The organism is Blastococcus capsensis (assembly GCF_030165005.1).
In the GTDB taxonomy this organism is placed as follows: domain Bacteria; phylum Actinomycetota; class Actinomycetes; order Mycobacteriales; family Geodermatophilaceae; genus Blastococcus; species Blastococcus capsensis.
Map to the genome: position 1 here is coordinate 1 of NZ_JASNNW010000008.1, position 109,527 is coordinate 109,527.

General features: G+C 74.0%; 97 protein-coding genes, 2 tRNA genes, 2 pseudogenes, 1 CRISPR repeat array and 2 riboswitches. Of the genes and pseudogenes, 46 read left to right on the top strand and 55 right to left on the bottom strand.

What is annotated here, in order from left to right:
• Window positions 1-360: 360 nt before the first annotated feature.
• Both QOZ86_RS08820 and QOZ86_RS08825 read left to right on the top strand, forming a co-directional pair.
• Window positions 361-1,305 (top strand): annotated as a pseudogene (locus QOZ86_RS08820) (IS110 family transposase); the annotation flags it as partial.
• Window positions 1,306-1,408: 103 nt separating this feature from the next.
• The gene (locus tag QOZ86_RS08825) at window positions 1,409-1,546 is read left to right on the top strand and encodes a hypothetical protein (protein WP_284491591.1); all 138 of its coding nucleotides are present in this window, start codon (window positions 1,409-1,411) and stop codon (window positions 1,544-1,546) included.
• An 11-nt stretch (window positions 1,547-1,557) separates the two neighbouring features.
• Here QOZ86_RS08825 and cbiQ read toward each other — a convergent pair whose 3' ends face one another.
• From cbiQ to QOZ86_RS08855, 6 genes are all read right to left on the bottom strand, one after another.
• Complete coding sequence (cbiQ, locus tag QOZ86_RS08830) at window positions 1,558-2,295, bottom strand: cobalt ECF transporter T component CbiQ (RefSeq protein ID WP_284491592.1); 738 nt, start codon at window positions 2,293-2,295, stop codon at window positions 1,558-1,560.
• Entirely contained in the window at window positions 2,292-2,600 is a 309-nt protein-coding gene (locus QOZ86_RS08835) for an energy-coupling factor ABC transporter substrate-binding protein (RefSeq protein ID WP_284491593.1), read from the bottom strand. The genes cbiQ and QOZ86_RS08835 overlap by 4 nt, the downstream gene beginning before the upstream one ends.
• Window positions 2,597-3,289 (bottom strand): energy-coupling factor ABC transporter permease, encoded by a 693-nt coding sequence (locus QOZ86_RS08840; RefSeq protein ID WP_284491594.1) that lies wholly within the window; start codon window positions 3,287-3,289, stop codon window positions 2,597-2,599. The genes QOZ86_RS08835 and QOZ86_RS08840 overlap by 4 nt, the downstream gene beginning before the upstream one ends.
• Window positions 3,276-4,667, bottom strand: a complete 1,392-nt coding sequence (locus QOZ86_RS08845; RefSeq protein ID WP_284491595.1) for a cobyrinic acid a,c-diamide synthase CobB — start codon at window positions 4,665-4,667, stop codon at window positions 3,276-3,278. Before QOZ86_RS08845 ends, QOZ86_RS08840 begins: the two co-directional genes overlap by 14 nt.
• Window positions 4,664-5,278, bottom strand: a complete 615-nt coding sequence (cobO, locus tag QOZ86_RS08850; RefSeq protein WP_284491596.1) for a cob(I)yrinic acid a,c-diamide adenosyltransferase — start codon at window positions 5,276-5,278, stop codon at window positions 4,664-4,666. Before cobO ends, QOZ86_RS08845 begins: the two co-directional genes overlap by 4 nt.
• A gap of 77 nt (window positions 5,279-5,355) precedes the next feature.
• Entirely contained in the window at window positions 5,356-7,473 is a 2,118-nt protein-coding gene (locus QOZ86_RS08855) for a putative cobaltochelatase (protein WP_284491597.1), read from the bottom strand.
• 59 nt (window positions 7,474-7,532) lie between these two features.
• Window positions 7,533-7,648: riboswitch (cobalamin riboswitch) on the bottom strand.
• Window positions 7,649-7,761: 113 nt separating this feature from the next.
• On the opposite strand from QOZ86_RS08855, the gene cbiE reads away from it, so the two are divergent.
• Together cbiE and cobM are read left to right on the top strand one after the other, a co-directional pair.
• A complete protein-coding gene (gene cbiE, locus QOZ86_RS08860) occupies window positions 7,762-9,006 on the top strand; it encodes a precorrin-6y C5,15-methyltransferase (decarboxylating) subunit CbiE (protein WP_284491598.1) in 1,245 nt (414 codons plus the stop codon).
• On the top strand, window positions 9,003-9,743 hold the full coding sequence (gene cobM / locus QOZ86_RS08865; protein WP_284491599.1) for a precorrin-4 C(11)-methyltransferase: 741 nt from the start codon (window positions 9,003-9,005) through the stop codon (window positions 9,741-9,743). The genes cbiE and cobM overlap by 4 nt, the downstream gene beginning before the upstream one ends.
• On the opposite strand, the gene QOZ86_RS08870 is transcribed toward cobM, so the two are convergent.
• Window positions 9,740-10,831: a cobalt-precorrin-5B (C(1))-methyltransferase gene (locus tag QOZ86_RS08870; RefSeq protein WP_284491600.1), complete on the bottom strand. Its 1,092-nt coding sequence runs from the start codon at window positions 10,829-10,831 to the stop codon at window positions 9,740-9,742. The two genes, cobM and QOZ86_RS08870, sit on opposite strands and share 4 nt — an antisense overlap.
• 17 nt (window positions 10,832-10,848) lie before the next feature.
• Here QOZ86_RS08870 and QOZ86_RS08875 point away from each other — a divergent pair, with 17 nt between their 5' ends.
• From QOZ86_RS08875 to QOZ86_RS08885, 3 genes are all read left to right on the top strand, one after another.
• A complete protein-coding gene (locus QOZ86_RS08875) occupies window positions 10,849-11,592 on the top strand; it encodes a cobalt-precorrin-6A reductase (protein WP_284491601.1) in 744 nt (247 codons plus the stop codon).
• A gap of 226 nt (window positions 11,593-11,818) precedes the next feature.
• Window positions 11,819-12,052: a ribbon-helix-helix protein gene (locus QOZ86_RS08880; RefSeq protein WP_284491602.1), complete on the top strand. Its 234-nt coding sequence runs from the start codon at window positions 11,819-11,821 to the stop codon at window positions 12,050-12,052.
• Complete coding sequence (locus QOZ86_RS08885) at window positions 12,049-12,423, top strand: type II toxin-antitoxin system PemK/MazF family toxin (protein ID WP_284491603.1); 375 nt, start codon at window positions 12,049-12,051, stop codon at window positions 12,421-12,423. The genes QOZ86_RS08880 and QOZ86_RS08885 overlap by 4 nt, the downstream gene beginning before the upstream one ends.
• A gap of 78 nt (window positions 12,424-12,501) precedes the next feature.
• Here QOZ86_RS08885 and QOZ86_RS08890 read toward each other — a convergent pair whose 3' ends face one another.
• From QOZ86_RS08890 to QOZ86_RS20990, 4 genes and pseudogenes are all read right to left on the bottom strand, one after another.
• A complete protein-coding gene (locus tag QOZ86_RS08890) occupies window positions 12,502-14,004 on the bottom strand; it encodes a precorrin-2 C(20)-methyltransferase (RefSeq protein ID WP_284491604.1) in 1,503 nt (500 codons plus the stop codon).
• Window positions 14,001-14,627, bottom strand: a complete 627-nt coding sequence (locus tag QOZ86_RS08895; protein ID WP_284491605.1) for a precorrin-8X methylmutase — start codon at window positions 14,625-14,627, stop codon at window positions 14,001-14,003. Before QOZ86_RS08895 ends, QOZ86_RS08890 begins: the two co-directional genes overlap by 4 nt.
• A gap of 70 nt (window positions 14,628-14,697) precedes the next feature.
• Entirely contained in the window at window positions 14,698-14,925 is a 228-nt protein-coding gene (locus QOZ86_RS20985; protein ID WP_348637962.1) for an HNH endonuclease signature motif containing protein, read from the bottom strand.
• An 82-nt stretch (window positions 14,926-15,007) separates the two neighbouring features.
• Window positions 15,008-15,367 (bottom strand): annotated as a pseudogene (locus QOZ86_RS20990) (DUF222 domain-containing protein); the annotation flags it as partial.
• Between QOZ86_RS20990 and QOZ86_RS20995 the strand changes: the two are divergent.
• Window positions 15,267-15,707 carry a hypothetical protein gene (locus QOZ86_RS20995; RefSeq protein ID WP_348637961.1) on the top strand — a complete coding sequence of 147 codons (441 nt, stop codon included), beginning with the start codon at window positions 15,267-15,269 and terminating at the stop codon, window positions 15,705-15,707. The pseudogene QOZ86_RS20990 and the gene QOZ86_RS20995 overlap by 101 nt on opposite strands.
• A 366-nt stretch (window positions 15,708-16,073) precedes the next feature.
• Here the strand turns inward: QOZ86_RS20995 and cobG are convergent, their stop codons facing one another.
• Complete coding sequence (gene cobG, locus QOZ86_RS08905) at window positions 16,074-17,252, bottom strand: precorrin-3B synthase (RefSeq protein WP_284491606.1); 1,179 nt, start codon at window positions 17,250-17,252, stop codon at window positions 16,074-16,076.
• Window positions 17,253-17,415: 163 nt separating this feature from the next.
• On the opposite strand from cobG, the gene QOZ86_RS08910 reads away from it, so the two are divergent.
• The 3 genes from QOZ86_RS08910 (at window position 17,416) to cobN (ending at window position 23,262) form a co-directional block, all read left to right on the top strand.
• On the top strand, window positions 17,416-18,252 hold the full coding sequence (locus QOZ86_RS08910) for a bacteriorhodopsin (protein ID WP_284491607.1): 837 nt from the start codon (window positions 17,416-17,418) through the stop codon (window positions 18,250-18,252).
• Between the two features lie 150 nt (window positions 18,253-18,402).
• Window positions 18,403-19,275, top strand: a complete 873-nt coding sequence (locus QOZ86_RS08915) for a Brp/Blh family beta-carotene 15,15'-dioxygenase (RefSeq protein ID WP_284491684.1) — start codon at window positions 18,403-18,405, stop codon at window positions 19,273-19,275.
• A 204-nt stretch (window positions 19,276-19,479) separates the two neighbouring features.
• A riboswitch (cobalamin riboswitch) is annotated at window positions 19,480-19,543 on the top strand.
• Window positions 19,544-19,593: 50 nt separating this feature from the next.
• A complete protein-coding gene (gene cobN / locus QOZ86_RS08920; protein WP_284491608.1) occupies window positions 19,594-23,262 on the top strand; it encodes a cobaltochelatase subunit CobN in 3,669 nt (1,222 codons plus the stop codon).
• Between the two features lie 585 nt (window positions 23,263-23,847).
• On the opposite strand, the gene QOZ86_RS08925 is transcribed toward cobN, so the two are convergent.
• The 4 genes from QOZ86_RS08925 to QOZ86_RS08940 all read right to left on the bottom strand — a co-directional run bounded on the left by QOZ86_RS08925 (window position 23,848) and on the right by QOZ86_RS08940 (window position 27,179).
• Window positions 23,848-24,339: a hypothetical protein gene (locus tag QOZ86_RS08925; protein WP_284491609.1), complete on the bottom strand. Its 492-nt coding sequence runs from the start codon at window positions 24,337-24,339 to the stop codon at window positions 23,848-23,850.
• Window positions 24,340-24,382: 43 nt separating this feature from the next.
• On the bottom strand, window positions 24,383-25,396 hold the full coding sequence (locus tag QOZ86_RS08930; protein WP_284491610.1) for an SDR family oxidoreductase: 1,014 nt from the start codon (window positions 25,394-25,396) through the stop codon (window positions 24,383-24,385).
• A 53-nt stretch (window positions 25,397-25,449) separates the two neighbouring features.
• Window positions 25,450-25,923, bottom strand: a complete 474-nt coding sequence (locus QOZ86_RS08935) for a hypothetical protein (protein WP_284491611.1) — start codon at window positions 25,921-25,923, stop codon at window positions 25,450-25,452.
• 71 nt (window positions 25,924-25,994) lie between these two features.
• Window positions 25,995-27,179 carry a zinc-dependent alcohol dehydrogenase gene (locus tag QOZ86_RS08940; protein ID WP_284491612.1) on the bottom strand — a complete coding sequence of 395 codons (1,185 nt, stop codon included), beginning with the start codon at window positions 27,177-27,179 and terminating at the stop codon, window positions 25,995-25,997.
• A 315-nt stretch (window positions 27,180-27,494) separates the two neighbouring features.
• On the opposite strand from QOZ86_RS08940, the gene QOZ86_RS08945 reads away from it, so the two are divergent.
• The 3 genes from QOZ86_RS08945 (at window position 27,495) to QOZ86_RS08950 (ending at window position 29,619) form a co-directional block, all read left to right on the top strand.
• A complete protein-coding gene (locus tag QOZ86_RS08945; protein ID WP_284491613.1) occupies window positions 27,495-28,103 on the top strand; it encodes a TetR/AcrR family transcriptional regulator in 609 nt (202 codons plus the stop codon).
• Between the two features lie 362 nt (window positions 28,104-28,465).
• Window positions 28,466-28,918, top strand: coding sequence for a DUF6153 family protein (locus QOZ86_RS21155; protein WP_431521209.1), 453 nt, complete (start codon window positions 28,466-28,468; stop codon window positions 28,916-28,918).
• Between the two features lie 83 nt (window positions 28,919-29,001).
• Window positions 29,002-29,619 (top strand): DUF305 domain-containing protein, encoded by a 618-nt coding sequence (locus QOZ86_RS08950; RefSeq protein ID WP_284491614.1) that lies wholly within the window; start codon window positions 29,002-29,004, stop codon window positions 29,617-29,619.
• 400 nt (window positions 29,620-30,019) lie between these two features.
• On the opposite strand, the gene QOZ86_RS08955 is transcribed toward QOZ86_RS08950, so the two are convergent.
• Entirely contained in the window at window positions 30,020-30,895 is an 876-nt protein-coding gene (locus tag QOZ86_RS08955; RefSeq protein WP_284491615.1) for a cytochrome c biogenesis CcdA family protein, read from the bottom strand.
• On the bottom strand, window positions 30,892-31,485 hold the full coding sequence (locus QOZ86_RS08960) for a TlpA family protein disulfide reductase (RefSeq protein WP_284491616.1): 594 nt from the start codon (window positions 31,483-31,485) through the stop codon (window positions 30,892-30,894). The genes QOZ86_RS08955 and QOZ86_RS08960 overlap by 4 nt, the downstream gene beginning before the upstream one ends.
• Before the next feature lie 157 nt (window positions 31,486-31,642).
• On the opposite strand from QOZ86_RS08960, the gene QOZ86_RS08965 reads away from it, so the two are divergent.
• From QOZ86_RS08965 to QOZ86_RS08990, 6 genes are all read left to right on the top strand, one after another.
• The gene (locus QOZ86_RS08965) at window positions 31,643-31,855 is read left to right on the top strand and encodes a hypothetical protein (protein WP_284491617.1); all 213 of its coding nucleotides are present in this window, start codon (window positions 31,643-31,645) and stop codon (window positions 31,853-31,855) included.
• Window positions 31,852-31,992 carry a hypothetical protein gene (locus QOZ86_RS08970; RefSeq protein ID WP_284491618.1) on the top strand — a complete coding sequence of 47 codons (141 nt, stop codon included), beginning with the start codon at window positions 31,852-31,854 and terminating at the stop codon, window positions 31,990-31,992. Before QOZ86_RS08965 ends, QOZ86_RS08970 begins: the two co-directional genes overlap by 4 nt.
• Before the next feature lie 132 nt (window positions 31,993-32,124).
• Window positions 32,125-32,499 carry a BlaI/MecI/CopY family transcriptional regulator gene (locus QOZ86_RS08975; protein WP_284491619.1) on the top strand — a complete coding sequence of 125 codons (375 nt, stop codon included), beginning with the start codon at window positions 32,125-32,127 and terminating at the stop codon, window positions 32,497-32,499.
• Entirely contained in the window at window positions 32,496-33,455 is a 960-nt protein-coding gene (locus tag QOZ86_RS08980) for a M56 family metallopeptidase (protein WP_284491620.1), read from the top strand. Before QOZ86_RS08975 ends, QOZ86_RS08980 begins: the two co-directional genes overlap by 4 nt.
• 151 nt (window positions 33,456-33,606) lie before the next feature.
• Window positions 33,607-34,482 carry a F510_1955 family glycosylhydrolase gene (locus QOZ86_RS08985; RefSeq protein WP_284491621.1) on the top strand — a complete coding sequence of 292 codons (876 nt, stop codon included), beginning with the start codon at window positions 33,607-33,609 and terminating at the stop codon, window positions 34,480-34,482.
• A complete protein-coding gene (locus QOZ86_RS08990) occupies window positions 34,482-35,075 on the top strand; it encodes a TlpA family protein disulfide reductase (protein ID WP_284491622.1) in 594 nt (197 codons plus the stop codon). Before QOZ86_RS08985 ends, QOZ86_RS08990 begins: the two co-directional genes overlap by 1 nt.
• Window positions 35,076-35,092: 17 nt before the next feature.
• Here the strand turns inward: QOZ86_RS08990 and QOZ86_RS08995 are convergent, their stop codons facing one another.
• On the bottom strand, window positions 35,093-35,983 hold the full coding sequence (locus tag QOZ86_RS08995; RefSeq protein WP_284491623.1) for an alpha/beta fold hydrolase: 891 nt from the start codon (window positions 35,981-35,983) through the stop codon (window positions 35,093-35,095).
• Window positions 35,984-36,108: 125 nt separating this feature from the next.
• Entirely contained in the window at window positions 36,109-38,958 is a 2,850-nt protein-coding gene (locus QOZ86_RS09000; RefSeq protein ID WP_284491624.1) for a heavy metal translocating P-type ATPase, read from the bottom strand.
• A 193-nt stretch (window positions 38,959-39,151) separates the two neighbouring features.
• Here QOZ86_RS09000 and QOZ86_RS09005 point away from each other — a divergent pair, with 193 nt between their 5' ends.
• Together QOZ86_RS09005 and QOZ86_RS09010 are read left to right on the top strand one after the other, a co-directional pair.
• Window positions 39,152-39,400, top strand: a complete 249-nt coding sequence (locus tag QOZ86_RS09005; protein WP_284491625.1) for a hypothetical protein — start codon at window positions 39,152-39,154, stop codon at window positions 39,398-39,400.
• Between the two features lie 88 nt (window positions 39,401-39,488).
• Window positions 39,489-39,743, top strand: a complete 255-nt coding sequence (locus tag QOZ86_RS09010) for an SHOCT domain-containing protein (protein ID WP_284491626.1) — start codon at window positions 39,489-39,491, stop codon at window positions 39,741-39,743.
• 43 nt (window positions 39,744-39,786) lie between these two features.
• Here QOZ86_RS09010 and QOZ86_RS09015 read toward each other — a convergent pair whose 3' ends face one another.
• Window positions 39,787-40,506 (bottom strand): SCO family protein, encoded by a 720-nt coding sequence (locus QOZ86_RS09015; RefSeq protein ID WP_284491627.1) that lies wholly within the window; start codon window positions 40,504-40,506, stop codon window positions 39,787-39,789.
• Between the two features lie 169 nt (window positions 40,507-40,675).
• On the opposite strand from QOZ86_RS09015, the gene QOZ86_RS09020 reads away from it, so the two are divergent.
• Window positions 40,676-41,410 carry a ZIP family metal transporter gene (locus tag QOZ86_RS09020; protein WP_284491628.1) on the top strand — a complete coding sequence of 245 codons (735 nt, stop codon included), beginning with the start codon at window positions 40,676-40,678 and terminating at the stop codon, window positions 41,408-41,410.
• A 311-nt stretch (window positions 41,411-41,721) separates the two neighbouring features.
• Here QOZ86_RS09020 and QOZ86_RS09025 read toward each other — a convergent pair.
• Window positions 41,722-41,797 (bottom strand) — tRNA-His (locus QOZ86_RS09025).
• 89 nt (window positions 41,798-41,886) lie between these two features.
• The gene (gene orn, locus QOZ86_RS09030) at window positions 41,887-42,546 is read right to left on the bottom strand and encodes an oligoribonuclease (RefSeq protein ID WP_284491629.1); all 660 of its coding nucleotides are present in this window, start codon (window positions 42,544-42,546) and stop codon (window positions 41,887-41,889) included.
• 144 nt (window positions 42,547-42,690) lie between these two features.
• On the opposite strand from orn, the gene QOZ86_RS09035 reads away from it, so the two are divergent.
• Both QOZ86_RS09035 and QOZ86_RS09040 read left to right on the top strand, forming a co-directional pair.
• Entirely contained in the window at window positions 42,691-43,875 is a 1,185-nt protein-coding gene (locus QOZ86_RS09035) for a hypothetical protein (protein WP_284491630.1), read from the top strand.
• A gap of 103 nt (window positions 43,876-43,978) precedes the next feature.
• Window positions 43,979-45,772 carry a hypothetical protein gene (locus QOZ86_RS09040; RefSeq protein ID WP_284491631.1) on the top strand — a complete coding sequence of 598 codons (1,794 nt, stop codon included), beginning with the start codon at window positions 43,979-43,981 and terminating at the stop codon, window positions 45,770-45,772.
• Between the two features lie 60 nt (window positions 45,773-45,832).
• Here the strand turns inward: QOZ86_RS09040 and QOZ86_RS09045 are convergent, their stop codons facing one another.
• Window positions 45,833-46,459 carry an SACE_7040 family transcriptional regulator gene (locus tag QOZ86_RS09045; protein WP_284491632.1) on the bottom strand — a complete coding sequence of 209 codons (627 nt, stop codon included), beginning with the start codon at window positions 46,457-46,459 and terminating at the stop codon, window positions 45,833-45,835.
• A gap of 89 nt (window positions 46,460-46,548) precedes the next feature.
• On the opposite strand from QOZ86_RS09045, the gene QOZ86_RS09050 reads away from it, so the two are divergent.
• From QOZ86_RS09050 to QOZ86_RS09060, 3 genes are all read left to right on the top strand, one after another.
• Entirely contained in the window at window positions 46,549-48,162 is a 1,614-nt protein-coding gene (locus tag QOZ86_RS09050) for a carboxyl transferase domain-containing protein (protein WP_284491633.1), read from the top strand.
• Between the two features lie 106 nt (window positions 48,163-48,268).
• On the top strand, window positions 48,269-50,269 hold the full coding sequence (locus tag QOZ86_RS09055) for an ATP-binding protein (protein WP_284491634.1): 2,001 nt from the start codon (window positions 48,269-48,271) through the stop codon (window positions 50,267-50,269).
• Window positions 50,269-51,423, top strand: coding sequence for an acyl-CoA dehydrogenase family protein (locus tag QOZ86_RS09060; RefSeq protein WP_284491635.1), 1,155 nt, complete (start codon window positions 50,269-50,271; stop codon window positions 51,421-51,423). The genes QOZ86_RS09055 and QOZ86_RS09060 overlap by 1 nt, the downstream gene beginning before the upstream one ends.
• 213 nt (window positions 51,424-51,636) lie before the next feature.
• On the opposite strand, the gene QOZ86_RS09065 is transcribed toward QOZ86_RS09060, so the two are convergent.
• Both QOZ86_RS09065 and QOZ86_RS09070 read right to left on the bottom strand, forming a co-directional pair.
• A complete protein-coding gene (locus QOZ86_RS09065) occupies window positions 51,637-51,822 on the bottom strand; it encodes a hypothetical protein (RefSeq protein ID WP_284491636.1) in 186 nt (61 codons plus the stop codon).
• 16 nt (window positions 51,823-51,838) lie between these two features.
• Complete coding sequence (locus QOZ86_RS09070; protein WP_284491637.1) at window positions 51,839-52,303, bottom strand: hypothetical protein; 465 nt, start codon at window positions 52,301-52,303, stop codon at window positions 51,839-51,841.
• Between the two features lie 124 nt (window positions 52,304-52,427).
• Between QOZ86_RS09070 and cas3 the strand changes: the two genes are divergently transcribed.
• From cas3 to cas2e, 8 genes are read left to right on the top strand one after another with little or no spacing between them, the layout of a single operon-like run.
• The gene (gene cas3 / locus QOZ86_RS09075) at window positions 52,428-55,274 is read left to right on the top strand and encodes a CRISPR-associated helicase Cas3' (protein WP_284491638.1); all 2,847 of its coding nucleotides are present in this window, start codon (window positions 52,428-52,430) and stop codon (window positions 55,272-55,274) included.
• On the top strand, window positions 55,271-56,938 hold the full coding sequence (gene casA / locus QOZ86_RS09080) for a type I-E CRISPR-associated protein Cse1/CasA (RefSeq protein WP_284491639.1): 1,668 nt from the start codon (window positions 55,271-55,273) through the stop codon (window positions 56,936-56,938). Before cas3 ends, casA begins: the two co-directional genes overlap by 4 nt.
• Window positions 56,935-57,564, top strand: a complete 630-nt coding sequence (gene casB, locus QOZ86_RS09085; protein WP_284491640.1) for a type I-E CRISPR-associated protein Cse2/CasB — start codon at window positions 56,935-56,937, stop codon at window positions 57,562-57,564. The genes casA and casB overlap by 4 nt, the downstream gene beginning before the upstream one ends.
• Window positions 57,561-58,664 carry a type I-E CRISPR-associated protein Cas7/Cse4/CasC gene (gene cas7e / locus QOZ86_RS09090; protein WP_284491641.1) on the top strand — a complete coding sequence of 368 codons (1,104 nt, stop codon included), beginning with the start codon at window positions 57,561-57,563 and terminating at the stop codon, window positions 58,662-58,664. The genes casB and cas7e overlap by 4 nt, the downstream gene beginning before the upstream one ends.
• Window positions 58,661-59,392 (top strand): type I-E CRISPR-associated protein Cas5/CasD, encoded by a 732-nt coding sequence (gene cas5e / locus QOZ86_RS09095; RefSeq protein WP_284491642.1) that lies wholly within the window; start codon window positions 58,661-58,663, stop codon window positions 59,390-59,392. Before cas7e ends, cas5e begins: the two co-directional genes overlap by 4 nt.
• Window positions 59,389-60,060 (top strand): type I-E CRISPR-associated protein Cas6/Cse3/CasE, encoded by a 672-nt coding sequence (gene cas6e / locus QOZ86_RS09100; protein ID WP_284491643.1) that lies wholly within the window; start codon window positions 59,389-59,391, stop codon window positions 60,058-60,060. The genes cas5e and cas6e overlap by 4 nt, the downstream gene beginning before the upstream one ends.
• Window positions 60,060-61,007, top strand: coding sequence for a type I-E CRISPR-associated endonuclease Cas1e (gene cas1e / locus QOZ86_RS09105; RefSeq protein ID WP_284491644.1), 948 nt, complete (start codon window positions 60,060-60,062; stop codon window positions 61,005-61,007). The genes cas6e and cas1e overlap by 1 nt, the downstream gene beginning before the upstream one ends.
• Entirely contained in the window at window positions 61,007-61,375 is a 369-nt protein-coding gene (cas2e, locus tag QOZ86_RS09110) for a type I-E CRISPR-associated endoribonuclease Cas2e (RefSeq protein WP_284491645.1), read from the top strand. The genes cas1e and cas2e overlap by 1 nt, the downstream gene beginning before the upstream one ends.
• A gap of 65 nt (window positions 61,376-61,440) precedes the next feature.
• Window positions 61,441-67,751: direct repeats of the CRISPR family, unit length 29 nt; unit sequence GTGCTCCCCGCGTCCGCGGGGGTGAGCCC.
• Between the two features lie 71 nt (window positions 67,752-67,822).
• Here cas2e and QOZ86_RS09115 read toward each other — a convergent pair.
• Both QOZ86_RS09115 and QOZ86_RS09120 read right to left on the bottom strand, forming a co-directional pair.
• Window positions 67,823-68,227 carry a type II toxin-antitoxin system VapC family toxin gene (locus QOZ86_RS09115; protein WP_284491646.1) on the bottom strand — a complete coding sequence of 135 codons (405 nt, stop codon included), beginning with the start codon at window positions 68,225-68,227 and terminating at the stop codon, window positions 67,823-67,825.
• Window positions 68,224-68,493 (bottom strand): type II toxin-antitoxin system Phd/YefM family antitoxin, encoded by a 270-nt coding sequence (locus tag QOZ86_RS09120; RefSeq protein WP_284491647.1) that lies wholly within the window; start codon window positions 68,491-68,493, stop codon window positions 68,224-68,226. Before QOZ86_RS09120 ends, QOZ86_RS09115 begins: the two co-directional genes overlap by 4 nt.
• A gap of 317 nt (window positions 68,494-68,810) precedes the next feature.
• On the opposite strand from QOZ86_RS09120, the gene QOZ86_RS09125 reads away from it, so the two are divergent.
• From QOZ86_RS09125 to QOZ86_RS09140, 4 genes are read left to right on the top strand one after another with little or no spacing between them, the layout of a single operon-like run.
• The gene (locus QOZ86_RS09125; protein ID WP_284491648.1) at window positions 68,811-70,319 is read left to right on the top strand and encodes a GntP family permease; all 1,509 of its coding nucleotides are present in this window, start codon (window positions 68,811-68,813) and stop codon (window positions 70,317-70,319) included.
• A 12-nt stretch (window positions 70,320-70,331) separates the two neighbouring features.
• Window positions 70,332-71,693, top strand: a complete 1,362-nt coding sequence (locus QOZ86_RS09130; RefSeq protein ID WP_284491649.1) for a four-carbon acid sugar kinase family protein — start codon at window positions 70,332-70,334, stop codon at window positions 71,691-71,693.
• Complete coding sequence (pdxA, locus tag QOZ86_RS09135) at window positions 71,690-72,727, top strand: 4-hydroxythreonine-4-phosphate dehydrogenase PdxA (RefSeq protein WP_284491650.1); 1,038 nt, start codon at window positions 71,690-71,692, stop codon at window positions 72,725-72,727. The genes QOZ86_RS09130 and pdxA overlap by 4 nt, the downstream gene beginning before the upstream one ends.
• A 17-nt stretch (window positions 72,728-72,744) precedes the next feature.
• Window positions 72,745-73,524: a DeoR/GlpR family DNA-binding transcription regulator gene (locus tag QOZ86_RS09140; protein WP_284491651.1), complete on the top strand. Its 780-nt coding sequence runs from the start codon at window positions 72,745-72,747 to the stop codon at window positions 73,522-73,524.
• Here the strand turns inward: QOZ86_RS09140 and QOZ86_RS09145 are convergent.
• The 20 genes from QOZ86_RS09145 to QOZ86_RS09240 all read right to left on the bottom strand — a co-directional run bounded on the left by QOZ86_RS09145 (window position 73,502) and on the right by QOZ86_RS09240 (window position 97,271).
• Entirely contained in the window at window positions 73,502-74,641 is a 1,140-nt protein-coding gene (locus tag QOZ86_RS09145; RefSeq protein ID WP_284491652.1) for a glycerate kinase, read from the bottom strand. The two genes, QOZ86_RS09140 and QOZ86_RS09145, sit on opposite strands and share 23 nt — an antisense overlap.
• A 53-nt stretch (window positions 74,642-74,694) precedes the next feature.
• Entirely contained in the window at window positions 74,695-76,041 is a 1,347-nt protein-coding gene (locus tag QOZ86_RS09150) for a glutamine synthetase family protein (protein WP_284491653.1), read from the bottom strand.
• Entirely contained in the window at window positions 76,038-77,819 is a 1,782-nt protein-coding gene (locus QOZ86_RS09155; RefSeq protein WP_284491654.1) for an IucA/IucC family protein, read from the bottom strand. The genes QOZ86_RS09150 and QOZ86_RS09155 overlap by 4 nt, the downstream gene beginning before the upstream one ends.
• Window positions 77,803-79,125 carry an MFS transporter gene (locus QOZ86_RS09160; protein ID WP_284491655.1) on the bottom strand — a complete coding sequence of 441 codons (1,323 nt, stop codon included), beginning with the start codon at window positions 79,123-79,125 and terminating at the stop codon, window positions 77,803-77,805. Before QOZ86_RS09160 ends, QOZ86_RS09155 begins: the two co-directional genes overlap by 17 nt.
• The gene (locus QOZ86_RS09165) at window positions 79,122-80,402 is read right to left on the bottom strand and encodes a lysine N(6)-hydroxylase/L-ornithine N(5)-oxygenase family protein (RefSeq protein WP_284491656.1); all 1,281 of its coding nucleotides are present in this window, start codon (window positions 80,400-80,402) and stop codon (window positions 79,122-79,124) included. Before QOZ86_RS09165 ends, QOZ86_RS09160 begins: the two co-directional genes overlap by 4 nt.
• The gene (locus tag QOZ86_RS09170) at window positions 80,399-82,105 is read right to left on the bottom strand and encodes an IucA/IucC family protein (protein WP_284491657.1); all 1,707 of its coding nucleotides are present in this window, start codon (window positions 82,103-82,105) and stop codon (window positions 80,399-80,401) included. Before QOZ86_RS09170 ends, QOZ86_RS09165 begins: the two co-directional genes overlap by 4 nt.
• The gene (locus QOZ86_RS09175) at window positions 82,102-83,508 is read right to left on the bottom strand and encodes a pyridoxal phosphate-dependent decarboxylase family protein (protein ID WP_284491658.1); all 1,407 of its coding nucleotides are present in this window, start codon (window positions 83,506-83,508) and stop codon (window positions 82,102-82,104) included. The genes QOZ86_RS09170 and QOZ86_RS09175 overlap by 4 nt, the downstream gene beginning before the upstream one ends.
• Window positions 83,505-84,872 (bottom strand): diaminobutyrate--2-oxoglutarate transaminase family protein, encoded by a 1,368-nt coding sequence (locus tag QOZ86_RS09180; RefSeq protein WP_284491659.1) that lies wholly within the window; start codon window positions 84,870-84,872, stop codon window positions 83,505-83,507. Before QOZ86_RS09180 ends, QOZ86_RS09175 begins: the two co-directional genes overlap by 4 nt.
• Window positions 84,869-86,188 (bottom strand): alanine racemase, encoded by a 1,320-nt coding sequence (locus QOZ86_RS09185; RefSeq protein WP_284491660.1) that lies wholly within the window; start codon window positions 86,186-86,188, stop codon window positions 84,869-84,871. Before QOZ86_RS09185 ends, QOZ86_RS09180 begins: the two co-directional genes overlap by 4 nt.
• Window positions 86,189-86,464: 276 nt before the next feature.
• On the bottom strand, window positions 86,465-87,400 hold the full coding sequence (locus tag QOZ86_RS09190) for an ABC transporter substrate-binding protein (protein ID WP_284491661.1): 936 nt from the start codon (window positions 87,398-87,400) through the stop codon (window positions 86,465-86,467).
• Window positions 87,401-87,591: 191 nt separating this feature from the next.
• The gene (locus QOZ86_RS09195) at window positions 87,592-88,605 is read right to left on the bottom strand and encodes an NADPH:quinone reductase (RefSeq protein WP_284491662.1); all 1,014 of its coding nucleotides are present in this window, start codon (window positions 88,603-88,605) and stop codon (window positions 87,592-87,594) included.
• Window positions 88,606-88,771: 166 nt separating this feature from the next.
• On the bottom strand, window positions 88,772-89,140 hold the full coding sequence (locus QOZ86_RS09200; protein ID WP_284491663.1) for a hypothetical protein: 369 nt from the start codon (window positions 89,138-89,140) through the stop codon (window positions 88,772-88,774).
• A gap of 103 nt (window positions 89,141-89,243) precedes the next feature.
• On the bottom strand, window positions 89,244-89,660 hold the full coding sequence (locus QOZ86_RS09205; protein ID WP_284491664.1) for a hypothetical protein: 417 nt from the start codon (window positions 89,658-89,660) through the stop codon (window positions 89,244-89,246).
• An 86-nt stretch (window positions 89,661-89,746) separates the two neighbouring features.
• The gene (locus QOZ86_RS09210) at window positions 89,747-90,181 is read right to left on the bottom strand and encodes a cupin domain-containing protein (protein ID WP_284491665.1); all 435 of its coding nucleotides are present in this window, start codon (window positions 90,179-90,181) and stop codon (window positions 89,747-89,749) included.
• Window positions 90,182-90,280: 99 nt separating this feature from the next.
• The gene (locus QOZ86_RS09215) at window positions 90,281-92,896 is read right to left on the bottom strand and encodes a bifunctional FO biosynthesis protein CofGH (RefSeq protein ID WP_284491666.1); all 2,616 of its coding nucleotides are present in this window, start codon (window positions 92,894-92,896) and stop codon (window positions 90,281-90,283) included.
• Between the two features lie 108 nt (window positions 92,897-93,004).
• Window positions 93,005-93,850: an ABC transporter permease subunit gene (locus QOZ86_RS09220; protein WP_284491667.1), complete on the bottom strand. Its 846-nt coding sequence runs from the start codon at window positions 93,848-93,850 to the stop codon at window positions 93,005-93,007.
• A 227-nt stretch (window positions 93,851-94,077) separates the two neighbouring features.
• A complete protein-coding gene (locus QOZ86_RS09225; RefSeq protein WP_284491668.1) occupies window positions 94,078-95,019 on the bottom strand; it encodes an ABC transporter ATP-binding protein in 942 nt (313 codons plus the stop codon).
• A gap of 19 nt (window positions 95,020-95,038) precedes the next feature.
• Window positions 95,039-96,115 carry a hypothetical protein gene (locus tag QOZ86_RS09230; RefSeq protein ID WP_284491669.1) on the bottom strand — a complete coding sequence of 359 codons (1,077 nt, stop codon included), beginning with the start codon at window positions 96,113-96,115 and terminating at the stop codon, window positions 95,039-95,041.
• Window positions 96,099-96,590, bottom strand: a complete 492-nt coding sequence (locus tag QOZ86_RS09235; RefSeq protein ID WP_284491670.1) for a sigma-70 family RNA polymerase sigma factor — start codon at window positions 96,588-96,590, stop codon at window positions 96,099-96,101. Before QOZ86_RS09235 ends, QOZ86_RS09230 begins: the two co-directional genes overlap by 17 nt.
• Before the next feature lie 168 nt (window positions 96,591-96,758).
• On the bottom strand, window positions 96,759-97,271 hold the full coding sequence (locus QOZ86_RS09240) for a flavin reductase family protein (protein WP_284491671.1): 513 nt from the start codon (window positions 97,269-97,271) through the stop codon (window positions 96,759-96,761).
• Window positions 97,272-97,483: 212 nt separating this feature from the next.
• On the opposite strand from QOZ86_RS09240, the gene QOZ86_RS09245 reads away from it, so the two are divergent.
• Window positions 97,484-98,281, top strand: a complete 798-nt coding sequence (locus tag QOZ86_RS09245) for an SGNH/GDSL hydrolase family protein (RefSeq protein ID WP_284491672.1) — start codon at window positions 97,484-97,486, stop codon at window positions 98,279-98,281.
• 131 nt (window positions 98,282-98,412) lie between these two features.
• Here the strand turns inward: QOZ86_RS09245 and QOZ86_RS09250 are convergent, their stop codons facing one another.
• Entirely contained in the window at window positions 98,413-100,320 is a 1,908-nt protein-coding gene (locus tag QOZ86_RS09250) for a putative bifunctional diguanylate cyclase/phosphodiesterase (RefSeq protein WP_284491673.1), read from the bottom strand.
• Window positions 100,321-100,537: 217 nt separating this feature from the next.
• Here QOZ86_RS09250 and QOZ86_RS09255 point away from each other — a divergent pair, with 217 nt between their 5' ends.
• Entirely contained in the window at window positions 100,538-101,608 is a 1,071-nt protein-coding gene (locus QOZ86_RS09255) for an LLM class flavin-dependent oxidoreductase (protein WP_284491674.1), read from the top strand.
• Between the two features lie 71 nt (window positions 101,609-101,679).
• Here QOZ86_RS09255 and nadC read toward each other — a convergent pair whose 3' ends face one another.
• Genes nadC through nadA form a run of 3 tightly spaced genes read right to left on the bottom strand, consistent with a single transcriptional unit; the run spans window position 101,680 to window position 105,292 of the window.
• Window positions 101,680-102,579, bottom strand: a complete 900-nt coding sequence (gene nadC, locus QOZ86_RS09260) for a carboxylating nicotinate-nucleotide diphosphorylase (RefSeq protein ID WP_284491675.1) — start codon at window positions 102,577-102,579, stop codon at window positions 101,680-101,682.
• On the bottom strand, window positions 102,576-104,282 hold the full coding sequence (locus tag QOZ86_RS09265; protein ID WP_284491676.1) for an L-aspartate oxidase: 1,707 nt from the start codon (window positions 104,280-104,282) through the stop codon (window positions 102,576-102,578). The genes nadC and QOZ86_RS09265 overlap by 4 nt, the downstream gene beginning before the upstream one ends.
• The gene (nadA, locus tag QOZ86_RS09270; protein WP_284491677.1) at window positions 104,279-105,292 is read right to left on the bottom strand and encodes a quinolinate synthase NadA; all 1,014 of its coding nucleotides are present in this window, start codon (window positions 105,290-105,292) and stop codon (window positions 104,279-104,281) included. The genes QOZ86_RS09265 and nadA overlap by 4 nt, the downstream gene beginning before the upstream one ends.
• A gap of 72 nt (window positions 105,293-105,364) precedes the next feature.
• On the opposite strand from nadA, the gene QOZ86_RS09275 reads away from it, so the two are divergent.
• The gene (locus QOZ86_RS09275; RefSeq protein ID WP_284491678.1) at window positions 105,365-106,075 is read left to right on the top strand and encodes an NUDIX hydrolase; all 711 of its coding nucleotides are present in this window, start codon (window positions 105,365-105,367) and stop codon (window positions 106,073-106,075) included.
• A 33-nt stretch (window positions 106,076-106,108) separates the two neighbouring features.
• Here QOZ86_RS09275 and QOZ86_RS09280 read toward each other — a convergent pair whose 3' ends face one another.
• Window positions 106,109-107,440: a lytic transglycosylase domain-containing protein gene (locus tag QOZ86_RS09280; RefSeq protein ID WP_284491679.1), complete on the bottom strand. Its 1,332-nt coding sequence runs from the start codon at window positions 107,438-107,440 to the stop codon at window positions 106,109-106,111.
• A 302-nt stretch (window positions 107,441-107,742) separates the two neighbouring features.
• Between QOZ86_RS09280 and QOZ86_RS09285 the strand changes: the two genes are divergently transcribed.
• A complete protein-coding gene (locus QOZ86_RS09285) occupies window positions 107,743-108,114 on the top strand; it encodes a hypothetical protein (protein ID WP_284491680.1) in 372 nt (123 codons plus the stop codon).
• A 52-nt stretch (window positions 108,115-108,166) separates the two neighbouring features.
• Entirely contained in the window at window positions 108,167-108,316 is a 150-nt protein-coding gene (locus QOZ86_RS09290) for a hypothetical protein (protein WP_284491681.1), read from the top strand.
• 75 nt (window positions 108,317-108,391) lie between these two features.
• Here QOZ86_RS09290 and QOZ86_RS09295 read toward each other — a convergent pair whose 3' ends face one another.
• Window positions 108,392-108,550: a hypothetical protein gene (locus tag QOZ86_RS09295; protein ID WP_284491682.1), complete on the bottom strand. Its 159-nt coding sequence runs from the start codon at window positions 108,548-108,550 to the stop codon at window positions 108,392-108,394.
• Between the two features lie 39 nt (window positions 108,551-108,589).
• Window positions 108,590-108,662, bottom strand: a tRNA-Arg gene (locus QOZ86_RS09300).
• 188 nt (window positions 108,663-108,850) lie between these two features.
• Here QOZ86_RS09300 and QOZ86_RS09305 point away from each other — a divergent pair.
• A complete protein-coding gene (locus tag QOZ86_RS09305) occupies window positions 108,851-109,396 on the top strand; it encodes a single-stranded DNA-binding protein (RefSeq protein ID WP_284491683.1) in 546 nt (181 codons plus the stop codon).
• Window positions 109,397-109,527: the final 131 nt, after the last annotated feature.

Sequence of the window (109,527 nt, forward strand, 5' to 3'; positions counted from 1 at the left end):
GGCTCACTGGTGCACCATCCTTCCGTCACCGATCTTGGTTGGGTCGGTGATGCGCCCGAGGTGCCGCCTCGTCATCGCCCTGCTCGCTTGACGCTGTTGATGTCCAGCATGAGATCTGCGAGGCGAGGCGGTTGCCCGGGACGTGCCGACCGTCGACAGGGCTGAGCGCCAGCGAGCGCCGATCAGTGAGCGAACCGGCAGCCACGTTCCGGCTCCACCGGCACCACAAGTGGGCGCCTCCCCACTGGGACTAGCAGCGAGGAGGCTGACGTGAAGTCTGCCAGCAACACCCTGCCCGATGAAGCACTCAACGGCGTGACCGGCGGCCTGGACTGGGCGCGTGATGATCACGCGGCCTCGGTGGTCGACGCGCGCGGCCGGGAACTGGTCCGGCACAGTGTCGAGCACAGCGCGGCCGGGCTGCGCGAGTTGATCGACGTCTTCAGCCGCGCGGGCTGCCATGAGGTCGCGATCGAACGCCCCGACGGCCCGGTCGTCGACGCCCTGCTCACCGCCGGGCTGACGGTGGTGGTGATCAGCCCGAACCAGGTGAAGAACCTGCGTTCCCGCTACGGATCGGCCGGCAACAAGGACGACCGGTTCGACGCCTACGTGCTCGCCGACACGCTGCGCACCGACCGGGCCCGACTGCGCCCGCTGACCCCCGACAGGGCCGACACCGTTGCGCTGCGCCGGACCTGTCGGGCCCGCAAGGACCTCATCGCCCACCGGGTCGGGGCCGCCAACCAGCTGCGCGCGCATCTGCGCAACGTCTTCCCCGGCGCTATCGGTCTCTTCGCCGAGATCGACAGCCCGGTCAGCCTGGCGTTCCTGACCCGCTTCGACACCCAGGACAAGGCCGACTGGCTCACTCCCACCCGGCTCGGCACCTGGCTGACCAAGCAGGGCTACCCCGGACGTACCGACCCCGCCGTGCTGCACGCCCGACTGACCGCCGCCCCGCGCGGCGCCACCGGCGCCGAGGCCGACGCCAACGCGGCCATCACCCGCGCTCTGGTCGCCGTCCTGTTCGGCTTGCTCGAGCAGATCAAGGCCCTCACCGCCGAGATCGACGCGCAGCTGGCCCGCCACGCCGATCAGCACATCTTCACTGGCCTGCCCCGCTCGGGACGAGTCCGCGCGGCCCGGATGCTCGCCGAGATCGGTGACTGCCGCGCGCGCTTCCCCAGCCCCGAATCGCTGGCCTGCCTGGCCGGCGCCGCCCCCTCCACCCGCCAGTCCGGCAAGATCCGCGCCGTCGGGTTCCGCTGGGCCTGCGATAAGCAACTGCGCGACGCGGTCTGCGACTTCGCCGCCGACTCCCGGCACGCCAACCCCTGGGCCGCCGACCTCTACAACCGCGCCCGCGAACCGCGCCCGCGCCCGCGGCCACGACCATCCGCACGCCGTGCGCATCCTTGCCCGCGCCTGGCTCTACGTGATCTGGCACTGCTGGCAGGCCGGCGAGGCCTACGACCCGGCCCGCCACCACGCCCCGCAACGCGTCCTCACCAACCAAGACAACATCAACCAAGCAGCGGCTTGACACAGGGCTTCTCATGCGACCACCAGGCTCACCGCGACGATCCCGGCGAGGCCGGCCGCCCCGGCCGCGAGGAAGGCACGCGAGGAGGGCAGCACCTCCGGCAGCACCCGGAGGCCGGCCTCCATCCCGCGGCCGGCCAGGCCGTCCTGCATCCGTCGGGCGCGGTCCCAGGAGCGGGTGAGCACCGCGGCGGCGAGCACGCCGGACGAGCGGTAGGACCGGCGCAAGGACGAGTGACCCATCCGCGCGGTCTGCGCCTCGCGGATGGTGCGCAGGCTCTCCAGGAGCACGAACAGCAGCCGGTAGACGACCGACGCCACCTCGACGACCGCATCGGGCACGTGCAGCCGGCGCAGCGCGGGCAGCAGGTCCGACATCGGCGTGGTGGTGGCCAGGAGCAACACGGCCGCGCTGCCGGCGAGCGCGTGCCCGGCCAGCGAGCCGGCCCGGGCCGCGGCGTCGGGCGCCCAGCCGATCCCGTCGCCGTCCACCGCCACCACCGCGGTCAGCGCCCCGACGGTGATGAAGGCCAGCGGCAGGCGCACCGCCCGGCCGAACGTGCGGGCCGGCACCCGGGCCGGGCCGAGCGCCAGCCCGACCGCCACGAGACCCACGAGCAGGCTGCCGGGCCAGGCCGGCAACAGGAGGGCGCACACGACCAGGCCACCGCAGAGGAGCAGTTTGTCGTCCGGGGAACGGCGTCGCCAGGCGCTGGCCCAGGCGGCGTCGTCGACCGCCAGGCCGGTCACGGCGCCGGGCTCCCCGGCGCAGCCTTTTCCTGCGCGAGCCGCCGGCCGCGCAGCCGGCCGAGGACGTAGCCGAGCACGCCGCCCCCGATCGCTGCCTGGAGGGCGAACAGTCCCGACTCCACCTCGCCGGCGGGGCTGAACACCGACTCGAACCAGGGCGTGTAGCCACCGGCCTCGAGGTCCTCGGTCACGGCGGCGTCGGTGCCGCCGTACTCGGAGGCGCCGCCATCGAGGAGCAGCGGGATCGCGAACAGCGCGACGACGGCGAGGACGAGCAGGACGTTGACCAGTGCGCGGCGGCTCATGCGGCACCTCCGGCGGTCGTCGCGGGAGCGGGTCGCAGGACACCGAGCCGTTCCAGCTCGGGGCGGGCGTTGACCGTCAGCACCCGGAACAGCAGGACGCCGAGCACCCCCTCGCCGATCGCGAGCGGGATCTGGGTGATCGCGAAGATGCCGAGGAACTTCGCCGCGGCGCCGGCCAGGCCGCTGCTCGCGTCGGGGAAGGCCAGGGCGAGCTGCAGCGACGTGGTGACGTAGGTGGCCAGGTCGGCCAGCACCATGCCGGCGAAGACGCCGGGCAGCAGCCCCCCGCCGAGTGCCCGGACGAGCCGGTAGGCGCCGTACCCGACCCAGGGCCCGACGACGGCGAAGGCGAACGCGTTGGCTCCCAGCGTGGTGAGCCCGCCGTGTGCCAGCAGCAGCGCCTGGAAGAGGAGGACGACGGTGCCGAGCAGCGCCATCACCGGTGGCCGGAACAGGATCGCTCCGGCGCCCGTGCCGGTCGGATGGCTGGAGCTGCCGGTGATCGAGGGCAGTTTGATCGCGCTGAGCACGAAGGTGAAGGCGCCGGCGGCGCCGAGCAGCAGCGTCGACTCCGGGTTCTCCCGCACCTCCCTGACCACGGCGCGGGCGCCGTGAACTACGAACGGTGCGGCGGCCACGGTCCAGCCGACCGCGTGGGCGGCGGGCAGGAACCCCTCAGCGATGTGCATGCAGCAGCCCTTCCGGGAGCCGCGCGGCCGCGGCGACGAATCGGGTGGCCATCCCCGGGGAGCCGGCCCAGTGCAGGTGCAGGTAGGAGGCGTGCACGCCGCCGGTCACGAAGCCCTCCGGAGCGGCGGACGACCACTGCCAGGCCGGCGTCGCGCCGGCGCCCGGCTGGGCGGAGGTGCGGTGGAACTCGTGACCGCGCACCCGGGCGCCCGCCGGGGCGAGCACGGAGTCCGACGGCGCGACGGCGGCGCGGTAGCCCAGCGTCAGGCGCGGGGACATCGCCGTCCGGACGTCCAGGACACCGCACATCGGCATGCCGTCCAGCTCGCGGGCCAGGTAGAGCAGCCCCGCGCACTCCGCGGCGATCGGTGCGCCCCGGGCGGCGAGCGCTCCGACGTCGGCGCGCAGGCGCTCGTTGGCCGACAGCTCGGCGGCGTAGACCTCGGGGAACCCGCCGCCGACGACCAGACCCGCCGTCCCCTCGGGGAGCGCCTCGTCGCGCAGCGGGTCGACGACGACCACCTCGGCCCCGGCGGCCGCCAGCAGCTCGGTGTTCTCGGCGTACCCGAAGGTGAACGCCGGGCCACCGGCCACCGCTACCCGCGGGCGGCCGGGCACCGGCTCGACCTCGGCCGCCGGGTCCCACGGCGAGGCGGAGAGCGGGGGAGCGGTGCGCGCGAGAGCGAGGACGGCGTCCAGGTCGACCCCGTCGGCGACGACGTGGGCGAGTCGGTCGACGGTCGCCACCGCCTCGGTCGAGCGCTCGGCAGCGGGGACCAGGCCCAGGTGCCGCGACGGCGTGTGCAGCTGCTCCAGCCGGCGGATCGCGCCCAGGACGGGCATCCCCGCGGCGCCCAGCGCCTCCCGGAGGATGGTCTCGTGCCGGTCGCTCCCCACCCGGTTGAGCACCACTCCGCCCATGCGCACGGCCGGGTCGAAGGTCGCGAAGCCGTGCACGAGCGCGGCCACGGACCGGGCCTGCGAGGAGGCGTCGACGACGAGGACGACCGGGGCCCGGAGCAGCGCGGCGACGTGCGCTGTGGAGGAGAAGCCCGGCTCCACCGAGGGGTGGGTGGCACCGTCGAACAGGCCCATGACGCCCTCGATCACGGCGAGGTCCGCGGACCGGGCACCGTGGAGGAACAGCGGCGCGACCCGCTCCTCGCCGACCAGCCACGGGTCGAGGTTGCGGCCCGGTCGCCCGGCGGCCAGCCCGTGGTACCCCGGGTCGATGTAGTCGGGGCCGACCTTGTGCGGGGAGACCGCGAGACCCCGCGCGGTCAGCGCGGCGATCAGGCCGGTGGCGATCGAGGTCTTGCCCGCGTTGCTCGACGGCGCGGCGAGCACGATCCTCGGGACCCGCCCCACCCCGCTCACCACTCGATCCCCCGCTGGCCCTTCTGACCGGCGTCCATCGGGTGCTTGACCTTGGTCATCTCGACGACCAGGTCGGCGGCCTCGACCAGCTTCGGGTGGGCGTCCCGGCCGGTGATCACGACGTGCTGGTTGCCGGGCCGGTTCGCCAGCGTCTCGACGACCTCGTCGACGTCCACCCAGCCCCACTTCATCGGGTAGGTGAACTCGTCGAGGACGTAGAAGCGGTGCGCCTCGACGGCGAGGTCCCGCCTGATCTGCGCCCAGCCCTCGGCGGCGTCGGCGGCGTGGTCGACGTCGGTGCCCTGCCGGCGCGACCAGCTCCAGCCGCTGCCCATCTTGTGCCAGACCACCGGCCCGCCCTCGCCCGTCTCGGCGTGCAGCCGGCCCAGGGCGGTCAGCGCGTTCTCCTCGCCGACCTTCCACTTGGCGCTCTTGACGAACTGGTAGACGGCGATCGACCAGCCCTGGTTCCACGCGCGCATGGCCATGCCGAACGCGGCGGTCGACTTGCCCTTCATCTCGCCGGTGTGCACCGCGAGCAGCGGACGGTTGCGTCGCTGCCGGGTGGTCAGGCCGTCGTCCGGGACGGCGGTCACCTGTCCCTGCGGCACTGGTCCTCCTCGCCGGCGCTCGGCGGCCGGGCACCTCGGCATGCTCTGTCCACCGGCGGGCTCGCGAGCTCGCTCACCTATGCCGCCTTCCGTGCGGAGCGGACCGTGGCCGCGAGCGAGTCGGCGGCCAGTTCCTCCAGCCGCAGCGTCTGCGCACCCAGGAGCGCACCCAGCGTGCCCGCGAGTCCGAGGCGCACCGGCCCGGACTCGCAGTCGACGACGACGCTCGCGGTGCCGGCCGAAGCGAGCAGCGCGGCCGCGGCGTGCGCGTCGGCGAGGTGGTTGCCGCCGCGCGCTCCGGTGGCCCGGCCGTCGGTGACGACGACGAGCAGCGGACGGCGCTGCGGGTCGCGGACGCGCTCGACGCGGAGGACCTCGTGCGCGCGGAGGAGGCCGGCGGCGAGCGGCGTCCGGCCGCCCGTCGGCAGGTCGGTCAGCCGTGCGGCCGCGGCCTCCACCGACCAGGTCGGCGGCAGCGCGAGCTCGGCGTCCCCGCCGCGGAAGGTGACCAGCCCGACCTTGTCCCGCCGCTGGTAGGCATCGAGCAGCAGGGACAGGACGGCGCCCTTCACCGCGCCCATCCGTGAGCGCGAGCCCATCGAGCCGCTGGCGTCCACGACGAACAGCACGAGGTTGCCCTCGCGGCCCTCGAGCGTGGCCTGGCGGAGGTCCTCGCGGGCGATGCGCAGCCCCGGGCCGGTGCGCCCGCGGGCCACCTGGTGGGGAGCGGCGGCGAGCACCGTGTCGGTCAGGTGCAGCTTGGTGACCGTCCCGGACGGGCGGACCGAGCCGACCACCCGGCCGCGCTCGCTGCGCGCGCGGGACCGGCGGCCCGACGCGCCGGCGCCGATACCCGGCACCTCGAGGCGGCGGATACGGAATGGGTCGGTCGGTGCGGCCGCCGCCCGATCCGGCGCCGGTGTGGCCGCGGTGGATCCGCCGCCCTCGCCCCGCGGAGCGGTCGTCGGCTCGCCCCCGTCTTCCTCAGGCGAAGGAGGCTTTGCCTGCGTTTCGACGTCCGATTCGCAGGCATCGCTTCCTTCGCCTGCACCGCCCGGGCCGTGGAGGCCGTCATCGGGGCCACCGTCGTCGGAGCCACCGCCGTCGGGGCCGTCGCCGGGGCCGTCGCCGGGGCCGTCGCCGGGGCCGTCGCCGGGGCCGTCGTCGTCCGGCGGGGGCTCGTCGGCCGGACGGGCGTCGGAGAGTGCCTGCTCGAGGGTCTCGTCGTCGAGGCCGGGGGCGTCGAAGGGGTTGCGCCGGCGCCGGTGGGGGAGCGCGAGCCGGGCGGCGACCCGGACGTCGTCCTCGGTGACCTCGTCGCGCCCGCACCAGGCGGCGTGGGCGAGGGCGGCCCGGGCGGTGACCAGGTCGGCGCGCAGGCCGTCGACGTCGAAGGCCGCGCAGACCGCGGTCACCTGGCGCAGGGCGCCGTCGGAGAGGACGACGTTCGGCAGGCGGACGCGGGCAGCGGCGATGCGGTCGGACAGCGACGCCTCCTCGGCCGCCCACTCGGCGGCGAAGCCGGCCGGGTCGGCGTCGAACGCGAAGCGGCGGCGGACGACCTCGGCGCGCAGCTCCGGGTCGCGGGGGGCGGCCACCTCGACGGTGAGGCCGAAGCGGTCGAGCAGCTGGGGGCGGAGCTCGCCTTCCTCCGGGTTCATCGTCCCGACGAGCAGGAAGCGGGCCGCATGCCGCACGGACACGCCTTCCCGCTCGACGTAGGCGGTGCCCAGCGCGGCGGCGTCCAGGAGCAGGTCGACCAGGTGGTCGTGCAGCAGGTTGACCTCGTCGACGTAGAGCACGCCCCGGTGCGCCGCCGCGAGCAGGCCGGGCTCGAAGGCCTTGACGCCTTCGGTCAGCGCCCGCTCCAGGTCGAGGGCGCCGACGACGCGGTCCTCCGAGGCCCCGACCGGCAGCTCGACCAGGCGGGCCGGGCGGCTGTGCCCGGGGGCGCCCGCGTCGTGCGGGCCGTCGGGGCAGCCGGGGTCAGGAGCAGCCGGGTCGCAGGCGAAGCGGCACCCCGCGACGACGTCGACCTGGGGCAGGACGGCGGCGAGCGCACGCACCGCCGTCGACTTGGCGGTGCCCTTCTCGCCCCGCACCAGCACGCCGCCGACGGCGGGGGAGACGGCGTTGAGCACCAGGGCCAGCCGCATGTCGTCCATGCCGACGACGGCGCCGAAGGGGAAGTTCACGAGTCGCTGACCGGGTAGCCGCGCATGGCGCAGTCCTCTCCCCGGGTGTCCACGCCCGGAGGTGGCAGGAGGCGACGGCGGGAGTTCCTGACTCACCGGGTGACCGGCTCACAGTGGCGGGACCGTACCGGAATCTCACCGGGCTTCCTCCACTGCCGTCGCGTGTGGCGCGGTCATCAGATCACAGCCGGTCGCGGCGCCGACAGCCCCCCGGATGAGCGGGCGGTCGCACGCCGCCACGGGCACGCCGCCGATCGTCGTCCGGGGGGCTCCCTAGGATCGGCCGACATGCATGCCGCCGCTCCGGGACGAGCCCCTGTTCCGACCGGGTCCCCGGTCGTCGTCGTGGGCATCGGCGCGGACGGCTGGAACGGCCTCCCGGCGGCCTCGCGGGCGGCGGTCGGGCGGGCCGACGTACTGCTCGGCAGCGCCCGTCAGCTCGCCCTCGTCCCACCTTCGGTCGAGGTGGAACGGGTGCCGTGGCCGTCCCGGTTGAGCGAGGCGCTCCCCGGCCTGGTGGCGCAGCTGGCGGACCGTGCGGCGGTCGTGCTCGCCAGCGGCGATCCGATGCTCTCGGGCATCGGCACCACACTCACGCGGCTGCTCGGGAGCGAGCGGGTGCGGGTGCTTCCGGCACCGTCGTCGGTGTCGCTGGCCTGCGCCCGGCTGGGCTGGGCGGTCGAGGACACGACCGTGGTGACGTTGGTCGGGCGCCCGGTCGAGCTGCTGCACCCGCACGTCCAACCGGGTCGTCGACTGCTCGTGCTCGGGTCCGACGGCGGCACACCGGCCGAGGTGGCCGCGCTGCTCGTCGAGCGCGGTTTCGGGCCCAGCGTGCTCTCGGTGCTCGGGGACCTGGGCGGCCCGGACGAGACGGTGGCCTCCGGGACCGCCGCGGACTGGGCGCGGCCGTCGCCCGCCCTCGCCGTCACCGCCGTCGAGTGCTCGGCCGATCCGGGGATCGTGCCGCTCCCGACCACACCCGGACTCCCCGACGACGTCTACGAGTCCGACGGCCAGCTGACGAAGTCCGACGTCCGCGCCGTCACCCTCGCCCGGCTCGCGCCGGTGCCCGGCCGTCTGCTCTGGGACGTCGGGGCCGGGGCCGGCTCCATCGGGATCGAGTGGATGCGCGTGCACCCGGCGTCCCGCGCCGTGGCGGTGGAGGCCTCGGCCGAGCGGGCGGCGCGGATCGCCCGCAACGCCCAGCACCTCGGCGTCCCGCACCTGGAGGTGGTGACCGGGCGTGCCCCGGAGGCGCTGGCCGGACTGCCGCGGCCCGACGCGGTCTTCATCGGGGGCGGGGTCACCGTGCCCGGGCTGCCGGAGGCCTGCTGGGACGCGCTGCCGTCCGGCGGCCGGCTGGTCGCCAACGGGGTGACGGTGGAGAGCGAGGCCGTCCTGGCCGGGTGGTTCGGGCGGGTGGGCGGCGACCTGGTGCGGATCGGCGTGCAGCACGCGGAACCGGTCGGCCGGTTCACCGGCTGGAAGCCGGCCATGCCGGTGACGATCTGGTCGGTGACCAAGCCATGACGGTGCACTTCATCGGAGCCGGCCCCGGGGCGGCGGACCTGATCACCGTGCGGGCGGCGCGGCTCATCGCGAGCGCGCCGGTCTGCCTCTACGCGGGGGCGCTGGTGCCGCGGGAGCTGCTGGACACGTCCCCACCCGGCGCCCGGCTCGTCGACACGGCGAACCTGGACCTCGACGCGATCACCGCCGAACTGCTGGCCGCGCACGAGGCCGGCCTCGACGTGGCGCGGCTGCACTCCGGCGACCCGTCGGTCTACAGCGCGATGGCCGAGCAGATGCGCCGGCTCGACGCGCTCGGCGTGCCCTACGACGTCGTCCCGGGCGTGCCGGCGTTCGCCGCCGCCGCGGCCTCGCTCAAGCGGGAGCTGACCGTTCCCGGCGTGGGCCAGACGGTGATCCTGACCCGGACGTCGGCCCGCTCCACGCCCATGCCGCCGGGGGAGGACCTGGCCACGCTCGGTGCGTCCCGGGCGACCCTGGTCCTGCACCTGGCCGTGCAGCGGATCGCGGAGCTGGTGCCCGACCTCGTCCCGCACTACGGCGCCGACTGCCCGGTGGCCGTCGTCGCGCGCGCCAGCCGGGACGACGAGCTGATCCTGCGGGGCACACTGGCCGACATCGCGGCGCAGGTCGCCGACGCCGGGGTCAAGCGGACGGCGGTGGTGATCGTCGGCGCGGTGCTGACCGCGGGGCAGTTCCCCGACAGCCACCTGTACTCGGCGACGAGATGCCGTTAGGCGCGGCCCACCACGGTGCCCGCGCGGTCGATCACCACGACGTCGACCGCGACCGGGGCGCAGCGGAGCACGCCGAGCGCCGTGTCCCGGGCGCCGGCCGCGACCAGGTCGCCCAGCGGCAGGCCGGCCGCCTGGCACTGCTGCAGCGCGTCAAGTGCGGTGTTCGCGCCGCGCACCCCCTCGACCAGCTCGGGCGACCCGCCGGCGCCCCGGACCCGCGCGGCCAGCGACTCGGTGGACACCTGCGAGCGGCCGGAGTGCAGATCGAGGTGACCGTCGGCGAGCTTGGCCAGCTTGCCGATGCCACCGGCGATGGTCAGCCGGGGCACCGGGTGGCGGCGCAGGTACTTGAGCACGGCGCCGGCGAAGTCACCCATGTCGAGCAGCGCGTCCTCGGGCAGGCCGTGCAGCTCGGTGACCACCCGCTCGCTGGTGCTGCCGGTGCACCCGGCGACGTGCTGGTGGCCGGCGGCCCGCGCCACGTCGATGCCGCGGCGGATCGAGTCGATCCACGAGGAGCACGAGTACGGGACGACGACGCCCGTGGTGCCCAGGATCGACAGCCCGCCGAGGATGCCGAGCCGGGGGTTCCAGGTCCTGTGCGCCAGTTCCTCGCCGTGCTCCACGGAGATCTCGACGACGACGTCGCCGGTGCCGCCGTGGCGGGCGGCGACCGCGGCAACGTGCTCGCGGATGAACTGCCGGGGCATCGGGTTGATCGCCGGCTCGCCGACCGCCAGGGGCAGGCCGGGCTTCGTCACCGTGCCGACGCCGGACCCGGCGCGGAAGGTGACCCCGGTGCCGGGCTCGCCGACGGTGACGCGGGCCGACACGAGGGCGCCGTGCGTGACGTCCGGGTCGTCGCCGGCGTCCTTCACGATGCCCACGGTCGCGGCGCCGTCCGCCAGAAGCTCCTTCGCCAGCGCGAAGGACGGGTGCCTGTCGTTCGGCAGGTCGATCATCACCGGGTCGGGGAACTCGCCGGTGAGCAGCGCGGTGTAGGCGGCGGTGGTCGCGGCGGTCGCGCAGGCGCCCGTCGTCCAGCCGTAGCGCAGTCCGGTGCTGCGCTCCCTGCCCGCCTCGGTCACCCGATCAGCATGCACGGGTGGTGCGGGTGACCGGGCGGGTGCTCGTGCTCGGGGGGACGGGCGAGGCCCGGCGGCTCGCCGACGCCCTGGTCGCCGAGGGCGTCGACGTCGTGAGCTCGCTGGCCGGGCGGGTGGCGAAACCGGTGCTGCCGGTGGGCGAGGTGCGCATCGGCGGCTTCGGCGGGGCCGAGGGGCTGGCCACCTGGCTGGCGGAGAACCCGGTGGCCGCCGTCGTGGACGCCACGCACCCCTTCGCGGCCGGCATGACGGCCAACGCCGCCGCGGCCGCCGACCTCACCGGCGTTCCGTTACTGCGACTGCAACGAGCGGGCTGGACCGCCCAGCCCGGCGACGACTGGCGGTGGGTGGACTCGCTCGAGGCCGCCGCGGCGGCCGTGGCGAGCGTCGGCTCGGTCTTCCTCACCACCGGCCGGAAGGGGCTGGGCGCCTTCGCGGGACTGACCGCCCGCTGCCTGGTGCGCTCGGTCGACCCGCCGGGACCACCGCTGCCTGCGCGCACCGTCGTCGTCCTCGCCCGCGGACCGTTCACCGTGGCCGAGGAACTCGAGCTGATGCGACGGCACGAGGTGGAGGTCCTCGTCACCAAGGACAGCGGCGGGTCGATGACCGCGGCCAAGCTCACCGCCGCCCGTGAGCTCGGGCTGCCGGTCGTCCTCGTCCGGCGCCCGCCCGTACCGCCCGGCATCCCCACCGTGGCGACGGTCGACGAGGCGCTGGCCTGGGTCGCCGGCCGGCCGTGAGCGCGGCCCGCCGCCCTCACCGGCCGAACACTGTGCACCAGAGAGCAGATCTTGGCCCGAGAACTGCCGGTGTGCGCACACCGTGGCGAGCTCGCCAGTGCTGCGCCCGGCGCCCTGAAGGAGCCTTGTCCCCGAGTGGGCCGCTCTGGGACACAGGCGGCCTCTGGTTCGCCCCACCGGGTCGTGGTCCTTCACTACCGTATACCTCAGGGGTATCCTCATCGGTATGCCCGACACGGTTACCACTATCAAGGTGCCCCGGAGCCTGCGCGAGCGCATCGCCGCACGGGCAGGTCAGCAGCGGATGACCGCCGCCGAAGTGATCGCTGAACTGCTCGACGAGGCGGACCGGCGTGCGCGGTTCGACGCCGTCCGCGAGGCCTACGCGAGCACGGATGCGTCCTACCGCGAGGAGACCGAGGCATGGGACTCCTTGGCTGACGACGGTCTGCACCCGTGACGGACAGGGCTCCCTTGCTCGAGCGTGGCGCCATCGTCTGGGTCGACTTCGACCCGACCGCGGGGAGGGAGCAGCGGGGCACCCGACCGGCCCTGGTGGTGTCCAGCACGGACTACCTGGCCAGCGTCCGCGATCTGGCGATCGTCGTCCCCATCACGTCAGTGGACCGGGGCTGGCCCCACCACGTGCTCGTCGAGGGCGACCGCACCGGCCTCTCCAAGCCGAGCTTCGCCATGACCGAGCAGCCGCGGACGATCTCGACGACTCGGATCGCGCGACGAACGGGGATCGCGGATGCCGGCACCATGCGAGGCGTCGACCAGTGGCTCCGCGACTTCCTGGGCATGGGCCACGGCCCTAGCCGCGAGTGACCCGAAGTGGGCCGCTCAGTGCATGCCCGGGCCGCGGTCCACGTCGCAACGGCCGGACGAATGTCGGCGGCCGGGGTTTCACCTCGCGTCGGGGTGGGTGCGGGGCGTCCACACCGCCCCGGTCGCGGAGACCCGCGTCTGCGACGAGCCGATGATCAGCAGGCAGCGCATGTCGACGGTCTCCGGGTCGAGGCCGGCCAGCGTCGTGACGGTGAGCTGCTCCTCGGGCCCGCCGACGTCCCGGCCGACCACGACGACGGTGTCGGCCGAGCGCGTCTCCAGCAGCACCTTCTGCGCCTCGCCCAGCTGGTGCGGCCGGTGCTTCGACCGCGGGTTGTAGAGCGCGATCACCAGGTCGGCGGCGGCGGCATGCCGCAGCCGGTCGACGACGACGTCCCAGGGCTTGAGGACGTCGGACAGCGACAGCACGCAGAAGTCGTGGCCCAGCGGAGCGCCGGCCTTGGCGGCCACGGCCTGCGCCGCGGTCAGCCCCGGCACGACGCGTACCTGGACGTCCGAGAACTCCGGCCGGTCCGCCACCTCCAGCACCGCGGCGGCCATGGCGAAGACCCCGGGGTCACCGCTGGAGACGACCGCGACCCGGCGGCCGCCGCGGGCCAGCTCCAGGGCGTGCGCGGCGCGCTCGGCCTCCACCCGGTTGTCGCTCGGGTGCCGGCGCTGGCGCGGGTTGACCGCCACCCGGTCCAGGTAGGGGCCGTAGCCCACGAGGTCGTCGGCGGCGTCGAGCGCGGCCGCGGCCTCGGGCGTCGTCCAGCTGCGGGAGCCGGGCCCCAGCCCCACGACGACGACTTCGCCGGCGTGGGGCTCTTCGGCGGCCGGCCGGTCGGGCACCGGCATGTCGCCGGTCAGCGGGCTCGGCATCAGGGCCAGGGAGAAGTACGGCACGCTCGCCGGGTCGACGTCGGCCAGCGGCATGGTGCGCTGGCGGTCGGTGGTGGCGCGTTCGACGTAGAGCGCGCGGTCGAGGACGCCGGCCCGGTCGAAGGCCTCGCGCACCTGGGGGAAGGTGCGGCCGAGCTTCATGACCGCGGCCGAGTCGGTCGTCGACAGCCACTCGGCGAGCTCGTCGGTGCCGAGCGTGCCGGGCAGGACGGTGAGCACCTCGTCCCGCTCGACCAGGGGCCGGCCGACCGCGGCCGCCGCGCCGCTGACGCTCGTCACGCCCGGGACGACCTCGGTCGGGTACCGGTGCGCCAGCCGCTTGTGCATGTGCATGTAGGAGCCGTAGAAGAACGGGTCGCCCTCGGCCAGGACGACGACGTCGCGTCCGGCGTCCAGGTGCGCGGCCAGGCGGGCGGCCGCGGCCTCGTAGAACTCGTCGATGGCGCCCTGGTAGCCGCCGGGGTGGTCGGTGACCTCCGTGGTGACCGGGTAGACGAGCAGCTCCTCGACCTGGCCCTCGCGCAGGTAGGGCTGGGCCAGGGCGCGGGCCACCGAGCGGCCGTGCCGCGCGGCGTGGAAGGCGACGACGTCGGCCGCGCCGATCAGGCGGGCGGCCTTGACGGTGACCAGTTCCGGGTCGCCGGGGCCGAGCCCCACCCCGTACAAGCGGCCGGTCACTCCACATCACTCGCGATCGCGTTGACCGCTGCCGCCGTGATCGCGCTGCCGCCGCGGCGGCCCCGCACGACCAGGAACTCGAGGTCGGAGGCGGCGAGGGCGTCCTTGGACTCGGCGGCGCCGATGAAGCCGACCGGGATGCCGATGACGGCGGCCGGCCGAGGCGCGCCGGCGGCGATCATCTCGAGCAGGTGGAACAGCGCGGTGGGGGCGTTGCCGATGGCGACGACGGCGCCGTCGAGCCGGTCGCGCCACAGCTCCAGCGCGGCGGCGGTGCGGGTAGTGCGGAGCTCGGCGGCGAGCCCCGGGGTGCGCGGGTCGTTCAGGGTGCAGACGACGTCGTTGTCCTTGGGCAGCCGGCGCCGGGTGATGCCGCTGGCCACCATCTGCGCGTCGCACAGCACCGGTGCGCCGGCGTCGAGCGCCTCGCGCGCCCGCTGGACGACGGCGGGGGAGCAGGCGATGTCCTCGACCAGGTCGACCTGCCCGCAGGCGTGGATCATCCTCACGGCCACGCGGGCGACGTCGTCGGGCAGCCCGCCCAGCTCGGCCTCGGCGCGGATCGTCGCGAACGACTGCCGGTAGATCTCGGCGCCGTCCTTCTCGTACTCGTAGACCACCATCGGGCGGGAAGGCTACGTCGGCGGCCTCGACCCGTCCGCGCCCGGTCAGCCCGTCCGCGATCGTTCGAGTTCAGCGGTGATGCGCGGCAAGGATCAGGATCTCGGTGCCGTCGGGGCGCCAGGTGCGCCATCGGCCGTCGGCTTGGCGTTCGATCCGGAAGCCGTGGTGGACCTTGGTGTGGTGCCGCTCGCACAGCAGGGCGCAGTTCTCGAGGTTGGTCTCGCCGCCGTCGATCCAGGTCACCAGGTGGTGGACGTCGCACCAGTGCGCGGGGGCGTCGCAGCCGGTGCTCTGCACACTCAACGACGCCGCAGCCGCGGTCGCGGTAGTCGATGGCGCGGCGCAGCTGGGGCGGGGAGACCCGCTGGCGGCGGCCGTAGTCCAGGACCTGGCCGTCGGGGCCGATGACGATGCGGCTGATGCCGCCGTCACACGCCAGCCAGCGGGCCCGGGCGGCGGAGATCATCGTCCCGAAGCCGGTCTGGGCGGCACCCGGGCCGGTGGCCGGGTCGACCAGGTCGGTCAGATCCACCCGGACCACGACGTGCGGCTTCTGGATGCGCAGGATCGGCAGGCCGCCGGCGGCGAGGGCGTTGTCGGCGAGCTGCACGAGGGCGTCCCCCTGCTGCTGCGCGCGGGTGCGGGTGTCCCCGGCCGGGCGGGAGGCCTGCACGATCGACTCCACGGCGGTCTGGAACTTCTCCCCGCCCACGGCGTCCAGTTCTCCGCGGAAGGACAGCGACCCGTCGGCGTGCCTGGTGAAGGTCAGCCCCCGGCCCCCGGCCCTCGGTGGGATCGGGTTCGGGCCCGTCGGGGTCCAGCCGGGCCAGGTAGTGGGCCACGACCTGGCGCAGCTCGGCGTGCGGGCGGGTGGCGGCGACCTCGGCCAGCGCGGCGTCCACACCGGCCAGGTCCACGCCCTGGGCTGCGGCGGCGGCCAGGTTGGCCGGTGCCACCACCGGCGCGACCGCGGCGACCGCCTCGGCGGGAACCGCCCCGGTGCCCGCGGCCTGGGCGAGGGCGGGCAGCTGCTCCAGTGCCCGCCCCGAGGCCACCAGCCGGGATGCCGCAGCCGGTGAGAAGCGGGCCTGCCCGCGCAGCCAGGACGGCATGCTCTTGTGCCCGTCGTGCTCGGATGCCCCGGTCAGCTAGCCCTGGCGCACGCTGCGGGCGATCGCGGCGGACAGCCGGTTACCGGCCACCAGCAGTGGGCCCAGCCGCTCGATCAGCTGCGGTCCGAACGAGCCGGCCAGGTCCTCGGCGGCCAGATCGTCCAGCGCCGCGGCCAGCCGGGCCAGCGCCTCGGACGCACTGCTCGAACAAATGTACGAATACTACTGCCGATCGATCACGACCGCAGCACGAAGTCGCAGCTCAGAAGCTCATCCACGGAACTGAGGCGGGCCTTGACAGCGGACCGGCGAGCTCATCGAGCCGCCGCGCCGTCAGTCGGCGGGCTCGTCGATCCGGTAGCCGGAGCCGGTGGCGACCACGTCCACGACCGCGCCGCCGGGTCGTCCGCAGCGCCGCTCGCACCCGGCCCAGTGCTGCCGCGCCCCACCGGCCGGCAGGGAGCGGGTCACCACGGCGGCGGTCGCGTCGGCGCGGACGTCGGCGCGCGACTTGGCGCAGCCGGGCAAGCCGGCGCACGCGGTCACGCGGGTCCACGCGCTGGCCGGGTCGAGCACCAGCCCGGCCTCCGCCAGCAGCGCGGCCGCCGACCCGTCGGCCAGGTCAGACACGACGACCCCGCGCCACGGCGTCAGCTGGATCTCCGCCGCGAGGTCGGCCAGCAGCGCGAGGTGAGCGACGGTCAGCCGACCCAGGGGCACCACCGCGGCGAGCGCCGTCCGCCCGTCGTCCTGCCGCACCGCGCCGATCGGCCGGGTCCGCGGCTCGGCCGGCACCTCGACCCGAGTGCCGACCGGTGCACCGTCCACCCGCTCCGCCACCCGCGCCGGTCCGTCGGTCAGCTCGGCCAGCCGCCAGGCGGTGCCGCCCTGGGCCGCGCGCTCGCGCAGGAAGGCGCGGGTGGCGGCGAGCGCGAGGCCGACGGCGCCGTCCGGCGCCGTGCGCACCCCGCTGTCGACGCCGGCCAGCAGGAGTGCCACGGTGCGGTCGTCCAGCGCGAGCAGCCCGACGTCGGCACCCAACCCGGCGACATCGCCCCGGCCGTCGTCGAAGGCGGCGAGGTACCGGCCGGGCAGCGCGGCGAGTGCGGGCTCGGCGCACAGCGCGGCATCGAACTCGGTCACCCAGGGCCGGACGTCGAGCAGCCCACCGGCGCGGCCGCTCAGCACACTGGCGAGCAGGTTCCGCACGCGTTCGTGCGTCTCGCTGGGCAGCAGACCTGCCTCGGCGAGCCGGCCGCCCAGCTCCCGCCCCGCGTCCGGTGGCAGCCCGCGCAGCTGCAGGTTGCCGCGGCTGGTGAGCTCCACCGCGCCGTCGCCGAGCTCCCGTGCGGCCGCGCCGACGGCGCGGAGCTGCGCCGCGGTCAGCGCGCCACCCGGGACGCGGATCCGTGCGAGGCCGCCGTCAGCGGCCTGATGAACCTGCAGCGCACCGGGACAGGCATCGACGCGGATGCGGGAGGGGCCGATTGTCCGGGAGGGGCCGATCGTCATGGCGGTGGCGAGGCTACGTCCTGTCGTCCCAGGCGGTCGACGCGCCGGTGGGGGACGTCGGGAATGGCGCACTCGATGGCGCTCGACTTTGCTGGACACCTCGGATGTGCCGGGGAGCCCGGCTTACCGGCGCCCCCTGTGCCGTGACGAGAGGCGATGCCGCGTGAACTTCGAGAACACCTTCACGTACGACTTCTTCCAGTACACGATCGTGTCGCACGTATTCACGCTCGGCTACGCGGCCATGGCCGCAGGACTCGCCTACTTCCTGCTCACCAGCAAGAACTCGCTGCCGCGGTACCAGCTGTCGTCGACGCTCTCTGCGGTGGTGATGGTGTCGGCGTTCCTGGAGCTGCTGGTCATCTCGCTCCAGTGGCGGAGCTCCTTCGCCTGGGACGGTGCGGCGTACAGCCAGTCGGCAGCGCTGTTCTCCAACGGCTACCGCTACATGAACTGGTCGATCGACGTGCCGGTGCTGCTCACCCAGCTGCTGATCGTGCTCGGCGTCACCGGGGCGGCGTTCCGGCGTGGCTGGATCACCTTCACCGTGGCCGGGTTGGCCATGGTCTACACCGGTTACGTCGGCCAGTTCTACGAGGTGGAGCGGAGCGCCCCCTTCTGGGTGTGGGGCTCGATCAGCACCGTCTTCTTCCTCGTCCTCCTGGTGCTGGTGTACCGCACGATCCACGGCAACCTCGACCGGCTGCCGCAGGAGGTGCGGTCGCTGGTGCGGGGAGTGTGGTGGCTGCTGCTGTTCTCCTGGATGCTCTACCCGGGCGCCTACCTGATGCCGGCCATGTGGGACTCGGCCGACGGGGTGGTGGCCCGGCAGATCACGTACACCGTCGCGGACGTCACCTCGAAGGTCGTCTACGGGATCCTGCTCGCGGCCATCGCCCGGAAGATCAGCAAGCACGAGGGTCACGACCCGGCGACCGCCGCCGACGTCACCATGCCGCGCGGCGGGGTGACGGACACGGCCGCTCCGGGTCGCATCTGACCGGCGGCACGCGTCACCCAGTGCGCTGCGCCGCGGGTCGCGGCGCTGACCACCCGGCTCTCGGTAGGCGTCGTCCTGGCCGTCGCGCTGGTCGCCGTCCTGGCGCCGGACCAGGTCGCCGCCTGGGGGCCGGCCCTCCTGTCCGCCGGCATCCTCCTCGGCCTGCCGCACGGTGCGGTCGACCACCTCGTCCCGGACTGGGTGGCCGGGCGTCCGGGACGGGCGGTGCGCCCGGTGCTGCTCGCCGGCTACGCGGCCACCGCGGCGTCGGCGTGGTGCGCGCTGCACCTGGCGCCGGTCGTGAGCCTGCTGGCCCTGCTCGCCGTCTCCTGGGTGCACTTCGGCACGGGGGAGGTCGCGTACGACGCCGAACGGTCGGCCCGGCCGTCCCGGTCCGCGTGGCGGGACGTCCCGGCGGTGCTGGGTCTGGGCGGGCTGCCCATCGCCGTGCCGCTGGCCCGGTGGCCAGGGGAGTCCGACCGCGTGCTGTCCGCGTTGTCCCCGGGGCTCCCGGGAGTGCTGACGGGCGGTGTCCGCCAGGTGCTGCTGGCGGTCGTCGGCGTCGCCGTCCTGGCAACGGTGGTCGACGCGATCGTCCGTCGGCGGCCGCAGTGGGCTGCCGAGGTCGTCCTCCTGACCGGTCTGTTCCTGGTGGCCCCGCCGGCCGCGGCCTTCGGGGCGTACTTCGGAGGCTGGCACGCCGTCCGCCACATCGGCCGGTTGCTCCTGCTGGACCCGCGGAACGCGGCCGATCTCGCCCTCGGCCGACTGCGCGGACCGGTGCGCCGCTACGCCGCCGCAGCGGCGATCCCCACGGTGGTGGCGCTCGCCGGCATCGTGCTCCTGGCCGTCGCCGCCCAGCGTCCGGGTTGGACGGCCGCCGCGCTGGCCGTCCTCCTGAGCCTGACCGTGCCCCACATGGCCGTGGTGGCGGTGCTCGACCGGCGCGCGCATCGCGGTCCGGGCGTTCCGCCCGGTGGGTCACCGGCCCTGCCCCGGTCGGCCGGTGCCGACATCCGGTGACCTCCGCTCCTCAGCCGGCGCCGGGACGGTCATGGCGGAGAAGGCTGTTTCCCGGCGCTCGGTCTGCCGGCGGCCGGACCAGCCCGGCGACGACCGGGAGCGCTCCTCTTCCCTCCGGTGCGCCGTCCGGATGCGAACGGTGGGTACCGCCTCACGCTGCACACCCACCCCGGTAGCGTCCGGGCCACGACACGGCAGTGCAGCGAGGAAGCCGGTGCGATTCCGGCGCGGTCCCGCCACTGTGAGCCTCCGGGCCAGCCAGACACTCCGGCTGCCGTGCCCGACGATCCGGGGCGCGGACCCCGAGTGAGGCAGTGCATGTTCACCCTGCTCTCCACCAGCGACACCGACCTCCTCTCGGCCCGCGCCAGCGGCGCGGACTGGCGGCTGGGCAACCCGGCACGGCTCGACGACGCGGGCATCGCCGCGCTGGCCGAGGGCAGCGCGCTGGTCGTCGTCCGCATCCTCGGCGTCCGCCGGCAGTACGAGGAGATGCTGGCCCCGCTGCTGGCCGGCCCCGCACCGGTCGTCATCCTCGGCGGGGAGCAGGTGCCCGACGCCGAGCTGATGGAGCTCTCCACCGTGCCGATGGGCGTGGCGACGGAGGCGCACGGCTACCTCGCGCAGGGCGGCCCGGACAACCTCGCCCAGCTGCACCACTTCCTGTCCGACACCGTGCTGCTCACCGGCGAGGGTTTCGAGCCGCCGTCGGTGGCGCCGGAATGGGGGTTGCTCGAGCGCGGGACGCCCGCGGAGGCGACTGATGCGGTCGACCGAGGAGCGGAGCGAGTCCGGAACGGCGGCACGGACACCGGGGGCGGGCCGACCGTCGCCGTCCTCTACTACCGCGCCCATCACCTCGCTGGGAACACCGGCTTCGTCGAGGCGCTCTGCGGCGCGATCGAGGACGCCGGCGGCCGGGCGCTGCCGATCTTCACCTCGTCGCTGCGGTCGGTCCCGCCCGAGCTGCTGGACACCCTGCGCGCCGCCGACGCCCTGGTGGTCACCGTGCTCGCGGCCGGAGGGTCTCGCCCGGCCACCGCACAGGCCGGCGGGGACGACGGTGCCTGGGACGTCGGCGCGCTCGCCGAACTCGACGTCCCGGTGATCCAGGGGCTGTGCCTGACCCGCTCGCGCGCGGAGTGGCTCGCCGACGACGACGGGCTCTCGCCGCTCGACGTGGGCAACCAGGTCGCGATCCCGGAGTTCGACGGCCGGCTGATCAGCGTGCCGTTCAGCTTCAAGGAGACCGACGTCGACGGGCTCACCCACTACGCCGCCGACCCCGAGCGGGCCGCCCGGGTGGCCGGCACCGCCGTCGCGCACGCCCGGCTGCGGCACACCCCGCCGGCCGAGCGGCGGATCGTCGTGATGCTGTCGGCGTACCCGACCAAGCACGCCCGCATCGGCAACGCCGTCGGCCTCGACACCCCGGCCTCGGTGGTCCGGTTGCTCGCCGCCATGGCTGCGCAGGGCTACGACATCGGCCCGTTCGACGGGCCCGAGGCGCTGCCCGGCGTCGCCGGGCTCGACGGCGACGCGCTGGTGCACGCGCTCATCGCGGCGGGTGGGCAGGACCTCGACTGGCTGACCGAGGAGCAGCTGTCGGGCAACCCCGTCCGGATCCGTGCCTCCGAGTACCGGGCCTTCTTCGACACCCTGCCGCCCGACCTGCGCGAGGCGATGGTCGAGCACTGGGGCGATGCACCCGGCTCGCTGTTCGTGGACGGGGACGACATCGTCTTCGCCGCGCTGCGGGCCGGCAACGTCGTGGTGATGGTCCAGCCGCCGCGCGGCTTCGGGGAGAACCCGATCGCGATCTACCACGACCCCGACCTGCCGCCGTCCCACCACTACCTGGCGGCGTACTGGTGGCTGCGCTCATCCTTCGGCGCGCACGCCCTGGTGCACGTCGGGAAGCACGGCAACCTCGAGTGGCTGCCCGGCAAGACGGTGGGCCTGTCGGCCTCCTGCGGTCCGGACGCCGCGATCGGCGACCTGCCGCTGGTCTACCCGTTCCTGGTCAACGACCCGGGGGAGGGCAGCCAGGCCAAGCGGCGGGCGCACGCCACGCTGGTCGACCACATGGTGCCGCCGATGGCCCGGGCCGACACCTACGGCGACATCGCCCGGCTCGAGCAGCTGCTCGACGAGCACGCCAACGTCGCGGCGATGGACCCGGCCAAGTTGCCGGCCGTCCGGGCGCAGATCTGGACGCTGCTGCAGGCGGCCAAGCTCGACTCCGACCTCGGCCTGAACGAGCGTCCCGAGGACGACCACTTCGACGAGATGATCCTCCACGTCGACGGCTGGCTCTGCGAGATCAAGGACTCGCAGATCCGCGACGGCCTGCACGTGCTCGGGACCCCGCCCAGTGGCCAGGACCGGGTGGACCTCGTGCTCGCGATGCTGCGGGCGCGGCAGATCTGGGGCGGCTCGGTGGCGCTCCCGGGTCTGCGGGAGGCGCTCGGGCTGACCGAGGACGGAACCGCCGGGCTGCATGCCACGGACGCCGTCGAGGCGCAGGCGGAGGCCCTGGTCAGCGGCATGGAGACGCGAGGCTGGACCGCGGACGCCGTCCCCGGGGTCGTGCACGAGGTGCTCGGCCGGGAGGACGACGCGGTGACCGCCGTCCTGCGGTTCGCCGTCGACGAGGTCGTGCCGCGGCTGGAGCGCACGACCGACGAGCTGGACGCCACCCTGCACGCGCTCGAGGGCGGCTACGTCCCGGCAGGGCCGTCGGGTTCGCCGCTGCGCGGGCTGGTCAACGTGCTGCCGACCGGCCGCAACTTCTATTCGGTCGACCCTCGGGCGGTGCCCTCGCGGCTGGCGTGGGAGACCGGCCAGGCGATGGCCGAGTCGCTGCTCGACCGGTACCGGGCCGACACCGGCGAGTACCCCCGCTCGGTCGGGCTGTCCGTCTGGGGCACCTCGGCCATGCGCACGTCCGGGGACGACGTCGCCGAGGTGTTGGCGCTGCTGGGCGTCCGGCCGGTGTGGGACGAGGCCTCGCGCCGGGTGACCTCGCTGGAGCCGGTGCCGTCGGACGAGCTGGGCCGGCCCCGGATCGACGTCACCGTGCGGATCAGCGGCTTCTTCCGGGACGCCTTCCCGCACGTGGTGACCATGCTGGACGACGCGGTGACGCTGGTCGCGGGGTTGGACGAGCCGGACCATGCCAACTACGTCCGGGCGCACGTCGAGGCCGACCTGGCCGCCCACGGCGACCGGCGGCGGGCCACCACCCGGGTATTCGGGTCCAAGCCGGGCGCCTACGGGGCCGGGCTGCTCTCGCTCATCGACAGCCGGGACTGGCGCGGGGACGCCGACCTGGCCGAGGTGTACGCGGTGTGGGGCGGGTACGCGTACGGCCGAGGGCTGGACGGCGTGCAGGCGCGGCCGGACATGGAGTCGGCCTACAAGCGGATCGCGGTGGCAGCGAAGAACGTCGACACCCGCGAGCACGACATCGCCGACTCCGACGACTACTTCCAGTACCACGGGGGGATGGTGGCGACGGTCCGCGCGCTCACCGGCTCGGCCCCGAAGGCGTACATCGGCGACTCGACCCGGCCCGAGCACGTGCGCACCCGCTCCCTGTCCGAGGAGACCGCGCGGGTCTTCCGCGCCCGCGTGGTTAACCCGAAGTGGCTGGAGGCCATGCGCCGGCACGGCTACAAGGGCGCGTTCGAGCTCGCCGCCACCGTCGACTACCTGTTCGGCTACGACGCCACCACCGGCGTCGTCGCCGACTGGATGTACGAGAAGCTCGCGCAGACCTACGTCCTGGACCCGGAGAACCGGGAGTTCATGGAGAAGTCCAACCCGTGGGCGCTGCACGGCATCGCCGAGCGGCTGCTGGAGGCGGTTGACCGGAAGATGTGGGCCGAGCCGGACCCGGCGCTGCTGGCCGACCTGCAGCAGGCCTACCTCGACACGGAGGGTGACCTCGAGGAGGGGCCGTCACCGGTGTCGGTCACCCGGTGACCGGAGCTCCTGCGCTGACCGTGTGACCGTCCCGATGGTGGCGGTTCTCCGTGGCCGGGCGGGCAGCGCCGAGGCCGAGGGAGACGGACCGGTGATGCCGGCACCCGCCGCGCCATACCGGAAGGATGGAGAGGCACTGGTCAATCACGAGACCAGGGCCTCTCCGCGTGGGGTGAGTGACGGGGCTCGGACCTGCGAGTGAGGCCGGTCGCGGGCCCGGTGACCCGACGAGATGCTGCCGGACCTGATGTCGCCGCGGCGGGTCAGCTGCGAGGCCGGTGCGCCGCACGCGCAGGAGCCCGCCGCGGCTGTCATCGCGCCGGCCCGTCCTGAGCTGCCGGCCGAGAAGCTCGCGGAGTGGGCGCAGCTCAGGGCGCATCGGCCCTCGCCCCGCCGGCCGACGTGACGGCCGCGGGGAACGCGGCCGCCCCAGGGTCGAAGCGCTGCCAACCGCCCGGGCGCGGACCCCTGCGCCCGGCGACGCCGCCGAAGTGTCAGTACCGCGTGGTGAGGCGGATGCCAGTCATCACAGAGGACGGCGTACGCGTTCGCACGAACGGTGAGCCCGGGCCTTCTCGGCACCGCCTACAGGGCTGCGCCGGTTGGCAGGTCGGCGTGCAGCAGGGCGTAGAGGATGCCGGCGGCCAGGCCGAACCACAGGTGGCCGACGAGAAACTCGATGACGTCGTGGCGGCCGTAGTGGCGGTAGAACACGCCGGGCGGTGGGACGGGGTCGGGCATGTCGGGGTGCAGGTCCGGCCAGGCTCCGACGACGATTCCGCCGACCAGGCCATGGATCGCGCCGGTGAGCAGGCCCCACCAGGCGAGGTGGTCGTTGTGGGCGACGGCCTGGAAGAACGTGGCGTACAGCAGCACGATGGCGATGGCCAGCACGGCGTGGCCGGCCCAGCCGACGACCCGGCGGTAGCGCCGGGGGGCGCGCAGGATGGCCCCGCCCTCGGCGAAGATGTCCTGCCGCACACCGAGCCCCGCCGCGCGCTGCAGGTAGGTCGGGGCCTCCATGAGCTGGGCGGCGATGAGTCCCGCGGCGGCGGCGGCAAGCGGGTCGATGCTCACCGGTTCCAGCGGGTACGGGACCCAGTCATCGTGGCGTCTTCCATCAGCGGAGCCGCGCTGGCCGGCGGCGGGTCAGCCGCCAGCCGAGGGTGCCGGCCGAGGCGATCGCGGCGCTTCTGGCCAGCGCGGGGTGGAAGCCGACCAGGCGGGTCCAGCTGCTGCGAGGCAACGCGAACCGGACCACCCCGCCGTCCACGGCTCCGCTACCGGGCGACGGCTCGGTCAGGTTGCTCTGGCCTCCGTCGGGCACGTCGCGCTGTTGGCGGGCGAACACCTGCCCGCCGACGGCCAGCAGCCGGTCGGTCAGGGTGGGGCTGAGCCGCTGCAGCATCGCCAGCTGGGCGGCGGCGCCGACGTAGATGTCGCGCCGCGGGTGGTCTGCGGCGAAGACGATGGCCTCTGCGACCGCCTTGGCTTGGTACACCGGCGGGATGGGCGCAGGTCGCACGCCCATCCACGATCTCGCGGAGCCGTAGAAGGGGGTGTCGATCGAGGCCGGCAGGATCGTGGTGACGCGCACACCGGAGTTGGCGTGCCGCTCCTCCAGCCGCAGTCCTTCGTAGAGGGCGTTGACCCCGGACTTGGCGATGCAGTACGGAACCATCAGGGGGACCGCGCGCACCCCCAGCCCGGAGCTGACGCCGATGATCGTGCCGTGCCCCTGCTCACGCAGGATCGGGAGGACCGCCTTGACCCCGTACACCTGGCCGCGCAGGTCTACGTCCAGGATCCGGTCGATTGCCTCGACGGGCAGCGTGTTGATCTCCCCGTAGCCGGAGACCGCGGCGTTGTTCACCCAGACGTCGATCCGGCCGAAGCGCTCCCGGGCCCTCTGCGCGAGGTGCTGCACCTGCGGCCACACCGCGACGTCGGTGGGCACGACCAGCGCCGTGCCGCCGGCCTGGGCGACCTCCTCGGCGGTGGCGTGCAGCGCCGGCTCGCCGCGGGCGGCCAGCACGACGGCTGCGCCCTGGGCGGCGAACTGCCGGGCGGTTTCCCGTCCGATGCCCGACGACGCCCCGGTGATCACTACGACCCGCTGGCTGGTCACGTCCACGGCGGGCCTTCTCTGCTCGGCCGGCTCGGGGTGTGGCGGCTCCGGTGGCACGGTCAAGACGGGCGGGCGGGGTCCAGGACGCGGTCGAAGACGGCGCCGGTGGCCTGGGCCTGCACGTACTTGTCCACGATGTCGACCGCCCAGTCCTGGGCCGTCCACTTGCTCGGCTGGTACAGCCCGAGCGCGGTGTTGAGCAGGACGTCGCCGGTGTAGACGACCGCGAACACGGTGTTGACCGCCTTCTGCCCGCGCAGCCCGTTGGCGGCGGCGACGCCGTACGCGGTGCCCCACATGCCGCCGAGGGCGAAGTGGGTGGTGTAGTTCAGCCGCCGGCGCCCCTCGGGGGTGGTGGGGTGCACGGGCAGGACCTTCTCGGCGAAGTCCGCCGGGGCGTAGCTCTCCTGGCGCTGGGTGAGCGGCATCTCGACGAGCTTCTGGAACGCAGTCATCACCACGGTCCCGGCCAGCCCGGCGAGCACTCCCCGGGCCAGCACGGTCCCGGTCGACGGTTCGTTGTTCTGCTGCATGTCTGTTTCCTCCGAAGTGGTTGCGGTTGGGGATGCTCGGCCGGCGCCATGGGCGGTGCCGGCAGGGGCGATCAGGGCTTGAGGACGACCTTGATGCAGCCGTCCTGCTTCTTCTGGAAGATCTCGTAGCCGTGCGGGGCCTGCTCCAGCGGGAGCGCGTGGGTGGTGAGGTCTTCGGTGCCCAGCGGGTCGCCGTCACCGGTGAGCGCGGGCATGATCTCCTCGACCCAGCGCTTGACGTGCGCCTGTCCCATGCGGATGGTCACGCCCTTGTCGAACAGGTCCATCATCGGGAACGGGTCGGCCTGCCCGCCGTACACCCCGATCAGCGAGATCGTCCCGGCCCGGCGAACCGACCCGAACGCGGTGCGCATGGCGGCCATCCGGTCCACACCGATCGTCTCGGTCGCCTTGCGGGCCAATGGGTCGGGCAGCTTGCCGGCGGCCCCGAGCAGGGCTGCCTGGAAGGGGGAGCCGTGGGCTTCCATCCCGACCGCGTCCACGACACCGTCGACACCCCGCCCGTGAGTCATCTCCATGATCGCCCCGGGGACGTCGTCGGCCTTGCTCTGGTCGATGACCTCGATGCCGTGGCGTCGGGCGAGCTCCAGTCGCTCGGGGACGCTGTCGACGGCGATGACCTGCTCCGCGCCGAGGTACTTGGCGACGCGGGCGCACATCTGCCCGATCGGGCCCAGCCCGATGACCGCGCAGGTGCTGCCGGCCTCGATGTCGGCGTACTTCACTGCCTGCCAGGACGTGGTGAGCACGTCGGAGAGGAACAGGAACCGTTCGTCGGGGTGCTCGTCGGGAACCTTGATCGGCCCGAACTGGGCCTGCGGCACCCGCAGGAACTCGGCCTGCGCACCGGGCACGGACCCGTACAGGGCGGTGTAGCCGAACAGGCGCGCGCCCTTGCCCTGCTCGGTGACCTGGGTGGTCTCGCACTGCGCGAAGAACCCGTGGGTGCACATCCAGCAGTGCCCGCAGGAGATGTTGAACGGCACGACCACCCGGTCTCCAGGCTTGATGTGGCTGACCTCGGGGCCGACCTCCTCCACGATGCCCATGGGCTCGTGCCCGATGATGTCGCCGGGCTTGAGGTACATCCCGAGCACGTCGTAGAGGTGCAGGTCGGAGCCACAGATCGCCGTCGAGGTCATCCGCACGATGGCGTCGGTGGGCTCCTGGATCTGCGGGTCCGGGACCGTCTCCACCGACACCTTCTGGGTGCCCTGCCACGTCAATGCCTTCATCTGGACTCCTCGACCGATCGGTGCGGAACGGACCGGGTGCGTCCGCCGGCGGTACCGAGCCGGCCGCCGCTGCTGCTTTACCCGCCTGCGGCGTCTGTACCCCTCGGTACAGTCCGAATCCGCCCAGACGTCCGGGCGATGTCGCCGTTCCTGGATCCCGGGCACCCCGCTCACCGCGGCCGGCCCTCTATCCAGGCCCGCCCCCTTGCGGCCTCGGGTCGCGCGTGGGTGAGGTCTCACATGTAGAACGCCCACATCGGGTAGTGCCTGCGTTGACCGAACGCCCCGCCACCTCCCGACCGAGGCCAGAGCCGAATGCCGGAACCGACCACCCGCCGCGGGAAAGACACCAAGGGACGGATCGTCGAGCTGGCGGCCGGGCTGATGTACGAGCGGGGCGTCAGCGCCACCAGCATCGAGGACATCCTGGCCGCCTCCGGGACGGGCAAGAGCCAGTTCTATCACTACTTCTCCAGCAAGGAGCAGCTCATCGCCGAGGTGCTCCGCCACCAGCTCCAGCAGGTCCTGCGGGAGCAGAGCCGGTTCCCGCTCGACACCTGGGAGAGCATCTCCGCCTGGTTCGGAGCCCTGGTCGACATGCAGCAGAACCAGCGGGACTACCGCGGCTGCCCGCTCGGCTCGATCTCCAGCCAGCTGCTGGACCACGGTGACCTGCTCCGCAGCCAGGCTGCCGAAGCCTTCGCCCACTGGGAGTCCGCCCTGAGCGGCGGGCTCCGGGCCATGCAGGCCAGCGGGCTGCTACGCGACGACGCCGACCCCGACACTCTCGCAGAGTCGACGATCGCGGTGCTGCAGGGCGGGTACCTTCTCTCCTCGACCAAGCGCGACATACGCCCCATGCGCAACGCGCTCGCCATCGCCCTGAGCCAGCTCCGGTCGTACGCGCCTGATGTGCGCCGGTGATCTGCACGCGGAGTTCGAGCGGTTCGACGACGGCACCGACATCGCGCTCGACGGCCCGCGGGTAGCTCGCAGTGCGGTGCGTCCCACAGCCCGGGCAGGCCCATGTCCGCGGTGAAGATCACCTGGGGGACGTGGCCGTTCGCGCACGAGCACAAGGCGCCCTCGGCTGCATGATCCCGTCGTGTCCGAGGCACTGACCCAGGCCACTCACGCGGCCTGATCGCCCCTACCGACCAGAGTCAACTGAAGTCTCGGCAGTCCAGGCCGGCGTCGACCCCGGAGTAGGCGTTTCGTTGGTGTGTGCCGAGTCCCTGCCTGGTGTGCCCGGGGGGCCGTCGTACCGTGGTGGAGGAGGTGTGGTCATGGGGGCACGGCTCTGGACGGCGCTGCTGCTGTTGGCCGCCGTCTTCGCCATGCACGGCGTGCGGTGCGTGGCCGCAGAACCGGCCCTGGCGCATGGGTCCACGTCGCTCGACGCCGTTGCATCGATCGGTGCCCCTGCGGCGGCCATCCATGTCGGCGCCGTCACCGCCGAGAAGCCCGCGCACTCGCACGCTGCGGCCACGCACGGGTCGCGAGATGTAGCAGCTACCGTGTCCACCGACCTGCCAGCCCCGTGGCACGACGCTCACGTCTTGGCTATGTGCCTCGCTGTCCTGCTCGCGGGGTTGACGATTCTCGGTGCCCTGACGCGAGTCCGCGGCATGGCGATCCCGCTCGTCCGCGGGTCACCTCCACCTCGCCGCTGGCTCACCGGGTGGGTGAGGCAGCCCCGACCCCCCGATCTCTCCGCGCTCTGCCTCCTGCGGATCTAGGCCGAACGGCTTGCACCCCGACAGCTCCCGCTGTTCCGGGGTCTCGCACGCATGCCTACATCCCTCAGAACAGGAGACCTAACGTGACCCGCACCAGCATTCGACTCGTCCACCTCACCGGTGGACTGATGGCCGCCGTCGTCGTCCTCACCGGCTGCTCCGGTACCGCCGGCAGCTCAGCCGCCAGCAGCAGCGCCACCGACGAGACCCCCGCCGATCAGAGCGCGGAGTTCAACGACGCCGACGTCGCCTTCGCCCAGGGGATGATCCCGCACCACGAGGGCGCGCTCATGATGGCCGAGGTCGCCGTCGACCGTGCCGCCGACCCCAGGGTCGTGGACCTGGCCGAGCGCATCGAGGCAGGTCAGGACCCGGAGATCGACCTCATGACCGGCTGGCTCGAGGAGTGGGGCCAGCCGCTCGAGCAGGGGTCCGGCCACATGGGCGGCATGGACCACGGGTCCGAGGACATGGGCGGTATGGGCATGGACATGGAGGACATGCCGTCCGCTGGTTCCGACTTCGACCGCATGTGGATCGAAGCCATGATCGAGCACCACGAGGGTGCTGTGGAGATGGCGCGGACAGAGGTCGAGGACGGTCGCGATCCCGAGGCCATCGATCTCGCTCGGGTGATCAGCGACACCCAGACGCAGGAGATCGAGGAGATGCGACAGCTGCTCTCGGAGCTGGACGGCTGATCCGTGCCCCGGGGGTGCGGCGCCGCGGAAGCGCCGCGCCCCCACCTCCTCCCCGACCACGCGATCCGGACGGCGGCTGTCGTGGTGCCCTCCTGCCCGCAGCCGCATCGCGGTCGCGCACGAGGAGTACATCCAGGTGACCGCTGGGGGGAAGCCGCGATGGTCAGTCCGGTCATGGACCTGACGGAGGTTCGCGGTCGCCGGGGCTGGGCCCTTCCTGGCCTCCGGTCACCCCGGCTCGCGCGTCGACTACGCCGCCGACGGGGCTGATCGAGTCCCGACGGTGGTCGTACCTCTGCCCGAGACCCGCGGTATGCGGAGCCGATCCGGCTGCAGTTGGCGGCGCGTTCGGACGGAGCCGGGCCCGGCAGGCGGCACGCGGCGCCGTTGTACTGGTCGCTCACAGGACCGACGTGCCGAGGCCGGTGGCGCCCAGCCAGGCCCGGAGCCAGATCATCAGCGCGTCCCACCAGCCGGTCAGCAGCAGGATCCCCAGGGCGATCATCAGGGCCCCACCAACTCGCATGACCGTAGGGGCGTGCCGGCGGGCCAGGGCGGAGAAGGCCAGGGCGCGCCGGGCACCGAGGGCGACGAGGACGAAGGGGACGCCCAGTCCCAGGCAGTAGGCAAGGGCGAGGATGGCGCCGCGGCCGGCCGAGGCCTGGGTGTAGGCCAGCGTGTTGACCGCGGCCAGCGTCGGGCCCAGGCAGGGCGTCCACCCGAGGCCGAACACGACGCCGAGGACGGGGGCGCCGGCCAGGCCGGCCGGGGGGCGGTGGTGGATGCGGCGTTCGCGCATCAGCCAGGGGATCGCGCCGAGGAAGGACAGCCCCATCGCGATCACGACGACACCGGCGACCCGGGTGAGCACCGGGGACCACTCCAGCAGCAGCCGGCCCAGGCCGCCGAAGAGGGCGCCGAAGGAGACGAAGACGGCGCTGAAGCCGGCGATGAACAGCAGGGATCCGGCCAGCACCCGGCCGCGGCCGGGTGCAGTCGGGGCCGCCGTCGGTGCGGGGGTGGGGCCGGTCTCGGTCGGGCAGCCGGCCGACGTCGCACCGGCAGCCTCGCCGCCAGCAGGCTGCGGAACTCGGGGCCGGCCGGCGGTGGCCTGGGAGCCGGCGAGTCCGGCGACGTAGCTGACGTAGCCGGGGATCAGCGGCAGGCAGCAGGGTGAGGCGAAGCTGATCAGCCCGACCAGCGCAGCCACGGCGATGGCCAGCAGCAGCGAGCCGTCGGTGACGATGCCGGCGAAGGTCGCGGCGAGCTCGTTCACGTCTGGTCCTCGGCCAGCAGCAGCTCGACGGCGGTGCGCAGGTCATGCCCGCGTACCTGGCCGGTGTAGACGGCGGCGACCCGGCCGTCGCGGTCGAGCAGGATGGTGGAGGGGACGACGTTGGCCGGAAAGCCGCGGAAGGCCATGGCCACCTCACCGCGCGGATCGAACACCGACGGGTAGGCCACGCCCAGTTGCTCGACGAAGGCGATGGCCAGTTGTCGCTGGTCCTTGACGTCGATGCCGAGGAACTGAACGCCGCGGTCGGCGACGTCGGCGTGCACGGCCTGAAACTCCGGGGTCTCCACCCGGCACGGCACGCACCAAGACCCCCAGAAGTTGATCACGGCGACGTCCGAGGCCAGCGACGAGGAGTCGAACGGCGTGCCGTCGAGGAGTTCGCCCGAGAACGCCGGCGCCGGTGCCCGCTGGTCCTCGGCGATCACCGTCGCCGTCGGCGTGGGCTCGGTGAACTGGTACTCCCCGGTGGGGGCGGCGGTGTCGTTCCCGCCGGTGGAGCAGCCGGCCAGCGTCCCTGCGGCGGCGCTGGCGGCCAGCAGCAGGGTTCGGCGGCTGAACGGCCGGCTCATCGACGTGCCGCCGCGGTGGAACCCGAACGGCGACGGCGGATGGCTGTACGACTGAGCTGTTCCCTCACCACATTTCTACTATGGCAGGTCGTAGCAGCGGTCTACTATCGGGCGTAGTTGCGCCGTCGTGGTGCCGCACAGCCCGTTGGAGGCACCGATGTCGGAGCTGCTGCACCTGCTGGCGCTGCTGGCCTGCCCGGTCGGCATGGGCGCCATGATGTGGTCGATGAGCCGCGGCCACGGATCGACGCCGCAGCCGGCCGAGGTCAACCACGCCGAGCTCGCCGGCCTGCGTGCCGAGATCGACCAGCTGCGCGCCGAACGATCGGTCACCGGCGGCGACCCGAGGCTGGGCGAGCCGAGCCGATGAGCGGCTCACTCCCCGAGGTGCTGTCCGGGTTGGCCCAGCTGTGGTCGGCTCTGCTGATCGCCGTCCGAGCGGCTCTCCTGGTGATGGGGTCCTCGGGCGGCGTCGGCCGCCCTCGGGTGTCGGCTGCGCCGGGATGACGCCGGCCTGCGCTGCACCGGGGACGATCGGCCCGCTCCACTATCGCCGCTAGTACTGTGGCGGGAAGCTGTGCCGCGGCCGACGGGCTGCTCAGCTGACCGGGTCGCGCAACGGCGCGGAGGGATGTGGAGGTGGCGGTGCGGCCGTTCGGTGAGCTCGAAGCCGCGGTGATGCAGGTGCTGTGGCACCGCGGGGAGCCGGCGACGGTCCGCGAGGTGCTCGCCGAGCTGGCCGCCTCGCGATCGCTGGCCTACACGACCGTGATGACGGTGATGGACAACCTGCACCGCAAGGGCGCCCTGCAACGGGAGATGGCCGGTCGGGCCTGGCGGTACAGCCCCACCCGCACCCGGGCGGAGCATTCCGCGGCGATGCTGCAGGAAGTACTGAGCGCGGCCGGGGATCGGGACGAGGTGCTCATGCACTTCGTCGCCGACCTCGACGCCGACGCGGTGGCCAGCCTGCGAGCCGCGGTGGAGGCGGCCCGGCAGGCGCAGACGTCGTGATCACCGCAGTCGCGCTGCTGACGTTCGCCGTCCTGCTGGCGGTCGGGGCCCCCCGGATCATCGGGGCGGGCTGGTCGGCCCGCGCTCCGCGGTTGGCGATCGCGACCTGGCAGGCGACGTCGGCCGGAGTGCTCGTGTCGGTGCTGCTCGCCGGTCTGACGCTGCTGGTCCCGGCCGGCGCCATCAGTGAGGGCCTGGCGGCGTATCTCGACGCATGCGCAGCGACCATCGCGGCGGTGTACGACTCCCCAGGTCAGCTGTCCGCGGTGCTGGCCGGCGTCCTGCTGTCGGGCGGGATGTCCCTGCGGTTGACCTGGGTCGCTGCGCGCAGCGGGCTGCGCAACCGACGGGAGCGGCACGGGTTGCGGGCGGCGATCCTGACCGGCGCCCGCCGGGAGTCGTCCCTCGGCGCGGTGGTGCTGGATTCCGACCACGCGGCCGCGTTCTGTCTGCCCGGCCGGGCTCGCACCGTCGTGCTGACCACCGCCGCCCTGCAGACGCTGTCCGCCGGGGAACTCGCCGGCGTGCTCGCCCACGAGGAGGCGCATCTGCGCGGCCGCCACCATCTCGCGGTGGGCGCGGCGCGGATACTCAGTCGGGCCTTCCCGGGGGTGCCGCTGTTCACCCGGGGGGTGGCGGAGATCGAGCGGCTGGTGGAGATGCTGGCCGACGACGCCGCAGCCGGGCAGGTGAACCGGGTCGAGGTCGCCTCCGCCCTGGTCACCCTCGCCGGGATGCGCGCCCCCGCCGCGACGCTGGCGGCCGCCCAGGGTGCTGGCGTGCTGCGGGTGACGCGGCTGCTGCGGCCCGCCGATCCCATCCGGCCGCTGCACCGGCTCGCCGCCGCTGCAGCGGCGGTCCTGGTGGTGACCGGACCGGTGGCGCTGGCCGCCTGGCCGCTGATCTCCGCGGTGGCCAGCGGGTTGTGCGTCCTGCCCGGGGCCGACTGGACCTGAGTCGCACCTCTGCGAAAACGGTCTACTATCGTGCCTAGTACCTTTGTCCTGCCTCCGTGGGGAGCTCATGTCACCGTCCGTCCTGCCGATCCGCTCCGCCCGATCCGCTCGGCCTGCCCTTGGTATCGCCGGTCACCCGTGGCGACGTCGGGTGCTGCTCAGCGCCGCCGCGGCCGGCGCCCTGATCCTCGCCGGCTGCGGCACCGACGCAGCTGCCGGGGACCAGTCCGCGAGTGACGGCGAGGCGCACAGCCACGACGACGGCACCCATCCCCATGGCGACGACGTGACCCTCGAGCACGTGCACGGCCTCGGCATCGACCCAGCCGACGACACGCTCTACGCCGGCACCCACTACGGGCTGGTGCGCATCTCTCCGGACGGGGAGCTGACCCGGATCGCCGACCGGGTGCAGGACTTCATGGGCTTCACCGTCGTCGGTCCCGAGCACTACCTGGCCAGCGGCCACCCCGGCGCGGGGCAGGACGGCCCGGGAAACCTCGGCCTGATCGAGACGACCGACGGCGGGCAGACCTGGGAGACGCTGTCCCTGGCCGGTGACGCCGACTTCCACGCCCTGGACGCCGCCGACGGCGTGATCTACGGCTACAGCGGCGGCCGCCTGCTGGTCAGCGAGGACGGCGTCGACTGGGCCGACCGCGGCGAGATGCGGATCGCCGACCTGGCCGCCGATCCGACCGATCCGCAGCGGGTGTTGGCGACCACCGAGGCCGGCCTCGTCCTCAGCGAGGACGCCGGGAAGAACTTCACCGCCGTTCCCGACGCGCCTCTCCTGGTGTTGGCCGACTTCGCCCCCGACGGCGACTCCACAGTCGGCGTCGCTCCCGACGGCACCGTCTACGGCAGCACCGACGGCGGGCTGACCTGGGCCGAGCGCGGCACCGTCGACGGCGCGCCGGAGGCCCTGACCGTCGACGGGGACGAGGTCTACGTCGCCGTGGGCGGGGCCGTCCTGGCCTCCACCGACGGCGGGGCGACCTTCACCGAGCTGTACCGGGGCCGGTGATGCCGGCGCGGCTGGCCGGCGGACTGCTCGCCGCTGCCCTCCTGGCCGGCTGCGCGACCACCACCGAGCCGACCACCACCGAGCTAACCACCACCGAGCCGGCGGCCGCTGAGCCGGCGCCGGCCGTGCCCGCCTGTGAGCAGCTGCCCGAGAACACCACGCCGGCCGGCGTGGACGCGCTGCCGCCGCTCACCTTGGCCTGCCTGGGCCCCGGTCCGGACGTGGTGCTGGAGCGGTTGACCGGCCGACCCACCGTCATCAACCTGTGGGCGACCTGGTGCGGCCCCTGCCGGGAGGAGATGCCGCTGCTGCAGGAGGCCTACGCCCGGCACGGGGATCAGGTCCGGTTCCTCGGCGTGGACGTCCAGGACGACCCCGACGCCGCGCGCTGGTTCCTCGACGAGCTCGGCATCGACTATCCGCACGCCGTCGACCGCGACGGCCGGCTGCTGCGGGAGCTGGGGGTGCGCGGGCTGCCGGTGACCCTCGCTCTCGACGCCGAGGGTCGCATCGCCGGCCGGTCGGTAGGCCAGCTCACCGGCGAGGAGCTCGAGCGGTTGATCGGCACAGTGCTGTCCTCGGAAGGGCGTTAGCGCCCTGAGCGTGCAGGTCAGGTCACGCGGTCCGACCATCGCTCCGGCGGGGCTGTGGGGTGTGTGTCCAGCAGGGCGGCAGCCACCAGCCGCTGGCACCACTCCGGATGGGAGAGGGGCAGTCCGTGGTCGGCCATCGGGTGGACCACCGAGGTCACACTGGGCCGGGTACGCGCGAGTTCGGTGGCCCGGCCTGGGACGAGCGCGGGATCGCATGCTCCGAGGGCGAGGGTCACCGGGATCTGCGCGCGGCGGAGATGCTCGAGCGCGTCGACCCAACCGGCGTCGCGGATGAGCCCGTTCATGGACGCGGAGTAGCTGCTCCAGGTGTGCTCGACACCGGAGCGCGCCACCGGGATCGGCAGATCGGGACGGTAGGCGACGGCCATCCAGGAGGCCGCGGTCCGGTGGCGGCACATCCATGCGCAGGCGGCGCGTGGTAGCCGTCCATCCCCTGCCAGGAGGGACTCCAACCGCCCGAGGCCGGCGACGTGCGCATCCGCCTCGGCGCGGCTGCGGTACAGAGGTGCTGCGAAGGTGACGACGGAGCGCACCGTGTCGCGGTGTTCAGCCGCCCATCGCAGCGCGAGCAGGCCGCCCATGGAGTAGCCGGCGACCACGGTCGGCCTGTCCTGCAGGCCCAGTCCGGCCAGGGCGTCGTCCAGTACGGCGAGGTGAACTCCGGCATCTGTCGGGGCGGTGATGTCCATGGAGCGGCCGAAGCCGAGCAGGTCCGGGATGACCACGGTCGCCTGCTCGGCGAGCCGGTCGTAGACCGCGCCGAAGCTGTTTCCGGCGCCCGCCATGCCGTGCAACAGGAGGACCACCGATTGCCCGGAGCCCATGGTGCGGACGTGCAGCGGTCCGGCCGTGAGCTCGTGGCCACCGCCCGACGTCCACGCGGTCACGGCCGCCGACCGTCGATGCCGCCGGCCCCACCAGCCGAGGCCGGCGGTGACGCCGGAGACCGCCGCGCAGAGGGCTCGACGCCCACGGGAGGGATCTGCGTCAGCCTGCCGCAGACCGCCGATGGTCAACGCGGCCACCCACTCGCCGCCATGCGGCTCCGATCCGGGTTCTCCGCTTCGGTGTCGGTGAGCCGGGGCGGCTGGAACCGGTTGAGCCGTGCGGCGTTGAGCACGACGCTGATGCTGGACAGCGCCATCGCCGCAGCGGCGATCATCGGCGAGAGCAGTGCCCCGGTGACCGGGTAGAGCAGGCCGGCGGCGACCGGGATTGCGACAGTGTTGTACCCGAACGCCAGCACCAGGTTCTGCCGGATGTTGCGCATGGTCGCCTTCGACAGCGCGATAGCGGTGACCAGGCCCTTGAGCTCGCCGGACATCAGCGTGACGTCGGCGGCTTCGATGGCGACGTCGGTGCCCGTGCCGATGGCGATGCCGACGTCGGCCTGTGCCAGTGCCGGGCTGTCGTTGATCCCGTCGCCGACCATCGCCACCAGCCGGCCCTCGTCCTGCAGGGTGCGGACCTCGGCGGCCTTCTGGTCGGGCAGGACCTCGGCGAGGACCCGGTCGATGCCGACCTGGCGGGCGACCGCGTCGGCGGTGCGCCGGTTGTCGCCGGTGATCATGGCGACCTGCAGGCCGAGGTCGCGCAGGGCGCGGATGGCGGCGACCGAGTCCGGTTTGATCGTGTCGGCGACGGCGACCACGCCGGCGGGTCGGCCGTCGACGGCGACGAACATCGGGGTCTTGCCCTCGTCGGCGAGCCGGTGGGCGTGGTGTTCGAGCTCTCCGGTGGGGATGTCGGCGTCGGCCAGTAGTGCGACGTTGCCGATCAGTAGTTCGTGACCGTCGACGGTCGCCCGGATCCCCTTGCCGGTGACCGAGTCGAAGGCGGCCGGCCGGGCCAGGTCCAGTCCCCGCTCGCGGGCGGCGGCGACGATGGCGGTGGCCAGCGGGTGCTCGCTGTCGGTCTCGGCAGAGCCGACCAGGCGCAGCAGGCCGGTCTCGTCGTGGCCGGCGGCGGTGACGACGTCGGTCAGCGCCGGCATACCGCGGGTGATCGTGCCCGTCTTGTCCAGCACCACCGTGTTCAGCTTGTGCGCCGTCTCCAGCGCCTCCGCGCTCTTGATGAGGACGCCGGAGCGGGCTCCCTTGCCGGTGGCCACCATCACCGACAGCGGCGTGGCCAGCCCCAGCGCGCAGGGGCAGGCGATGATCAGGACGCTGACGGTGGCGACCAGGGCCAGCGTCAGCGCCGGTCCGAAGATGAACCACAGCACGAACGTGCCGAGCGCGACGAACACCACCGCGGGCACGAAGTAGCTGGCGACGACGTCGACCAGCCGCTGGATCGGCGCCTTCGAGGACTGTGCCTCCTGCACCAGCTTGATGATCTGGGCCAGGGCCGTCTCCGAGCCCACCCGCGTGGCCCGCATCGTGAACGCGCCGGTCTGGTTGACGGTGGCGCCGATGACCTCCTCGCCGGCGCTCTTGCGGACCGGGACGCTCTCGCCGGTGACCATCGACTCGTCGATGGTGGAGGCGCCTTCGACGATCTCGCCGTCGACGGGGATCTTCTCACCGGGGCGGACCCGCAGCTGGTCGCCGGCGCGGACCTCGTCGACGCCGACCTCGACCTCCTGGCCGTTGCAGAGCACCCGGGCCGTGGCGGGGGTGAGCTCCACCAGGGCGCGGATCGCGTCGCCGGTGCCGGCTCGGGCGCGGGCCTCGACCAGTCGGCCGAGGAGGATCACGGTGATGATGAAGGAGACGACCTCGTAGTAGACCTCGCGCACGTCCTCGGGCAGGAGGTCGGGTGCGATGGTGGCGACGAGGCTGTAGCCGAACGCGGCGATGGTGCCCAGCGTGATCAGGCTGTTCATCTCGGCGCTGCGGTTGCCCAGGGCTCGCCACCCGGTGGCGTGGATCGGCCAGCCGACCCAGACGAACACCGGCAGCGTCAGCAGCAGCTGCACCCAGGGGTTCTCCAGCAGGTCGGGCACGTACTGCTCGCCGATGAAGTGCGCCACCATCGCCGCGTAGAGCACCGGCAGGGTCAGGACCGTACCCACGGCGACCCGGCGGGTGAGGTCGCGGACCTCCTCCCGGTGCGCTGCGGCCTCGGCGTCCTCGGTCGGGGCGGCGCCGGGTTCGGCCCGCAGCCGGGCGGGGAACCCGGTGGCGACCGCGACCGCCTCGGTGAGCGCCTCGACGTCGACCAGCGTCGGGTCGTACATGATCACGGCGCGTTCGGCGCCGAAGTTCACTTCCGCGGAGTCGACGCCCCCGATGGCGCGCAGCTGGGCTTCGGCGCGGGCGACGTCGGTGGGCAGGCTGCGCAACGCACCCGGCAGCAGAAACTCCGCCCGTTCGCACTCGACGGTCCCGTCCATCCGGGGTCCGACCCCGACGGCGCGGGCGGTTTCCCGGTTCTCCTGGGTGACTCCCCGCGCCGCCTCGACGACCTCGTCACCGCCCTGCTCCGGTGAGGACAACGGGGCCTGGGCTGCCTCTGCCTTCCCCCGCGGCCCCTCATCCCCGTCAGGGGACTCGGCCACCAGCGTGCCGTGCAGCATGTTCATCCCGCAGGCCCAGCCGTACTCGCCCGGCTCGTCGATGGCCAGATCCATGGTCGTGGTGCCGAACGCCGCCAACGAGGCGCTCTTACGCAGATCGGGGAAGACCACGCGAGCGGTGCAGTCGCTGTTCTCCTGACGATGGAACCGCAGCCGCACCGGAGTGCCGGCCTGGACACGGATGAGGCTCGGCGAATACCCGCCCTTGACGGTGACGTCCACGACCTGCCGCCCCGCTTCCAGCTGCGCGTGCGTCGCCTTGCGGGGAGCGAAGAAGTACCAGGCCAGCGCGGCGATGAGCGCAACGCCGCCGAGGACGACAACAAGCTCACTGGTGCTCATGGATGGGCCTCACCGTCGTCGAAGCGTTCCCGAGCCTTGCCGAGTCGTCGCACCTGCGTCGTCGAGAAGCTCCGGCTTCCGGCTTCTGCCGTGCCCGAGCAGGAGGCGGAGCAACCCCGGCACAAGTGACGTACTATGAGCCATAGTAGTTCGAGCGGATGGCAAGTGTGCCCAAGGAGCGGAGGAGCGCAACATGGTGAGGTCTTTGCTGGTGGCCGCGCTGGTCGCCGGGAGCGTCGCCGTCCCCGCCGGGGTGGCTTACGCCCACCCTGGAGCTGGCAGCGAGGGCTCGGATGCGTCCACCGGAATGGCGCGGATGCACGGGCTGATGCAGCAGGGCAAACCCGGGATGGCCCGGATGCATGAGTTGATGCAGCAGGGCAACCCCGGCATGTCCCAGATGTGCGAGCTGCTGCACGAGGGCGCGCCCGGTCGCCTCTGACCGAGCCCCGGCCGCGGGTACCGGCCGAAGACATCCGGCAGGAGCGCTCCCCGGGAGCGCCCCTGCCGACTGAAGGAAGGAGTGGTCGGTGGATCACGACGGCGGAATGATGGACGGCGGAATGATGATGGGGATGATGGGCGGCTGGATGCTGCTGTGGGCCCTGGTCGGGCTTGCCCTGCTGGTGGCGGGGGTGCTCGCGGCCATCTGGCTGGTCAAGCACCGCTCACCGGCCCGAGATGCAGGTCCCGCCTCGGAGGAGGTGCTCCGCCGGCGCTACGCCGCCGGGGAGATCGACCGCGAGGACTACCTGCGGATGCAGCGAGATCTGTCCAGCGGCTGATGTCCGGCCGGTGGTCTGTGGCAGCCCCTGGCGCCCGGGGCCTCTACGGGGCGGTGGCCAACCGGGTGAGGTCTTCGGCGTACTGGTCCGGCGTCGTGCCCCCGGTGTACACCACCGACCGGCCACCAGGACCCCAGGCGTACACGGTCCCGGCGTGGTCGACCCCGTAGTCCCCGTGGGTGTGCCCGTCCCCGCCGTGCCCGCCGTTCCCGTCGTCGTGCGGGTGGATGATCGCCGCCGACGGGTCGGCCACCTGCTCGCTCTCGGGCAGGTAGAGCTCGCGAAGTGCCGCGGCGGTGGCCTCGTTGCCGCCGATGAGCCCGGTGAACTCGGGATCGAACCGGTCCAGCCACTCCCGCAGCGCCTCGGGGGTGTCGCGGGCCGGGTCCTCGGTCACGAACACCACCTGGACCCGGTCGCGGACCTCGGGAGTGAGCATGTCCCGCGCCAGTGCCAGGTCCGCCATCGTGGTCGGGCACAGGTCCGGGCAGTGCGTGTAGCCGAAGAACAGCAGCGTGACCTCGTCCTCGGGGCGGTCGCCGACGTCGAAAAGGTCCCCGCTGGTGGTCGGCAGCGTCAGGTCCGGGCGGGGTTGCCCCTGCTGCACCAGCGTGCCGTGGAAGCCGTCGTCCTGCACCGTGACGCGGGCCCCGCCCGCCGGCGAGTCCTCCGCCGCTCGGCCGGCGTGCCCGCAGCCGGCCAGCAGCAGCCCGCCGACCAGAACGGCAGAGCCGAGGGTGGCTCGGACCGGGACTCCTCGCACGGGGACCTCCTGAACTGCTGGCCGGCCGGGATCGGCACTCGCGCCACTCTACTAGCCGACATCGTAGGTTGCGGTCGCCCGTCGACCGCGCCCGGCCGGCCCCGGGGCGGCCCGGTGAGGGGACTGGGGGGGTAGGTGTCGCGGGGCCGAGGGCGGGCATCGCAGCGGCGTGGGCGACTACCTGATCGTGCTAGGGCTGGCGGCACTGCCCGCGGCAGGGAACTTCGCCGGGGCGCTGCTGTCGGAGACTCTGGATGTCTCCGAGCGGATGCTCAGCCTTGCCCTGCACCTGGCTGCCGGGATCGTGCTCGCCGTCGTCGGTCTGGAGTTGATGCCCGAGGCGCTGGCGGCTTCCCCGGCATGGGTGCCGATCCTGGCGTTCGTCGCCGGTGGCGCGTTCTTCGTGCTGCTGGACCGGGCGCTGGGGTTCGTCCAGGCCCGGCTCGATCTCGGCGAGAAGGCCAGCGGGCCGCTGGCCATCTTCTCCGGGGTCAGCCTGGACCTGTTCAGCGACGGTGTGATGATCGGCACCGGCACCGTGCTCAACCCCGCGCTGGGTCTGCTGCTGGCCACCGGGCAGGTACCGGCCGACCTGCCCGAGGGGTTCGCCGCGGTCGCCTCCCTGCGCCGCGCCGGGCTCAGCCGGACCCGCCGGCTGCTGCTGGCCGCCGGGTTCACGATCCCGATCCTCATCGGCGCGACTCTCGGGTACTTCGCGCTACGGAACGCCCCGGAGATCGTCACCCTCTCGGTGCTCGCGCTGACTGGCGGCGCGTTGGCCACGGTCGTGGTCGAGGAGATGATCCCCGAGGCCCACGAGGGTGAGACCTCCCGGCTGGGTGCGATCTTCTTCACCGCAGGGTTCGCCATCTTCGCGGGGATCTCGGCCTACGTCGGCGCCTGACGACTGGCAGCGTATCCGCCGCTACCTCGTCGAGCAGGACCTCGTGGAACGCGCCCAACGCCTGCTCGTCGAGGCCGGCGGACTCTGACGTCACCGGTCAGCCCGCAACTCGGTCCTGGGGCCGTTCCGCTGCGGCGGTCATCTTCCGCTGCGCCAGCTCCATGCGGCGACAGTGGCGTCGTCCACGAGGGTGGTGTGCCGTCCCCGAAGTGCCCGCCGATCGAGGGGCGTCCGGGCCCCGATCGCTGCCGCGGGCGGCGCCGGAACGGAGAGAGGCCCTGGTCAGCGAACTGACCAGGGCCTCTCCCGGGTGGGGTGAGTGACGGGGCTCGAACCCGCGACACCCAGGATCACAACCTGGTGCTCTACCAGCTGAGCTACACCCACCGTGTCTCCGCCCGGACGCAGAGCGCCCGGAGGGAACGGGCCCACGATACCGGAGGCCGGGCGGCGGTCCGCCGGGGGAGTCGCCGGGGTCAGGCGTGTCCGGCGTCCCCGGCCGCCAGCAGGTCGGCGAACGAGCCGACCACCGTGTCGGAGGCCTTCTTCGCCTGGCCGCTGCTGGGCCCGGGCGCCGCGACGAACAGCGTGCGCCGGTAGTACGCCAGCTCCCGCACCGACTCGATGATGTCGGCCAGGGCGCGGTGGGCGAGCCCCTTCGGCGGCTGGGCGAAGTACACCCGCGGGAACCAGCGGCGGGCCAGCTCCTTGATCGAGGAGACGTCGACCATCCGGTAGTGCAGGTGGTCGTCCAGCTCCGGCATGTCGCGGGCCAGGAAGCCGCGGTCGGTGCCGATCGAGTTGCCGCACAGCGGGGCGGTCCGGCGCTCGGGCACCCAGCGCTTGATGTAGGCCAGCAGCTGCTGCTCGGCCTCCGCGACGGTCAGCGTGGAGGCCCGGACGGCGTCGGTGAGCCCCGACTTCCGGTGCATCTCGACGACGACGTCGTCCATGCCGTCCAGATCGGCGTCGTCGGCCGAGATGACCAGGTCCAGGCCCGGGTCCAGGACGTTCAGCTCCGAGTCGGTCACCACGACGGCGACCTCGATCAGCTTGTCCTCGACGATGTCCAGCCCGGTCATCTCGCAATCGATCCAGACCAGGTGTCCCGCGCTCTCCGCCACGTCGCCCGACATTACGCACCGTGTGCATCGCACGCCCCGAGCGGTCCGCGTGTCCGTCTCCGTCGCACCGCCCGGGACGGCGCGGCGCGGAAGGCTCGGATACGGCCGCATCCTCGCTAGGGTCGCCGGAACACCCGCCGTCAGGAAGCAACGCCTGTGTCCACTGCCTCTGCCCCCACCGCCCCTGCCGTGCCGCAGGCGCCGGGCACGCTCCGCGCCGGCCTGGCCCACCCGGTGGCCCTGGTCCGATGGCTCTGGGTCGCCTACATGACCCCCGGCCGTCCGGGCCGTCCGACCACCCAGCTCGAGCTGCGCTGGATCTACACCGCCTGGCTGGCCGCCTTCCTGCTGAAGATGCTCGGGTCGTCCTGGGACGTCTCGTGGCACTTCATGTGGCTGCGTGACGACCTCGCGCCCCCGCACCTGCTGAACACGGCGGGCACCGCGGGCGTCGTGATCCTGGTGCTGTTCCACAGCTACAGCGGCTACGGCGTCGACCAGCGGGCGCTGCGGCTGATGCAGGTGGGCATCGGCACCTTCCTGGTCGCGATCCCGGTCGACCTCGTCAACCACCGGATCAACGGCCTCGACATCACCAGCTGGAGCCCCAGCCACGCGCTGCTCTACCTCGGGACGGCGGTCATGCTGGCCGGGGCGCTGCGCGGCTGGTGGCTGTACGCCGCACCCGGGCGTTTGCGCGAGCTGATCTCCCTCGGCCTGTGGCTGTTCTTCCTCGAGAACACCCTCTTCCCCAACCAGCACCAGGAGTACGGCGTCCTGTCGCTGGAGGCCTACGAGGCCGGCCGGACGACGGCGGAGCCGTCGCTGCTGGACTTCGCCGCCGCCCAGGGGCAGTCACCCACGATGTTCATGCTGCCGGTGCCCTCCTGGGTGCACCCGGCATGGCTGATCTGCGCCGGCCTGCTCTCCCTGGTGGTGGCGCGCAAGGTGGTCGGCCTCCGCTGGACGGCGACCGTGGTCGCGGTCGTGTACCTCGGCTACCGCGGGGTCATGTGGCTCGGCCTGGTCGCGATGGGCTTCCCGCCCTCGGTGCTGCCGGTCGTGCTGGTCGTCGGCGCGGTGCTGATCGACGTCGCCGTCACCCGCCGCATCCCCGGATGGGCGGCCGGGCTCGTCGTCACCGCCGGGGTGTACGGCACCGCCTTCCCGCTGGAGATGCTCGGCCTGCTGCCCCCGTGGAGCTGGTGGTCGGCGCTGCCGGTCACCGTCGCGTTCACGGTGCTGTGGGCCGCGGTGGACGCGCTGGCCGCCAGTTCGTGGCTGGCCCGCTGGCGCACCGCCGACGAGCCGGTCGTCGCGCCGGAGCGCGTCGCCGTCTGACGCCGAACCGGCGCGGAGCGCCGGTGCGGTCGCGCCGATGACGTAGCGTCGGGCGTGGCTGCGTCACGGGGGCGCTCGCCGCGCCGGAGGACGCACCGCGCGCGTGGGGCGGCCGACCGCAGGATCCGACCGCCCGGAGGACGACGACGTGCTGGCCCTGATCCCGGCGCCGCTGCAGACGGCGGGGGAGCGTGCCTTCTTCGCCGAGCTCGCCCGGTGGGACACCGGCGGCTCGGTGCGCGCGGCCGTGGTCGCCTCCCTGCCGCTGGTGGACGGGCCGCTGGGCCGCCGTCAGTCCGACGCGGTCCTGCTGGTCCCCGAGGGCATCGCGGTCATCCGGGTCGTCGAGGTGGTCCGGCAGTCCGGCGTCGTGACGGCCAAGCCCGAAGGCAGCTGGACGATCGCCGCCGACGGCGGGCCCAGCCAGGTGCTGCAGCTGGCCGGGGGCGGATCGACCCCCCTGGACGGGCTGATGCGCGCCGGCATGGACACCGCGGTGAAGCTGCGGCGGGCCGGCCTGGAGCCCGGCCGGATCGCCCGCCTGACCGTGCTGGTCGGGGAGGTGACCGGCCTGGAGCCGGCCGACGGCGACCTCGGCGAGGGCGACCACGTCGCCACCCTGGACCCCCGCTCGCTGCTGCTGGCGATCGCCCGGGCCGCCCGGCACGCCGGCGTCGGCAACCCGCGGCTGTGGACGACCGCCGACGTGCGGGCCGCGCTACAGGCGCTCGAGTACCCCGGCCGGGGGCCGTCGGTGGAGGAGCTGAACGGGGAGGCGTTCCCGTACTCGCCCTACGTGCTGCGCCGCCCGCAGCTGCTCACCCCCGCCGCGATGAACGCCGCGCCGCTGGTGACCCCGCCGGCGCCCGAGGCCGCGGAGCCATCGCCGCCGCCCACCCCGTACGCCGGTGATCCGCTGAGCGCCACCGGTGTCGCACGTGCCGTCGCGGCCTCGGTCGCCTCGGCCAACGCCGCCGCGGTGGCGGCCGCGGCGCCTGCCGCCCCGGCGCCCGGCCTCACCGGGCAGCGGGACACCGTGGAGGTGGACGGGGAGCCCACGCCGCCGGCCGGGAACGCCGGCATCGGGGGGCTCTTCGGCCGCGGCGGGGACAGCCCGGCGGCGACCGACGACCCCGTCCCGCCGTCGCCCCCCAGCACCGCCGTGCTGCCGGCGGCGCCGCGCGCCGAGGAACCCCCGGTGCGGCCGCCGCTGTCCCCGGCCTGGGGCGCGACGGCCTCGGGTCACGGCGCGGAGGACGGCCCGTCGGAGGGACGTCGCCGGCCCGGCTGGGTGATCGCCGCCGTCGTCGTCGTGCTGGTCGTGCTCGGTGCGACCGTCGCCGGGCTGCTGCTGGGCGACGGCGGGGACGTGGGTTCCGGCCCCGGGACGACGGTGACGGCGACGGAGAGCGCGCCGCCCGGTCCCGCACCGGGTGAGGTGCGGACCGTCGACGGCACCGCGTACACCCTCGAGGTGGTGCAGGTGGACGGCACCTGCGCCGGGCACGCGTACGGGCAGGTGGCGGAGTTCCTCGCCGCCACCGACTGCACCGGGCTGTCCCGGGCGCTGTACTCGGCGAGCGTCGACGGGGCGCCGGTGGTCGTGTCGGTGTCGCGGGTGGCCATGGCCGATGCGGCGACCGCGCGGGAGCTGCGCGAGCTCACCGACACCGACGGCAGCGGCAACGTCAGCGATCTGCTGCGCGAGGGCGTCACCTACGACGGTGGCCCGGCGAGGCTCTCCTCCATGCAGTACGCCAGCGCGGTGTCCGGCCCCACCGTCACCGTCGTCGAGAGCGCGTGGGCCGGTCCGGCCACCGCGGGGAGCATCGCGGCGCTCGACAAGACGGCCTCCGACGGCCTGGCGTTGCCGGTACCGCCACCGCCCGGGGGTTAGCGGAAGGGGCCCCGTCCCTCTCACCACTCGCAAGCTCGCGGCGAGCCTCCGGACGGGGCCTCAGCCGGTCGCCGCGGCCCAGGCCATCCGGCGGAGCAGCTCGCCCGTCGCCGGCCGCCCGAGCCGGCCGGCGCTGTGCGGCGTGGAGTTGATCAGACCGAAGACGGCGTGCGCGCGCACCCGGCAGGCGGCGGCGTCTGCGGCAGGGTGCAGGCGCGCCAGCACCGCCACCCACTCCTCGACGTAGCGCCGCTGCAGCCGGCGCACCTGGGCGGCGTCGGCGTCGGCCAGCGACGGGAGGTCGCGGTCGTGGACGACGATCAGCGCCGGGTTGTCGAGGGCGAACTCCACCTGGAAGTCGATCAGCGCACGCAGCTGGTCGGCGGGGTGGGGCCCTGCCTCGGTGATGCGATCCCGGGCGCCGTCGGCCAGCCGCTCGCTGATCCGGACCAGCATCTCGGCGAGCATCGCGTCCTTGCTCGCGAAGTGCCGGTAGATGGCCGGACCGGTGACCCCCACGGCGGCGCCCACGTCGTCGACCCCCACCGCGCGGGCGCCGCGCTCGGCGAACAGCTGCGCCGCGGCCTGCAGGATCTGCTCCCGGCGGGAGGGGCGTCGGGTGTCGGCGATCAGCGCCGTGTCGCGCGCGGACCGGCCGGGTCCCGCCTGCGCCCGGGCCGCGGTCATGGCACGGATGCTAATGGCGACGTGAACGACCGTTCACCCCCGAGGTGGTGGGTGGACCGCAGCTGTGAACGACCGTTAACCTGCTGGGCGTGGACGCACCGGTGCTGCCCCGGACCCTGACGGCCGACCCGTCCGCGGCCGCGCGCAACGCCGCCGCGCACGCCGAGCTGGTCGCCGATCTCGCCGGCCAGCTGCGGCGGGTGGCGCTCGGCGGCGGTGAGCGCGCCCGCGAGCGGCACACCGCGCGCGGCAAGCTGCTGCCGCGCGAGCGGGTCGACGCCCTGCTCGACCCGGGAAGCCCCTTCCTCGAGCTCTCGCCGCTGGCCGCCCACGGTCTCTACGACGGCGACGCGCCCGCGGCCGGGATCATCACCGGGATCGGCCGGGTCGCCGGCCGGGAGTGCGTCGTCGTCGCCAACGACGCCACCGTCAAGGGCGGCACCTACTACCCGATGACGGTGAAGAAGCACCTCCGGGCGCAGGAGGTGGCGCTGCACAACCGGCTGCCCTGCATCTACCTCGTCGACTCCGGTGGCGCCTTCCTGCCGATGCAGGACGAGGTGTTCCCCGACCGCGAGCACTTCGGCCGGATCTTCTTCAACCAGGCCAACCTCTCCAAGGCGGGGGTCGCCCAGATCGCCGCCGTCCTGGGGTCCTGCACCGCCGGCGGCGCCTACGTGCCGGCCATGAGCGACGAGGCGGTCATCGTCCGGGAGCAGGGCACGATCTTCCTCGGCGGGCCGCCGCTGGTGAAGGCCGCGACCGGCGAGGTCGTGTCGGCCGAGGACCTCGGTGGGGGAGACCTGCACAGCCGGGTCAGCGGGGTCACCGACCACCTGGCCGACGACGACGCGCACGCTCTCCAGATCGTCCGCCAGATCATCGGCACGCTGGGCCCCCGCGAGCAGCGGCCGTGGGATGTGGCGCCGGTCGAGGAGCCGCAGTACCCGCCGGAGTCGCTGTACGAGGTCGTGCCGCCCGACCCGCGCACGCCCTACGACGTCCGCGAGGTCATCGCGCGGCTGGTCGACGGCAGCCGGTTCGCCGAGTTCAAGCCGCTCTACGGGCAGACCCTGGTCACCGGCTTCGCCCGGCTGCACGGGCACCCGGTCGGGATCATCGCCAACAACGGCGTGCTGTTCGCCGAGTCCGCGCTCAAGGGCGCGCACTTCATCGAGCTGTGCGACCGGCGTAGGATCCCGCTGCTGTTCCTGCAGAACATCACCGGCTTCATGGTCGGCCGCGACTACGAGGCCGGGGGCATCGCCAAGCACGGCGCGAAGATGGTCACCGCCGTCGCGTGTGCCCGGGTGCCGAAGCTGACCGTGGTCATCGGCGGGTCCTTCGGCGCCGGCAACTACTCGATGTGCGGCCGGGCGTACTCGCCCCGGTTCCTCTTCGCCTGGCCGAACTCCCGCATCTCGGTGATGGGCGGCGAGCAGGCGGCCTCGGTGCTGGCCCAGGTGCGCCGGGACGGGCTCGACGCCCGCGGCGAGGAGTGGCCGGCCGAGGACGAGGAGGCGTTCAAGGCGCCGATCCGCGACCAGTACGAGTCGCAGGGACACCCCTACTACGCCACCGCCCGGCTCTGGGACGACGGCGTCATCGATCCCGCCGACACGCGCACCGTGCTCGGCCTCGCGCTCTCGGCCTGTGCCAACGCGCCGCTCGAGGACGTCGGCTACGGCGTCTTCCGGATGTGACGGGCGTGATCCTCGGCACCGAGTCCCCTTGGTTCGGCAGCGCTCTGGCAATGAGTGCTTCTGCACTCACTGCCAGAGCGCTGCCGATGGAACAGTGAGGCGAGGCATGTTCGACACCGTCCTGGTCGCCAACCGCGGGGAGATCGCCGTGCGGGTGATCCGCACGCTGCGCGAGATGGGTATCCGGTCGGTCGCCGTCTACAGCGACGCCGACGCCGGGGCGCTGCACACCCGGTTGGCCGACGTCGCCGTCCGTCTCGGCCCGGCGCCCGCGGCGCAGAGCTACCTGTCGATCGAGCGGGTGCTGGCCGCCGCCGCGGAGACGGGTGCGCAGGCGGTGCACCCCGGCTACGGCTTCCTGTCGGAGAACGTCGAGTTCGCCCGTGCCTGCGAAAAGGCAGGCATCGTCTTCATCGGCCCGCCGGTCGCGGCCATCGAGGCCATGGGCGACAAGATCCGCGCCAAGCAGACCGTGATGGCCGCCGGCGTCCCGGTGGTGCCGGGCCGGAGCGAGCCCGGCATGAGCGACGCCGAGGTCGCCGAAGCCGCCGTCGCCGCAGGCTTCCCGGTCCTGCTCAAGCCCAGCGCCGGTGGCGGCGGCAAAGGCATGCGGGTGGTGCGGTCGGAGGCCGAGCTGCCCGAGGCGATAGCCGGCGCGCGGCGCGAGGCCCGCAGCTCGTTCGGCGACGACACGCTGCTGGTCGAGCGCTACGTCGGCAACTCGCGGCACATCGAGGTGCAGGTGCTCGGCGACACGCACGGCACCGTGATACACCTGGGTGAGCGCGAGTGCAGCCTGCAGCGCCGGCACCAGAAGGTGATCGAGGAAGCGCCCTCGCCGCTGCTGGACACCTCGATGCGGGCGTCGATGGGCCGTGCGGCCGTTGAGGCGGCCAAGGCGGTCGGCTACACGGGCGCGGGCACGGTGGAGTTCATCGTCGACGCCGACCGGCCACGGGACTTCTTCTTCCTGGAGATGAACACCCGGCTCCAGGTCGAGCACCCGGTCACCGAGGCCATCACCGGCCTGGACCTGGTCGAGCAGCAGATCCGGGTGGCGGCGGGTGGGCGGCTGCCGATCGACCAGAGCGACGTCTCGCTCGACGGGCACGCCATCGAGGCGCGGCTGTACGCCGAGGACCCGGCCCGCGGATTCCTTCCGCAGGCAGGCACCGTGCTCGGCCTGCTCGAGCCCGCGGGCCCTGGCATCCGGATCGACAGTTCCCTGGCGGTGGGATCCGTGGTCGGCACCGACTACGACCCCATGCTCGCCAAGGTCATCGCCTGGGGCCACGACCGGGAAACGGCGCGGGCCCGCCTGGTCGGCGCGCTCGGGCGGACCGCCGTCCTCGGCGTGAGCACCAACGCCGCGTTCCTGCGGGCGCTGCTCACCGACGACGACGTCGTCGCCGGCCGGCTCGACACCGGGCTGATCGAGCGGCGCGGTGAGGACCTCACGGCGGCCGAGCCGGTGCCGGAGACGGTGCACGCGGCGGCCGCGCTGGCCCTGCAGCTGGAGGCCGAGCCCGTCGGGCCGGTCGTCGACCGCTTCGACGTGCCCGACGGCTGGCGGCTGGGTGAGCCGGCGTGGACCGTGCGGCGCCTGCAGGCGCCCGGCGGCGAGCCGGTCGAGATCCGGCTCCGCGGCCGGGCGGCCACCGCCGAGCTGGAGCTGGCGGGCGGCGTGGTGCCGGCCCGGGCGGTCCGGCACGGGGACGACCTGGTGGTGACCATCGGCGACTCGACCATCCGGTACGCCGTCGTCCACGCGGGCGGGTCGGTGTGGCTGGCGGCCGACGGGCGGGTCACCGAGTTGCGCGAGCAGGAGCGGCTCGCCTCGTCCGCGGCGGGTGCCGCGGCCGGGAACGGCGTCGTCACCTCGCCCATGCCGGGCACGGTGACGGTGGTGCAGGCCTCGGTCGGGGACGAGGTGGAGGCGGGCACCCCGCTGCTCGTCGTCGAGGCGATGAAGATGGAGCACGTGCTCACCGCCCCGGTCGCGGGGACGGTGGCCGAGCTCGGTGTGACAGCGGGCCAGACGGTCGCGCTGGACGAGCGGCTGGCGCTGGTGACCCCGGTCGCCGCGCCTGAGCAGCAGGAGAACTGATGTTGGACTACCGGCTCAGCGACGAGACCGAGGCACTGCGGACGACGGTGCGGGAGTTCGCCCGCGAGGTGATCGCCCCGCAGATCGGCGAGTTCTACGAGCGGGACGAGTTCCCCACCCAGATCGTGCGGCAGATGGGGGAGCTCGGGCTGTTCGGGCTGCCCTTCCCGGAGGAGTACGGCGGCGCGGGCGGCACCTACTTCGACCTGTGCGTGGCGCTGGAGGAGCTGGCCCGCGTGGACAGCTCGATGGCGATCACCGTGGAGGCCGGCGTCTCGCTCGGCGCCATGCCGATCCACCGGTTCGGCACCGAGGAGCAGAAGCAGGAGTGGCTGCCGCGGCTGTGCAGCGGTGAGCTGCTGGGCGCTTTCGGGCTCACCGAGCCCGGCGGCGGTTCGGACGCCGGCGCGACGCGGACCACCGCGCGGCTGGAGGACGGGCAGTGGGTGATCAGCGGCTCGAAGGCGTTCATCACCAACTCGGGCACCGACCTGACCGGGCTGGTCACGGTCACCGCCGTCACCGGCACGCGGCCCGACGGTGGCAAGGAGATCTCGGCGATCATCGTCCCGTCGGGCACCCCGGGCTTCACCGTCGGCCAGCGGTACTCGAAGGTCGGCTGGAACGCCTCCGACACCCGCGAGCTGTCCTTCGACGACTGCCGCGTGCCCGAGGAGAACCTGGTGGGGGAGCGGGGCCGCGGGTACGCGCAGTTCCTCTCGATCCTCGACGAGGGCCGCATCGCCATCTCGGCGCTCTCGGTGGGTCTGGCGCAGGGCTGCGTGGACGAGTCGGTGAAGTACGCCGGTGAGCGCGAGGCGTTCGGTCAGCCGATCGGGAAGAACCAGGCGGTCCAGTTCATGATCGCCGACATGGAGGTCCGGGCCTCGACCGCCCGGCTGGCCTACTACCGCGCCGCGGAGAAGATGCTGCGCGGTGAGCCGTTCAAGCGAGAGGCCTCGATCGCCAAGCTCTACAGCTCCGAGGTCGCCATGGACAACGCCCGCTACGCCACCCAGGTGCACGGCGGGTACGGGTTCATGAACGAGTTCCCGGTCGGCCGGTTCTACCGCGACGCGAAGATCCTCGAGATCGGCGAGGGTACGAGCGAGGTGCAGCGCATGCTCATCGCCCGGGACCTCGGCGTGGGCTGATCGGTCAGCTGGGCGGTTACCGGCGCTGCTCGGAATCAGGCTGGAAGTGGGCCGTTCGGGCCGGCGTTCCGCTCCCGCGCACTGAGTCGGTGAGAATTCCCGGGTCGCTCTGCAGAACTTCCGAGGGCAGCGGAACGCCGATCAACGATGTGGCCTCGTCTGCGGCGGGCGTTTCCGGTGACGCCTCTGACGCAGGGCCCTCTTCGGGACCGGTCATGCCAGCTCTGCCCGCTCGATGCGTTCGCGTGCCGCCCGTTGGAGCTCTGCGAGTCCCTTCGTGTCCCCCTCGGCGCTGGCCATGAGCTCGGGATCGGGGGGATAGAGCGCGTCCCAGTCGGGGCTGTCGGCTTCGCCGCCCCGACGGTCCGGCTGGTTCGTGACGCTGACGATGCGACTCACGACTCGTCCACCCTTCTCAGAAGGTCTTCACGATACTGCCGACCACGATCGTGGTGGCGGCGCAGAAGAGCAGAAGCGCGGCGGCCCGCAGCCTTCTCGCCTTGGCGAGCAGTCGGATTTCGTCCTTCTCGTGCAGCTCCAGCCGGGTGTTCAGCAAGCGCATCCGGGTCAGTGTCGGATCGGCGGCCAGATAGCGGTCTCGAAGTTTGCGGGGAGCGATGCCCTTGTCCACTCGTGGCCACAGGCCGTGGACGGCTGCACCGCCAGCACCGACTGTGACCACCTGCCCGATGAGCCCAGGGATGCTCGGTCGACTTCCGACCAACGCGACGAGGACGCCGGCCGCTCCCAGCAAGAGGCCCAGACGCGTGTCGATGCTCTGGGCGCGCTGGCGGTAGGAGTCCTCTTCCCGTGCCAGGGCCGACTCGACGACGTCGAGTGACGGGACTCGCGCTGGGTCGATCGAACTGGGGAGGCTCATGGTCGACACCCTGACGTTGCCACGTCGACATCGTGTCCCCACCCACCGACAACTTGCGGGTCGACCTTGCGGAACTCGTACGCCTTGCTGCAAGACTGCCTGCAGGTGACGACGGGGGGCGCGCGTGGGGTACGACGACGTCTCAGCCGGGCTGAGCGCTGCTGCACGTTCGGTCTGGGCCAAGACCAGCCGCGACCCGGACACGCGCGAGGTGTGTGACTGGATGCCGCTGTGGCAGCACCTCGACGACACGGCGGCGGTGGCCGGCCGGCTCTGGGACGACTGGCTGCCCCGGTCCGTGCGCCGTCAGATCGCCGGCTGCGTCGGCGGGGACGAGGAACGCGCTCGCCGGCTGGTCTGCTGGCTGGCCGGCCTGCACGACGTGGGCAAGGCGAGTCCGGCCTTCGCCGTCCAATACCCGGACGGCGCGCATCGGATGGCCTCGGCAGGTCTGGACACGGTCCGGTCCGCCTGGGGTCCCGAACGCCGCGAACTGCGCCACGAGCTGGCCGGGCACATCTGCCTCGTCCGCTGGCTGACGGCCCGGTACGGCTGGCGACGACCGGACGCCGACCGGCTCGCCGTCGTCGTCGGCGGGCACCACGGCGTTGCGCCCACAGCGACGCAGCTGACTGCCGGCGGCAAGCGGCCCGACCTGCTGGGTGACGGCCGCTGGACGGAAGTGCAGGTCGAGTACCTCGATCGGCAGGCTGCCCGGCTCCTGGACGACGGCGATCTCGCGGCGGTGATCCAGCCGGCCAGACCGGTGCAGGCACTGATGACCGCCCTCGTGATCGTCGCCGACTGGATCGCCAGCAACGAGGCGTTCTTCGGCTACCGGCGGAACGAGCCGGCTGCCGCACGGGTGGACCGGGCGTGGGCCCGCATCGACCTTCCGGCACCGTGGACGGCGGTCGAGCCGACGGCTGACGCCGGTGAGCTGCTCGCCCAGCGGTTCGGCCGCCGCGGTGCCCGCCCGGTGCAGGCCGCGGCCGTCGAGCTGGCCGCCAGCACCGTCGAGCCGGGGCTGCTGGTGATCGAGGCGCCGATGGGGGAAGGCAAGACGGAGGCAGCGCTGCTGGCCGCGGAGATCCTCGCCGCCCGCACGGGTGCCGGCGGCTGCTTCGTCGCCCTCCCTACCCAGGCGACGACCGACGCCATGTTCGCCCGTGTCCGGCACTGGCTCGACGAGTTGCCCTATGAAGGCGCGCGGTCGGTCTTCCTGGCGCACGGCAAGGCGTCGCTGAACGAGGACTACCGCGAACTGCTACCCAGAGGGCGGCACACCTCGGTGGCGATCGATGCCGACGACGACGCGCCGGGGCGCCGGGGCGAGGCGACCGGCTGGGCGCCGGTTCAGGCGGTGTCCGCGGTCGTCCACCAGTGGCTGAGCGGGCGCAAGAAGGGGGTGCTCGCCTCCTTCGTCGTCGGCACCGTCGACCAGACGCTGTTCCTAGCCCTGAAGAGCCGGCACCTCGTGCTGCGTCACCTAGCACTGGCCGGCAAGGTCGTCGTGATCGACGAGGTGCACGCCTACGACGTCTACATGGGCTCCTACCTGGACAAGGCACTGCACTGGCTGGGTGCCTACGGCGCCCCCGTCGTGCTGTTGTCGGCCACCTTGCCGCCGGCTCGCCGGGAGGAGCTGATCTCGGCTTACCGGTCGGGGCGGCAGGCCGGGGAAGAGGCCATCGAGATGGGTGGCGACGCGTACCCGGTGCTCACCGCGACCGATGGCCAGACGGTGATCCGCCGGCCGACCGCATCGGCCGGACGGCGGACCGAGGTCACGCTCGAGCTCCTGGATGCCGCGGATGACGAACTGGTGGCCCTGGCCGACCGGCTGTCCACCGAGCTGCGGGACGGCGGCTGCGCCCTCGTCGTCCGCAGCACGGTGGCCCGGGCACAGCAGGCCGGTCGCTACCTGGCCGAGCGCTTCGGTGCCGATCGGATCACCGTCACCCACGCCCGCTTCCTGGCAGTCGACCGGGCGGCCAACGACCGCGAGCTGCTGCACCGGTTCGGCCCTCCGGGCCCGGGCGTCGACCGCCCTTTCTGGCACGTCGTCGTCGGTACCCAGGTCGTCGAGCAGTCGCTGGACGTCGACTTCGACCTGCTGATCACCGACCTCGCCCCGGTCGATCTCGTGCTCCAGCGGGTGGGCCGGCTGCACCGACACGCCCGCGGCGAACACCAGGCCGACCGACCGGCGCCGCTGCGCACCGCGCGCTGCCTGCTCACCGGCGTCGACCGGGTGTCGACCCCGCCGCAGGCCGAGCCCGGCACGGCAGCGGTCTACGAGCAGGACGCGCTGTTCCGCTCCATGGCGGTGCTCTCGCCGCACCTCGACGGCGGCCCACCCCTGGTGCTGCCCGACCACATCGCCCCGCTCGTGCATCGGGCCTACGGCGACGAGGAGATCGGCCCGGCCGAGTGGCGCGAGGCCATGGTCGACGCGCGACGGAAGGCACAGGCCAGTGCGGCTCGACGGCGGCAGACGGCGGAGACCTTCCAGCTGAGGGAAGCCTCGGGGAGCCGGGCGATTCTCGGCTGGGTCGACGCCGGCGTGGGGACGGCCGACGAGGGGCCGCAGGGCGAGGCACAGGTGCGCGACGGGGAGATGACGCTCGAAGTGCTCGTCGTTTGCCGCACGCCCGACGGTCTCGTCGTCCCGCCGTGGGTGACGCCGCACGGCGGCGAGCTGCTCGCCACCACCCTGGCCATCGAACCTCGGCAGGCCCGGATCGTGGCCTCCTGCGCGCTGCGACTGCCCGGCTCGCTGACGCGCGACCCGCGCCGTCTCGACGCGGTGATCGCAGAGCTGGAGCAGGATTACATATCCGCCTGGCAGGCCTCGCCGCTGCTGGCCGGTCAGCTGGTCATGGTGCTCGACGCGCACGGCCGCCGCGAGCTCGTCGGTCAGCAGTTGCAGTACACCCGTGCCCTCGGCCTGGAGGTGGTCCGACCGTGACCGATGTGCCCAGTTTCGACCTGACGGCCGAGCCGTGGATCCCGGTTCTCGACCTCGACGGCCGGGAGCGCGTGCTCACGCCGCTGGATGTGGTCCAGCAGGCGGATCGGTTGGCGACGATCGGCGGCGAACTGCCGACCACCGGGTATGCGCTGACCCGGCTGCTGCTGGCCGTCCTGCACCGGGCCGTGCAGGGGCCCCGGGACGGCGAGCACTGGCGGCACCTGTGGGAGGAGCCTCGGCTGCCGGTCGGTGCGGTCGCCGAGTACCTGCAGCACTGGCGGGACCGCTGGGATCTCCTACACCCGCTCACCCCGTTCCTGCAGACGGCCGAGCTGCGTACTGCCGACGGCAAGCACTCGGGGCTGAGCAAGCTGATCGCCGACGTGCCCAACGGAGCACCGCTGTTCACCACCCGTGCCGGGCGCTCCCTCGCGCGGATGGGCCACGCCGAGGCGGCACGCTGGCTCGTGCACGCGCAGGCCTGGGACATCTCCGGCATCAAGACCGGCGTGCTGGACGACGACCGCACCAAGAAGGGCAAGCTCTACCCGCTTGGCGTCTCCTGGCTGGGACGCACCGGCGGCGTCTTGGTGGAGGGGCGCACGCTGCGCGACACGCTGCTGCTCAACCTGCTGCCCTACCGGGACGAGGAGCTGCCGCTGGGTTGGGGACGGCCGGACGGCGACCTGCCCACCTGGGAGCGTGCGCCGCTCCGCCCCGGTGTCGAACCGGATGTCTTTGGCCAGCCTCGCACCCGGCCGGCCGGCCCGGCCGACCTCTACACCTGGTCCGCACGGCGTATCCGGCTCGTCGCCGACGAGGACGGCGTAATAGGGGTGGTACTGACCTACGGCGACCCTCTTGCGCAGCAGAACGCGCACACCTTCGAGCCGATGACGGCCTGGCGGCGCAGCCCCACCCAGGAGAAGGCGCTCAAGCAGCCGCTGGTCTACATGCCTCGGCGGCACTCGGTGGAGCGCGTGTTCTGGCGCGGGCTGGCGGCCCTGCTGCCGGTCGCCGCGAGCACATGGACCGGAAGAGAAGCGGCCGACTTTCTTCCCCCAACCAGCCTGAACTGGTTATACGTCGCGCAGAACCAGGACTGGCTGGACCCGGCGTTGCCGGTGCGCGTGCGCATCGTCGGCGTGGAGTACGGCGCCCAGGACTCGTCGGTCGAGGAGATCGTCGCCGACCAGATGTCCTCGCGGGTCGCCGTGCTGCGCGCGGACGAGGGCACCCTCGGCGAGCAGGCCGTCGTCGCCGTCAGGCGCTGCGAGGAAGCGGTCAAGGCGCTGAAAAACCTGGCCGGCAACCTCGTCCGTGCCGCGGGTGGGGACGGCGACGGACCGCGCGCCCGCGCCGAGGAGATCGCCTTCGCCGCGCTCGACGCACCCTTCCGCCGCTGGGTGTCCGGCCTCGAGCCCGGCAGCGACCTCGGCGAGGTCCAGCGGGCGTGGCAGGTCGACATCGCCCGCATCGTGCGGCAGCTGGCCGAGGAACTCGTCGAGCAGTCCGGCCCGGCAGCATGGCGGGGCCGCGTCGTCCTCGGCCGGCACGTCGACGCAGGCCTCGCCGACGCTTGGTTCCGGGCCGCGCTGCGCACCGCCCTGCCCCTGGCCCATCCCGACGAGCCGTCTGCCCATCCCAAGGAGGCGTCATGACCGACACCCGCCCCGCTCCGCCGCGCGTCTCCTTGGAGGATCTGGTCGGCGACCGGGTGAGCGGACTGCAGGCTCGCTACCTGGCCGGCAGCAGCAGCGGTGTCGGCGACCTGGCGGCACTGCGCCGGGCGGTCACCGGGATGCCGGGGGAGGACCCGCGCACCTGGGCACTCACCGTGGCCGACGTCTCGCCGTGGGCCCGGGACGACGAGCCGACCGCGGCCGAGCTGGCCGCGCATGCCGCGCTGACCCTCTACGCGGTGCACCAGCAGTCACACGGTCGGGCCATGCACCTCCGTGGCCGCGGACTGGGCAGCGCGGTCAGGACGCTAGGACAGCAGACGAACGCCGAGGACGCGGTGCGACGGCGGTTCGAGGCGCTGGGCACCGCGGCCACGTTTCCCGAGCTGCTGCACCACGCCCGCGGCCTGGTCCGGCAGCTCCGGTCCGCCGGAGTGCCGCTCGACTACGGCCGTCTGGCTCGTGACTTCCTGCACTGGCAGGACCCCGGCCGCATCGCGTCGGTCCGCCTCCGGTGGGGCCGGGACTACCACCGCATCCGTACCGATGCAGCCACCACAGAAACAGCGACCACCGATCCGTCCCCGAGCGAGGAGAAGCAGTGAGCCGCACCTACATCGACGTCCACGTGCTGCAGACAGTGCCGCCGAGCAACCTCAATCGTGACGACACGGGCAGCCCGAAGACCGCGTTCTACGGCGGGGTGCGGCGGGCCCGGGTCTCCAGCCAGGCCTGGAAGCGAGCCACTCGGCGCGCCTTCGACGACGTGCTCGACCCATCCGTGCTCGGGGTGCGCACCCGCCGGGTGGTGGAGCTGGTGGCCGAGGAGATCCGCCGGCAGGACGCCGGCATCGAGGAGGCGACCGCGTTGACGGCGGCCGAGGGGGTGCTCAAGAAGGCGGGTATCGCCCTCAAGCCGGCGCGGAAGAAGGATGCGCCGCAGGAGTCGGGATACCTGCTCTTCCTCTCCCGCCGGCAGGTGAGCAGCCTGGCTGCCGCCGCGCTTACCGAGCACCGCGGCGAGGGCTGGCCGGCCAACGTCAAGCGGTTGGCCGACACCGAGCATTCAGTGGATCTGGCCCTCTTCGGCCGCATGGTCGCCGACTCGACCGACCTCAACGTCGACGCCAGCGTGCAGGTCGCGCACGCACTCAGCGTGCATGCGGTCGAGGAGCAGTTCGACTACTTCACCGCGGTCGACGACCACAAGGCGGCCGACGAGGAGGAGGACGCCGGCGCCGGCATGATCGGCACGGTCGAGTTCAACTCCTCCACCCTCTACCGCTACGCCACCGTCGATGTGGCGGGGTTGGCGGAGAACCTGGGCGATCCGGCCGCGGTGCGTGCGGCGGTCGAGGCGTTCGTCGGCTGCTTCGTCACAAGCATGCCCACCGGCAAGCAGAACACCTTCGCCAACCGGACCCTGCCCGACGCCGTCTGGGTACAGGTCCGCGACGACCAGCCGGTCAACCTCGTCGGCGCCTTCGAGGAGGCGATCGTGAGCACCACCGGCCGGGTGACGGAAGCGGTCGATCGCCTGGCGCAGCACGCCGCGGCGCTGGAGCGGGCGTACGGCATGGCCCCGGTTGCCAGCTTCGCCGCCGGACCCAAGGCAGCGCCGCTCGGGGAGCCGCGTCCCTGGCCGGAGGTGGTGACGGCGGTCGGCGATGCCGTCGCGTCGCGCCTGGGCGCCGTTCCGGCATGACGGTTCTGCTGCTGACTCTCACCGGCCCGCTGCAGTCCTGGGGCTCGGCCAGCCGCTTCGTCCGGCGCGGCACCGAACCCGCACCGACCAAGAGCGGTGTGGTCGGCCTGCTGGCGGCGGCGCAAGGACGGCGCCGCGCGGACCCGGTCGAAGACCTGGCCGCCCTGCGGTTCGGCGTGCGGATCGACCAGCCGGGGCGACTCGTCCGCGATTTCCAGACCGAACGGCGGGCGGACGGGACGTCGCTGCCGCTGAGCTACCGCTTCTACCTGGCCGACGCGGTGTTCCTCGCGGGCTTGGAGGGTGATGCCACGTTCCTCGAGGGTCTGGCCGACGCGATCCGGCGTCCGGTGTTCCCGCTGTTCCTCGGCCGGCGGTCCTGCCCACCCGCCGGTCCGCTGCTGCCACTCGTCCTCGACGGAACGTTGGAGGAGGTGTTCAGGGACCGGCCGTGGGCAGCCGCCGCTTGGTATCGCCGGTCGCGCGAGGTCCGGAATCTGCCCGAGGTCCGGCTGGAGACGGCCGTCGACGCGCAGCCGGCGGACGTCGGAGCGGTGTCGGTGCGCGACCACCCGGTGAGCTTCGACCCGGAGCTGCGCCAGTACGGCTGGCGGTCGGTCGCGCACGGTGCGGTGACCGTGCCGGGGCCGGCAGCCGGCCGTGCGGTGGCCACGGCGCGGGGCGGCGGGAGCGGGACGCACGACCCGATGGCGGTGTTCGACCGGTGACCACGTACCTGAGCAGGGTGGAGCTCAATCCGCAGCGACGTGCCGGACGAGGCCTGCTCGGCTCGCCCCAGGCGATGCACGCTGCCGTCCTGTCCGCCTTCCCAGGTGCACTCGCCGACCGGACCGACCAGCGGGTGCTCTGGCGGCTGGATCCCGTACCGGGGGCGGTGCACCTGTACGTCGTATCACCGGAGCAGCCCGACTTCACGCACATCGTCGAGCAGGCCGGCTGGCCAACGCTGCAGACATGGCAGAGCCGCGAGTACGACCCGTTCCTGGATCGGCTCGCCGCAGGTCAGTCGTGGGCCTTCCGGCTGACCGCAAACCCGACCAGGGCCCGCCCCGCTGCCGAGGGACGGCGGTCACAGCGCTTCGGCCACGTGACGGTGGCCCAGCAACAGCGCTGGTTGGTGCAGCGGTGTACGACGGCGGGATTCGACGTACTGGCGGCTTCGGAGATGGGGGACCCGGCGGACGGTGTCGTCGTCCGCGAGCGAGGCACAACCCGCTTCCGGCGAGGGGACGGCCAGGTGACGCTGACGACGGCTTCGTTCGAGGGGATGCTCACCGTGACCGACGCCGGGGCGCTCCGAGCCACGCTGACCGGCGGGCTGGGGCCGGGAAAGGCGTACGGCTGCGGGCTGCTCACGTTGGCCCCGGTGCAGTGATGCGCAAGATTCCGGGGCCACCGCCGCCCTCCCTGCCGGAGCTGGTACGGGCGGAAGACAGGCTGACGTTCGTGTACGTCGAGCGGTGCGTCGTCCACCGGGACGCCAACGCGATCACCGCCATGGACGACCGGGGAACCGTGCACATCCCGGCGGCCGGACTCGGCGCCCTCTTGCTGGGGCCGGGTACCCGGATCACCCATCAGGCCATGGTGCTGATCGGACAGAGCGGGGCAACGGCGGTGTGGGTGGGAGAGCGGGGCGTGCGCTGCTACGCACACGGCCGCTCGCTGGCGCGATCTTCCCGGCTGCTGGAGGCCCAGGCCGAGCTGGTGACCAACACCCGGTCACGGCTGGCGGTCGCGCGGCGCATGTACGGCATGCGGTTTCCCGGGGAGGACGTCGAGGGCCTCACCATGCAACAGCTGCGGGGACGGGAAGGTGCACGCGTCCGGCGGACCTACCGGGAGCACTCCGCCCGCACCGGTGTTGAGTGGAAGCGACGGGACTACAACGTCGAGGACTTCGCTTCGGGGGACCGCGTCAACCAGGCGCTGTCGGCGGCGAACACGTCGCTCTACGGAGTCGTCCATGCGGTGATCGTGGCGCTGGGCTGCTCGCCGGGACTGGGCTTCGTGCACACCGGCCACGAACTGTCGTTCGTCTACGACATCGCCGACCTCTACAAGGCCGAGATCAGCATCCCCGTGGCGTTCGAGGTCGCGGCGAGCCCCACGGAGGACATCCCCGCGGACGCGCGTCGGGCGGTACGAGACCGGCTGCACGACGGCAAGCTGCTGGAGCGTTGCGTGCGGGATGTCCGCCGGCTGCTGCTCACGGACGACGACTCGCCCGCCGATGCGCTGCCCGACGCCGATGTCGTCTACCTGTGGGACGAGGCCGACGATCCCGTGGCCAGCGGCTCCGGGTACGGGACGGACTTCTGATGGTCGTCCTCGTCCTGTCCGCCTGTCCGGCGGGGCTACGAGGGCATCTCACGCGGTGGCTGCTCGAGATTTCGGCGGGGGTGTTCGTGGGCCACGTGTCCGCTCGTGTGCGTGACCTCATGTGGCTCAACGTCTGCGAGATGACATCGGGCGGCCGGGCGCTGATGGTCTTCAGCGTGCCGGGGGAGCAGCGGATGGATTTCCTGGTGCACAACCACCATTGGACGCCGACGGATTTCGACGGCCTCACGTTGATGATGCGGCCGAACAGCGAGGCGGCGGCTCCTGCGGTCACGGAGAATCCGCCTGCGGCAGGCTGGAGTGCCGCGAGCAAGCGTCGCAAGTTCAGACGCGGCCCCGTCCGGTAACGTTTCGAGCCGAGAAACCGAACCCAGAACCACCACTTCGCGACTAAATGGGCAGGTCGAAAAGTGTGCTCCCCGCGTCCGCGGGGGTGAGCCCGACGAGCTGAGGAGCCCGACATGACCCCCACCGTGCTCCCCGCGTCCGCGGGGGTGAGCTCACAGCCGCAGTGCCCGTCAGGCCGGTGTCGTCGTGCTCCCCGCGTCCGCGGGGGTGAGCCCACCAGGTTGGCGATGGGCAAGTGCACGCCCAGGTGCTCCCCGCGTCCGCGGGGGTGAGCCCTCCTGCATGTTGTCTCGGTAGACAACGATGCCGTGCTCCCCGCGTCCGCGGGGGTGAGCCCTGGTGGCAACCGTGCGCGACTACGGCCCCGATGTGCTCCCCGCGTCCGCGGGGGTGAGCCCGGGTCCTCGTAGACGCCGTGGAAGTGACGGGTGTGCTCCCCGCGTCCGCGGGGGTGAGCCCGGGGCGAGGGCGCGGGCACGCTCGGCGGCCAGGTGCTCCCCGCGTCCGCGGGGGTGAGCCCCGAGCCCGCTGTCGGTCAGGTCGATGCCGGGCGTGCTCCCCGCGTCCGCGGGGGTGAGCCCCCCGACGGCATCCGCTGCCGCTTCGCTCGCGTGTGCTCCCCGCGTCCGCGGGGGTGAGCCCTGGGGGATGTTCGCCCCGGAGACCCCCAAGTAGTGCTCCCCGCGTCCGCGGGGGTGAGCCCGCCGGACGCCGACCCGCGGCGAGAGGGACCACGTGCTCCCCGCGTCCGCGGGGGTGAGCCCGGGACGCCATCGAGAAGATCAAGGCAGCCCGCGTGCTCCCCGCGTCCGCGGGGGTGAGCCCTTCTGGGCCGCTTCCCACCTCGACCGCAACAAGTGCTCCCCGCGTCCGCGGGGGTGAGCCCGAGCTGCTGCGCACCGGCTCCCTCGAGGTCAAGTGCTCCCCGCGTCCGCGGGGGTGAGCCCCCATTCGACCTCGCCGCCGTCGCCCTCCTCATGTGCTCCCCGCGTCCGCGGGGGTGAGCCCACCAAGCCCTACGGCGAGCACGCAGGAGGTGGGTGCTCCCCGCGTCCGCGGGGGTGAGCCCCTCCGCACCGAGGCGTTCCAGCAGTTGCCGGGGTGCTCCCCGCGTCCGCGGGGGTGAGCCCATCATGGACAGCGTCGGCCCGGACACCGGTGCGTGCTCCCCGCGTCCGCGGGGGTGAGCCCGGCTTCTTGACGACGACCCCCGGGAACGTGATGTGCTCCCCGCGTCCGCGGGGGTGAGCCCCCCAGCGCCCCCACGGTCGGCGAGCTCGCCGCGTGCTCCCCGCGTCCGCGGGGGTGAGCCCCTGCGTGAAGCGCACCCCGCTGGCCAGGACCAGTGCTCCCCGCGTCCGCGGGGGTGAGCCCTTGATGCTGATGGCGAACCCGATCGGTCTGGTGTGCTCCCCGCGTCCGCGGGGGTGAGCCAATACGGGGCCAGCCCGGTGCGCGGCAAGGTATGTGCTCCCCGCGTCCGCGGGGGTGAGCCCGCAAACTCGAAACCGCCGCCGCCCGCGCCCTCGTGCTCCCCGCGTCCGCGGGGGTGAGCCCTCCTGCTCGCAGGCGGCCTCCATCGCTTCCTTGTGCTCCCCGCGTCCGCGGGGGTGAGCCCTTGGTGGCGATCGCCGGGTCAGTGGTGGTGGAGTGCTCTCCGCGTCCGCGGGGGTGAGCCCACCTCGTAGTCGTCCCCGACGACCCACGTCGGGTGCTCCCCGCGTCCGCGGGGGTGAGCCCTTGTGGAGCGGCTCGTCGTCCAGCGTCAGGACGTGCTCCCCGCGTCCGCGGGGGTGAGCCCGGGTCGCGGATCCTGTTCGGAGCCCGGGAGCGGTGCTCCCCGCGTCCGCGGGGGTGAGCCCAGCAGATCCGCGGACGTGGAGGCGATGTCGGCGGCTCCCCGCGTCCGCGGGGGTGAGCCCCGGGGGGCGGTGCAGGCCTACGCCGCCGAGCTGTGCTCCCCGCGTCCGCGGGGGTGAGCCCGGGCGGGCATCAGCGTCGGGCCTTTCGGACGAGTGCTCCCCGCGTCCGCGGGGGTGAGCCCTCCGTCCAGCGGCGGTCCCACTCGTTGAGCAGGTGCTCCCCGCGTCCGCGGGGGTGAGCCCGGTTACGGAACCTCGCGGCGACTGTCCGACCGGTGCTCCCCGCGTCCGCGGGGGTGAGCCCCCCCGCCGCGGCGACGTCGCCGCGATCGCCGAGTGCTCCCCGCGTCCGCGGGGGTGAGCCCTGTCGGTCCACAGGTCGTCGTGCACGTCGCCGGTGCTCCCCGCGTCCGCGGGGGTGAGCCCGAGCTGCTGTGCGCCACCACGATGTAGAGGGCGTACTCCCCGCGTCCGCGGGGGTGAGCCCATCTCCAGCTACGGTTTCAACTCCGGTGGTGGGTGCTCCCCGCGTCCGCGGGGGTGAGCCCTGGCCAGCCCAGGCGCGCAGCTCACGGCCAGCGTGCTCCCCGCGTCCGCGGGGGTGAGCCCGTGGTCTTGGACATCGCGTCTCCTCGTCTGCTGTGCTCCCCGCGTCCGCGGGGGTGAGCCCCGCACCCGTCCCCCCCGTTACGTGCTCGTCGAGTGCTCCCCGCGTCCGCGGGGGTGAGCCGTCGTCGTATGTGCTCACTGGTCGATCTCCTTCGTGCTCCCCGCGTCCGCGGGGGTGAGCCCATCGCGCCGCCCGCCCTCCCGGCTGCCCGCGGGTGCTCCCCGCGTCCGCGGGGGTGAGCCCCGGTCTACGGATTCGCCACGGGCGGACCGGTCGTGCTCCCCGCGTCCGCGGGGGTGAGCCCAGCACGGCAGCGCCAAGCTAAGCGACGAGGACGTGCTCCCCGCGTCCGCGGGGGTGAGCCCAGGCCGCTCGCGGCCAGGATTCGGACCTGTGCGTGCTCCCCGCGTCCGCGGGGGTGAGCCCAGCGTCGCCAGAAACGTGGACAACCCGGGGGAGTGCTCCCCGCGTCCGCGGGGGTGAGCCCCGGACGCTGGCCTGCGGCGGTGCCCCCAGGTCGTGCTCCCCGCGTCCGCGGGGGTGAGCCCTCCGAGGGTCGGGCGTCCGGGTCCACCATCGCGTGCTCCCCGCGTCCGCGGGGGTGAGCCCCGCCGCGACTTCTTGGTGCGCCGCCGCCGGCTGTGCTCCCCGCGTCCGCGGGGGTGAGCCCACGCCCGTCTGCTCCGGGTCCCCGTAGGGCGCGTGCTCCCCGCGTCCGCGGGGGTGAGCCCCCGCACGACACGATCGTCCACGTCTCGGTGACGTGCTCCCCGCGTCCGCGGGGGTGAGCCCCGTTCCCCCGGTGGCTGGCTCGGCCGCAAGAAGTGCTCCCCGCGTCCGCGGGGGTGAGCCCGGCGGCTACATCTACGTGGTCCTGAGCTGGCCGTGCTCCCCGCGTCCGCGGGGGTGAGCCCCGGCACTACCTTGCGGCCAAGAGGGCAGGAGCGTGCTCCCCGCGTCCGCGGGGGTGAGCCCTTCTCGAAGCCCCCACCGGTGGGCGCCAGGATGTGCTCCCCGCGTCCGCGGGGGTGAGCCCTCGCCCGGATGGGTCCCGAGGGGGCGCCGCTGGTGCTCCCCGCGTCCGCGGGGGTGAGCCCGACTGGCTGCGCGACCTGATGACCGTGCTCGGGTGCTCCCCGCGTCCGCGGGGGTGAGCCCAGCATCCAGTTCTACCGGGTAGGTGTCAGGATGTGCTCCCCGCGTCCGCGGGGGTGAGCCCCAGTTCTGGGAGCCTTCTGCGGGCAAAGGGATGTGCTCCCCGCGTCCGCGGGGGTGAGCCCGCCGGCGGCGGCTTCGCGCTCGGCGCCCTGGCGTGCTCCCCGCGTCCGCGGGGGTGAGCCCCGCCGGTACGCCCGATGACCGACAGCGGACCCGTGCTCCCCGCGTCCGCGGGGGTGAGCCCACCGTCAGCCCGTCCGGGCCGGCGTCGATGACGTGCTCCCCGCGTCCGCGGGGGTGAGCCCGACGTTGCCGCCGGACGAGTTGATCCCATCCAGTGCTCCCCGCGTCCGCGGGGGTGAGCCCGACCCGCCGAAGTCGTTGAGCCGCTCGATGTTGTGCTCCCCGCGTCCGCGGGGGTGAGCCCCTGCAAAAGTCGCCCCCGCTCTCCTTCGGGAGGTGCTCCCCGCGTCCGCGGGGGTGAGCCCCCGGTGTCGGACAACGCGGTCGGCTACCTGCTGTGCTCCCCGCGTCCGCGGGGGTGACCCCCAGTCCCGGTTGCCCTGCCCGTCCAGCTGGTAGTGCTCCCCGCGTCCGCGGGGGTGAGCCCTCGTCGGGGGTCTCCGACGTCCCGTAGCGCCAGTGCTCCCCGCGTCCGCGGGGGTGAGCCCTACGACGCCGCCCCGGCCACACCGCAGCAGATGTGCTCCCCGCGTCCGCGGGGGTGAGCCCTTCGACGTGGCCGACTGGCCCCAAGGGCTGCTGTGCTCCCCGCGTCCGCGGGGGTGAGCCCAACACCGCGCTGGCCGGCAACCCGGTGACCGTGTGCTCCCCGCGTCCGCGGGGGTGAGCCCATCTACGTGAACCGGGTGGCGCTGTGAGCACGGTGCTCCCCGCGTCCGCGGGGGTGAGCCCCGCGGGCCGACGTCGACTGGCTTCCGCAGATCGTGCTCCCCGCGTCCGCGGGGGTGAGCCGCGCCACAGCAGCTCATGCCGGTCGCCGTCCGCGTGCTCCCCGCGTCCGCGGGGGTGAGCCCTGACCGTGAACGCGCTCGCCCACACCGGGATGGTGCTCCCCGCGTCCGCGGGGGTGAGCCCGCGATCGTCACCGTGTCGCCCGGTTCGGTTGAGTGCTCCCCGCGTCCGCGGGGGTGAGCCCCGCCGGGTCAACGCCCGCATCGACGAGCTCGCGTGCTCCCCGCGTCCGCGGGGGTGAGCCCAGCCGGGACGGCGTCACCCCGTTCGTGATCACGTGCTCCCCGCGTCCGCGGGGGTGAGCCCGTGATGCGCGCAGCCCGCCCGCACGGCGGCGCGTGCTCCCCGCGTCCGCGGGGGTGAGCCCCGCGGCACCGAGGCCCACGCCTTGGCCGAGGAGTGCTCCCCGCGTCCGCGGGGGTGAGCCCAAGCAGCTGTCCCCCGACGCCCCGACCACGACGTGCTCCCCGCGTCCGCGGGGGTGAGCCCGAGCAAGAGTTCTCCGGCGACGTCGACACCGTATGCTCCCCGCGTCCGCGGGGGTGAGCCCCATTCGGGCAGCTTGGGCGGGGTGGCCGGCAGGTGCTCCCCGCGTCCGCGGGGGTGAGCCCCGGTCAGCGAGCCGGCCGCGGAGGGTCACCGGGTGCTCCCCGTGTCCGCGGGGGTGAGCCCGGTAGGGAGGGGCATTCAGGCCTGCTGTGCCGGTGCTCCCCGCGTCCGCGGGGGTGAGCCCACATGGTCGGACAGGGCGACCCGCACCAGCAGGTGCTCCCCGCGTCCGCGGGGGTGAGCCCTTCTGCCGGGTGGTGAACAGTCCGACGGGGGTGTGCTCCCCGCGTCCGCGGGGGTGAGCCCCGACGCCCAGCCCATCGTCCTGGGCTACACCAGTGCTCCCCGCGTCCGCGGGGGTGAGCCCCTCGGGGGTAGCAAAGCCGCATCCACACCGGCGTGCTCCCCGCGTCCGCGGGGGTGAGCCAAGACCAGCCCCCACATGGCTGCGAGGGCGAAGTGCTCCCCGCGTCCGCGGGGGTGAGCCCACTACGAAGACCGGGCGGCGACGGAGCGCGCTGTGCTCCCCGCGTCCGCGGGGGTGAGCCCCTGTACCGAATCGTGGAGGAGTATGGGAAGACGTGCTCCCCGCGTCCGCGGGGGTGAGCCCTTGGTCAGGTTGTCCCGCGCTGCCTGGTCGGCGTGCTCCCCGCGTCCGCGGGGGTGAGCCCACCACGCCGGGCAGTGACCCGCACGCCGGATAGTGCTCCCCGCGTCCGCGGGGGTGAGCCCCGCGCGTCCCGCGGCGGACCCGGGACACCGTTGTGCTCCCCGCGTCCGCGGGGGTGAGCCCAGGTCGTTCTTGTTGTCCGGCTCGTAGTCCGCGGTGCTCCCCGCGTCCGCGGGGGTGAGCCCGGGCGCGTGGTCCCGCCGACGATGAAGTAGCGGTGCTCCCCGCGTCCGCGGGGGTGAGCCCTCACTCATGCGGCGATGCGCGCGGCGGAGATGGTGCTCCCCGCGTCCGCGGGGGTGAGCCCGCCGTCGGCGTCGAGTTCACCAGTCAGGACGGGTGCTCCCCGCGTCCGCGGGGGTGAGCCCGCCGTCGGCGTCGAGTTCACCAGTCAGGACGGGTGCTCCCCGCGTCCGCGGGGGTGAGCCCTTCTGCCGGGTGGTGAACAGGCCGACCGGCATGTGCTCCCCGCGTCCGCGGGGGTGAGCCCTACGGCTACAAGACGTTCGACGACGGCGCCGGGTGCTCCCCGCGTCCGCGGGGGTGAGCCCCAGCCGGCGTCGCGGACGAAACCGCCGCTGGGCAGATCCTCATGGCCCTTGACAGTCCCGGCTGGTGGCCGTCACCGCCACCAGTCCTGGTCCCACCCAGGAGACGACGGTCGCATGCCCAGAGCGTCGGCGGCCCGGGCCTGCTGCTGGTCGTAGGTCAGCAGCTCGGTCTGTTCCAGTCGTTGAGCGGTGATGAGGTAGATGGCATCAGATGTGCTGACCCAGGTACCGGGGAGCCGTAGTCGGCCCGCCTCGCGCAGGACGGAGTCGTCCACAGCCAGCAGCTCGACCCTCGCCAGCAACCGTTCGACGACGCCGTAGTCCGCGCCGATCCGGGTGGCGAGCCGGAGCAGCTCACCGATGAGCAGCGAAGAGCTGAAGAGCTCGTCGTCGGAGGTGAACCGGGCGCGCATCTCCAGGGTGCCTGTTTCGGCAACGACGAGCTTGGCCGCCGCTGAGGCGTCGAGCGCTGTCACCGGTCGCCGCGCACCTCGGTCAGCAGTCGACTGAGTGGCTCGGCCACCTGCATCGGAGGCGGCAGGTCGTCCAGGTCGGCGCCTCGGACGGTGGCGGGGGACAGGCGGCCCTGTGTCCGGAGCCGCTCGACGGCCGTCAGGTTCGGCGGTACCAGCTCGGCGACCGGGACGCCGTTGGTGGTGATGCGGATGCGTTCACCCGCAGAAGCCCGGCGCAACAGTTCACCGCTCCGGTTGCGCAACTCGCGCTGGCTGACCGTCTCCATGGCCGCAAATGTAGCACTGGCTGCTACGGCCTGGGCGCGCAAGTCGGTGGCGACATGTCGAGATCCCCACCACGACCGGCAAGCTGTACCTGGCCACGGTGATCGACCTGCGCAGTTGGCATGTGAGGCGAACCTGCGCGTCTTGTGCTCCCCCGTCCTTACGCGCCAAGTCGTGCCACACGACATTCCCACCGCCGCGCTCACTTGCGCGTTCTGCGCAAAGTTACCCGTCGGTCCCGGTTGCTCTGCGCAGAAAGCTCGTCAAGGCTGCCCTTGGTCGTCTCCCAACGGCGGGGGATCGGCAAGGAGGCTTCCCGGTGGACGTACAGCTGCTCCTCGCACTCGTGCTCGGCATCGCGACCATCGTCGTGATCGTCCTGCGCACCCGTCTCGACGCGTTCGTGGCGCTCCTGATCGCCGCGCTGGTCACCGGCTTCATCGCCGGCTCGCCGGTCGGGGAGACCATCGGATCGATCACGACCGGCTTCGGCAACACGCTGGGATCGATCGGCATCGTCATCGGGCTGGGGGTGGCGATCGGCAAGATGCTGGAGGTTTCCGGTGCCGCGGATCGGCTGGCCCGCGGTTTCGTCCGGCTCCTCGGGAAGGGCCGGGAGCACTGGGCCATGGCCGGTACCGGCGCCGTGGTGTCCATCCCGGTGTTCTGCGACTCCGGCTACGTGATCATGAACCCGCTGGCGCGGTCGATCGCCCGGCGGATCAACGGGCGCTACGTCGTCCTCGCCCTCGCGCTGGGCTGCGGGATGACGCTGACCCACCACCTGGTGCCGCCCACGCCGGGCCCCCTGGCCGTCGCCGGCATCCTGGGCGCCAACATCGGTGCCCTCATCCTGGCCGGTCTGGTCTTCACCCTGCTGCTGATGCCGGTCGTCATCGCTTACGCATCCTGGATCGGCCCGAAGCTGGAGGGCGAGGTCAACGAAACCGTCCGCGAAGCCGTCTACGCCGGCAACCGGGCGACCAGCGAGGTCGCCGGCGGCCGGGCGGTCGGCGGGGCGGCGGCCACCGAGACCGGCGGCCCCACGAGTCCACCCCTCGGTGGTGAGCCGCCGTCCGACGAGCCGCTCAGCCACCAGCTCGGCGAGACGCCGGAGGGGGAGCGGCCGCACCGGGTCGGCTTCCTGGTCGCCTCGCTGCCGCTGCTGGTACCGCTGCTGCTCATCGTGCTCAACACCGTCGCCACGGCGATCGACCGCAACGCCGTCGGCGCGCTGGACCCGGGCCAGGAGTACACCCCCGAGGGCGCCGTCGCCGCGCTCGCCTTCATCGGCAACCCGGTGATCGCCCTGCTGGTCGGTATCGTCCTGGCCGTCTACCTGCTGCTGCCGCGTTGGACGCCGCGCAAGCGCGTGCACTCCTGGCTCGCCGACGCCGCGGCGTCGGCCGGGCTGATCATCCTGATCACCGGCGCGGGTGGCGCCCTCGGCCAGGTGCTGCGCGACTCGGGAGTCGGCGACGAGCTGGCCGAGGCCATCTCCCAGCTGTCGCTGCCCAGCGTCCTGGTGCCCTTCCTGATCGCCTCGCTCGTCCGTCTCGCACAGGGCTCGGGCACCGTCGCGATGATCACCGCGGCTTCGGTCTCGGCGCCGCTGGTCCTGGCGCTCGGGCTCTCGCCGCTGCTGGCCGCGCTGGCCTGCACCGCGGGATCGATGGTGTTCAGCTACTTCAACGACTCCTACTTCTGGGTCGTCACCCGGTTCACCGGGCTGGACGGCACAGCCGCGCTCCGCGGGTGGTCGGGGATCACCACGGCCGTCTGGGCGGCTTCGCTGCCGCTGCTGCTCATCGCGAGCCTCTTCCTGTGACCGTCACGTCCGATGGGTGACGTGCTCGTCGTCGCCGACGACCTGACCGGTGCGAACGCGACGGCCGCGGACTTCTCCTCCGTCGGCCTGCGGGCGGCGACGGCGAGCGCCGCCACCGGGGCCGAGGTGGTCACCGGCATGGCCTCCCGCTTCGACGTGCTGGTGGCCACGACCGACAGCCGGCACTCCCCACCGGACGAGGCTGCGGCGCGAGCGCGCTCGGTGGTGCGCGCCGGGTGGCCGGCCCGGCTCGTCTGCAACCGGATCGACACCACGTTGCGCGGCAACGTCGGCGCGACGACGGCGGCGGTGGCCGACGAGGTCCGGAGTCTCACGGGGGCGCGGGTGGTGGTGCTGTGCGCGCCGGCGCACCCGACGGCCGGACGGCACACGATCGGTGGCACCCAGCTACTCGACGGACGCCGGCTCGAGGAGACGGAGGTCGCGCGGGACTCCCGTACGCCGATGCGCACCTCCGACGTCCTGGAGATCCTGCGCCAGCAGACCGACCTGACCGCCCACCTGGTGCCCATGGCCGTGGTCACCGGCCCGGCCGAGAGCCTGGTCGGCGACATCGGGGCGGCTCTCGACGGGGGCGCGGAGATCCTCATTGCCGATGCGATGACCGAGGAGCACCTCGCGCGCATCGCCACCGCGGCGGTGACGGCGTCCGAAGGTCGCGACGTGGTGTGGGTCACCAGCGACCCCGGCCCGTCCTCGGTGGCGATGGCGCGGGCGCTGGGCCTGGGCCGGACGTCGCACGGTTTCCCGCTCCTGGTGGTCTCGGGGTCCGCGACCGAGCTCACCCGCAAGCAGCTCCAGCAGCTGGTCGCGGAGCGGGGAGCAGTCGTGCACCGGATGCCGTCGCTGCCGGGGAGCGCCGTTCCCGACGTCGAGGCCGCGACCGCCGTGCTGGCCGAGGCCCTCGCGCAGGCGGCCGCCGACGACATCGTCGTGTTCGCCACGGTGGTCGAGGACTCCGACGTGCGGCCGATGACGGCAGAGGACGCCGCCCGCATTCCGCGGCACCTGGCGACGGCGGTGCGCCGGGTGGTGGAGGAGCACCCGGTGGAGGGGCTGTTCACCACCGGGGGTGACGTGACCGCCGCGGTGCTGGCCGAACTCGGCTCGCACGGCCTCGAGATCTCCGGTGAGGTGGTTCCCCTCGCGGTCGCGGGGACGCTCGTCGGCGGACCGTGGGAGGGCATGCACATCACCACCAAGGGCGGGCTGGTCGGTGACGTGGGCACCACGGTCACGTGCCTGGACCACCTCCGGCAGACCGTCGAGCTCGACCGCCGCCGGGTCGCATCCGCCGACTCCCGACCCCTGCACCGACCACCGCCGGCCCCCACGAAGGAGAGACAGACATGACCCGACACGTACTCGCAGTCACCATCGGCGACCCGGTGGGCATCGGCCCGGAGATCACGGCGCGGACGCTGGTCGATCAGGCCGGCGCGGCCGACCACCACGGCGTCGCCGTGGGGGATGCCGCCGCCCTGCGTCGCGGGGTGGCGGCGATGGGCCTCGACGTGGAGGTCCGCGCCGTGGACGGTTTCGACGTGGAGCCCGCCGCGGGGGTCATCGACATCGTCGACACCGGCGTCCTCGGCGACGACGTGCCCGAGTGGGGGAAGGTGGACGAGCGCGCCGGCCGGGCCGCGATCGCCGCCATCGAGACCGCCACGCGCGCCGCCATGGAGCGGAAGGTGGCCGGCATCGTGACCGGGCCCATCAACAAGGAGGCCATCTGGGCCGCGGGCTCCGAGCACCTGGGCCACACCGAGATGCTGGGCGAGCTGACGGGCGTCACGCAGCAGGACACCATGTTCGTCGTCCGCAACACCGCCCAGCCCGGCCACCACCTGCGGATCTTCTTCACGACCCGGCACGTCGCGCTGCGCACGGCCATCGACCAGATCAGCAAGGAGCGGGTCGAGGACTCGATCCGCAAGGCGCACACCGCGCTCCAGGTCTTCGGCGTCGAGAACCCCCGCCTTGCCGTCGCCGCGCTGAACCCGCACGGCGGGGAGAACGGCAACTTCGGCGACGAGGAGATCGTGCACATCGGCCCGGCCTGCGAGGCCGCCCGCGCCGACGGCCTGGACGTGCGCGGACCCATCCCGGCCGACTCGGTGTTCCACCAGGGGCTGGTCGGCAGGTACGACGGGGTGCTCTCGCACTTCCACGACCAGGGACACATCCCGGCGAAGACCTTCGATTTCGACGGCACCATCTCGGTGACGGTCGGGCTGCCGATCCTGCGGACGTCGGTCGACCACGGCACGGCCTTCGACATCGCCGGCACGGGCAAGGCCGGTCACGGCACGATGCTGTCGGCCTACCTCGCCGCGGTCGACTACGCGCCCTTCGTCGACAACATCCGCCGAACCTACGGTTCCTGACCGCCGGACCGGCGGCCATGGCCGAGACACGGAGACGCCGCTCGACGGAGGAGCGGCACGAGGCACTGGTCACCCTGCTGCGTGGCGGCATCGAGGGAGTGGAGGCGCTCGCCGACCGGGTCGGGGTCTCCGCCTCGACGGTGCGCCGGGACCTGACCCAGCTTCAGGAGGACGGCCGGATCGCCCGCACCTACGGGGGTGCTCTGGTCCGGGAGGTCTTCCACGAGCGGTCCTTCGGCGACAGCACGCGCCTGTTCGCCGACGCCAAGGCAGCCATCGCGACGGCGGCGGTGGAACTGGTCCCGGCGGAGGCCAGCGTCTTCGTCGACGCGGGCACGACCTGCCTCGCCCTGGCCCGTGTCCTCGCCGACCGCGGCCCGCTGACGGTGGTGACCCGTGGCCTGGAGGCGGCGTTGCAGCTGGCCAGGGTGCCGGGGCTCCGGGTGATCATGGTGGGCGGTCAGGTGCAGCCGCTGAGTCACGGCGTGGCGGGCGCTCTCTCCGAGGTGGCCCTCGGGCGCCTCGCGTTCGACATCGCCTTCCTGGGCGCCGACACCCTGCACCCCGAGAAGGGGCTGGGTGAGCCGACCGTCGAGGAGACCTACGTCAAGGAGCTGGTCGCCGGACGGTCGGGGCGCGTGGTGGTGCTCGCCGACTCCTCCAAGTTCGTCCCGGCGAACCCGCCGGCGTGGACGCACCTGGGTGGGGAGTGGAGCGTGCTCACCGACGAGGCGGTGGATCCCGTGACCGTCGCGCGGTTCGGACGACGGGGGGTCAACGTCGTCCCGGTGCGCTGAGGTGCCGGACGGCGAGCTGCGCCGCGACCTGCTCCAGCAGCGGCCCCGCCTCCGCCATGCTGCGGTCGGGATCGGCCTCGATGTCGGCGAGGGCGTAGGCGGCGTCGATCCCTGCCCCGCGCAGCTGCTCGTCGCTGAGCAGGTTCCGGCCGCACACCGCGACCACCGTGGGGACGCCGGCGTCGCGGGCCCGCCGGGCGACCCCCACCGGCGCCTTGCCGTGCAGCGTCTGCGGGTCCAGCGACCCCTCGCCGACGATGACGAGCTCGGCCTGGCGCACCTGGTCGCCGAAGTCGAGCAGGTCGAGCATCAGCTCGATCCCCGGCCGGAGCGTGGCGCCCAGGATGGCCATGGCCGCGAACCCGACACCGCCGGCGGCGCCCGCCCCGGGAGCCTCCCGGACGTCGCGCCCGGTGGCCTCGGCGACCAGGTCGGCCAGCCGGCCCAGGTTGCGGTCCAGCCGCTCGACCTGGGTCTCGTCGGCGCCCTTCTGCGGGCCGTAGACGGCCGCGGCCCCGGTCGGCCCGGTCAGCGGGTTGTCGACGTCGCAGGCCACGACGATCTCCGCGTCGGCCAGGGCCGGGTGCAGGCCGCCGAGGTCGACCCGGGACAGCTGCGCGAGCGCCCCGCCGCCCGGGCCGATCTCGCGGCCGTCGGCGTCCAGCAGCCGGGCGCCCAGGGCCTGCAGCATCCCGGCGCCACCGTCGGTGCAGGCGCTGCCGCCGATGCCGACGACCACGCGGCGCGCCCCGTCGGCCAGCGCGGCTCCGATCAGCTCACCGGTACCGCGGCTGGTGGCGGTCAGCGGCGCCGGCCGGCCACCGGGCAGCCGGGACAGGCCGGACACGTCGGCCATCTCCACGACCGCGACGTCCCCCCGGCGGCCGTAGGCGGTCGGCACCGGCTCACCGGTCGGGCCCGCAGCCGTCACGGCCACCCGTTCGAAGCCGGCCGCCACGGCCGCGGCCAGGGTGCCGTCCCCGCCGTCGGCCACCGGCACCGCCCGGACGTCGAGCCCGGGCACCGCCGCGGTGAGGCCGGAGCGGACCGCCTCGGCGACCTCGGCGGCGGTCAGCGACCCCTTGAACTTGTCCGGAGCGACCAGGACGCGCGTCATGGCTGGGATCGTGCCAGCCGCCTTCCGCCGGCCACGTGGTGGCGTCGGCGGGGTCACCGGCGCTCGAAGCCCCGCCCCCGCTCCCACTCGGTGACCGTCGCGCCGTAGGCGTCCCACTCGGCGCGCGCCGCGCTCACCAGGGCGTCGACGAGTCCGTCGCCGAGACCCTTCCGGGCGACCTCGCTGCCGTGCAGGAGATCGGCGGCCTCGGCCAGCGACGCCGGCAACGCCGGGGCGTCGGGCCGGGGCCGGCCCCGCACCGGGTCGGGCAGGGGCAGGTCGTTCTCGAGGCCGTGCCGGGCCGCCAGCAGCACCCCGGCCAGCGCGAGGTAGGGATCGGCGTCCCCGCCCGGCACGCGGTGCTCCAGCCGCAGCGAGGCCCCGGACCCGACGAGCCGGAGGGCCGCCAGCCGGTTGTCCGGCCCCCACGCGACCGAGGTGGGCGCGAATGCGCCGGGCCGCAGCCGCTTGTAGGCGTTGACGGTCGGCGCGAACAGCAGGGTCAGCTCGCGCAGGCAGGCCAGCTGACCGGCCAGCATCCGGCGCAGGAGCGGGGACTCGCCGTACGGCCCGTCGCCGGCGAGGACCGGCGCGCCGTCGGTGTCGTGCAGGCTGACGTGCAGGTGGCAGGAGTTCCCCTCGGCGGCGTCGTACTTGGGCATGAACGTCAGCGCCATGCCCTCCTGCGCGGCGATCTGCTTGGCGGCCGTCCGGTAGAACGCCGCCGCGTCGGCGGCGGCCAGCGCCTCGCCGTACCGGAAGACGATCTCGTACTGGCCGGGAGCGCACTCGCCGCGTGCGGACTCCAGCCGCAGCCCGGCCGCGACGGTCTCCCGGCGGAGCCGCCGGGTCAGCGCGTCCATCCGCTCCAGCCCCACCAGTGCGTAGTCCACGCCGGTGCGGCTGGCCGGGGTGAGCCGCGACCACCCGGCGGCTTCGGCAGCGGCGTAGGACTCGAGGAAGACCCGGAACTCCAGCTCCACGCCCGCCAGCGGGACCAGCCCGTGCCCGGCCAGTGCCTCGACCTGCCTGCGCAGCACCTGCCGCGGCGCGACCTGGACCGGTGCGCCCCCGGGGTGGCGGGCGTCGGCGAGCACCAGGACGGTGCCGGGGTCCCAGGGGAGCGGGCGCAGGGTGGCCAGGTCGGGCACGAGGACCATGTCGCCGTAGCCGGTGCCGTCGGGATCCAGCTCGGACGACGGAGCCGTCACCGACATGTCGACGTCGGTGGTGAGCAGGTAGGTGCAGGCGCCGAACCCGTCGGCCACGGTGCTGTCCAGGAAGTGCCGGGCAGACAGCCGGGTGCCCAGGAGCCGGCCGGCGAGGTCGGGCAGCGCGAGGACGACCTCGTCGACCAGGCCGGCGTCGACCTGGCCGCGGAGCTGATCGAAAGTCGTCACGCCGGCACCCCCGCGGGCAGGGCCGCCGGGACCGGGGCGGTGGCCAGGGGGTTGGCCACGCAGCCGTGCACGACGTCGGGCGCGGCGTCGCGGTCGGCCCGGTCGTGGAACCCGCCGCCGGTGAGGTGCTCCCGGTTCAGCGCGATCCGCTCCACCTCGGGGGCGAGGAGGCCGAGATCGTCGAAGGCGTCGGCCAGGTCGGGATGGTCGGCCCGCCACGACAGCAAGGCGTCGCGGACGACGGACCAGAAGGTGTCCTCCGGGAGGCCCAGGTGCTCCTCGGCCACGCCGGCCAGGAACCGGAAGTGCCCGGCCAGCACGGCGCTGATGATGCTGTGGGCCATCTCCTGCGCGGGCCAGCGCACCAGCACCCGGTCGGCCCGCTCCGACAGCCCCGGGTAGGCGTGGCCGGGCAGCAGCGTCACGTCCTCGGCGAAGTCCTTGACCAGGACCCGCACCGGCACGTCTCCGGTGTCGTAGACGACCACGGTGTTCTCGCCGTGCGGGCAGAAGGCCACCCCGTGGCGGGTGAGGCAGAGCAGCAGCCCGGGCAGCAGCGCGTCGCAGAGGCGGCGCAGCCACTCCCGCGGAGCCAGCCCCGAACGGCCGACGACCTCGGTGAGCACGGCCCGGCCGGCCGGGTCCACGTGCAGCAGCGCCGCCAGCGACCGGGCCCGTTCCCCCGGCCGCAGGTGCGCGGCGACCGGCTCCCGCCAGACCGCGCCCAGCAGCTCGCGGTAGCGGTAGGGCGCGTCGTCGACCTCGTCGTAGCGGTCGTGCGCCACCACGACGCTGGCCACCTCGCCCAGCAACCCGAGCCCGGTGGCGCGCAGCTCAGGGTCCCCGGCCGGCAGCGTCGCCAGCCATGCGCTCACGTCCGGGGCGGCCGCGGTCGCGCGGGTCCCGAGGCCCCGCCACACCAGGGTGTTGCGCATCAGCAGCGGCGTCTTGACGTCCCGGTGCCCGGGGGCGACCAGCGTCCGCACGGACTGGACCGGCCGGTAGTCCACCGGCCCCTTCCCGAGCGGCACCAGCCGCCGGTCGGCCAGGTAGCCGGCGAACAGGGTCCGGACGACGGTCTCGTCCTGGTAGGGGTGGACGGGCAGCCACACGTAGGCCGCGGGGTCGGTGACCTGGCCGGCGAGCGTCGCGGCGAACCGCTCCCGGGTGACCGGGTCGAGTTCCTCGGCCAGCAGCCGCTGCTGGTCGAGTCCCGGGACGCCCTGGTACGCGGCGACCGACCGGTGCGCGGCGTACCAGCGCAGCGCCACGGTGCCCCGCGCCTCGGGGGCGTAGCGGTCGAGGTCCGCGGCGTCGAAGCCCAGGCGGCCCTTGTTGAGGACCAGCACCGGGTGGCCGGTCAGGTGCTGCTCCAGCTCGGCGTAGGGCAGGTCGGCCAGCTCGCCGGCCGGCCGGCCCTCGGCCAGCAGGCGGGCCTCGGCCGCCTGCGTGGCGGTCAGCTCCCGCACCACCTCGGCCGTGGTCGGGCCGTCGAAGCCCAGCACGGAGCGGGCGTCGAGGACCAGGCGGACCGGGTCGACGGCGGGCTCGTCGCCGCGGGAGACGCCGGCGGGGTCCACCCGCCACGTCCCGAAGCCGCCCCGGCGGGCGCGGAACCGGTACACCGGCGCGTCGGGCAGCTCGAGCCGCCAGCCTCCCGGGCCGTCGGGGACGGGGACGAACAACTCCTCGTAGGAGAGCTCGGACAGCGCCTTGGCGACCAGCAGCCGGCCCGCGTCCTGCCAGGTCGAGGTGGTCACGTCAGGGGATTGGTTCATCGCGGACCTCCGGAACGGGGGTGGGTACGAGGACGGCCGGGGTCGGCGCGCCGGGGACGGCGGAGGGGACGGCGGCACCGGGGGCGTTCGGCGGGGCGGCCGCGGTGGCCACCGAGCGGAGCGTGGCGAGCGCGGCCACGGCCACCAGCAACGCGGTCGCCACCACCAGCGGCCCGGGCAGCGCGGCCGCCGCCGCGGTGGTCGCCAGCACCGGGGCGGCCAGCAGCGCGCCCGAGCGCGCGGTCTCCACCGCGGCGAAGCCGGGACCGGCGGTGCCCACGGCCGCGAACACCCGCACGTCGACCGCCACCGCCAGCAGCCCCAGGCCGAGGCCGAAGACGACGCGGCCGGTGGCGAGCGCGGGCAGCGAGCCGGCCCCGGAGAGCGCGCCGACGGCCTGCAGCGCCAGCCCGGCGCCGGCCACCAGCGCGCTGCCCGGCAGCAGCCGGGGCCCCGACCATCGGCTCAGCGGCCGGGCCACGGGCAGGACCGCCAGCGCGGCGAGCGCCGGCAGCAGGAACAGGACGGCGGCCGCGGTCAGCGACCCCCCGCCGCGGAGCACCAGCTCGGTGAAGAAGGGGCGCGGGACGGCGATGCCCAGGTCGACGAGGACGGCGACGGCGGCCACGGCGGCGAGCGCGCCCGCCCGCAGCCGCCGTCGGGGAACGCCGCCGTCCGGAGCCGGTCCGGCGGCGTCCTCGCCCGCCGGTCCGGGCACCGCGGCAGGAACCGCCGGGGCCTCCGCAGGCCGCCGTCCGGTCACCGCCCGCCAGACGCCGACGGCGAGCGCGACGTCGGCGACGGCGAAGGCCGCCAGCCCGAGCCGGGGCTCCGGCAGCGCGAGGACCCCGGCACCCACCGGCGTGGCGAGCACGGCTGCGGCGTGGAAGACCGCCGCGTAGACGATCACTCCCGACAGCCGATCACCGGGCCGGCCCCGGTCGGCGACGGCCACGAGCGCCGGATAGGCCAGGACCATCGAGCTCCCCGTGGCGACCGAGCCGGCGGACAGGGCGGCGAAGGCGGGGAACGAGGGGGCCAGCGCGAGCGCGAGGTCGAACACCGCCGAGCCGAGGAGCCCGGCCACGATCAGGTGCGGCAGGGGCCATCGGCGGGCGGCCAGCCCCCACAGCGGCAGGGCCAGCAGCCCGGCGGTCCGGCAGACGGCGAGGTAGGTGCCGGTCGCGGACAGGTCCGCGATGCCGAACAGGTCGCGCAGGAGCCTGGGCCAGTACGGCGTCAGGGCGGTCTCGGCCACCAGTTGGAGGGCGACGACGAGCGCCAGGACCGGGCGGGCGGCCCTCACGGCGCGCCGAAGGTGGTGAACGCGCCCTGCTGCGGCTCCTCCACCAGGGGTCGGCCGGTGATCGCCCCGAGGATGGTGGCGCTGCGCCAGGCACCCAGGCCCAGGTCGGGCGCGCCGACGCCGTGCGTGTGCGTCTCGGCGTTCTGCACGTAGAGCGCCCCGGAGCAGCGCAGGGCCACGCGGTGGTCGGCACCGATCCGGTAGCGGCCCTGCTCGTCGAGGTCGAGCACCGGTAGCAGCGGGTCGAGCAGTGCCGGCCGGCGGGCGGCGTGGCCGGTCGCCAGCACCACGCCCCCGGTCGGCACGGAGAAGGTGCGGTCCTGCTGCACCTGCCGGCACTCCAGGACGTAGCCGTCCCCCTCGGAGCGGGCGGCCTCGACGGCGACGGCCGGCTGCAGCACCGCGTCGACCCGGCGTCCGCCGACGGTGCGCTCGTAGAGCAGGTCGTAGATCTCGGCGATCGTCGTCGTGCTGATGCCCTTGTACAGCTGCCACTGCGCCGGCAGCAGCGCGTCCCGCGTGGGCTGCGGAAGGCCGTGGAAGTAGCCGGTGTAGTCGGGGGTGAAGTGCTCCAGCCCCAGCTTGGAGTACTCCATGGGCGCGAAGGCCGGCGTCCGGGTCAGCCAGCGCAGCGACGTCCCGGTCTCCGGCTGGGCCCGCAGCAGGTCGAGGAACACCTCCGCACCCGACTGCCCGGAGCCGACGACGGTCACCGAGGCGGCCTCGTGCAGCGCCGGGCGGGCGTCGAGGTACTGCGCGGCGTGGACGACCCGCTTGCCCAGCAGGTCCTCGAACGGCGCCGGGACGACGGGCTCGGTGCCCACGCCGAGGACGACGCTGCGGGCCCGCAGGGTGCGGCGGTCCCGGGTCGTGGTGTCGGTGACCGTCGCGACGAAGGCGTCGCCGTCCCAGGCGAGGGCGTCCACGCGCTGCCCGAACCGGCAGCTGGGCAGCGACTCCGCCACCCAGCGCAGGTAGTCGTCGTACTCGGACCGGGGGACCTGGAACCGTTCGGCCAGGTAGAAGCGGAACAGCCGGCCACGGGTCTTGAGGTAGGCGAGGTAGGACCAGCGGCTGGTCGGGTCGACCAGGGTGACGAGGTCGGCCAGGAAGGGCACCTGGAGCGTCGCACCCTCCAGCAGCAGCCCGGGGTGCCAGGACAGCCCCGGCCGCTGGTCGAGGAAGACGGCGTCCAGGTCGTTGACGCCGTCGGCGAGGGCGGCCAGGGACAGCCCGAAGGGCCCGAGGCCGATCCCGAGCAGGTCGTGGGTCCTCACCTGCGCACCTCACGCAGCGGGTTGGGGATCTGCACGTACACGGACTGGGCGGCGACCGGGCCCTCCAGCTCGTCCCGGCCGTCGATGCCGGTGAGCAGGTTGGCCTTGACCGGCAGCCGGTCGGCCTCCAGCAGCAGCGCGGCGGCCGGGGAGGGGTCGGGGCCGGCCAGCTGCCGGTGCAGCACGTCGGCGAGCACGCCGAGCAGGTCCAGCTCGTCGGCCAGCCCCGCCCCTGCCAGCGCGGCGGCGCAGCCGAGCAGGTTGTTGACCCCGAGGTAGTACACGACCCGGTCGGTGACCAGCTCGTCGTCGAAGACGAGGCCGGAGTGCTGCCCGATCCCGGGCAGCAGGGCCTCCAGCCGTGGCACGCGGGAGGCGGCGGCGTACCAGCCCTGGTTGTCGCGGTACCAGCCGCGGTCGGGCAGGCCGTCGTCGTCCAGCCCGACGAGCACGTTCTGCAGGTGGGCCTCCAGGCCGATGCCGTAGCGGCCGTGCAGCCACAGCAGGGGCGTCGCGACGGCGTCGAGCCACCGCCGGTACCACCGGGCCGCGGCCTGGGGCACCGTCAGGCCGGTCCGCTCGGCGACCCGGTGCACCAGGTCGGCGGCCGGCGGGCGGCCCCGGTCGGGGCGCGCGTCGAGGAGCGCCCCGGCGCACGCCACCCGGTCCGCCGGCCGGAACGGCTGGTCACGGATCACCGTGTCCAGCCCGATCGGCCCGCCGGGCCCGTCGACTCCCACCCAGGCCGGGTCACGGACCAGCCCGAAGCAGGGGTGCGCGGCGACCAGCGCGGCGCCGAGGCCGGCGTCGACCAGCTCGGCGGTGCGGACGCCGAGCCGCAGCTCGCCGCGCAGGTTCTCCCGGCGGCTGTTCGTGACCCGCAGTCCGAGGCTCAACTTGAGCATCACGGGCGCGTCCGGGTGGGCGACGGTGCGCAGGGAGGAGGTGGCCCACCACGGGGGCCCCGCGGGGCCGAGGTCCACCAGGTCGCCGCGTTCCAGCAGGGCCGCCGCCCCGGGGCGTGCCGCCAGCCGGGCCGCCTGCCACGGGTGGGCCGGGACCGGGACGAAGCCCGCCGGTACCGCGAGGTTCCCGGCCAGCCCGCGGAGCAGGGTGGGGACGTCGCCGGTGGCGCTGCCGGTCGCGACGACCGCCCGCCGGGCGGCGAACCAGTGCAGCGGGAAGCGGCCCCGCGCCTCGGGCGCGTAGGTGACGTCCTCGGCGTCGGGCAGGCCGTCGTGGCTCTTGGTCATCGGGTGCCAGGGGTGCCCGGCGAGCAGCCCCTGCTCGGCGGTCAGCCACCGGGGCAGTCCGGCCGGCGGCCCGGGTTCTGCGGCCCGCAGCGCCGCGTAGCCCGCGGCCCGGCCGGCCGACTCGGTGATCCGGGCGCGGGCGTCCTCGGCGTGACCGGCGGGCAGCCCGGCGCGGGCCGTGGCCTCGGCGGTGAACCAGCCCGCGACGGCGTCGACGTCGAGGATCGCGCCGTCGGGCGTGGTGACCGCGCCCAGGTCGTGCCGGCCGCTGGGGGAGCGGCGGACGACGTCCACCACGAGGGCCCGTCCGGTGGCCGGGAGGTCCACGCGCACGGGGCCGGGGCCGGGCACCGGGGCGCCGGTCTCCCGCAGCCAGCAGCGCACCAGCACGTCGAGAGCCTCGGCCCTGGCCTGCCGGGCGGGGGAGGGAAGGGGCGGGGCGGCGGTCATGCGGCCTCCTCGGCGGAGCCGGCGGCGAGGACCAGGTCGATCAGCGCGTCGACGTCGGCCGGTGTGGCCGCCGGGTTGAGCAGGGTGAGCTTGAGGTGCACCCGGCCGTCGAGCTCGGTCCGCCCCACGACCGCGCGCCCCTCCCGCAGCAGCCGGCGGCGAACGGCGGCGTTCAGTGCGTCGCCGCCGCGGTGGCGGAACACCACGGTGCTGAGCACCGGGGTCGCGGCGAGCTCCAGCCGGGGCTCCTGCAGCACCCGCGCCGCGGCGTACGCCGCGAGGTCGCAGCAGGCATCCACCATGGCACCGAGCCCGGCCCGCCCGAGGGCCCGCAGCGTGACGGCGATCTTCAGGACGTCGGCGCGGCGGGTGGTGCGCAGCGACCGGCCGAGCAGGCTGGTGTACCCGGCCGCCTCGTCGTCCGCCGGGTTGAGGTAGGCCGCCCGCCGGTCGAGCGGGGCGAACGCGGCCACCTCCCGGGTGAGCAGCACCCCCGCGGCGGCCGGCTGCCAGCCGAACTTGTGCAGGTCCAGCGAGACGCTGTCGGCCTGGTCGAGGCCGGTCAGCAGGTACCTGCGACGGTCGGAGAACAGCAGTCCACCACCGTAGGCGGCGTCCACGTGCAGCCAGCCCCCGTGGGCGCGGACCAGCTCGGCCACGGCCGGGAGCGGGTCGATGGACCCCAGATCCGTGGTGCCGGCCGTGGCCACCACGACCGGGCGCTCGCCCGCCGGTGCGCCGTGGAGCAGGGCGGCCAGCGCGGTGGGGTCCATGGCGTGGCCATCGCCCACCGGGACGGGGACGACGGCCGGCAGGCCCAGCAGGTGGGCCGCCCGCTCGACGGAGAAGTGCGCGGCGGCGCCGGCGTACAGGCGGACCGGTCCGGGTGCCGCGTCGCGCGCCAGGAGGAGCGCGGTGTAGGTCGACCCCGTCCCGCCGGTGGTCATCACCCCACCCCCGCCCGGAAGGCCGGCGAGCTCGCCCAGTGCGGCGACCACCCGCTCCTCGAGCACCGTGGCGGCGGGGGCCTGGTCCCAGCTGTCCAGGGACTGGTTGAGCGCACTCGCGGCGAGGTCGGCAGCCACCGCGACGGGCAGCGGGGGGCAGTGCAGGTGGGCCGCGCACGCGGGATCTGCCGGGTCCGCGGCGCCGGCGGCGACCGCGGCGACCAGGCCCGAGAGCGCGGCCCGGTCGCCGATCCCCAGCGGCGGCAGGACGCCGCCGGCCAGGGCGGCGTCGACGTCGGCGGCCACCTGCCGGGGACCCCCGGCCGGGACGGGGCCGCCGCGCGCCGCCCGCCCGGCGGCGAGCGCGTCGAGGGAGAGGGCCACCAGGTCGGCCAGCCCCTGGTCCGCGGGGCCGGCGAGAGCGGTCGGCAGGGGGGTGGGGAGCGCGGTCGTCATGCCCGGTGCCCCCGCCCGGCCTCGGCCAGCGCGGCATCCAGCCGGTCCAGCACCTGCCCGGCCTCCTCGTCGGTCATCACCAGGGGCGGCAGCAGCCGCACGACGCTGTCGTGCCGCCCGCCCAGCTCGACGATCAGCCCGCGCCGGAGGCACTCGGTGCGCACCGCGGCCGCCAGCGCCGGCGCGGCCGGGCGGGCGCCGGTGCGGTCGGGCGCGGCGTCGGGTTCCACCAGCTCGATGCCGATCATGAGCCCCCGGCCGCGGACCTGGCCGATCGACGGGTGGATCTTCGCCAGGCCCTCCAGTTCGGCGCGCAGCCGCCGGCCCAGCGCCTCGGCGCGCTCGGGCAGCCGCTCGGCGCGCACGTACCGCAGGGTTGCGGCGCCGGCGGCCATCGCCAGGGTGGTCCCGCGGAAGGTCCCGGTGTGCGCCCCGGGCGCCCAGGAGTCGAGGTGGTCGGCGTACACGACCACGGCCAGCGGAAGGCTCCCGCCGATCGCCTTGGACAGCACCATCACGTCCGGCTCGACGTCGGCGGCCTCGAACGCCCACATGGTGCCGGTGCGGCCGACGCCGGTCTGCACCTCGTCGGCGATCAGGGGGATCCCGCGTTCCGCGGTGATCCGCCGCATCTCCCGCAGCCACGGCAGCGGGGCCGGGATGACGCCGCCCTCGCCCTGCACCGCCTCGACGATCATCGCCGCGGGCGGGACGACCCCGCCGTTCGGGTCGTCGAGCAGCCGTTCGACGTAGCGCGCGGACACCTCTCCGGATGCGTCCCCGAGCCCGAACGGGCAGCGGTAGGCATAGGGATAGGGGAGGCGGGTGGCCTCGGCGGCCACCCCCGCCATCGGCTCCTTCACCGCCACGCCGCCGGAGGCGGCCAGCGCGCCGGCCGTCATCCCGTGGTAGCCCCCGGTGAACGCGGCCACCCCGATCCGCCCCGTGGCCGTGCGGGCCAGCTTGAGAGCCGCCTCCACGGCGTCGGTGCCGGCCGGGCCGCAGAAGTGCACCTTGGCGCGGCGGGCCAGCCCCGGCGGGAGTGCGGCGAACAGTGCGTCGGTGAACTCGTCCTTCTCCGGTGTGGCGATGTCGAGCGCGTGCCAGGGGGCGCCCCGCTGGATGACCTGCTGCACCGCCTCGACCACGACCGGGTGGTTGTGCCCGAGGGCCAGCGTCCCGGCTCCGGAGAGGCAGTCGAGGTAACGGCGGCCGTCCGCCCCGGTCACCGTCATCCCCTGGGCATGGACGGGCACGATCCGCAGGTTGCGGGCGTAGGTGCGGGCGGCGGACTCGCGGGCCGCCTGGCGGGCGAGGACCCCGCTGGGCTCGGGGGGCGCGGTGCGGTCGATGGCGAGGCTCACGGGACGACCTCCAGGGCGGGAGCGGGGGCGGGGGCGGACGGGACGGACCGGGGAAGGGGGTGCGGGTGTGCGACGACGTCGCGGGTGGCCGGCGGATGGCCGAGGAAGGACTGCAGGGCGAACTCCCAGCCGTAGGCCCCGGCCTGCGGAACCACGACCAGGTCGCCGGCGCGGACCCGGTCGACGACGACGTCGCGGACGAGGACGTCCTCGGAGGTGCACAGCTCGCCGGCGACCGTGACGGCGGTCCGGTGCGCCTCGGGGCGGGGCAACCCGGCGGGCCAGTCCTCGACCGGCAGCACGGTGAGGGGGAAGGGGAAGTCCTCGGTGCCGGGCAGGGCGAAGCCGCCGATGCCGCCGCGCACGAGGACGTACGTCGTCCCGTAGGACCGTTTGACGTCGACGACCTCGGCGGCGTACCAGCCGCAGTCGGCGACCAGCCAGCGGCCGGGCTCGAGGGCGACCTCCACCCCGGCCGGCGGGGAGAGCCGGTGCAGCTCGTCGCCGAGCAGCTCGACGTCCAGGGGTGACTGCCCGCCGTAGGCGACGCCGAGACCGCCGCCGACGTCGATCCAGCGCAGGTCCACCCCGCACTCCCGGGCGGTGCGGGCCGCCCACTCCAGGCACCAGCGGATGTAGGCGGCGTGCGCTCCGGCGTCCCGGTTGCCGCAGACGGCGTGGACGTGGAAGCCGACGACGTCCAGGCCGGGGAGGGAGCGGGCCAGCGCGACGGCCTCGGGGACGTCGGCCTCGGGGATGCCGAACGGGGCCGGTCGGCCGGCCATGGCCAGCGTGCCACGCACCCCGACGGCCGCCGGGTTCACCCGCAGCCCGACCCGCACGGTGCTCCCGCGCTCGTCGGCCAGTGCGGACAGCCGGGCCAGCTCCAGCGGGCTCTCGACGTGGACGACCTCCGTGCCGGCGTCCAGCAGCGCACCGAGCAGGCCGGTGGTCTTGGCCGGCCCCGCGGCCAGGAGGCGGGGTGGCCGGCCGGCAGAGAGGAGCGCGGTGCGGGCCAGGTCCACCTCGGCGCGCGAGGCCACCTCGAAGCCGTCCAGGCCCGCCGGTCCGGCCAGGGCGCTCAAGACCGCCGGGAAACCGTTGGCCTTGACGGCGAAGAACAGCGACGCCCAGGGGGGCAGGGCCGCCCGCAGGGTCCGGGCGCGGTCCGCGGCGATCTGCGGGTCGTAGAGGTAGCCGCTGACCGTGCCCGACCGAGCGCGGGCGAGGAGCTCCGTGCGGAGCGACGGCGGAAGGGCGGCCGCTGGGAGGGCCTGCGCGCAGGTGGTGTCGGCGGCCGACGGGGGGAAGAGCATCGAACCTCCTGGCCGAGTTAGGTAAGGCTCACCTTACCCTTTGCCGAGGGTGTCTGTCGCCGGGGGTGCTCCGTGCGAGAAGCCGGTCGGCGAGCGCGCACGCTGGTGCGGGCGGGCCGGCGGATCCGCCGAGGAGCGGTCGCGGTGGAGCAGGTGCGGTGTTCCGTCGGGCACCCGGTCCCGGGATCGGGTGCCCGACGGTGCCTGCCACGGCCGGCCGGTGGGCGGCCGTGGCAGGCGAGGTCCGCGGCCCGTGGCGTCAGGGGCCCGTGGGGGTCACAGGCAGTTGGTGCCGGCGAGCTCGGCCTCCACGTCGTCCAGGACGATCCCCGCGCCGATCGGCCCGATTCCCAGCATCCACTCGTCGTCGTCGACCTCGAAGGCGCAGTCGGGCACGGCCTCCAGGAAGTCCCACACGGCGGTGACGCTGCCCTTGGTGGTCGCCCCCGGGTCGCCGTAGGCGGTCGAGAACACGATGTCCGCGTCGGCCTGGTCGATGAGCTCGGGGCTGATGTAGACCATCGAGTACTCGTCATAGGGCAGCTCGGGAAGGGTGAATCCGACGTCGGCGAGGATGCTGCCGGAGAAGGTCTCGGGGCCGTAGATGCGCGTCTCGTCGGGGAGGAAGCGCACGATCGAGGCGCTCGCCCCGTCCGCGCCGAGAGCATCGCCGATCTCCTGGGCCCGGCTCTCGTACTCAGCCAGCGCCTCCTCGCCCTCCTCGGCCATGCCCAGGGCTTCCGCCGTGGTGCCGAAGATGGCCTGCCAGCCCTCCTCGTAGTCGGTGAGGACCGTGGGGGCGATCTCGCTGAGCTGGTCGTAGATCTCCTCGTGCCGCACGGAGGAGGAGAGGATGAGGTCGGGTTCCAGCGCTGCGATGGCCTCGAGCTCGGGCTCCTCGATGGACCCGACGATCTCGATGCCCTCCGTGCGGTCACCCAGGTAGTCCGGCAGACCGCCGGCGACATCGGACTGCACCGACCCCACGGGCGTGACCCCCAGGGAGAGGGCGGTGTCGAGGTGCGGGGTGTCGAGGGTGACGACCCGCTGGGGTTGGGCAGGAACCTCCGTCGTCCCCATGACGTGGGAGACCGACCGGGTCTCCACCGCATCCTCCTGGGCAGAGGTCTCCGGGGTGTTCTCGGAGGAGGAGCCGCAGGCGCTGAGGGCGGTCACAACGACTGCGGCGGTGGCGAGCATGCGTAGGCGCACGGGGCGCACTTCCTTTCGGCGGCACGAGCCGCGCGGACGAGGGGCGGGGCTCGCAGCCGTCGTCGACATGCCGCGGGCTCCAGGGCCGTGGAACATGCCTATTAGGCCAGGCTTACCTCAGTCACTGTCGCCCGGGTCTCCCGCACGCGAACGATTGGCGACTCGACGGAGCCGCAGGTCGCCCGCCGCGGTCACGCGGTGACGTCGACCAGCACCTTGCCGACGGCGCCGTCCTGCACCGCCCGGTGCGCCTGCGCGGTCTCCGCCAGCGGAAAGACGTGCAGCGGCAGCCCGGCGTCCTCGCCCACCCGGACGGCGCCGTCGGCGACGGCGGTGGCGACGTCCTCGATGCCGAGCACCTTGGCGCGCTCGGGCTCGGTGTACACGAGCACGAACTGCCAGCGGGCGTTGAGCCCCATCTGCGCGCGCACCGGCACGGTCACCTCCGCGCCACCGTCGTCGGCGTACATGGCGACCGCCCCGTGCGCGCCGATCACCTGCGCGTCGATGCCGGCGTTGACCGCGGCGGACACCTCGACGATCGCGTCCACGCCGTCGGGCGCGACCTTGCGCACCTCGGCGACGACGTCCTGCTCCTGGTAGTCCACGACGTGGTCGGCGCCGGCCGCGGCGGCCAGCCGTGCCTTGCGCGGACTGCTCACCGTGGCGATCACGGTGGCGTCGGACCAGCGGGCGAGCTGGACGGCGGCGTTGCCGACGGCGCCGGCGCCGCCCTGCACGAGGACCGTGTGGCCGGTCAGCGCGCCGGGGCCGAGCCGGTCGGGCAGCGACTCGGCGACGGTGAGGCAGCGGTGCGCGGTGAGGAACGGGATGCCGAGCGCCGCGCCCAGCTCGAACGACGGATCGGCGCCGAGGAGGACGGCGTGCCGCGCGGGCACGACGGTGAACTCGGCGGCCGTGCCCCAGGGGCGCTGCCAGGCGGCCTCCCAGACCCACACCCGCTGACCGAGCATCGCCGGGTCGACGCCCTGGCCGACGGCGTCGACGGTGCCGGAGCCGTCCTGGTTCGGCACCTGGCCGTCGGGACCGGGCTGGGCGTTGGTGCGGGATTTCCAGTCGGTGGGGTTCACGCCGGAGAAGGCGACGCGGACCCGGACCTCGCCGGGTCCGGGGTCGGGGGCCGGTCGTTCGACCAGCTCGAGGACGTCGGGACCACCGGGCCGGGTGTAGGTGATGGCACGCACGGGCCGTCACTACCCGGGGCGTTCGGGCTCAGTCGATCCGGCGGCGACCCCGGCGCGTCGCCGATGGTGGCCGCCACCCGCAGCGCGTGGATGTGGCCGGCCTCGTCCGGCCGCCGTCCGGACGGGTGCGCCCGGCGCTCGTCGGCGACGAGGCCGGGTCGCCCCTTCAGGACGCCGTCGGCGCCTTTCCGGCGACCCGCGCCGGCAGTTCGGCCTGCACCCGGCGCCAGTGGTAGACGTACAGCGGTCCGGCGATGAGCAGCGTGGTGCCCGAGCCGACGACGTCGAGGATCTCGTGCCGCCGCTGCGAGTCCGCGGCGAGCTGCTCCTGGCGCCGGATCTCCTCCTCGTCGAGGCCACTCGGGCCCCCGGGGGTGTCGACGGGGTAGTACCCGTAGAAGCCGGGGTCGGGGTAGAAGATGCCGACCGCGCTGCGGACCAGCTGTACCGCCGCGAAGATGCTGACGACCAGGGTGATCAGGCAGACCAGGTACAGGTACACGTTGCGCAGCGTCAGACGATCGTTGACGGCCACCACGGCTCCTCTCCCGAGCACGCCGCCTGCGCAGGCGGCTGGCCGGATCGTGCCGCACGTGGCCCCCGGAGCCGGCCCGACGCTGCGAAAGCGTTATGAGCCGTCACCCGGGCGGTGAGTCGTCGTCGGTGGGCCACTCGGGGAGCGGCAGATCGGCGAGGGTCAGCAGCGACTCCACCGTCTGCTCGACCACCTCGTCGGTCGGCGGCACGCCGCCGGGGGAGGCCATCAGTCCCCGCACCTGCGCGGGGTCGACCTCGGTGCCCACCGCGTCCTTCACCCAGCGGGCGAAGCCGTCCGCCTCGGCGTCGGTGTCGACCGGCACGGAGGCGTCGGGCTCGTCGAAGTACACCCGCGGCTCGTAGCCGAGGAAGAAGCGGCCGCCGGAGGCGTCAGCCGCGCGGTAGTCGACGGTCGCGATGTCGCTGTCGTGCACGTCCACCATGAGGAACGGCACCGCGGTCGGCCGCCCGGTGCGCCAGCGTCCCTCGCTGTACACGAGCGTGCCGAAGTAGCCCATGCACCGAGGCTAGTCGCCGGGCCGCCGCGCGCCGGGAGCCTCGTCAGCCCCGCGGCGTTCCCGCTGGAACGCCTGAGCTGCCGGCACTAGGCCAACGAACCCGGGGGCAGGTTGACCACGATCGCCTCCTGGCTGCTGCGGGCGAGGACGACGACCGCCTCCTCGCTCCCCGGGTTCTCCTCGCGGTGCGGGGTCCACGGCGGTACGAACACGTAGTCGCCCGGCTCGGGGGTCAGCCGGACCTCCTCGCCGTCGCGGGCGAAGACGAACACCGGCCGGCCGGAGACCACGTAGATGCCGGTCTCGGAGTCGCCGTGGTGGTGGTTGGCCGAGGCGGTGCCCGGGGCGACGTGCGCCTCCCCCATCCAGACCTTCTCCGCCCCGACGCTGTTGCCGGACACCGCTTCCCTGCGGGTCATCCCGCTGCTCTGGCCGGTGTCGCCCGACAGCTCGGCCGCACGGACGTGGCGCAGCGGCCGGTGCCAGTGGTCGGTCGCGTCGGAGGAGCGGTCCTGTCCCATGTGCGGACGTTAGCGGACCGGTCGACGGTGAGCGCCGACGCCCGGCTCGTGGCTGCGGAACCGGGCGGCAGCGCCCACGCCCGGCTGCGGGGCGGTCGCTCAGCGCGGAGTGACCGACAGGGTGAGCCGGGCGCGGGCTTCGTCGGAGCGGGCGGTGGCGATCCGTTCGGCCGTCGGCGTGCCGTACTCCGTCGTCCGCTGGCGGGCCGGGCGGCCGATGGCGGCGGCCATCGCCTCCAGTTCGGCGATGGTCTTCAGCGAGCCGTTCTCGCTGCCGGCCATCCGGCTGATCGTCTCCTCCATCAGCGTGCCGCCGAGGTCGTTGGCCCCGCCCTGCAGCACCGCCTTGGTCCCGGCGTCGGCGAGCTTCACCCACGAGGTCTGGATGTTGTGGATCCGGCCGTGCAGCAGCAGCCGGGCCACTGCGTGGACGGCGCGGTTCTCCCGCACCGTCGGACCGGGGCGGGCGACCCCGGCCAGGTAGATGGGGGAGTTGTGGTGCACGAAGGGCAGCAGCACGAACTCGGTGAACCCGCCGGTCTCGTCCTGCAGCCCGGCCAGGGTGCGCAGGTGCCCGACCCAGTGCGCGGGGGTGTCGACGTGGCCGTACATCATCGTCGACGTCGTCGGGATCCCGACCTCGTGCGCCGTCCGGATGATCTCCAGCCAGGTCGCCGTCGGCAGCTTGCCCTTGGTCAGCACCCAGCGCACGTCGTCGTCGAGGATCTCCGCCGCCGTCCCCGGGATCGAGTCCAGGCCGGCGTCCTTGAGCCCGGTCAGGAAGTCGCGGAACGACAGCCCGGTGCGGGCTGCGCCGTTGACGATCTCCATGGGCGAGAAGGCGTGGAGGTGGATGCCGGGCTGCCGGGCCTTCACCTCGCGGGCCAGGTCGAAGTAGGCGGTGCCCGGCAGGTCGGGGTGGATGCCGCCCTGCATGCAGATCTCGGTGGCCCCGGCCGCCCACGCCTCGTCGACCCGGTCGCCGACCTGCTGCATCGACAGCGTGTAGGCGTCGGCGTCGGTGCGCCGCTGGGCGAAGGCGCAGAACCGGCAGCCGGTGTAGCAGACGTTGGTGAAGTTGATGTTCCGGTTCACCACGTAGGTGACGTCGTCGCCGTTGACGTCGGCGCGCACGGCATCTGCGAGCGCTGTCAGCGCGTCCAGATCCGCGCCGTCGGCGCCCAGCAGCGCCAGGTACTCGGCGTCGGTCAGCCCCGCCGGGTCCCGCTCGGCGTGCCGCAGCGCGGCCAGCACCTCGCGGTCGCCGGCGGCCAGCGCGGTGGAGTGCCCGTCCCGGGCGGCCGTGGTGCGGTCGCGCAGGTCGGCCCAGTCGCCGTACACGGCATCGAAGTCGCTGCGCCGGTCGCCGGTGCGCCCGACGGTGTCCACCTCGACGTGCAGGTCGGTGCGGCCCACCCCGGAGCCGACAGCCGTCCACGACTCGTCGGGCTCCTGCCACGGCAGACCGGCGGGGATCCGGCCCTCGACCGCCAGCCCGTCGGCGCCGGCCAGTGCGGAGACGTGCGGGCGCACCCGCGGGTCCAGCCACGGCTCGGGCTGCAGGACGTAGCCCGGCTGGGCGGCCAGCCGCTCGCGCAGTTCGAACCCGGCGTAATCGGACAGCTTGGCCAGTTCCTCCAGGTTCGGCCAGGGCCGCTCCGGGTTCACGTGGTCCGGCGTCAGCGGTGAGACCCCGCCCCAGTCGTCGACGCCGGCGCGCAGCAGCAGCCCGAGCTCGGTCGAATCGCTGAGATTGGGCGGCGCCTGCACCCGCGCCTTCGGGCCGAGCAGCAGCCGGGTGACGGCGACGGCGGCGACGTACTCCTGCAGCTCCAGGTCATCGTGGGCCTGCATCGCCGTCCGCGGCTTCGCCCGGAAGTTCTGGACGATGACCTCCTGCACGTGTCCGTGCCGCTTGTGCGCGTCCCGGATCGCGCCGACGGCGCCCACCCGCTCGGCGTAGTCCTCGCCGATGCCCAGCAGCACACCGGTGGTGAACGGGACGGCGGAGCGCCCGGCGTCCTCCAGCACCCGCAGCCGGACGGCGGGCTCCTTGTCGGGGGACCCGAAGTGCGGACCGCCCGGCTCCGACCACAGCCTCGTGGCCGTCGTCTCGAGCATCATCCCCATCGAGGCCGAGACCGGCTTGAGCCGCTGGATCTCCTCCCACGACAGGACGCCCGGGTTGAGGTGGGGGAGCAGCCCGGTCTCCTCCAGCACCCGGATCGCCATGGCACGCAGGTAGCCGAGCGTGGAGTCGAAGCCGTGCGCCTCCAGCCACTGCGCGGCGACCGGCCAGCGGTCCTCCGGGCGGTCGCCGAGGGTGAACAGCGCCTCCTTGCAGCCCATGGTCGCACCCGCGCGCGCGACGTCGAGCACCTCGTCCGGGGAGAGGTAGGGGGCCCTGCCGTCCTCGCGCAGCTGCCCCGGCGTCGTCACGAAGGTGCAGTAGTGGCAGCGGTCGCGGCACAGGTGGGTGAGCGGGATGAACACCTTGCGGCTGTAGGTCACCACGCCGGGCCGGCCGGCCGAGGCGAGTCCGGCGTCCCGCACCCGGCCGGCGGCGGTCAGCAACCGGTCCAGCGGCTCACCCACGCCCAGGCCACGGGCGTGCAGCAGCGTCTCGGCCTCGACCGCGTCGAGGGTCACCCCCCGCTCGGCGCGCACGAGGGCACGGCGGACGGCGGACCCGGACGGTGCAGGCAGTGCGCTCATAGCGGGGACGACGCTAGTCGCCCCTGCAGGCATAGGAAGCTATGCCTATGGGTTCGGTGCCACATCCATAGGCATAGCTTCCTATGCCTATGGGGGCTGGGCGGGTTCTCAGATGTCGCGGCGGGAGAACGACAGCGCGGTCAGGGCCCACACCACGGCGATCCAGACGGCGGCCCACGCCAGGTAGGCCGCCGTCAGGGGGGCGTCGCTCAGGAACGGGAAGCCGCCCTCCGGGCCCATCTGGACCAGAGCACCGGGGTCCTGGAAGGCGTTCATGGCGCCGCGCCAGAGGCCGTCGGTGGGCACCAGGATCCGCGACACCGTGCCCACCCGCTCGACACCCTCGTTGCCCAGCGCCCCGCCGATGCCGCCGACGACGCCCGCGACCCAGGTGGCCCCGAAGAGCCCGACCGCGACGATGCCCGAGGCCATCGGCGAGACGACGCTGGACAGCAGGAGGGCCAGGGTCAGCAGCACGACGGTCTCGGCCGCCAGCAGCGCGAGCCCGGTGGCCGGCGCCGGGGGCCAGTAGCCCACCACCGCCCGAACGATGAGCAGCTGGCCCAGACCGGCCAGGACGACGTAGCCGCAGCCGAACGTGACCAGGCCCAGCCACTTGCCGAGCAGGACCGAGGAGCGGCGGACCGGCCGGGCGAGGAGCGCCAGTGCCTGTCCCGACTCGACCTCCCCGGCCAGCGTGGGCCCGGCGAGGAACGCCGTGCCGATCGCCGCGATCAGGCTGAACCCGAACATGATCAGGTTGAGCAGCATGGAGGCCACGAGGCGGGCCTCGCCGCTGGTCATGGTGCCCAGATCGGTGTCCAGGCCGATCAGCTTCGAGAATCCCCAGCCGCTGAGCGCGAGCAGCGCCACCGTCAGCACGAGCAGCGCCCACACCACCCGCCGCCGGAACGCCTCGCGGAGGGTCAGCCCGGCGACGGTCAGCGCGATCACGTGTCCTCCTCGCTGGCGCTCGTCAGCCACGTGACCGGCGATGCTGTGTCCTTGCGTGACCTCGCGAGCTCGGTCACGTGTCCTCCTCGCTGGCGCTCGTCAGCCACGTGACCGGCGATGCTGTGTCCTTGCGTGACCTCGCGAGCTCGGTCACGTGTCCTCCTCGCTGGCGTTCGTCAGCCACGTGACCGGCGATGCTGTGTCCTTGCGTGACCTCGCGAGCTCGGTCACGTGCCCTCCTCGTGGCGCAGGACGGCGAGCAGCCGCTCCTCCAGGCTGATCCGCACCGGCTCGACGGCGTGCACCCGCACACCGAGCGCGACGAGGTCACGCACCAGGTCCGGCACGGTGACGCCGTCGTCGTCCGACGAGAGCTGCACGGTGAACCAGTCGCCGCTGCGGGCGAGCGCCCCGGCCGCCCGCATGCGGTCCTCCGCCCGGGCGTCGACGCCGGCCAGCCGCAGCCGAACCTCGCGCTGGCCGAGCAGCTCCGCCAGCGTGCCGGAGGCCGCCACCCGGCCCTGGTCGAGGATCACCACCCGGTCGCAGACCCGTTCCACCTCGCCGATGAGGTGGGAGTTGAGCAGGACGGCGACGCCGCGGGCCTTCAGCGAGAGCACGATGTCGCGGACGTCGACCCGGCCGATCGGGTCCAGCGCGCTGGTCGGCTCGTCGAGGACGACCAGCTCCGGGCGGGCGACCAGCGCGACGGCGAGCCCGAGGCGCTGCTGCATGCCCTTGGAGAACCCGCCCACCCGGTCGCCCGCCCGCTCGGTCAGCCCGACCAGGGCCAGGCATTCCCGCCGCTCGGCGGGAGGCACGTCGGCACCGGCCAGCTTCACGTGCAGGTCCAGCACCTCGGCCGCGGTGAGCCAGGGCTGGTAGCGGAACAGCTCGGGCAGGTAGCCGACGGCGGCGCGGGAGCGCGGGTCGGCGGCCCGCCGCCCGAGCAGCAACACCTCCCCGGCGTCGGGGCGGACCAGGCCCAGCAGCATCTTGATGACGCTGGTCTTGCCGGCGCCGTTGGGGCCCAGCAGCCCGAGCACCTCGCCGCGCGCCACGGTGAAGGAGACGTCGTCGACGGCGGTCCGGCGTCCGTACCGCTTGCGCAACCCGGAGCACCAGACCGCCGGGGACGGCGGCAGCCCGGCGAGCCCGTCGGCGGTCACCCCGCGGACGGTAGCGGCGTCAGCGGAGGTCACGGGCGACCGACAGGAGCTCGTCGGCGCTGAGCGACCCGGCGACGCCGGTCACCACGCCGTCCTCGACCCAGACCACCCCGGCGAAGAGCCCGTCGCGCGAGGTGAGCACGGTGGCCTCGGCGCCGTCGACGTCGGCCGTCGAGCTGGTCACCAGGTCCACGGGGACGGGCAGGGGCAGCGTGGCGGCGTCCGTGGACAGGTCGCGCAGCTGGTCGGCGAGACCGTCGGGCAGGCCCGGGAGGGACAGCAGGTAGTCGCGCACCGTCTCGAACGGCACGCCCTGCGAGTAGGCCGTCGGTGCGTCGGACCGTGCCACGACGAGCGTCGGCACACCGGTCGGCTGCGACCAGATCGCCGCGACGCCTGGACCTGCCTGCAGCCGCAGCTGGCTGCCGTCCAGGCCGGGGGGTGCTGGCGGCAGGACCTCGCCCTCGGCGGCCGCCGCCTGGGCGGCCCTGGCCGCGGAGAAGGTGAAGGTGGCGGTCACCCGGTCGGCGGCCAGGTACGCGGGGTCGCCGGTCACGCCTTCGGGCAGCTCGCCGACCTCGGGGACGGCGAGGCCGGTCCGCTGCTGCGCGGTCGCGGCGTCGGCCACCTGCTCGGGCTCCGGTGCCTCGGTGAACTGCAGGTCGCCGTACGCGGATAGGTCGGGCACCTGGACGAGGTCGGTGGATGTGATCTCCACGGGGTCGACCCGCTCGGCCTGGAAGATCGGCAGCCAGTCGTTGGCCGCCGCCACGCCGGCTCCGGTCACCAGGACCACCGCGCCGAGTGCGGCGACCGCGGGCCGCCGCACCGCCGTCCCCCACCGGCGGCGTGCGGCAGCGGCGGCCGGCCGGCGCACGGGCGGAGGCGCGGCCGCCGAGAACCGGGCCCAGGCGGCGTCGGTGTCGACGGTGCCGGACGGTGCCAGGGCGGCGCCGACGAGCTCGGCGTCGGCGCGGGCGCTGTCCAGCGCGCGCAGGCAGGCCGGGCAGGAGGCCGCGTGGGCGCGGTCGTCGTCGGTCACGCCGGCCGGCTCGTCGACCAGTCGGCGCAGCACGCCCTCACTCGGGTGACGCATGGCGGTTCAGCTCCTCGAGCAGATGAGATTCGGCGCGGCGCACGGTGGTGCCCACGCTTCCTGGGGACAGATCGAGTGCGGCCGCGACCTCGGCGTAGCTCAGGCCGCTGTGCCGGAGCACCAGTGCGGCCGCCTGCCTGTGCGGCAGCCGGGCGAGCGCCGCGCGGACCGAGCTGCGCTCGTCCCGGGTGATGACCAGGTCGGCGACGTCGGGGACGACGGTCGGGCCGTCCCCGGCGAGCTCCTCGCGGGCGCTGCGACGGCGGCCCGAGCGGAGCAGGTTCAACGCGGTGTGGGTCGCGGCGACGGTGAGCCAGCCGCCGGCCTCGTCGGCCGGCACCGAGGAGCGGCTGAAGGAGAGGAAGACCTCCTGGGCGACGTCCTCGGCCTGGTTCCCGGAGCCCAGCACGCGCGCGGCGACGGCGACGACCCGCGGGTAGTTGTCACGGAAGAGTTCCTCGAGGTCGGTCCGCACGTCGACCCGCTCCTGTGACATGCCGACGCCCCGCTCAGTCCGCGCCGCGCCGCGCCGCCCCGGGAAGGGCACTGGCGCGGGAGCCGATGGCCGTACGAGTTCCACACCGGGTAAGCACCGCCGCCACGCCGGATGTGACAGCCCCCGGCAGTTTCCTCCCGCGGGCGGTCACGGCCGGGTGATCGGGCGACCGGACCCGTGGACGTACCGGCCGCGGAGACGCAGCAGCGGACGGGCGTCCGGGTTCACCACCGGCACGTCCTCCACGGCCAGGAAAGCGATCACGTGGTCGCCGGCCTCGACGAGTCGCTCCAGCCGGCAGTCGAGCGCGGCGAGCCCGCCCACGAGCACGATGGCCCCGCTGCCGGCCGCCCGCGTCCACGGGACCGCCTCCAGCAGGTGCCGTGCGCTGGGCCGGCCGGCGGAGGAGAACCGGGACGCCACGATCGCGTGCTCCACGGCCAGCACGCTCAGCCCGCACCGGCCCACCTCCTCCAGCACCTCGGCCGGATAGCCGCCGGCGGCCAGCCCCACCGCGACCAGCGGCGGCGATACCGAAACGCTCATCACCGAGCTGACCGTCGTCCCGACGTCGTCGATGTCGTCCCGCACGGTGAGCAGGCACACCCCGGCGGCGTACTGGCCCAGGGCGGCGGCGTATTCGCGGGCGTCGACCGGCATGGCGGCCAGTCGACCACACCACCAGGACGACCCGGCGTCGGGCGCACCACCGCGGAGGCGGAGGACGCCGGCCTGCCGCACCGGGTGGTCGAGTACCCGATCGGCAGCGTGGCGGGTGCGTCGCTGTTCGCCGACGGGTACGGGGGGCGAGTCGGGCCGGGGCGACCTCACCCCGGTGACGGCGACATCGCGGGCCGTGCTGGAGTGAACGGGTGCAGCTCGACGCATCTCCCTGGCGGCGCTACATCGCCCTGGGCGACTCGTTCACCGAGGGGCTCAGCGACCCCGATCCCGACCGTCCCGGTGAGTTCCGCGGCTGGGCCGACCGGCTGGCCGAGCACGTGGCGGCCGCCGCGCCCCGTGCTGACGTCGAGTACGCCAACCTGGCGATCCGCGGCCGGCTGCTGCCCCAGGTGCTCGCCGAGCAGGTGCCCGTCGCGCTGGACGCGCAGCCGGACCTGGTGAGCCTGGTGGCGGGTGGCAACGACCTGCTGCGCCCCGGGAGCGATCCCGACGAGCTGGCCGCGCAGCTGGAGGGCGCCGTCGTCCGGTTCCGGCAGGCCGGGGCCGACGTGCTGCTGGCCACCGGCGTCGACCCCCGGCAGACGCCGATCCTGCGCCGGACCCGCGGAAAGGTGGCGGTCTTCAACGCCAACGTCTGGTCGGTCGCGGCCCGCACCGGCGCCGCCGTGCTCGACCAGTGGGGTGCGGCCTGGATCCAGGACTGGCGGATGTGGGACTCCGACCGCATCCACCTCGCCGCCGAGGGGCACCGCCGCACGGCGCTGGCCGCGGCAGCCGCGCTCGGCCTGCCCGGTGCCGACGGCGAGGACTGGCGGACGCCGCTCCCACCGCAGCCGCCGCGGGCGCTGCGCGCGACCCTGGCCGAGGAGGCCGCCTGGGTGCGCGGCTTCGTCGCACCATGGATCGGCCGCCGGCTGCGCGGCCGGTCCTCCGGCGACGGCCGCGCGCCGAAACGGCCCGTGCCGCTGGCGCTGCCCCGCGGGTGAGGTGCTCGAAGGGCCCGGTCCGGAGGTTCGCCACGAGCTCGCGCGTGGTGAGGAAGGTGACGTGCTGGAACGGCCCTCCTGCAGGGGACCCGCCGCGAGCGTGCGAGCGGTGGGGGGGCAGGAAGGTCCTCCTAGTCCTCGGGGTCGGCCAGCTCGTCGAAGAGCGTGCCGGCGGCGACCGGTCCGGTGTCGGTCAGGTCGTGCGCCTCGGGGCTCGAGGGCGTCCGCTGACGGGGCAGCGCGGGTGGGGCAGCCGGCGGTTCGGGCAGCAGCTCGCCGGCGACGTCCTCGGCCGGGATGTCGGTGACCTCGCCGATGAACACCTCCGCCGGGCTGGGCAGCGGGGCCGGGCGACCGAATGCGTAGCCCTGCGCCATGGCGCAGCCGTGGTCGAGCAGCCAGGCGGCCTGGTCGAGGTCCTCGATGCCCTCGGCGATCACCTGCAGGCCCATGCCGCGGCCCAGCTGCAGCAGACCGTGCACGAGCGCGGCGGTCGAGGGTTCGGTGACGACGTCGGCGACGAACGACCGGTCGATCTTCACCGTGTGGATCGGCAGCCGGTGCAGCGCGGTGATGGCGGAGTAGCCGGTGCCGAAGTCGTCCAGCGCCAGGGTGACGCCGGCGTCGGTGACGACCGCGACCGCGTGCAGCGTCGCCTCCGCGGCGAACAGCGCGGTGGACTCGGTGATCTCCAGCTCCAGCCGGTGCGGGGGCAGCCCGGACTCCTCCAGCGCCGCCGCGACCAGCTCGCTGAACCCGTCCTCGGCCAGGTGCCGGGCGGAGACGTTGACGTGCACCCGCAGGTCGTCGGCCCACGTGGCGGCGTCCAGGCAGGCCCGGCGCAGCACCCACGCGCCGAGCTTGGAGGTGAGGCGGTTGTTCTCCGCGGCGTCCAGGAAGGCGCCGGGGGGGAGGAGCCCGCGGGTGGGGTGCTGCCAGCGGATCAGCGCCTCGTAGCCGAGCAGCGTCTCGTCGGCCAGGTGCACGATCGGCTGGTAGAACAGCCGCAGCTCGTCGTGGTCGAGGGCGTGCCGCAGATCGGTCTCCAGCTGCAGCGCGTCGACGTCGCTGTGGGTGAGAGCCCCCTCGTACACCTCGACGCGGGCGCGGCTGCCGTCGGCCTTGGCCTTGGTGAGTGCGCTCTGCGCCTGGCGGAGCAGGTCGTCGGGCGTCATGTCGACGCCGAGGGTGAGGCCGACGCTCGCCGACAGGGTGATCTCCCGGTCGGCGACCACGAAGGGCTCGTCCAGCACGCTGAGCAGCCGGTCGGCCAGGGCGCGCAGGCCGTCGAGGTCCTCGACGTCCTCGGCCACCACGAGGAACTCGTCGGCGCCCAGGCGCACGGCGGTGTCCTCCACGCGGGTGCTCCACCGCAACCGGTCGGCGAACTGGCTGAGCAGCAGGTCGCCGGCCTCGTGGCCGAGCGCGTCGTTCACCGCCTGGAAGCGGTCGATGTTCAGGTGCACCAGGCCGACCTGCAGCCCGCGGCGGCGGGACAGCGCGACGGCGTGGCGCAGCCGGTCGGTGAGTGCGCGGCGGTTGGGCAGTCCGGTCAGCGGGTCCATGAACGCCCGGCGGACGGCGTCCTCCTCCGCGCGGCGCCGGTCGGTGACGTCGACCAGCGAGAGGACGACGAACCGCGGCGTCCCGTCGTTCTGCCGCACCACCTCGTGCGATTGCACCACCCACAGCTCCGTGCCGTCGGACCGGCGCAGCCGGCGCTCGCCGTCGAGCAGCAGGTTCGGGTCCAGCGGGGGCTCGCCCGGAGCGGGCACCAGGCCGAGATCGCCGACCGGTGGGTCGTCGGGGTGGGCCAGCAGGTCGACGTGCCGGCCGGCCAGGCTCTCCGCGGTGCGGCCGGTGAGGGCGCACATGCGCGGGTTCGCGACCAGCACGTGCCCGTCCAGGTCGACCATGGCCTTGGCGATCGGGGCGGCCATGAACAGCGCCTGGAACAGCTGTCCCCGGTCGGCGAGCAGCGTGTCGATGGCCCGCAAGCGCTGCCCGGCGGCGCCAGGCGTGCCCGGGGAGCGGGGCATCTCTGATCCGGGAAGGCTCACCTGGACAGAGTCATGCATCGCAGGCAAGAAGTGACGGAACCGGATCACGGAGAGTCGTGATCGACCCGTCACAGTCTGTCGCATCCGGGCTCACTCGCCCCACGGGTCGCGCCTGTCCGGCCGATCTGCCACACCGTCCGGGAATCCGGGCCGCTTCCCGCGTGCTGCTCAGCACACATCGACGAGAGGGAAGTACGTGGAGAAGCGGATCGGGTTCCTGTCCTTCGGGCACTGGCAGTCGATCCCGGGGTCGCAGGTGCGCACCGGGCGGGACGCCCTCGTGCAGAGCGTGGAGCTGGCGGTGGCCGCCGAGCAGCTCGGCCTCGACGGCGCCTACGTGCGGGTCCACCACTTCGCCCGCCAGCTGGCGTCGCCGTTCCCGCTGCTCGCGGCGATGGCGGCGCGCACCAGCCGGATCGAGCTGGGCACCGGGGTCATCGACATGCGGTACGAGAACCCTCTCTACATGGCCGAGGAGGCGGCCGCGACCGACCTGCTCGCCGATGGCCGGCTGCAGCTCGGCGTCAGCCGGGGATCACCGGAGACGGCGCTGCGCGGCTCGGAGGCCTTCGGCTACGTACCGGCCCCCGACAGCAGCGACGCCGAGCTCGCGCGGCAGAAGACGGGCCTGTTCCTGGCCGCGATCTCCGGTCAGCCGATGGTCGACGCCGACCCGCGCATGACCGGTGGCGCGAGCGGCAAGCTGCCCGTCCAGCCGCAGTCGCCGGGGCTGGCCGAGCGCATCTGGTGGGGGTCGGGCACCCGTGCCACGGCGGAGTGGACGGCGCGGCAGGGGCTGAACCTGATGAGCTCCACGCTGCTGGTCGAGGACACCGGGGTGCCCTTCGACGAGCTGCAGGCCGAGCAGATCGAGCGCTACCGGGCCGCCTGGGCCGAGGCCGGCTGGGACCGGGAGCCCCGCGTCTCGGTGAGCCGGAGCGTGCTGCCGGTCGTCAGCGACCTCGATCGGCAGTACTTCGGCAACGGCCGCGACGGCGAGGACCAGGTGGGCATCCTCGAGGGGGTCCGCGCCCGCTTCGGCAAGAGCTACACCGGCGAGCCCGACGTCCTCGCCGAGGAGCTGGCCAAGGACGCCGCCGTCCGCGAGGCCGACAGCCTGCTGCTCACGGTGCCGAACATGCTGGGCGTGGAGTACAACGCGCACCTGCTGCAGACGATCGTCGAGCACGTGGCGCCCGCGATCGGCTGGGTCCACCCGGACCAGCGACCGGCCGCACCTGACCGACTCGCCCCCGACCGGGCATAGGAAGCTTTACCTGCGGATGTGGGCCCGGATGCGCAGGTAAAGCTTCCTATGCCTCACGGTGGGCGGGCGGGTCAGCGCAGGTCGAAGCCCAGGTCCAGCACCGGGGCGCTGTGGGTGAGCGCGCCCACGGCCAGGTAGTCGACGCCGGTCGCCGCCACCTCGTGCGCGCGGTCGAGGGTGAGCCCGCCGCTGGCCTCCAGCCGTACACCGGCCGGCCTCGCCAGCGCCACCGCCGCGCGGGTGTCGGCGATCGAGAAGTTGTCCAGCAGCACCAGCTCGACCCCCGCCGCGATCGCCTCGGCCACCTGGTCGAGCGTGTCGCACTCGACCTCCAGCGGGACCCCGGGAAACTGCGCACGCACCGCGTCCACCGCCGCCGTGATGCCGCCGGCCGCGGCCACGTGGTTGTCCTTGACCAGCGCTGCGTCGCCGAGCGCCATGCGGTGGTTGACCCCGCCGCCGCAGCGCACGGCGTACTTCTCCAGCACCCGCAGCCCCGGGATGGTCTTGCGGGTGTCTCGGACCGCCGCCCCCGTGCCCGCCACGGCGTCCACCCAGCGCCGGGTCAGCGTGGCGACGCCGGAGAGGTGGCCGACCAGGTTGAGCGCGGTGCGCTCCGCCGTCAGCAGTGACCGGGTGGGCCCGGCGACGGTGAGCACCGGCGCGTTCGTGCGAGCGGCCATGCCGTCGGCCGCGTGCAGCGTCACCTCGACGTCGCCACCGCCCACGATGCCGAACACCGCCGCGGCCACCGGGACGCCGGCCAGCACGCCCGGCGAGCGGGGCACCACGTCACCGGTGGCGCGGGCGCCGGCCGGGACGGTCGCGGCGGTGGTGACGTCAGGGCCGAGCGCGAGGTCCTCGTCCAGGGCCCGCCGGATCACCAGCTCCACCGCCGCGGGATCCAGACCGCCGTCGCTCAGGACGTCGGCGAGCTCCGCGCGGAGCGGGAACCACTCGGGGCCGGTCATGCCACTCCCTGGGTCTGGTCGGTGCCCGGCGCGGTGAGCGGCACGGTGCGGGTGCGCAGGTGGCCGGAAGCGTCGATGCGGTGGGCCAGCCGTACCTGCCACTCGGGTCGCGGGCCGGGGGCGTCGACGCGCCGGTGGCAGCCGCGGCTCTCCGGGCGGGCGAGCGCCGCGGTGGCCAGCAGGGCCGCGACGGTGTGCACCGCCGTGGCCTCGACGGCGGCGAGGTCCAGCGGGCGGCCTGCGGGCAGCCGGTCGGCCGTCGTGAGCGTCGCGGTCAGCTCGGCCAGACCGTCCGCGGTGCGCACCACCCCGGCGTACCGGCTGGTGGCGGTGCTGATGCCCGCCCGGGCGGCGGGGTCGATCGCGCCGCCGGCGGAGGACGGCGTCCGCTCCGGTTCCGCCGGGGCGCCGGGCGGCAGTTCGGCGTCGAGGACCGCGGCGCAGCGGCGGGCGGCGACCAGCCCTTCGGTGATCGAGTTCGACGCCAGCCGGTTGGCCCCGTGCACGCCCGTGCAGGCGACCTCCCCGACGGCGTAGAGGCCAGGGACGCCGGTGCGGCCGTCGAGGTCGGCGAGGACCCCGCCGCAGGTGTAGTGCGCGCCCGGGACGACCGGGACCGGCTCAGTGGTCAGGTCGAAGCCGGCCTCCCGGCAGGCGCGGAGGATGCCCGGGAAGCGGCGGGCGAGGAACTCCACGTCCAGGCCCGTCGCGTCGAGGAAGACGCAGTCCTCTCCGGTGGCGGCCAGATGGGCGGCGATCGTGGCGGAGATGACGTCGCGGGGCGCGAGGTCGGCCAGCGGGTGGACGCCAGGCATGATCCGCCGCCCGCCGCCGTCGACCAGGACCGCCCCCTCACCGCGCACGGCCTCGGAGACGAGCACCTGCTGCCCCGTGGCGCCCGGGCCCTGCCAGAGCACGGTGGGGTGGAACTGGACCATCTCCACGTCGGCGACCTCGGCCCCGGCGCGCAGGGCGAGGGCCAGCCCGTCGCCGGTCGCGCCGGCCGGGCTGGTGGCCGCGGCGTAGGCCTGTCCGTATCCACCGGTGGCCAGGACGACGGCGTGCGTGCGCAGGTCACCGGCGCCGGTCAGGGTGCCGTCGGCGGCGACGCGGGCGACCCGCAGGCCGACCACCGTGCCGTCGCCGGCGTGCAGGGCATCGAGCGCGACGGTGCCCTCGTGCACCTCGACCCCGGCGTCCACCAGCGCTTCGACCAGGGTCCGGGTGACCTCGGCGCCGCTGGCGTCACCACCGGCGTGCACGATCCGATCTCGGCTGTGGCCGCCCTCGCGGGTGAGCGCCGGGCGGCCCTGCGGGTCGAGATCGAGCCGGGCCCCGAGGTCCTGCAGCAGCCCGATGGCGGCCGGCGCCTCGGCGACGAGCGTGGCCACGGCGTCGGTGTCGCAGAGCCCGGCGCCGGCGGCGAGCGTGTCCTGCAGGTGCAGCGCGGCGTCGTCGTCGGCACCCAGGACGGCGGCGAGGCCACCCTGCGCCCAGCGGGTGCTGCCGTCGCCCAGCGACCCCTTGGTGACGACGGTGACCCGCCGACCGGATTCCGCCAGCGCGAGCGCGGTCATCAGGCCGGCGGCGCCGCTGCCCACGACGACGACGTCGGTGACGACGGTCCAGCCGGCCCCCGGCAGGGGGAGCGCGGGGACGACGGCAGGGGCGACCGGCGCGGTGCGGCGGGGCCCCACGGTCACTCGCCGACCAGCGACGGCGTGCCGAGGGCGATCATCGCCTCGACGGCGGAGCGGGCGCGGGCGGCGACTCCCGCGTCGACGGTGACCTCGTCCCGGCCGTCGCGCAGCGCGCGCAGCAGCTTCTCCGGCGTCGACATCTTCATGTACGGGCACTCGGCGCGCGGGTTGACCGGCTCGAACGCGGCTGCCGGGTTGGCCTGGCGGAGCTGGTGCAGCATGCCGATCTCGGTGGCGACCAGCACGCGCTTCGCCGTCGTCCGCTTCGCCTGGTCGAGCATCGCGCCCGTGGAGAGGACGTGCACCCGGTCCTCGGGCAGGTCGCCCTGGCCGACCATCCACAGCGCGCTGGTGGCGCAGCCGCACTCGGGGTGCACGAGCACCTCGGCGTCGGGCGCGTCCTCGATGCTCTGCCGCAGGTCGGTGGGAGAGATGCCGGCGTGCACGTGGCACTCGCCCATCCAGATGCGCATGTTGGTCCGGCCGGTGACCCGCTGGACGTGCGCGCCGAGGAACTGGTCGGGCAGGAAGAGGACCTCGCGGTCGGCGGGGAGCGACTCGACCACCTCGACGGCGTTGGAGGAGGTGCAGCAGATGTCGGTCTCGGCCTTCACCTCGGCGGTGGTGTTGACGTAGGAGACGACGGCGGCGCCGGGGTGCTCGGCCTTCCAAGCGCGCAGCTGGTCGGCGGTGATCGTGTCGGCCAGCGAGCAGCCGGCGGCGGCGTCGGGCACCAGGACGGTCTTCTCCGGGGCGAGGATCTTCGCCGTCTCGGCCATGAAGTGGACGCCGGCGAAGACGATCGTGCTCGCGGTGCTCGCCGCGGCGATGCGCGAGAGCGCGAGGGAGTCGCCCACGTGGTCGGCGACGTCCTGGATCTGCGCGGCCTGGTAGTTGTGCGCCAGGACCACGGCGTCGCGGTCCGCGGCCAGCCGGCGCACCTCGTCGCGCCAGTCCTGCCACTGGTCCGGCGTCCACGCGGTGGGAGTGGGGGCGGGGAGCGTTGCGGTCACCGGGACCTCCGGAGGAGTAGGTTTCATACCAACAGGCGAAAACCAGGACGGCGAGAACCTAGCATGGGCGCCATGGCTTCCGTGTGGTCCTCGCCCGACCGCCCGGCCTATCCGCACCAGGCGCTGGCGGTGGTGCTGCAGGTCAGGGCCGCGCGGCTGCACGTGATGCTGTGGCGCCGTGCCGCTGAGCCGTTTGCCGGCGCCTGGGCGCTGCCGGGTGGTTCGCTGCTCCCGGAGGAGACGCTCGGGGCCTCGGTGGGCCGGCAGCTGGCGTCCAAGGTCGAGGTCGCGCAGCTCGCCCACCTCGAGCAGCTGGAGACCCGCAGCGACCCGCACCGCGATCCGCGCAGCCGCACGGTGGCGACCGCCTACCTGGGGCTGATTCCCAGCGGCCTCGACCCCGTGCTCCCCGAGGACACCGCCTGGCACCTGGTCGACGGGCTACCGGAGACGGCCTTCGACCACGGCTCGATCGTCGGGTCGGCGCTGGAGCGGCTGCGGGCGAAGCTGTCCTACACGAACGTCGCCTTCGCCCTCGCGCCGCCGACCTTCTCCATCGCCGAGCTGCGCGAGATCTACGTGGCCGCACTCGGCTACGAGGTCACCGCCACCAACCTGCAGCGGGTGCTGCTGCGCCGCGGCGCGCTGGAGCCGACCGGGGAGATGGCCGCCTCCGGCCGGGCCGGTGGCCGGCCCGCGACGCTCTACCGCTTCGGCACGACGGGGCTGGAGGTCACCGACCCCTTCGCAGTCCTCCGGCCGCCGTCGTCCCGCGGTCGCTGATCACCGCCGGCCGAGGCGGCCGGTGCCCGGCGGTCAGCCGGGGCAGGCCGGCAGGCGGGGTAGGAGCGGTCGGCCGAGCGGATCCAGCAGCGTGCAGCTGACCCCCGCGACGAGGTCGTCGCCCGGCTCGACCACCTCCTGGACGGGCCCGGTGACCTGTTGGACCGGCTCGGTCACCTGCTGGACGGGCTCGGTCACCTGATCGACCACCGGCACAGGAGCGGGGGCCGGTGGCGGCGGAGGTGCCGGCGCGGGTGCCGGCCGGGCCGCCTGCTGGGCCGGGGGGCGCCCGGTGTCGCTGCCGGCCGGCGGCGGGGCGGCGTTCCCGCCGGAGGGGGCGGGCGGGGGCGCGCCCGGACCCGCGGGCGGCGCCGGTGGCGGTGTGCTCTGGCCGACGGTGTTCCCGGAGGCCGGCGTCATGTCCGCCGCTCCGATGGCCGGGCCGGGAGCGGCCGGGGCCCGGTGGTTGCCGGACGGCGGCGGGACCGGGCCCGTCGTGTTGCCGGTGAGCGGCAGGCTGTCGACCGGGATGCCTGCTGCGTAGGCCCGGGCGAGCGCGAGGACCTGGGCGACGTACTCGTCGGAGTGGTTGTAGGCGAAGACGGCGCGGCGCTGGCCGGCGTCGGTGCGCAGGTCCTTGCCGGCCACGCAGAGGTAGTGCGCCGCGGCGAGCGCCGCGTCGTCGATGTCGAACGGGTCGGTGCTGCCGTTGCCGTCGGCGTCGATCGCGTAGGACCGCCAGGTGGTCGGGATGAACTGCATGGGGCCGACGGCGCGGTCGTACCGGGTGTCGCGGTCGTGGACGCCGTCGTCGGAGTCGGCGATGTAGGCGAACTCAACGCCGTCCAGCGCCGGGCCGCGGATCTCGGGCGTGGACGTGCCGTCCGTCTGCAGGACGGCCCCGCCGAACCGGCCGTGGTTGGACTCGATCCGGCCGATGCCGGCCAGCAGCGACCAGTCGATCCCGCACCCCGGCTTCGCGCTCGCCATGCGAGCGGCCGCCACGCGGTAGGCGTTCAGTGCGACCGTCGGGATGCCGTTCGCGGCCAGCCCGCTCACGGCCTCCGGGGTGGCGGGCTGGGGCTGGGCCACCTGTGCCGGTGCTGCTGGGAGAGTGATGGCCCCGGCCGGCGCACCGTCGGACAGCGCGGGCACCGACCACGCCGGCGAGGGGTCCTCGTCGGCGACGGGCCTGGTCTGGCCGGTCGGGACCGTGCGGTCCGGTTGGACGGTGCCTGCGACCAGGCCGGCCGTGCCCAGTACGACGGCGGCCACCATCAGCCACCGGCCGGGTCGTGCACCCGGGGGTGTGCCCCGGCCGCCCGGCTCCGACCCGCCGACACCGTTGTCCGTGGTCCTTCCCACCAGCCGCCCCTTGCCGCCGTTCGAGCCCGGTACCTGTGATCCCCCGTGACAGACGGCGGCGGGCATACCCGTGCAGGTGACGGTCAACCGTCGATGTGACAGCGGCGGATGGGACGGTCGCTGGTGGCACCGAGCGCGCCCGGCACACCCGCCTCCACCAGGCCGCCCACGGCCCAGGGGACTCGTGCGAATCCCTCGGCGGAGGGACCACCCTTCACGAACCCTTCGCCACCCGGTGGGGAGGGCGCTCGGCCGGGCGTCAAGTCAAAGCCATTCGAAGTCGCTCACGTACGGTGCGTTCGGTGACGACCTTGCCGACGTGGGCGGTCTACGCCGTGAGCTTCGGTGCACCGGCGCTCGCATTCCTGGGCGCACTGATCGGGCACCTTCTCGGGCGCAAGGCTTCCACCGAGCTGGACGTCTGGCGCCGCCGCGAAGAGACGATGCGCATGCTTCGCTGGGCTTCTGAGCAGGCCACGTCCGAGGAAGATGCGAAGGCGAGAATGGGACTTGCGGTGCTGGACGCCCTCAGCGACTCCGAGCTCCTCCAGGATCCTGACCAGTCCCTGGTCGATGCGGTCCTGGACTCCGTCCTCGAAGAACCCATTGAGGAGATCGAGTCCTCTGGCAGCGACGTGGAGGTCGTGGAGGTCGACAGTGACTCGGGGGACTGAGACAGTGGGCACGACAACAGAGGGAGGCGCAGCGATGCCGAAGGTAGTCAAGGTGACCCCGGCACAGGTCAATGCTGCGAAGTTGAAGGTCAAGCGTTCGGCTGTCAGCGGCAAGATGGTGGACAGCAGCGTCTACCGGATCGCCAACGCCAAGCGGGCAGCGGGCCATGGGGCCTCGGCCCTGACGCAACGGCCACAGTAGGCGGCTCGCGGCCACAGACGCCGCCCAGCCTTGTTGCCTGCTCGGCACGAGCCCATCCAGCGCGTGCCGTACGCACTACGTCTCGGCGATCGCTTGGCGCAGGCGATCCAGAAGGGTGCCCGAAGCGATGCCGCCCGCCTGCCGAGCCTTGCTTCCGTAGTGATCTTTGAGCCCCGTAAGGCGCTGCCGGGTCGCCACGAGATCGTCGTAGGGCCGGTCGAACATGACTTTCATCCACTCCGGCACCGCGCCCTCACAGCTCGACTTGACAAGCGCGCCCGGCAGGGATCGAACCTGCGGCCAAGTGCTTAGAAGGCACCTGCTCTATCCGCTGAGCTACGGGCGCTCGAGCTCGATCATCGCATCGCTCCGCCGCCGAGGCGCCGCCGCCGGTCATCGCGTCGTCCACAGGGGGGAGGTGCCTCCACAGATCCCGGAACGGGCTGCTCACCGGCGGGCCAGGCGGTGAGGGTCGACGACACACCGGCACCGAGCCGGCCGCGCCGCCCGGCGCAGCACCCCCTGAGGAGCACCGTGAACGACACCATCGTCACCGTCGTCGGCAACGTCGCCGACGACCCGCGCCGCAAGACCACGCAGAACGGCGCGGTGACCAACTTCCGCATGGCGTCCACCGCCCGGCGCTTCGACGCCGCCACCCAGACGTACGTCGACTCGGGCACGTTCTGGGTGGACGTCGAGTGCTGGAACACGCTGGGTGGCAACGTCTCGGCCTCGGTCAGCAAGGGCGACCCGGTCATCGTCCGGGGCACGCTCACCACGCACAGCTGGGACTCCGACACGGGTCGCCGCAGCAAGCCGCAGATCAAGGCGTTCGAGGTCGGCCACGACCTCACCCGCGGCAGGGCCGTGTTCCGGCGCGACCGGTCCGAGCGCGCGCTGGAGCGGACGGACGGCGTCGACACCGCGACCGGTGAGCTGCACCCGCAGGCCGACGAGCCGGCCCAGGAGTACCCGTCGTCCGAGGAGTTGCGGGCCGGCCGGGACTACGTGGGGGAGGGGGAGACGTTGACCTCGGCGGAGGACCCCGACCTCTCGCAGGAGCCCGCGAACGCGTAGTTGCGCCGGGCTGGGAGGATCGGAGGCCAGCACGTACGGAGTGGGGGCGCGCGGCCCCCGCCCCCCCCCCCCCCCCCCCCCAACCCCCCCCCCCCCCCCCCCCCCGGGGGCGGTAAAAGAAAAACAAGGGC

What these genes read in the sequence shown, in the direction of transcription:
- cobN (WP_284491608.1), top strand. Translation starts at nt 19,594, where the DNA reads ATGTTCACCCTGCTCTCCACCAGCGACACCGACCTCCTCTCGGCCCGC.
- QOZ86_RS08990 (WP_284491622.1), top strand. Translation starts at nt 34,482, where the DNA reads ATGCCGGCGCGGCTGGCCGGCGGACTGCTCGCCGCTGCCCTCCTGGCC.
- QOZ86_RS08935 (WP_284491611.1), bottom strand. Translation starts at nt 25,923, where the DNA reads ATGCAGCAGAACAACGAACCGTCGACCGGGACCGTGCTGGCCCGGGGA.
- QOZ86_RS08880 (WP_284491602.1), top strand. Translation starts at nt 11,819, where the DNA reads ATGCCCGACACGGTTACCACTATCAAGGTGCCCCGGAGCCTGCGCGAG.
- cobG (WP_284491606.1), bottom strand. Translation starts at nt 17,252, where the DNA reads ATGACGATCGGCCCCTCCCGGACAATCGGCCCCTCCCGCATCCGCGTC.
- QOZ86_RS21155 (WP_431521209.1), top strand. Translation starts at nt 28,466, where the DNA reads ATGGGGGCACGGCTCTGGACGGCGCTGCTGCTGTTGGCCGCCGTCTTC.
- QOZ86_RS09155 (WP_284491654.1), bottom strand. Translation starts at nt 77,819, where the DNA reads ATGAACCAATCCCCTGACGTGACCACCTCGACCTGGCAGGACGCGGGC.
- QOZ86_RS09230 (WP_284491669.1), bottom strand. Translation starts at nt 96,115, where the DNA reads ATGCGTCACCCGAGTGAGGGCGTGCTGCGCCGACTGGTCGACGAGCCG.
- QOZ86_RS09000 (WP_284491624.1), bottom strand. Translation starts at nt 38,958, where the DNA reads ATGAGCACCAGTGAGCTTGTTGTCGTCCTCGGCGGCGTTGCGCTCATC.
- QOZ86_RS09295 (WP_284491682.1), bottom strand. Translation starts at nt 108,550, where the DNA reads ATGAAAGTCATGTTCGACCGGCCCTACGACGATCTCGTGGCGACCCGG.
- cbiE (WP_284491598.1), top strand. Translation starts at nt 7,762, where the DNA reads ATGCATGCCGCCGCTCCGGGACGAGCCCCTGTTCCGACCGGGTCCCCG.
- QOZ86_RS08960 (WP_284491616.1), bottom strand. Translation starts at nt 31,485, where the DNA reads ATGAGCCGGCCGTTCAGCCGCCGAACCCTGCTGCTGGCCGCCAGCGCC.
- QOZ86_RS09170 (WP_284491657.1), bottom strand. Translation starts at nt 82,105, where the DNA reads ATGACCGCCGCCCCGCCCCTTCCCTCCCCCGCCCGGCAGGCCAGGGCC.
- QOZ86_RS09175 (WP_284491658.1), bottom strand. Translation starts at nt 83,508, where the DNA reads ATGACGACCGCGCTCCCCACCCCCCTGCCGACCGCTCTCGCCGGCCCC.
- QOZ86_RS08835 (WP_284491593.1), bottom strand. Translation starts at nt 2,600, where the DNA reads ATGAGCCGCCGCGCACTGGTCAACGTCCTGCTCGTCCTCGCCGTCGTC.
- QOZ86_RS09250 (WP_284491673.1), bottom strand. Translation starts at nt 100,320, where the DNA reads ATGCCCCGCTCCCCGGGCACGCCTGGCGCCGCCGGGCAGCGCTTGCGG.
- QOZ86_RS09005 (WP_284491625.1), top strand. Translation starts at nt 39,152, where the DNA reads ATGGTGAGGTCTTTGCTGGTGGCCGCGCTGGTCGCCGGGAGCGTCGCC.
- QOZ86_RS09210 (WP_284491665.1), bottom strand. Translation starts at nt 90,181, where the DNA reads ATGGGACAGGACCGCTCCTCCGACGCGACCGACCACTGGCACCGGCCG.
- nadC (WP_284491675.1), bottom strand. Translation starts at nt 102,579, where the DNA reads ATGACCGGCCCCGAGTGGTTCCCGCTCCGCGCGGAGCTCGCCGACGTC.
- QOZ86_RS09275 (WP_284491678.1), top strand. Translation starts at nt 105,365, where the DNA reads ATGGCTTCCGTGTGGTCCTCGCCCGACCGCCCGGCCTATCCGCACCAG.
- cas2e (WP_284491645.1), top strand. Translation starts at nt 61,007, where the DNA reads ATGGTCGTCCTCGTCCTGTCCGCCTGTCCGGCGGGGCTACGAGGGCAT.
- QOZ86_RS08945 (WP_284491613.1), top strand. Translation starts at nt 27,495, where the DNA reads ATGCCGGAACCGACCACCCGCCGCGGGAAAGACACCAAGGGACGGATC.
- QOZ86_RS08895 (WP_284491605.1), bottom strand. Translation starts at nt 14,627, where the DNA reads ATGGTGGTCTACGAGTACGAGAAGGACGGCGCCGAGATCTACCGGCAG.
- QOZ86_RS09120 (WP_284491647.1), bottom strand. Translation starts at nt 68,493, where the DNA reads ATGGAGACGGTCAGCCAGCGCGAGTTGCGCAACCGGAGCGGTGAACTG.
- pdxA (WP_284491650.1), top strand. Translation starts at nt 71,690, where the DNA reads ATGACCCGACACGTACTCGCAGTCACCATCGGCGACCCGGTGGGCATC.
- QOZ86_RS08940 (WP_284491612.1), bottom strand. Translation starts at nt 27,179, where the DNA reads ATGAAGGCATTGACGTGGCAGGGCACCCAGAAGGTGTCGGTGGAGACG.
- QOZ86_RS09140 (WP_284491651.1), top strand. Translation starts at nt 72,745, where the DNA reads ATGGCCGAGACACGGAGACGCCGCTCGACGGAGGAGCGGCACGAGGCA.
- cas5e (WP_284491642.1), top strand. Translation starts at nt 58,661, where the DNA reads ATGACGGTTCTGCTGCTGACTCTCACCGGCCCGCTGCAGTCCTGGGGC.
- QOZ86_RS09240 (WP_284491671.1), bottom strand. Translation starts at nt 97,271, where the DNA reads ATGCCGGTCGACGCCCGCGAATACGCCGCCGCCCTGGGCCAGTACGCC.
- QOZ86_RS09205 (WP_284491664.1), bottom strand. Translation starts at nt 89,660, where the DNA reads ATGGGCTACTTCGGCACGCTCGTGTACAGCGAGGGACGCTGGCGCACC.
- QOZ86_RS08970 (WP_284491618.1), top strand. Translation starts at nt 31,852, where the DNA reads ATGAGCGGCTCACTCCCCGAGGTGCTGTCCGGGTTGGCCCAGCTGTGG.
- cobM (WP_284491599.1), top strand. Translation starts at nt 9,003, where the DNA reads ATGACGGTGCACTTCATCGGAGCCGGCCCCGGGGCGGCGGACCTGATC.
- QOZ86_RS09185 (WP_284491660.1), bottom strand. Translation starts at nt 86,188, where the DNA reads ATGCTCTTCCCCCCGTCGGCCGCCGACACCACCTGCGCGCAGGCCCTC.
- QOZ86_RS08840 (WP_284491594.1), bottom strand. Translation starts at nt 3,289, where the DNA reads ATGCACATCGCTGAGGGGTTCCTGCCCGCCGCCCACGCGGTCGGCTGG.
- cas1e (WP_284491644.1), top strand. Translation starts at nt 60,060, where the DNA reads ATGCGCAAGATTCCGGGGCCACCGCCGCCCTCCCTGCCGGAGCTGGTA.
- casB (WP_284491640.1), top strand. Translation starts at nt 56,935, where the DNA reads ATGACCGACACCCGCCCCGCTCCGCCGCGCGTCTCCTTGGAGGATCTG.
- QOZ86_RS09060 (WP_284491635.1), top strand. Translation starts at nt 50,269, where the DNA reads ATGTTGGACTACCGGCTCAGCGACGAGACCGAGGCACTGCGGACGACG.
- QOZ86_RS09130 (WP_284491649.1), top strand. Translation starts at nt 70,332, where the DNA reads ATGGGTGACGTGCTCGTCGTCGCCGACGACCTGACCGGTGCGAACGCG.
- QOZ86_RS09070 (WP_284491637.1), bottom strand. Translation starts at nt 52,303, where the DNA reads ATGAGCCTCCCCAGTTCGATCGACCCAGCGCGAGTCCCGTCACTCGAC.
- QOZ86_RS09055 (WP_284491634.1), top strand. Translation starts at nt 48,269, where the DNA reads ATGTTCGACACCGTCCTGGTCGCCAACCGCGGGGAGATCGCCGTGCGG.
- QOZ86_RS08965 (WP_284491617.1), top strand. Translation starts at nt 31,643, where the DNA reads ATGTCGGAGCTGCTGCACCTGCTGGCGCTGCTGGCCTGCCCGGTCGGC.
- QOZ86_RS09045 (WP_284491632.1), bottom strand. Translation starts at nt 46,459, where the DNA reads ATGACCGCGGCCCGGGCGCAGGCGGGACCCGGCCGGTCCGCGCGCGAC.
- QOZ86_RS09145 (WP_284491652.1), bottom strand. Translation starts at nt 74,641, where the DNA reads ATGACGCGCGTCCTGGTCGCTCCGGACAAGTTCAAGGGGTCGCTGACC.
- orn (WP_284491629.1), bottom strand. Translation starts at nt 42,546, where the DNA reads ATGTCGGGCGACGTGGCGGAGAGCGCGGGACACCTGGTCTGGATCGAT.
- QOZ86_RS09215 (WP_284491666.1), bottom strand. Translation starts at nt 92,896, where the DNA reads ATGAGCGCACTGCCTGCACCGTCCGGGTCCGCCGTCCGCCGTGCCCTC.